Raw genomic sequence first — 114,914 nt, forward strand, 5'->3', positions numbered from 1 at the left:
AAATAACGAAATGCTCTTCAAAGTGATTGTTGACCCGAGCACAGGAAACGTGCTAACTACCTCAGAGGGAACGCGTGTGGGCGACTTGGGCATCAAAGGCGTTTTCTGATGTGATTTCGTCCCTCCCTTCCTCCTATTTTTTTCCAGATTACTCATTTCTGAACATGGCAGCAAGCCAGATCCAGGTTGCAACAAGTTGTGAAAAATATCCATTGTTTGCTGCAATGAAATAATCTCAAGAAAACGCCCTAGGCATATCACGTTCAAAACAGGTAATTTGCAAATTTTGCTCTAAATATTCCTTATAATCTCACTATCTATCATTTTTGCTCAAGCCTTTAAAACCAGTACTGCGCAACATGTCAGCGATGTCAAGTCTAACAGGAAACAAAAGAGTATTCGTCCTTGCTTTCTTGGCTGCAGGCTTTGCCGTCATGTCACTGGCGCTAGTAACGCCAGCTGCTTTCGCGCAAAATGCAACCATGCCGGGCGGGAACCAAACGACCCCAGGTGGAAACGCTACGATGCCGGGTGGAAACACAACCCAGCCGACTTCTTTTGAAGGAAACGCGTACCAGGCAACTCCACCGATGCCGGGCGGGAACCAAACGACCCCAGGTGGAAACGCTACGATGCCGGGTGGAAACACAACCAGTTAAGGAAGTAGTAAGAAGTAGAACAAATACTTCATAACATCTCGGCACATCCTCGCACATGAGGGCCCACAAACGTCAAGAAGATTATGACGGGCTGGGCGCTTCTTCTCTTTTTTCCAAATCGTTTGTTCATTCTCATGGCCTAGGCCGTGATTAATTATAATTGTCCGCTGCAACAACAGCATTTTAGCATTAGTAACTTTGTTACCTATCAGTTGTAAAGAAGGGTTAAAACCATTTTTCATCTACAACAACCATGGCGAACCCATACCTTCGAAAGGGCATCGTGATCCCGGCAGTTGCGATAGTGGCAGTGCTTGCTGTCGCGCTGGTTGCAGGGACCGCGTTTGCTCAGGAACAGAACAAAACAACAGCCATGATGCCAAACATCAAAGGATCGGCAGATGTCAAGGGAACCTTGCATAACTACATCAAGGACAACCTGAAGGTGTCATTTTCAACAGCTGCAGATACAGCTGCTGCACAGGTCCAGAATGGCACAATAGTGTCAGGCAATCTTGGCATTGTCCAGGGCTACCTTGCCTACAAGTTCTTTGCAGTCAACACTGACACCCATGTTGGGAAGATGGTCATAGTTGATGCAGGAAACGGCCAAGTGCTCTACACATCCGCCGACATCCAGATGAACGGCCACGGAATGGGCATGTTTGGTGGCAACGGCGGTTATGGCCACGGCTTCAAGGGCCACGGATTTCAGGGCCCCGGCTGGCAGCAGAACCACCCAGCTCCTCAACCAAGCCCCCAGGGAACTCAATCCTAATATCTCTGGAACCTCATTTTTCCCCTTTTTCTTATTTTTAGTCTTAAAATATAAGGCATGTTTTCAATACCGAATTACCAGAAGGTGCATTGTTGCTTGTTCTACCTTGCATATTCCCCGATAACAGCGTTATCTATCATTTTTGCTCAAGCCTTTAAAGTTATGAATGCTACATTTTTGACAATGTCAAGTCTAACAGGAAGTAAAACGGTACTCGCACTTTCCCTGTTGGCTCTGAGCTTTGCAATCGCGTCGCCGGCTCTGGTGACGCCGGCCGCGTTTGCGCAAAACTCGACCAACCCGGGAGGAAACCAAACTGCTCCGGGCGGAAATCAGACGATGCCGAGTGGAAATAGCACCACGCCGGTTGCTGATCTAGTCAGCGGTGGCAAGATAGTGACTGTACAGGCCAACCAGACGATGCCTCCAGGACCAGGCGGTCAACCGGGTCAGATACAAGGCAGCATAGATGTCAAACAAGCGATAAAGAACTTTCTAAGCGATAACCTTAACGTAACACTCAGCGACGCAGTCGCCACGGCAGAGGGCCAGATCAACGGAACGGCAGTCGTAGGCCACCTTGATGTGGTGCAGGGCTTTTTGGTGTACAGAGTCATAGTAATCGACATGACCAACGAAGTTGTGCATTCTGTGATTATTGACGCCGGAAACGGAAGCGTGCTTGCCTCTGAGGCGATACCGCTTTCTCAGCTTATGGGTATGCACGGAGGCATGATGATGGGCCCGCATGGCGGCGGAATGTTCGGAGGCAGCCCAGGCGGCGGCCAGATGATGCAACAACCACCAGGCAACGAGACATCGTCGGGAAGTCCGATGGCGGGCATGGGCTTTTAAGAAGCCCGGCCCACATTCTTTCTTCTTTTTTCCCATATTTTCAAAAACATGCATATTTTCTATTTCTGGTCAGTCAGTCAGATGCGCTTCAGTGCAAAACAGTTTTCACGGTAATTTTACTACAAACGGGAGATCTTTTTTGATAAAGATGATAAAAAAGAGAGAGGAAAAAAGAAAGAAGAGGAGCTTATTGGAAAGTCACTCGCACCTGCGCAGAGCCGGTAGCCACGTTGTTGTCCACCTCGCAGGTCCACCTTTTACCGTTCAGCTCGGCCAGCCTTTCAGAGGCAGTCATGATTGTACCGCCGCCTTTCAGTTTTGCAATCCCTCTAGAGTTTGGAGCCTCGCCTGTCCCTTCTCCTTCTCCCACAAGCATGTCGCCCTTGTCCGTCATTTGGATAAACTTGACGTGCCAGCTCGACGTTCCATCGATATTCATCTGGGTCTCCACGGTATCCCAGTGAACCCCACGGTACTTGCCGCTCATCGTGCCCTTGTCAGAGAATTCGGTCTTGACTCCGTTCTGCCCTATTTCGAGAATCCTCGAAGATGTCGCTTTTGCCTTTATGACTATGCCGTTTGTTTTGCTTCCGCCTGCTGACCTTTTGGCCATAATCAGTCGTTATGTTATGTAGTTGATATTGTTTACTCGTCCCTCTCGTCTCTCTTTGTACTTACCGACAGCAGCGATCAGAAAAGATAAATTGCATTTCAGAGTCTCGCATCCCAAATGAATGAACCTGCGAAGAGAGGCAAGCTGTACGTAGTAGGCGTAGGCCCCGGCCACCACGACCACATGACGTACAGGGCAAAGCAGGTCATCGAGGAAAGCGAAGTCATTGTTGGCTATGAAACGTACGTCGGCCTGGTGGAGGACCTGATACATGGAAAAGAAGTGTATCGCTATGCCATGACGCAAGAGGTGGACAGGGCAAACCAGGCAATTGAATTTGCGGAAAAGGGCAGAATTGTTTCGCTTGTCTCATCCGGCGACCCGGGCATCTACGGGATGGTCGGGCTCATCTACGAAATTCTTGCAGAAAAAGGCTGGGACAAGGATTCCGGCATCTATGTCGAGTGCGTGCCGGGAGTCTCGTCTCTCAACTCATGCGCGGCCCTTGTCGGGTCGCCTTTGATGACAGACTTTGCAGTAGTCAGTATGAGCGACCTTTTGGTCCCGTGGGACATGATAGTCAAGAGGGTCGAAGCGGCCGCTCTTGGCGACTATGTCACCGTCATTTACAACCCCGCAAGCAAAAAGCGCGTGCACCAGCTGCGCGACACCCGCGACATTTTTCTGAAATACAGAAAGCCGGAAACCCCGGTGGCGATAATAAAGGGCGCATACAGAGAGACCCAACAGGTAGTCATTACAACTATTGACAAGATGCTTGAACACCAAGACATGCTAGGCATGATAACAACTGTCATCGTGGGCAATTCGTCGACCTACAACTACAAGGGCATGATGATAAACCCGCGGGGCTACACGTCCAAGTACCAGCTGGTAAAAGAAGCGCCGCCGGCCAAGGCATAAACTACAGATACTATTATTATCACATACACACTAGCAGTTGTGTCCCGATCCTGCTCCCTTCTCTCTCCCTCTCCTCGACTCCACCTTTCTTTATATGCTGTTTTTGTAAAGGTCTCATTAGCAAAAGAAAATATGCACTCTGTATGTTATGCGACAACAGCAACAACGAGCCTTGAGGATCTCATCTGGAGCCTAGAAGGCATCTGGAAGTATGCCGCATTGGATTATCACATAAGAGCCAAGGGAGTTGTCAACAACAAGAGTCGCAAGGCTAACGAATATGCCATCACTTTGATGAAACTATGGGATACGCTGGATGGATTTTCTCAGGAAACAATAGAGAGGGTTGTAGTCGAGCTGGAAGGGAAAATCATAGTCTTTGGAAAACCAGAAAATAAGATAGAGAAAAAGCGCCAAGCGGACATGAAGGCGCTAAGGACGCAACTTGAGCAATACCTCCAAGTCAGAGAAGGAGAAGGGGAGGAGGCAGAAAAAGGATAACTATATCGCGATAAAGTCGCGCCGTAGAGATTTTTTTATCTGTAGCCACGTACAAGAGCGAAGACTTTCAAAAGGGGCGTATGGATGTGTTTGTATCGCCCTCTAGTTTTTCAACTCTGTTCCGGCATCATACAATCTTGCATACACATACAAAGATGCTAATTCATCTCTGTCGAGAGGGTATACCGCCGTCCTAACAAGCTGCCGAGTTTATCGCCCTCTTGAATGTGGAGAACATGTAGTCGTCCTTCGTATCAGCTACGTACACGACATAAACAAAGGCGTGTTCTTTATCTCTAAATTTTCGGATTACCCTCCCGATCCTCTGGACGACTTGGTTCATGTTAGAAGTTGACGCAAGGATTATCTCTACATCCACCTCGGGCACGTCATATCCGATCTCCAAGGTATGGACAGAGAGCAGAGGATAAAACTTGGTTCCCCATTGCGATAATATCCGTTGCCTCTTGAATGAGGGCATGCCGCTGTCGATAATCACAGAGTCTATCCCCTTATCCTTGAGCGTTTGCTTTAGTTTTCGGACAGACTCTAGCGTCTCGCTGAAAACCATCACCTTCTGTTTGTTGCGTTGTTTTTCTGCAATCAGTTCCGCGGCTTTTGACAGCTTGTTATCAGCAGAGGCGAGGAGCGTCTTTCTTTTTCTTACGTTTAGAAACCATGCTCTGGCCTGCCAGCTTGGAAACCCTCCTGCCCTCAGTAGCGTCATCATACGCTGAGGGTCATGCGTGTGGAATCTAGATGAAATTCTCTTAATTTTGTCGCTGCATGCGTCATAGGTTTTTTGTTCCTTTTCTGTCAGCGTTACACTTATTGGAACTATGACCGGCTTGGCCAAGCGTCCGTCCAGGACTGCATCTTTGATCAGGTATTTTCTGACAGGCGGCAAGGCCGTCATGATAGTAAAGTTGCGCGGATCGTCTTCGTCTATGGTAGCAGTAAGCCCAAGCAGGGCCTTGTTGCCATCCTCTTTTTTTGCCACGATGTCAAATATCCTGCTAAACGCGCGTGCAGTACTGCTTGCAAGGTGGACCTCGTCAAAGATTATCATGTCTGCGTCTCGTACCAAGCTGGACGCGTTCGCTATGCTGTGGTATGTACTGAGTGTTATCTCGCGGATTTCCTTCTGTTCGCCAAAATACCTGCCTATCTTTTCCTCTGAAATGCCGTAATTGACAAGCCTGCGATAGTTCTGTTCTATCAAGACTATTCTAGGCAGAATTAGAAGAATGCGGAAATGTTGTTTTCCTGAACGGTCAGCAGCCTGCCTTGCGCATTCAAATGCAATCTCGGTCTTGCCTGTTCCGCTACTATAGATCAGAGACCCTCTTTGTCCATTTGCCATCCATGCCTCCACTGCCTTTATCTGATCAGGCTTTAGAGCAAAAGGAAAGTGGAGGGACTTGATAGCAGGCTCTCCGTACTGCGAGTGCAAAAGAGAATGATGATGATGCTCTGACTCACCAAAGCCCTCTCCTTTCTTTTCTTTTCCTTGAAAAAAGTTGCTTGACTGCGAAGTTTCACTCTTGATGACATCATCGTTTGTAATGGGATTGCTGAGTAGATCAAAGGCCGAAGTAAAGATTATTTTTTGAGCCTTCGGATTAGGGCGATCATCATTTACTCTTGTTTTCATATTATGGAATGGAGCATTCACCAAAACAGCATATTAAGAATAGAGACCTTGAGGAGAGGGAGGGGTCTTTTTAAGAGATTATGTAGGGAATAGAATAATTGACATCAATTTCACGAAGGAGAGTTTGTTGTTCTTGTCGTACTATTTTATTGCTGGACACTATCTCATCTTGGCAATAAGCTAACCGACGCGCGAAATGCTACAACATCTCTGTGTGTTACTGCCTAACTAGTCCTGCCGCTTTTGCGACATCTGAGACGCTTTCATACCGCCTGTCCTCCATTTTTTGAATATCTGAAAGGATCTCTTCGCTCTGCGGTCTTGCTCTCTCCACATAATCCACAATCTGCTTCTTTTCTGCAGGAAACTCTATGTCCTTTAAAATCTGTGCTAATGCTGCCGCCTTTGGATAGTCTTTGACAATTACCTCTTTTCTTTCACCCTCTACTCCTCCCTGCTCGCCCACCATTGCTTTTGTTTGCCCTTCGTTATGTGAGGACGGGATTTGCTCAGGATTTTCTCTTTTGTCTGAAGAAGACATATGCTATGAATAAGAGATATTCATTTTTTACAATTGTGGAAAAGTGTTCTGTCGTTTTGTTATTTTCTTTGTCAAGTCATCTTTTCAAATATTGCCTTTTGGTCTGATTATGATGTGGGATTAAGCAAAAGAACGGCGAGTAGATCATTTTAGTATGAAGACGCATTTTTGATGTTATTAATTAAAAGACTTTTGATTTTTCTCGGCAACTGCATTTATGCAGGCTCTTACAGAACGTCACGTTCTACTTTGCTGTATAATTGACGTTGTGCTTTAAGTATCGCTGACAGAAATTTAGAAGGTCATTTAGGATTCGAAGCAGTACATCAGTATGGCTGCTAATGCTAACCTTCAGCAACCAAACGCAAATGTCATCAACGATCAAGAGCTGATTGGATCATTAATAGCTCCAATAATTCAGATGGGCAAGGATCGTGGATACGAAGTAATCGAGAATCATGATCTGGGCGCAGGACCTGTCCATGCCGTTTGGAACTTTAAGCATGGCTCAGAATCCATTCCTGACGTGCGTCTGGGATTCATTTGTCTCTCACCATGTCGTCGTAATCCAAATGGACAAGACACTTGTCACAATACTTTTGCGAGAGTACATAGTCTTTCATATCAATCAGGACTTCTTGGGTGGCCCTATCGCCGCATACGGGACAAAATGGCATGGAACTCTTTTTAGGAGGTCTGAACGGTCGGACAGTCTGTGGTCTAGACATCACATCATTATTCAAGAGGAAACTAATATTTAGCGTACCACGCAATATGTTCACAATCAATTGCCATAGAACAAAAGTTTTCTTACAATTATTCGTATTTTATTGTTTGTGAAATAACAATTCTATATGGCAATGCTTTTCAGGATAACGGAAGACGAGAATAGTATCAAAAAGGCAATCGTTATCCCTTGACCGCTACGCGCGCTCTCAAGTAGCTATTTTCCATTCTCCCTTCCTGCTTCCAAGAGCGCTAGGCATGCGGCAAGTAGCTCCAACAGCTGAAAATGGTATAGATGGTATCCCTTCAGCTCCTTTACATTCAGGCCTAACTTCTCCAGAGCCTTGTATACTTCGGCACTTTCAAGTACGTCTATCAAGGCCTCGGGGGCAAAGGGCTTTTGCATTATGTCCACACGGCCATAGAATGCCTTTTGCAGCTCTTCAGTATACTCGTCAGAATCAGAGACAAAGATAATCCTCTGGCGCGGGTTGACAGAGAGGATCTCGCTCGCAACTTGTAGGCCGTCTCTGTTAGAAATCCTGTGGTTTAGAATAACGGCATCAAAGGGCTGTTCGGGAAAAGAAGGAGAAGAGTCCTCTTTTCTCTTTGCCTCGGCGACGTTCTTCTCCAGTTCTGACCTGTAAGACTTTAGAGATTCTGCGGCATCGGCGGCAATCAAGACATGATAATCGTGCTTCGACAAAGTGTCACGGTACCATCTCAGGTCGCGCTTGTTGTTTTCAGCAATTAAGATTGTCTTCACACAGGAGGGGTACAGATCTCGTGCAACTTCTATTAATCATTTTAGACAATTGTGCATTAATGACTTATACTGGTTGTTATTAAATGCATTTTTTCACGAAACCTTGTTCTTTTGTACAGTTAGCAGCAATGCGTCATCATTTCAAGTGGCAGACGAAGATGGTTAGTAGCCAGAATCCGTGCCCATGCTTTTTTCTTCCGTCACCGCATCCTGAGAAGTGTCATAGTTAACATCCATGCAGGCATAATCAGCAGGAGATTCAAAAGCACAGGCGGCAGGCTTGACTTGTCTACTTCATGACTCTTGACAGGATTGCAAGATAACGTTATCTTCATCTGTCCCATACCTTCTTTCGGAGAAATGCCTCGCCTGTACGTGGGCTGCAGCGGCTGGAGTTACTCCTCGTGACAATGGCCATTTTATCCAAAGGGAGTGGCGCAGTCGCGGTGGCTGCAGCACTGCAGCCGCGTCTTTGACTGTGTCGGAATTGACTCGACAGTCAATAAAAATAGCATCCTCCTTCTTTGAGCGTGAAAACCCGCGCATCCACGTAAAAGCTAAAGCTCGGGAGCTGGTATGAACTGCCAGCTCACCGAACATGACGCTGAAGGGAAAGAAGAACCCCCTACTACAACGTCAAGCTGTTGAGAGGGTACAGATGCGCTATTAGACTGTGAAGGACAACAAGGTGGTGCTGCGCGGAGGGCCTTGGTCAGTTTGATTTACGTCTGTTAAAATACACTCTAACGACATTGGATTTGGCAAGATATATCAATATAGGGAAATAGATTCCAAAAGTTATCAAAACCCAAATTCTTCCGACGTCATCTGTGGCAAATCCTAACCCCGTGACAATGCCTGCAACAATAACAGATGAAGAAAAGATGATAGCCAAACGCCATGACCACCATTCCCTCTTTATCATTCCATAAGCCATTACCATTTTCGTTACGGCGAGGAGAATCGCAGCAGTAGACGCTAAAATGCCGCCTGTCAAAAGGTATCCAAAATTGTTCGACAAGGCAAGCGAGAGAGCAAGCAATACTACGGAAAATGGAGGTAATAACATCAGCCAAACGAAATTGCCAAAGCCCCCGCCACCAAATCCTGCTACTGCGGTAGAGACGCCCATGACGGCAGCAATGATTGAGTAGATTATCATGAGAGATATGCCAGTAGGCCTTTTTTCTTGTTGCCGCTCTGCCATTATCTTAACTTGTCCAATGTCTGATGTAGCATTCTACCTAAAGAACGTTTGACAACAACATTGGCGATTTTACATGATCACGTTGAATGTTTACTGTTACAAGTGTGATTACGATATTAGCATTGATATCTGAGAATTGGCCAAGTGAAAAACAAGAGTACGTACGCACTTAGTTGCTTCTGTTTTTATCAGAAAGGCAGTTGCGACTGCTTCCTTTCTTCCTATATCCCTTTGAGCAAGCCGTCCATCTTTCACATTATGTTGACAATCGCAGGGCCAAAACCTGTATAGTGGTCGTTCGCCGGAACGATAGCAAGCGGAACTTTTGTCTTGCTTAATTCCTCCGCCCAGTCTGCATTTCATTGACTCTATCCCGCAGGATAGTGCCAAGTCCTTTTCACCGAACTAGATAAATTATAGTAAGAAAATACCATAATTGGGGAGGGTATGGGAGAGCGCATGAGCAACTCAATTTACGCCACAAATACATTTTGCAGCACCTGCCATGAACGGCGGCCGTTGGGAATTACCCACTGTCCAGAGTGCGGCAGAAAGGTTAGGACGCACCGCATGACAAGTCGGAAAAAACAACAGCAACAAAAGGCTAGGCCAGAGGCAGGCTAGGTGGTAATCACCCTTGGCAGCACAGTGTTTGTAAAACGAAATACATCTTGAGAAAATCTTTTTCCTCATTCTTTACGTAGTCAAGAATGGCCTGATAGTTTCCGCTATAGTACCACGCTGCCATGTTCTTCGCCAGACCAGCTCTATCCAGAAAGCGCTGGTAGCCCTTGAAAGAGCCGTTGTTGACAAGCACGAGGACATGGTTCAGGTCAATCATCGGCCTATGCCCAAGCCTCAACCCTTCCAAGTTGCAATACTGCTTTAGTTTGTGTTTCATAAAGCAGGATTCAAAGGCAAGGTTGTTGCCGACAGAGACAAAATTCCAAATGCTGTTGCTAATATAGGTCTGGCGGAACTGCTCGACTATGCCCCGCTCCCCCATCTCCCATTCTTTCAAGTTAATCTTTCCTATTCAGGTCAGGAGTTACATTGATGTCTACAGAACCCGGTTAGAGCATGGGTCTGGATAAAGAGTCGCTACTATTTCCATTCCCAAACCTTCAAGCGGAAGTTCCCCGCTTCATCGATGTCCAGCTCCCATACACCCGGCACATTGTTTAGCCTCGCAAATTTTGGAGAGGAAGCCCGCCAGATAACTCCGCCCCGCCAGCTAGCCTTGAGTCCATCGCCGGTAGGTCGTCCCCTTCCATGCGCCCATACACCTACAGTGTCGCCGTCTTTGGTTATGCAGGTGCCATCAAATTCTGCAATCAAAGTTCCTCCATGCGGGGTCGCGATGCCCGTATAGATGGATGAATAGTCTACACCAAACAATTTGCCCGTTCCAACATATGTCGCTTCAACTTTTCCTTCAGGCAGCGCCCTTATTCCAGAGAACTTTCCAGTTTCATCAAAAGCCAAATCTCCTACCGCCATGTCAACCAATACTCTGTAACAGTGCGTTAACGTATAAAGATTCTCGAGAAAGGCTACGCAAACACTGCAAAGACACCTCGCTATATTTTCGAATTTGTTCCAAAAATGGAATAATTCCCAACATTTCCTACTGCGCGTTATGACGTAGGTCATGCGTACAAATCGGCGAGGGAAAAGGGGGAATCGTGTTTTTATTGACAAGGAGTAAAAATAGTACCCCCCTTGTTGAGCACAAAAACCTGACAGGGCGTCGTAAACGCTAAAGCTCCTCCACTCCTGCGGCCACAGTTGGCGCAAGCGAGCTTGCGACAGAATCGAGCCTGCTCTTAACGTGCGAGTAGAACTGTAAAATAGCATCAGTAGTAGGGAATTCCCGTGCACTTCTAAACAAAAAGTCTAGATTTGTAATTCTGGGGCGGAAGTCAGCTCATTTAGCCATTCTTCCGGATGAAATGAATGTTGTCAGCCGCAGAGTTAACAGTGTCATTCGGGTCATGGGATCGGCCCTTACTATCTCCGGGTAAAAAAAAGATCGGGGAAGTGATAACCTTGAGCTATCACCTCTGCTTTTAGATCATTTGCATTGCTGTCTTATCAGGGGTCGTCTTCATCGCAGTTGTTATCGTCGTCGTTATCGCTTACCGAGTAGATGCCGATGTGGCCAGAGTAGCTAGCGGGGTCATCGTCATTGTTGTCGCAGCAGTTGTTGTTGTCGTGGTTGTCGCTGACTGAGTGGATGCCACTAGAATCAGTGGTGCCAGAGTAGCTAGCGGGGTCATCGTCATTGTTGTCGCAGCAGTTGTTGTTGTCGTGGTTGTCGCTTACCATCTGGTATTGAGCAACGCCGCCAGAGTAGCTAGCGGGGTCATTATCGTCGCAGTTGTTCTCGTCGCCACCAGCGAATGCAACATGCGGGACTAGCATTGTCGATATAGTCGCTATGCCTAACGCCAGCAACGCTAACGTCAGCACATTTTTACGTCCTGCCAGACTTGACATCAAAAGGATATCTCGGCATACTGATTCTTAAATCTATGAGCAAAGTAAGCATATAATGTTATTATTTTGAAATTCCACGATATGATCGTCTGATTCTTTTGGAATTGTATATGACAATATGAGAGATTTATCCCATACATGCATTTTCAATAACCTCACCAAAGATCTCGATCCGGTAATTTTATGACATGTAAATATTATAATGATTTTATAACGCGCTTGGTCATTGCTTTTTCGTGCATTATCACCTTGGGCATCTTGGTTGCAAACTTGAAATGTGGAGCGTATTTGCCGCCCTCATTTTTTTATTCTAAAAAACTTGGAATCGAGTAAAAAGTTGAATATCCATCTCTCCTGTCATCTAGTAATTTGAGTAGAAGCGGAGAAAGCGAGTATTGGGTCAGGATAGAAGAGTCACAACCCATTCACCCTTATCTGCGGGGTCAGAATAGTTCTACCAAGAGTATTCTACTAGCAATGAACTCACTGGCACGTGGTAGTAAATGGTTTCAATACAAGATAAAGGAAACGTATTTTTCAAAGACACAAAAGTGACATTCTTTATGGTATTGCTTCGTACAAACCTCTCATACTATCTCGGCAGCAGTTCTTTTCCCATCAACTGACAGAGAAAATATGTAATGCTTCAAGGTCAGCAGTAGAAAAAAAGAGAAACTCTTTTGATAATTCTTTACTAATTGTACACCCATGGCAAGAAAACTTTCCTCTTCCTCTACGACAAGAAAGAGGGAGAAGAACAGTACTCGTGCCGCGCGCTCTAAACGCAACAACGATGCTTCTTCCATTTCAAGAAAAGCAAATAAGAAATCCCTTGCTACTCGTGTCAAGAGCTCAAGAAAAGTCAGAAAAAGCGTAAGACGGCAACGACCCTCGAAGCAAAAACTGTCAGAACTAAAGATAAGGCGGACTAGTGGCAGAGTAGAGCGGTACGACAAGGATATGATGGCCAAGACACTCAGCAGATCTGGAACGCCTTTTGTCATGGCTAGAGATATTGCAAAGACGGTCTCAGAGAAAATTATTGCCAGTTCAAACTCACCAAATTCTCTAATGAAAGAGAAGAAAGCTGCAAAAAAAGGCAAAGCTAGCAACAAAAGGAGTACTCGAAGAACTGAGAAAGTAGTGGATGGCAGCAAGGTACGAGAATTGATTGCAGAAGAGCTTGAATCAAGAAATCGGCCTGATATTGCCTCATCTTACAAAGGAGAGCGTCCGGAAAACACTAGGCAGAACAGATATGATCTTGCAAAGGGAAGCCAGCCCGTACATGAAAACATGACCAGTAATCTTAGCAACCTCGTAAATGACAACGCTACACATCTTGCCAAGAGTACAAAAGTTCGAAGAAAGTAATATTGGGATTATTACCTTCACTAAGGTATCTTTTTGATTTTCAATACCCGCAAGTGATTGCTTTCAGAGAAATGGGGAGTGTATCTTCGTTTGTAGGAAAAGGGCTTTTAGATCAGGGACCTGCACACGACCCCGCGAGAGGAATCATATTTGAGCTTCTTAGCTCTACGTGATTTAACATATTATAACACTTAGATATACCACTCCCTCTCTCCCGAGTGCCAGCTTTGTTAAATTAGCTTACAAGTTTTCCGCAGGATATGGACGACTTCATAGACACATACATCCAAGTCCATTTGGAGCATGAAAGAAAACACCTTGTATCTGTCAGCTCTTCTTTTTCTTCCTTAGCAAGAAATGACAGAGTTCAAACATGGATATCAACATAGAAACTGCTCCGCGCTCTATCGAAGTCATTCAAACGCTAATGGATACAAAGGAGGTGGAGATGAACAAGGTCAGCAATGTTTCAGAGCTGCAGCGACTCGACAGGGAGTGGTCTGCACTGGAATGGTTGCAATGTACAATACGACAGGCGCAAAAAGAGCAGCAGCATCTGCTTCGGTCAAAGTAGGAGTTGCAGGGTCTATGGCGGCTCCATGTACTGGGAAGTGTAGAGACATTGGCATCAAAGGACACAACACAAGCCTGTACGACGTAGGCATGAAATACTGCTCTGGCTGCGAGAAATTCTTCTACAGCGAAAGGAGCAGGTGCTTGTGCTGTGGCAGGCAGTTTAGGAGTCGGCTGTCAAGAAAGAGGAGGGAAAAGGAGGAGACGAGCACAGATGCCCGACTATGATCGCGATGAAAATATGAATATGTGCGTAAGTGTATTCCCGCAGTTGCGAACTATTGACTGCTAGATAGTAGTTATCACCTTTGGCAACACTGTTTTCAAGACAAAATACATCCTGAGAAAATCCTGCACCTCGTCGTTTACGTACTCTAGTATTGCTCGATAGTTCCCGCTATAGTACCACGCTGCCATGTTCCTCGCTGCCCCATCCTTTCCAAGAACCTGCTAGTAGCCATTGAATGAACCTTTGTTTACGAGAACAAGTACGTGCTTCAGGTCGATCATCGGCCTATGCCCAAACTGTTCCTTCAAAGCTACCAAGAGTTTTGGCACGCTATGTTCACCGTAGAGGGGAAGGGCGCATCCAGATATGTCGGCAGGCTTCGATAGAGGAGGAGTTGCTTCTACTCTGTCTTCTTTGACCCGACGACTCCGAGCTCCACACCATATGAAGTCTTCCTCATCATCGTATTCTTCTTCATCATCATCGGATTCGTGGTCATTTTCGCCAGACCTATATTAGCAACAGCATTTGGAATTTTGTCTCTGTCGGCAACAACCTTGCCTTTGAATCCTGCTTTATGAAACACAAACTAAAGCAGTATTGCAACTTGGAAGGGTTGAGGCGGAGACAGAGACCTATGATAGATCTAAGCATGTCCTTGTGAACAAGGGCTCTTTCGAAGGCTATCAGAGCTTTCTGGAAAAGCAGGATTGGCAAAAAACATGGTAGCATGGTACTGCAGCGGAAACCATCAAGCGATAGAGAACTACGTCACAAAAGAAGTGCAGGATTTTCTAAAGATGTATTTTATTTTGAGGATGGTGCTGCCAAGGATGATTGTCACTTGGCAGATAGGTACAGCCAAGCATCCGAAGGCAGAGTATGATTGATAGATTCTCCAGCATGCATTCTATTCTTCAGCTGCCCGCTAGTTGTCATCTCTCTTCCTTCCCTTCCCGTTTTCTCTGCGCTTACCCTTTCTAAAAGCCATTCTGTTGCATTTCAAAGGCCTGATTACAGGAAGAGAAGTTCGCTCATCCTTCGCCCAAGAGACCGCCGACAATATCCCCAAGTCCCCCTCCTCCTCCTTCTTCTCCTTTGCCTTGTTGCCCTTTTCCACCTAGAAAACTACCAATCAAAGACCCAAAGCCTTGCGAGTCCTTGCCCGCATTCTCGTGAAGAACGCCAAGTGCTTGCTGTGTGTATTGTTTTGCTTGGTTGTCATCCTGCAAACCGGCTTTGCTCTTTACCTCTTGTACAAGCGGATGACTTGGATTATTGGCACTTAAGGACATCAGCTGGGATATGGCAGATTGCAATGGTGAAGAAGATGAAGAAGATGATGAGATTGAGGCGTTGCCACCACTACTACTTTCATCATTTCCACCTAGTCCTAGCCCTGCCAGCCCGCCTCCAGTATTGTTGTTGCCGCTGCCGCCGGCAGACCCCCTTATGTTGCCTAGTAATCCCTTCTGCATAAAATGCTGTACAATGTAATTGAAAACAATGTTCATTATGGTGCTAGCCATAGACTGCTGCATTCCCGCCTTGCCTGAAAGCATTGATGTTAATGATTCGATACTCATACTATGCTCTCACTTCTCTTCATGCTTCTTTGTTGCAAACCAAATTATTTACTAGTTACGCGCCAGCAAAAGAAGAGGTTGCAGTTTTGGTCGCAGTTATAATCTATTTTCCTTTGGCTAAGGTGCACAGTTTATCACTATGCTCCCCATTTTTCCCAGTTTTGATTGCTAGCGTAAGCAACCTTAAGCAACCATTCATACTAAATCAAATGATGGAAAAGTCTTATTTCATGAATCAGTATTGCGGTAAGCGGCATCGAATAAGTCATATTTCTTCAAAAAGATTGTGCAAACGTCGAAACACCTTAATGTACGTTCTCTGTTATCACAGATGACCGCATGAGAAGAAGAGGAGGTTCGATATCTCAGAGCGACAAGGAAATACTGAAAATATTGCTTGCCTCTCGCGAAGGAGCGACAATAACTTCAAAGGCAATTGCAAACAAACTTGGCATCCCTGCGACTACGGTGCAAAGGCGACGGAAACGGCTTGAAAAAGACCTGTTAAAGATGTACTATTCGCTTGATTTGAAAAGGTTTGGACTACATGAAGTAGACTTTTTGATAGCCACTTCCAGCGGAAAGACGATGGCCGTCGCAAGTGCGCTGCTGAAACTTCCAGAAGTAACCTATGTTGGCAGAAGCATAGGTCAGCATACGATTGACCTTAGGGTAGAGACCGTACTGAAAGATAACGCTGACATCCTTCGGATGTCTGAGATGATGAAAGGTATGCCGGGAGTAAAGGATGTCATGTGGAGTGAAATCGTTAGCGTCGTTGGCAAAAAGAGCGCTTTGCCCCTGCATCTTATTGATATACTTTGGTGATATGTGTAAGTCAGAAAAACGTGCATAGAAATGGTGCATATCTTTCTCAGACATTTCCTACCTGTCAATAATCCTGTCTTTGACATTGCAGGCCAACAAGGAGCACATCTCTAATGCCAAACATTGTGTTTTGACGTTAGAATCGGTAGAATAATGCATCCAAACAATGCTCTGTGCATTTTTTGTATCGGAATACGTCGATTGGGGTAAAGGCAATCCGAATTCTTTAATATGGCGTTGATTAGAGTACACACGGACGCTTATGGAAAAGCAGTCTAATGATAATTTGCCTTATCAAAAGACCGCAGGGCACACGCATTTTGCAGGCAATAATTATGACGAGAAGATAGATACCGAAAATCCCAATGATAAAGGTGATGGAGGGGATGATGAATCCAAGGAACGCACCAGATCATCGTCCACACGCTTGGATTCAATAGATCTAAAATTGATGGACTTGATAATTCTAGGAATATCGTCTCGGGAATGCGCTAAAATCCTAAACAAGCCCGTAAGCACAATCCAGAGAAGGGCAAGACTGTTGGTTCAGCGCGGTTTCTTGAAGCCCACTATTGAATTAAGGCATAACAGGCTGGGCTTGAAAAAGGGGTTCTTACATGTCTATCTGGAAGATGGCAACGTTTCAGAGATTGTGGATAAACTACTTGCCCGAGATGGTATATACTCGGCCAGCGCGCATTTAGGCAATTCAGATGTTATCGGCATGTTTGTCTACAGAGACAGCCGAGACGTACTGGACTTGATTACATGGGCAAAGCATCAACAAGGTGTGGAAAGGGTCGTATGGTCGGAGGAAGTCTACTCCAAGAGGGCCAATCCAAAAATTGAAAAGATAATCAAGACTGATGGCGAGAGAAGGGCAACAATTCCAATGGTAGACAGTTAGAATCCTTCTGCCTATTTGTCATACCCACTAACCCTTCTCGGACATCAGCACCGCCCTGTTGCCCTTCAATCTGTTCGAGCATCGGTAGCCCTTCAGCAGCTTCACGTTGTAATACTTCCTCTTTCCTTTCAAAGTCATTCTCGGAGCTGACAAGTATCACCAGCTACCGAGCTTTAGCGTTTACGACGGCTTGTCAGGTTTTCACGCTCAAAACTGCAGTATGCCATTTTTATTACAGCTCTATAGTAGTAACCGGCGGTCGCTATCATAAAAGCAGAGGACGACAAACTTCTGCGTATTCTAATTTTGAATTACGAGCATAGTGAAAGTGGCCTTGACCGAGGGCATTTCTCTAATCTTTGACGCTGCCTCTTCCACTTCTTTGTATTGATTAGCTCTGACCTGCACTATGATGTCGTACACTCCATAAACGCCAACGACGTCATATACAGCAGGGATTTGACGAATTGACCGCAAAAGAACGTCTTCCTTCCCCGCTTCTGCGTTAAGTAGTATGTATGCTTCTTGCAATTCCGGATCTCTTGGAAAAACACTTACAAAATAATACTGCTCGATTCAAAAGAATCATATGAGAAATTCTTCCTATTCATCGTTAATTTTTGCACGAAATTGCAAGCCGGGTGTACTAGAATTGCATAACACAATTGCTTTTTAGCAGTCGCCTCCTTCATCAGTTCATGAATGAGGAGTCAAACGACATAAGAGACTTGACAATTGAGGCCAAGTGGGAAACTGACCTTGAGCGGCAAAAGAGGTCTATCGAGAAATTGGGTTCTTACGGCATCACTGCAATGCCATCAATAGAAGAGATAATGACCGTGACTAGCAGAGAAGAAATCCGTCAATTTTGCATAGATGCGATCAAAGGCATTCAAGCCATACAGGACCCCGAAGCGGACGATGGGAACAAGCCCAAGGAAATCAATAGTAAGAATAGCAGTCATCGAAGGAAGAAGAAATCCACTCAGAAGAAGAAATCATCGAAGAAAAAATCGGTGCGCTCTACTTGACTTTGTGTATGTATGTGTGTACGCGCGTGTGACCCTGGTCGATGAGGCGCTGAAATACTACTTCAGAAGGTTTATGGTCGCGGCAGCCGAACCATTACTGATGCAGTGTTCGAATCCCGCAGAACCCTTCGCAGCGAACACAATCCTTTACTATTCGCATTGCATTGAAACTTGGGTCCACTCTAAGAGCCGCTAACGGCACGGAAACCACTGAATGTATTTGGATGGAGATTGATAATTTCGCTCTGTCATCAGCTTTCTTGAACGCGAATGACGATGGCCTCGTTTTTTATCCATGTCCTCTAAGCCTTTCATGTCTCTCCGATCCCAACTTTGGGAATCTAGAACCTTCTCGTGGAGCCATCGACTTCCAATATCGATATAACAGGACAAAAACTAACCCATACAGAAATTCGACGATGTCAAATAAAGATCCCATCGAACATGTTATAGTCTTGATGCTTGAGAACAACTCCTTTGACCACATGTTTGGCGATTTGCCTAAAGTAAGGAAGGTAGATGAAAAATCCACACTAATACAAACACCTATTATGGTAAGAAGTATTCTCAAACAGCTAGCTTTGATCGGATAGTTGCCCCAGAGCCAAAACATGACCTCAAAGATGTGCTAGTTCAGACTAGCAAAGATGAAAATGGCGATGATATGGGTGGCTTTGTTAGGAATTATGTCGAATCTTACTCTTGTCCCCATCAGCTTACGGCTGATAAATTTGGTCAAGTAATGGATTACTACCCGTCGGGTAGCTTGCCTGCGCTGCACCAGCTGGCAAGTGAGTTTACACTCTGCAACCGTTGGTTTTCATCCGTCCCAGGTCCAACCTGGCCAAACAGACTGTTTGCCATGACAGGTACATCTCTTGGTAGAGTTACTATGCCTGACGGTATCATGGATCTGAACCTTCACTGGTACGATCAACCAACCGTTTTTGACAGGTTGGATGAAAAGGGAATTTCTTGGAAGGTTTACTTTGGAGACATTCCCATATCTTCAATTCTTGTTCACCAGTGGGAACCGCAAAATGCAATTCGTCACAGGCCAATGCTCGAATTCGCCTTGGATGCTTCTGAGAAAAATTCTGATGATTTTCCAGGGTTTGTCTGGATAGAACCAACTTATCTGCCACCTGGAGCTAATGATTACCATCCTCCTCATGATGTGTATGACGGGGAGGATCTTGTGAGAAGAGTCTATGATTCAATTAGAGCAAACGAAAATCTATGGAACTCGTCCTTGCTAGTTGTGCTTTTTGATGAACATGGTGGATTCTATGATCATGTTCCGCCGCCCGCAACAATAGCGCCTGACCATCATCTTGACGAGTGGAGTTTTGACAGACTTGGAGTGCGGGTTCCCGCGGTACTTGTTTCGCCATGGGTCGAGAATACCATCTTATCAGATGAGTTTGATCATACCAGTCTGCTAAAGTACCTGAGTGACAAATGGAAACTTGGTCCATTAGGTCAAAGAACAGCACATGCAAAGAGTTTTGCAAATGCAATTTCATCAAGCATCCGAACAGATACTCCTTTGCAGTTGATGCATCCTGAAATAAAGGCATTTCAGGCGGCGCCTCAACAGGGATTAACGGACCATGAAAGATCCATGGTCTCATTATCACACGCGCTAGAGTCTATGGCCGAAGAGGCTGCCGAAATAGTCGCTGCGCGGAGCCGACAGGTTCTTAGTGGTGCAGCAAGTCAAGTTGACGCTGCAATGGATCGTATTGAAGGATTCCTTCGGCATCGAGCAGGTTTGAATCGCGCATAGCAGAATATCTGTATTGACCCTCATCTAACCCGAAACATCAAGAGGTCAAAACTGTATGTCGATAAAGCATAAAAATAGTATCTCTCCTGTCAACGCACAAAAACCTGACAGGGCGTTGTAAATGCTAAAGCTCGGTAGCTGGTAATAACACCTGTCAGCTCGCCAAACATTGCTTTGAAGGGAAGGAAGAAGAACCAATGCTTCGTCAAGCCGTTGTTGAGTAGCATGGCTACTCGATAAGGCGGAAGGACGAAAGCAGGACATCAATGCGTAATAGGTACCATTTCACTATTAATGATGATGTACGGCGGGGATGCTGGTCAAAGTAAATAGCATCATCATCAGGAGAAATGAAAGGCAGGAAGGGAAAGAAGAAAGCCAATACATCGTAAGGGTGACCAAGCTCGATATCGATGATCTTGGCTCGGTAATTCCGTTAAGGGAAATAGAGCTGCGCCCGCCCGTTCACGACGAATCTATCATAGAGACATTGAAGAACTGTCTATATGCCGCCGTCTTTACTGAAGGTTATAACGAAGAGGACGGCAGCACCATAATCTTGGCAAGAGGCTTTACGGATGAAGAGTTGAACAGAGAAAAGGAGAAAACGATAAAGAAGGTAAATGAAAAGAGACGTGACTATACGAGATGATCTTTACAGCGAATGAAAGAAATGCGCACGTTGTAACAACAGCCGTGAGAGCATGTACTTTACAAACTAGTGCAGAAATTCTTTTACGATCTCGCACCTACATGAATACATGAGTGTCCCAGACAATGATAACCCAGTTCCAAGAGAGATAGACCAGCATTTAGAGAGATTTGGAAAGGAGCCATGGGAAGTCGACTATGATTTATACGGCTACTGTGCCATTTGCAATTCAAGGGTGGATGAATTCAATTACTGTGGATGCGGAGGAGCAGCGGATTAGCTGGCTAGCAATATTTTTTGCGCGGATCGTGTCAACACAGATTTCTCTATATTCCTAACGAAGACGAAAGTTTACAGACGTAACCTGACGCTTTCGCAGTCGGTGTTTATCTAGTCTTCTTGGCGTTATCTGGATTATTATTATATCATTATCATTATCATTATTATTCTTCTTCTTTAGAACTGAATTACTCAGGCTACACCCGGTACATTTGTAACTCGTTGTATTTTCAAGCTCTCGGTCTGCCATCATTTCTGCTCCGCAGCATGCGCACCAACAACTTGCAATAACGGTTTGCCGCATATATCCTTCAGGACACTGTAATTTCCTTGTTTCTTCCATCGAGGCATATCCTGTAGTTGTCAAGTATGTCCCTGCCCAGGAGCGCGCTTGCAGGCGTGCCCTCTGGCAGATCAAGGCAACCCACATGAACGCCTTCATACAACTGGCCAAAAACCTCGATAGAAACTTCATAGTAAGGGATATGGATTATTCCGGCTCCTGTTACCGTCTCGTCGCTGCCTGCAAACGAAAGGTTCATCTCATTTGCGATATAGGTAGGTATTATTGTCTTTGATGATGCAAAATCAAGATGGGCGTCGACGACAATTTTCTTGTTAGACCCCGCATCAATTATTCTCATACTGACCAGCGGCAGATTATTCTTGTATTGAATCGTTAACGCTTCTTCCGATGTCATGGGCATTGCATCGTCATACCATTACATTTGTCCGACCTAAAAGAGTTAGACGGCTATGACTATGGTTTTCACGGGGTCGGCGCATATGGTTCTTGTTGAATTTATATACGCACACATATACGCGCATCGCCAACTTTGAAAGGTTAAAGTACTTTGTCAGCCCTTTGTGATGTGTATATGGTACGCAAATTTGAGGATTGGTGGAATAGCGTTCCTGCAGATCTTCGGCAAAAAGCCCGCGCGGGCGACGAAGCGAACAAACCGTTGCTGAACCAGGTTAACTACGTTCTTTTGCACCTTCACCTGGCAGGCAAGCACGACCAAAAACCGTCCCACGAGGAGCTGAAGGACTGGTTGCACAGCGGCCAGGTAGATGTGCTCAGAACGGCTAAAAAGTAAAACATGGATATTCTCTCATCATCATTATAGCAACAAGCATTACATTCTCAGTCAAGATTCTCATGATATGCAAACGTCTTTTGGAGTTATTTCTGAGAGACAAGAAAAGAGTGTCACTATGACAGCAACAAAATTGAAAACCAACGACCTACTCCTAGTGATGTCTGGCATTGTCGCAATCTTACTTGCGACAGCAACAGCTGTCATTACACCAGCAATGGCAGACAATGGAAATGGCGAAGGTGGCGACAATGATATTGCAGACTGTCAACATGACAAGAACACGCATAAACAAGAAGGAACTGGTTCAGAGGGCGATGCCGAATTTCATATAGACCAGCTATTATCAGAGGGTGAAACACCCGTCTGCCCGTAAGCGGCTAGAGAAGGTTCCACCTTCTCTTTTTTTGATTAAAACCTGCCTATGTGTGTGTGCCTCCAATATTTTTTTGAGGCTAGAGTGTGAAAATCTGACAGCCCATGCAATTCTACATATCTGAAAGGTAACAATAAACTATCGCGGCGTCATATCCCATTTTACAATGGAGCACATAATATTCCACCATAATGGAAGGGAGTATGCCGTCTATGATGCTCTGACGCTTGACGAGATCAAAACGATAATGAAGATGAGCGACGAGCGGGACAGAAAGCTAAATCCGCTAAATTCCAAGTCAACAAGAAAATATTTTGAAGATACAGACAAGATGGTAGCCGCAATACTGCGAAGATGCTTTCGCATGACAGACAGCCAGATATCGGACATTGAGCAGAGCGACCGCCGGAGCCTCGCTAGCGCCTTTATCAGATTTTTAAAGTCTGCAAACGGCCTCTAGGAGTTGTGTGTATCCAGTATAGTAGTTACGCAAAGCCGCGCTTGAATGTTATTAGATAAATAAATAGCGCGCGAGCAATCTCTCTCCGGCTGACGTCCATGCTTGCCCCGGGGTCTGTATGCGAGTCAATACGTTGAAGAGATCTCTCTCTATGTGTGTATGTGTACTGCAACGGGGCGGAGGATTCTTGCCAAAGAAGCCCTCTCGGGATACGAGACCTTTCTTGCTTAGTTCCAAGGCGCTCCATTATCTTTTTTCAGAAAGGTATAGCAAGGTCAGGCCCGGGCATTGTTAAGTAATCGGGTCATGAGCCTTGTCTCGTTATTGCACATTACCCGAAGAGCTAACAGAACCCATATTTCGTTGCAAATATGGTTGCTGCAAATAATCTCTTTCAGGACTTTTGCTGCGCCTTGTCGCCCTTCTCTCCCTTCTTCCATACCTGTATCTGGCCGCCGTATACTTCATCATCATACACAAATGCAGGAATTTGGGCGTAGTATCCTTCCCTGCCAGAACTAAAGGTCTTTGCAGGTAATGGGATCTCATGCTCGGTTCCGTCCGGCATCCGTATAACTGCAAACGCGATCTTGCTTTTTGGCTTTGACGAGTTTGGCGCTTCGGGCATGTCTCGATCTTAGAGCATGATACCCATTATAAAAGAAGAGCTCGACAAGGGTTCCAGCTGACGGCGTGTTTTGTTTCTCTGTTTTTTAGAAATTTTCAATCTGGTACTAACTTCAAGAATCTTGGCACTATATTGGATATAACTAACCATGACGAAAGTGAGTGGGAGAAGTGGGGGTCGAAAGGCGCATCGCGAATCCAATCTATGCCACCAACACATATTGCACTACGTGTAAGGCGAAACGGCCGTTAGGTACCAAATTCTGTCCTGAGTGTCGGAGAAGAGTGCGCACGCACAGTTATCATCGCAAGAAAGGAGATAGTGAATTGAGGGACGTGAGGTAGCGAGGTATATAGTCGGCAAACCTGATTTCTCTAACATATGTGTGTACGGGGCCGGGTTTGACCCCGATCGCGGCTCCGGCTATAGACTGCAAGTACCTCTGAAAGGTTAGCTTTTATGGAATGTTTGCAAGAATGTGTTATGGGAAATAATTCTGCGTCGAGTGAGGGAGCGCCTAACCTGGATGTCATTTCTTCAAATTCTCCAAAGATAATTGAGGTAGAAAACGCGATAGTCGTTTCAGATGTTCATCTGGGATACAACAAAAGCAATACTTCTGAATTTATCAAATTCCTGCAGGATTTAGTCGATGATGGTTCAGCATCAAGATATGCCATTTTTGTAATTGGAGACCTGTGGGATTACTGGCGAGACCACAATGTCATAGTTTCGTCCGAATCTGACAGTGTTCTGTCGCTTCTCAATAAATTCAACCAGGTGTACTATACCCCGGGTAATCATGACCATGTAGTCATGCATGCAAAGGAGGATTACCCGGATTTCAGTTGCTACCACATTAGCCGGTATTTCAGAGTAAGGAGCGGAGACGTGAACTTCTTTTTGCTTCATGGCCACGAACTAGAGGTAATCTCAAAACTCACGTATCTAACGGTCGATGAATACGAGAAGATATCTGACCAACTGTGCAGGATGAATGACGAGGAAGGCAAGGTTGCAAGCTATTTGCATGAGATATTTCACAAGCTGGTGCCGGGTCGTCAGGTAGAAATTGGCGACTTGTTGCAACCTGCAGAAGAACGAAAGGGAATGGATACAATAGACAAATTTGCAAGGTCCAAGGCCAAGTATCCTCTTCTAGGCATGCAATTGGGCGACATATTGATATTTGGTCATACACACAGGCCATTTTTCGACCCGCAGAATAATGCGATTAACACGGGGGGATGGATATCCAGCATGATCACACCAGCTTGGTTCAAGGCAAAATATGGGAACGACAAGGTGTGCTCAGGATGGTATGTCAGGATAGAAAGAGGAAGTTACGAACTGGTGCCCTACAATGTGCATGGTGTTGATATGAAGGACGGGAAGGCTGGAGATGATGGTAGCAAGGAGTCTCTGAAGGAACAGCTCACAAAACAAACTTCAAATCTGGTTTCAGAATTGATAGGAAAAGATCACTCGACATAGAATAGCTCTCTGCTGCTTCTAACGGGAAGCAGGCACGCGCCGTTAGGTATTGTTAACCTATTGTCGGCCACAGCATATACTCTTGAGACAGTCTTTTAGCCGACGATTAGTTAACTGAGCCTCGCATGTATCTTGCCATCGTCCCATTTTTGATGGCAGCTCCCATTTTGCTATCCTTACCGGAGTTTCCACTTTCTCTTATTGTGCTAGCCGCATCTGTAGCAAGCCTAACTGGTTTTAGATTGATGTAGAAAAACAAGACACGATTTTAGATTGGACAAACATTACTCCCACGCGCAAGCATTCTTTTTCGCATCGGCACTCTAAAATAACTCCGGCATTTTCCTAGCTTCTCTATGCCAAAAGAGAAGTGTGAAAATTGTTGTGGCAGAGGTTATGTCTTGACCGGCACAAGCACTTCAGCCTGTGAAAGGTGCAAAGGCAACGGGACGATTAACTCTAATATGATGAGCAACTATTTTGGCTGAAGAACCTTGAGAGGTCAGGGGAGCGGTACTTTGAGTTGGACTCGGGGGAGTAGCGGTGAAGTATTCTCAGGAGTTCGCTCAGCCTGACCCCGTTGTTATTCTTTATAGAAGAAGAGCACTATATCAGAGAATAGAACAAAATTTCACAATTAAACGAGCTACTACCTCATTAATCTCCCAAGCTGCTTCTGCCTCTCCCTCTTCCTGATTCTTAATGTGATTTCTCCTCCAAAAGGCATGCATACACCTTAAAATCTTCGTGCGAAAGCTTTGCATGAAGAAGTACCGAAGCAGGTTGGATATCACTGCTGAAATTCTAAAAATAGCCCAGGTCAGTAATGGAGTTAACAAGACCAAGATAATGTACAGTGCATTCCTGTCTTTTCCACAACTAAAAGAATATCTTGCTTTCATGTTGGAGAACCAGCTCTTGGAACATGTTACAGAAAACAAGAACCTTTATCGTACGACAGAAAAGGGCAAGCGGTTTTTGAATAGCTGTAGAGAAATGACCAGCATGTTGTTTCCTTCTTCTACAAAAGAGAAGACCGTAAGAAAAGCAGAGGCCTGAAAAGTTAATGCGGCTTATTCTGGGTTTCGGGCTGATAGACTTTCCCTAAAATTACATACTCGAACGCTGTATATATCATAAAGACCATATTATTAGCTAGAATGAAGTTCCCATCAATCGGTAAGAAGTACAAATGCCCGATCTGTGGTGACAAGTTCAAGACAGAGTCAGAGCTAGAAGCCCACCGGGTAAAGATGCACGCTACCTCGACGGGTTAGAGAGTGCATCAGAGATAAAACCCGGGAAAAGATAACGTTCGCTGGTTAAGCAAGGCTTATCAGCTACTCTCTGGAGCCTTCGTCATGAGACGACGCATGGAAAAGGTGGAAGAAGTAAAAAAAGATAGATGATCTGCGTTCACTCGGCGTTGATCCGAGAAGAATGAATGAACTTAATGATAAAAAGGAACTTGAAGAACTGGCTGATAACCTAAAGCAATCAATGTTGCAAGATTACAGGACTGCATATAGCGGAACGGGCCGCAAGCATAAACAGGAGTAAAGTGCGAGAGCTGCTTGAAGTCCTCCGTTTGACTTCTCCCTTCTAGGTGGCTTGTAGTCGGCCCGCCTAACCCACTGCTCCAGACAGCCTAAAGCTATCAGTTAACGGTCAAAGTGAAAAATAATACCTGCGCCAGTCCTGTGAAGTCGTACAAGCGCAGGCGTTGTTCTTTGGTACACGCCACAAGCATCAGGCCAGAGCCAATGTCTGGCTAGCTCCTGTGCAGCGTATGACATCACTAAAATTCCAGAGTGATTTATCCGTTAGCTTGAGCTGTCCTGCCTAGGGGAAAACACTGTCTTTTGCCAAATTACATCTGCCGGCGACGGACGGCAGGATCGATACTCTATAAAATAATGTTGTGTTTCTAAGATACAAGATATGTCATCAATGAGGAATGCGGACATTGAAGGAGCTAAGTTGGGCGTTGAAGTTGTAATTAGGCATGTGTCTGCCCATGCGGACTTTAGAGGGAAAATAATGCAGCTTGACAAAGAATGTACGATATGTCAGAATTACTTTGCAGATGAGCTTGCCAAGCTCTAGGATCCTAAACAAATCGACAAGAGCGTCTCTATTTACTCTGGCATGACCGCGGTCAATAGATGAATAAGAGACTTCCTCTCTAGGATAAGTGTGCTGTAACAATAATTGAAAGACCCAACAAAAATGAGAACTAGAACCTTGGCCAATTTACTCGAGAAGAGCTCTCGTCACTTGAAAGAGTCGTACGAAAACCTTGAAGACATCAAGGCTCTGCTTCCCTTGGCCAAGACTCCTCAGGAAAGGACTGCCCTGAACATCATTCTTGATAACCAGAAAAAGGTAATCAAATCTCTGGAGAGGCTTACAAATGACCTTTCAGAAATAGGCGGTTAGATACAAAAAAAGATGAACTAGATAAATGAAACAAGAATCGACGAGTTGTCTCGAAAAATGATTACAGAGGTGGGCGTCCTTGCGAGTCTCAGAGAAAATTGTATTGACGCAGTAACAGAATCTACAGTTGTAGACTTCGCAAGCTCCGCGCTCAGTGACCTGTAGTCAGTCATTGACCGTCGGAGGACATCCAAGTGCTATAAAATGAATGTAGTTGCATAAATCTATAACAATCGGCGGGAGCGCCAATGCGGTGTCAATATTAGCACAATACTTCAAAGTATGGTTGCAGAAGCGTTGTTCATTATACCCGCGCTACTTATGTTGGGCTTGGCATCACCATCGTTATGTGGCGCGGGTATTTTGCCAAGAAGGAAAGATTAATCCCTCGAGACTTCGCTTCGAAGCACCTATTCGCATAATTGCCATTTGTTAATGCTTTGGTCCAAGAAAACATACATTAGAAAAAATAAAGGTAGAAAAAAGCCGCTCCCTCATTCAGAGTCCTGAGCACTGTAATGTAAATAGTTCTCGGCGTCTTATCGTGTTCGTTGATCTTGTGAGTCAATTTAACACAGCGTTTACCGTTTCGCCAAATTTCGTCAGCAGCAAATGGCCGCCAGACCTGCCTCGTTGAATCTTGACTGCTTACGTATAACTCTCTAAAATAGGTGCCGTTACGAATCTTGAAAAGGCGGTTGACTTCCTCGGAGGCGTTTCGATGTCGGATGATGTTTGCTGGAACTCCCGCCGGACTGCCTGAGCGTACTTTTCGAGATATTCCACTAGATACAGCTCGCTTGAAGGGGTTGATAGTCTAGAATGAACCAGGAGTCATTTACACGTCTAGGCGAATACCAACTAGATGAAGGCATAGTAGTCCAAAAGTATTGCAGAAATGTCTGGATAAAGCAGAGTACGAATTGCCTTCTCTTTAGGAGATTCTAAAGGCGCCAAATTAACGCACTTTCAGACCCCGATTAGTAGTTACCATTGGTAGCGACCGATACTAGTCAATCAGTAAATCTTGGCTCATCTTCGCCGCCTTCAAAGGTATATGCCGATATGAATGAACGACGGAGATGAGCCGGCGACACTTTAGGGTAGCTGTGCCGCTGACTCTCGATTGTAGAGGTGTAATTAAAGCAGCAGGTGTACACTGCATTGCCATTTCAAAAGCTGAAAACCAAGGGGTCTAATCACACCAAGACAGAGAAACTAATCGAAATCATAAAGGCGGGAATAGAAACTGCTTATTTTTAACTCTTTTAGGTTAGTTTTACGTTGAATTTACCTATGGTACAAGAGTATGATTCACGCGTCGGTTCAGATAAGAAAAAGCACGACAAGAAAAACAAGCCGCGTGCAGTACCTTGGGATAATAATAAAAAACAAGATAATGCAGCCTCCAGTGGTGCCGTGGCTGCAGAAAAGTCAGAATCCGAGACATCAAAAGACCGAAAGAAGAATAGACCAGCGGGCGTACATTAAGCATCTGGTTTGATTTCCGGACATACCTCTTGCACGGCGCAAAAGCATTAAGAATCAGAAGGAGAAGCCGCTCTGCCTACGACAGATGAAAATAATGGACAAAATACGACGGCCAATTTATTTGGTCTCCTTGTTGGTACTCGTGTTTGATATATTTGCGCCGATGGTAGGATTCTTGATCAAGACAAGCCACGTAGTCACCATGGATGAATTGGAAGCCAGCATTTCGTCCTGACTGCTATCAAGAATCAATCTTGTATAGAGGAGACTAATGTCCGTCACTCTGCCTTTCTGCCCAAACACAATAATGACATCGCCTATCCTAAATGGACGTGTGATGGCCAGATATAATCCTGCAATAACATTCCCAATCAAGTTTGAAGATGCGAAACCAATGACGAGACCTGAGATGGTACTAATGCTTGCAGCTATTACTGGATTCTGCGAGAGGTAAGAAATTATGAATGCAATAACAATAATGGCGCCTACGATTCTGACCAGACTTTTGATAGAGTTGGCAGTGGGTGTGGATTGAGTCAGAGCGAGCCTATAAGAAATCGTGCTAAATATTTCGATGATAAAATAGCCGACAATAATGACTTCAATGACTTGTAAATAGAGCAGATATTGGCTAGGCACCATTGGTTGGAGTACGTTAGTAGTAATAGCCAGAATTGCTCCAAGAACAAACCCCAGAAAGAGCGTCCATTTGACGACAGAATGTCTTGCCTGCTTGCCCGTCATTGTTTTAGACTCCGCAATACTCTTCATAGTAAGAGTTTTTTGCTAACCGGCTTCTAAAGAATTTCCTAATTACTGCTCGGCCTGTAGATATTCTCCCAATGCCAATATACCTGGCAGTTTAAGTCCTCACGTTTGGGGATGGAAGTTTTTGTTCTTTTGCTATCATTGAAATCCGTAGGGCTGATAATGGCCTCGCCGGGTTTGTGGTAAATTAATCATTTCAGTGAGAGACCGAGACTCTTTTAAAATATAATTCCCTATAAAACTTATGAAAAATAGAAGTAGATTGGATATAAGTGCGAAGATTCTAGATGTAGCGCAAGCCGGAGCCGTAAAGACCAGAATCATGTACGAGTCATTCCTATCGTTTCCTCAGCTGAGGGACTATTTGGAGCTCCTGCAACACCAGGGCGCGCTAGATTATGTGGAAAGCGAAGGAAAGTATTACACCACAAAGAGAGGAATGGACTTCTTGAGAGGATACAAAGAGATTGGCCAGTTGATATCGCCAAAGAAAATAAGGATGACCGAGCTCATGACGCCCAGACAGTGATTTAACACAATCTCAGACTACCTTCGGCAGTTACCATCAGTAGCGACTATTGGGAGAGCGGAATCCCTGGAATTAGATAGCCCCGCAGGGTGTGATAAACTCGAGAGGAACTAACAGAGAAAAGGTAAATAGTACTAGAAGTAGTTTCTATCGAAATGGGCAAAGAGACCTGCACCGTCTGCGGAAATGAACTGGGCTTCATGAAATATTCACCAAAGAAGGAATGGGGAATTAACGGAAAGAGGTGTGGTGAGTGCTACAAGAGAGCCGACCTAAAGAAACAGTTTGCAGAGGCTACGGCAATTATGGATGGCTCCTCCCGACCTGTCTCAAAGGAAGAGAAGGAGGAAGCAAAGGATGACAGAAAAGAACGGGATGCGATGCTCCGGCTCCGGACAGAACAATACAAACTACTGTGGCAGAAGAACGGCATAATACAATTCAAAAATGAGCGTATTGCCATCCTAAAGCGTGCGTGGGGTGCCCAGGTGGAATTCATCATTGCATCTGATGACCTGACAAATGAAGGGTACGAATTGAAAGCAATAGATGAAGGTAAGACGCAAGAAGGGGGATTCGGTCAAAGCGGCGGCGTATCCAGTTACTACTACTTCCAGAAGCGAGTGTAGTCTGGAAGTTGCTAGCCAAATGACACATTCCAGTCTAATTTCCAGGAACAAACCTTAAAATCAGAATTGCTACTTCTCATACTTCAATTCTTTCAAACGCCGGTTAACCGATTCAAGAATATCCATAAGTAGTTCTTTGTATGCAATTAACACTTTCTCCTGATTGCTCCGCGTGATGGAATCGATTCTATCAATCATGTATTCTGTCTCTCTGGAGATGTTGTTAATTTGATGCTGAATGGATACTTTCTCTTCAACGGCCATAGTCATCGATGAGACTAGGTCATTGACCGCCTTTGCCGCTACTTTCGCCTTCTGGCTTATTTCTTCCAAACCATCTTCTTTTTTCAAAGATGAAGTTGTCATGATATTGTAGGGTTAAAGTATCGTTAATCTATTTCGGTAATGACTGGGCCAGTCAGGCGCTAGACTCCTATCATTTGAATCATAGATGGCCCCGCCGGATATTCTGAAGCCGTGAAGCGCTAAACAGAGGAAATGCCCCGGCGGGGCCAGGTCTCACTATTGCGTATCTTTGCATACTTGCCATCTTTTAAAACAATAGAGTGCACATAGCAAACAGATGCAAAGCTATTCGAATCTGCGAATATTCGAACCTGCTCAATTTCTTTCGGAAAAGGCTACCATATTCCTAGTGTAAATCTTCATAGCATTACACTGGAATAGTCGCTCAAGAAGTTTTATTGTAATTACATTACCATGCGTTGATAGATAATGGACAGTTTCTAATCTCGTTAATATCTGAATGGCGAATTTGACCTATGTCTTATGACATAAACAATACTAAGCCCGGCACTGGGAAAGCCAGAATGCGGCGAATCCTGACAGCCATAGTGCTGGCGGGAGTACTTGCAGCATCGACGACTCTGATAACCCTAAATGCGTACGCACAAGGGGAAGGAAAGAGCACAGCGACAAATGGCGTGGTAACGATAAATGGACCTAGGACAATTGCATCCAATGACTTTTTGGTGGTCTATAGCTCTACACCCTACCACATAATGAAAGGTCAGCTAACCATGAAAGTACCATGCGACGACAAAAGCACAACCTCTCTGGAAGTATTCGTTGGGAAGTCACCAAATCTTAGTGCTGCAAGCCCGCAGCCAGTAAAGGAGTTATCAACACCTGGAAAGGAGTGCGTATTTCATCTAGATATTGTATCTCATCAAGATTCGAACAATCCCATAATCTCTGATGTAGTCGTGAAGAACACCGGCAAGGATGAGGTAAAATTGTCTGACACCAGCTCGATATCACTCACAGTAACTGAAATCATGGCAAATCCAGGTATCGGAGCTCAGGGTCAGCAACAGCCCACACAGGGAAATACCGGTGGCAATAACACAAACAGCACGGCCCATCCATCAGGCAACATGACATCATAAGTGACTGCGGAGAGTCGCCTAACAACCTCTTTTTTTTCTTCTATGATTATTCGTACCCATTCTATGAGACATCAATTAAAAATTACAGAATCGATAGGCTATCAGAATATCATAAAACAGCCAGGTTTACAAAGAAAACGGATGCAAAGCAAAGATGCAACTTCCTGAAAGTCATTTAAAACATGTGTCTGGTCAATGCGGCAGTGCTAAAGCCATTTCAAACAAGGATAGCCACAATGAAGACCAGTAAGGTGCCGCTGTACTGTGTAAGATGTTCAGCAAAGGCTACAACTGAAGCGCTGTTTCAGCTAGAAGGGTGCATCGTAGTCCAGAAATATTGTGATAGGTGCTTGGATAAAGCAGAGTACGAATTGCCTTCTCGTTAGGAGATTCTAAAGGTGGCGAATCAACACAATCTCAGAGTACTGTTGGTGACTACCATTAGTAGCGACTATTGGTAGTGTGGCTGATTCGAATATTCGCATATGTGCGTATTCGCATATTCGAATATTCGAATATGCGAATGCTAGTGGCTCCCCCGAGTAGCCAAAGCTCGAACTAGCCTTCCAAAGCCAGTTCAAGGTGGCAGTTAGGGTCTGTGCAGCCCTTCTTATGGGCCTGAATCTTGGTTAGAACACTTATAGTGAGCCTTTGTATTTCCTTCTCTGCCTTCCCGTATCGCGCCATTCTCTCTTAGTCAGATACCCTACTGATAGGTCATTGACGTTAGGCGAAGGGAAAAGGATTGCGATGTCTTCGGAATCCAAGGGAGAAGGGGTTTCATTCTCCTCCCCTGTAAGAAACCCCCACCCGGCCTCGTTTCCCAGTAGCCCTACGCCAAATTCATGATATGGCTTCTTCGACTACTACCTTAACCTGCTTGCCTTTCAGCGGATTGATGTCTTTGTGAAACTCTTTCGGAATTACGATGATAAGTTTGTCGCCCATCGTGCTTACTTTTCCAATGAATTTCACTGTGGTCATTTCGTTATACGGCAGCATGTTTTGGTATCCTATGTTATAACCTAGCCGTATAAAAGGGTATACAAGCAGATACTACAGTATACTTATTAATGGTGTATACGTTGGTATACATATGTCATCCTACAAGATGGAGAACGTAAAAGATATGCTACGAAAGTCACTTCGGGAAAACAAGCTGTGCTGGCGACTTTATGTGCGGGAATTGCAAAATTCTTGAAAATTTGCTAGTTCCTAGAGACTATGCATGTCCAAACTGTGTAGGGGTGATTGCATAGGATGAGCGAGCAACAACAGCAACCAACCTTCCAATACAGCGTCAAAATCGACACAACTGCCAAGGGAGCTGCAGTAGTGACAGTCCATTGTTTTGGGAATGACGCTGAAGCGACGCGGCTTCAAGCAGTGGAGCAGTACGCCAAGACCATTGAAGACCTGAAGGGCAAGGGACTGACAGTGGCAGCAGAGGGAGGTAAAGCCTAGATGATTCACTCAGAAAACCAATCCGCAAAACGTAACAGCAATCACGAAAGGCAACGCGTAATGACTCAAACACAGGAGAAAGCAAAAGCGAAGACCATCACTGTACCCTTATCCGACAACCAATACAAGGTGCTGAAGAAGATTAGCATCCTTCGAAGATGAAAGAGTCGAAGAATTCTCTACTGACGCAGTAACGGGCGTCCTGGAATCGTTTGTAGATATGTACTTCTATATACACCACCCTCGTCGTAAGGAAATGTTGGAGGCGGTGAGGCAATAATGGTAGACTTCAAGCTTGGAGCAATAACAGACGCAAAACTGGCGCTAGCAATTAGCCGGACGTTGCCGCTGTATCCGCTAACTTGGGAATTGGAGACCAAAGATGGCAAGACGACCCTGAGCGTATATGCGGATTGGATGAAGAGACCATCCAGCTAATGGAGGCATTAAGATAATAGCAGTCAAACAGAAGGTAATGGAGTATGGAGCTAATCGTACGCTCCATATCCGCCTCCCCGATAGGTACTGGGACGTCTTATTTGCGATGACTCAGATGTCTGGTCAGAGGCCGGAAGAGCATTGCAGGGAAGCAATAGAATGCGATATCAAGACATCCCTGGATGAACCAGAATACTTTGGAAAGTTGCTTTGCGATGGATGGCGAGAGACATTAAAAGACAAATAAAAGGTCAGAAGGAGCTGGTGCTATTAGCCACACAGAGCCCTCTTCTGACCTATGACAGCTGCATGAAGGAAGTGGATACCTTCTGCGATAACTCTTCCATCATTTGACATTAAAGGAGTGCGTGTACATTGAGTGAAAATGCATCTTAAATGCAAAAAAGTCCTTAATAATAGTTCTACTGTAATGATTTATGTCACATAAGTACGAAATTAGACACTCTTTAAGAGATAAGAACGCATTACCTTCCTACTGTCACTTGTGTTCAAAGCCAGCAACGAACGATGTACTGTTCAATACGCAAGAATTTACCGTCCTGCAGAGATATTGTGATGAATGTCTGCCCAAGGCTGAATTTGACACGCATCTAAAGAGCAGTGATTATCCCAAAGGAACGACTTCCGGAGTAGGACCTCGAATATCCATTTGTTAATCTAAAGGAGTGGCAGAGGTTACTCCTATTCAGGATTGTAAATCAGGACGTTTGAAGAGCCAGAAGTAAAGCCGTTCATACGCTTCGATCTCACACAAGTAGAATTGCGCATCTTCAACGTCGGTCGATTCCTCCTTTAGCAAGTAAAGCCCTGTCAGAATGCGATGAATCTCTTCCCTGTCTCGGGGTCCGTGCCGGATTATCATTATCCTGATAATGGCGTCTCTCATCACGAGAGGGTTGTTGTGTTTGTCAGTGATGCCTGGCCGGAGAAGGTCACAGTACTTTTCCAGCATCATTGCTTCTTTTGGCTTGTTTGGGTTGCTGGGACTAAAGGGGTTCTCTGACCATTTCACCGGCTAGCTCTCGGAGGGTCAAAGATATTCTAGATGGGGCTCGGGGGAGAGGGAGCTAAAGGTTTATCCCGGTATTCTGTAATAGAATCAATGGAATATAGTATAGGTTGCTCTGGCTGGTTCTCTTCAGGTTGGAAAGGTTTTCGTTTAGTCCCCTGTTTCACCTTCCCGAAAATGGCGAATCTCATTATTATTTTCACAGCGAAGCTCCATCAAGATGCTCTCATGCCCTGATTGTGGCTTACATTTGGAAGAAGGCTCACTCGATGCTGAAGATTTAACATATTACTGGAAGTGTGAATCGTGTAAGAGCGAGTTCAAACTGGACGACTTGAAACAACGAATATCCAAAGCATAGAAGCCGATAGTCCACCCTATCGGAATCTGCCTACTTTCGGTCTGAGTGCCTCTGCCACCTCGTCATAGGCTTTACGGAAGGTAGCACCCTTCTCAGTAGTGTGGTAATGCCTCGTATCTATAACATACTCCAACATGCCATTTTCTTGCAAGAGCTCCAGATACCCGTCTAACTGTGATACGGAAAGATATGCTCCATACATTATTGCAGTCTTTCGGGCCCCTCCGTCGGCCTCTTCAAGTATCGAAGAAATAATTTGAGCCTTGCCTCTATGTTTTATCATATTTTCTATCATTTCTTTAATGCTCTCCTACTACTAATGGGAATCGAATGCTATGGAAGATCTCGCAATAACCAAGTTAATCTAGCGTTTTATAGCTAGATGACGATGGATAGACTACTACTGCAACAGAAAACAATTCCACAGGTCCTGCCTCCTACTCCTGTTGTCATTTCTAGAGGCAGGGCCAATGTTCATTGCGGGTATGTCCCAAGCTTCATCACGTAACACTGTTCCCTTGTTTTCATATATCATAGTGTCAAATTGATGTTGCAGAAGAAGTAGACCCTGCAAGGATAGATAGAGTCCTGCTCCCCTGGGTACCTTACTCGTCTAATCATAGGCTGAGGGAAGAGGGCCATTAAAAAAATGACTCATAGAACCCTTTTTTTCTAAGTTGTAGTCCCTCTGGGCCCGTCCCTTTTTAGGTTCGGAATCTTTTAGTCCATAGTTCTTAGTATTGGACAAGAACATCTCGTTGATTGTCTAACACTAAAGCGAAAAAGCCGCTCGCCCAATTCAGCTCACCTGCAAGAGTCCTCTCTGAGTCAGCACGGCTTAGGAATGCCTTTATCCTTCGGATAACAATGTCGCAAATGGAAATAGGAAAACGAGGTTTCTATTAAAATAGAAAATGCAAAAGCTCCATTTTCCTCTGTATCGCTGTCTTAGCACCTACTTTCCTTTTTAGTTGCGTATTCATGTGTATTGTATGAACGAACGAGAAGAGAAGACTCCTGCCAACGACTCTAGGCATGCCAAAGCGTTTGAAATCTCTGGCAAAGATCCACTTGACGCACTAACCGAAGCGTTAAGGGTTGAAACGATAAAGATAATGAAAGAAGCCGAAGAGGAATTAGAAAAGAGGAATTAGGAAAATAAAATCCAAAATTGGTGAACAACTAGCTCCAACAAATATTAGTCTTTGAACCCTTCTCTTTTGTAGAAATGAGTGCGGCAAAAGTTGTCACAGAGAATGACGATTCCAAATACGACAGGCACAAGCTAATCCAACTAGGAGTTGATCCAGAATTTCTGAATTTTATGGACGACGATCAGGCGAGAGAATTATTGAAAGGAATGCTTTATCTCATTGCAAAGAAGCAAGATGGATATGCATAGCAAAGTCTTCGGTTAATGTTGAATTTCTTCGTGCGAACAACACTTGCACTCCTTCCAAATACAAGTTGCCGAGTAATTATGGCCGCATTCCAGACATATGCATTCGTTGCATGTAAGTAATTCTTCCTCTTCCGCCATATATGACGAAATATGCGTTTTCATTTTATTTACGACTCTAGTTTACAATGCAACAATCTTGCCTCAATGTACGCCTAACTTTTTTATTTTATTATTCTGAAAAGGTTACCGTTACAAAAACCCGTGTGGCGCCTTAACAACACGGTTAACGGGGTCAGGCTTGGGCTGGCTTGCAGCAGGTAAAGACTTGCGCAATTTGCGTCAGCCACCCCTGACCTCATACTTTTCATAGGATAGATGCGGGCATACCTAATGCATTCGAATCTGCTATGGGGACTAGAAGCCTTCTCAGCAAATTGCTTCTTGCCGATAATCGTCGCTCTTTAGATGCGTATCAAATTCAACCTTGGGCAGACATTCATCGCAGTATCTCTGCTTGACGGTAAATTCTTGGGTATTGAACAGTACATCGTTGGTTGCTGGCTTTGAGCAAAAGTGACAGGTTGAAGGCACAAATTGTTTAAGGGTCCCGTCCCTGTTATCATATGCCGACATGGGAGTAGACAGTCGTCGCTATTATGCAAACCATAATAAAAAAAATGGTGAGTGCTTGACCACCTATTTTAGGTGGTCTTGGTGGCTAAGCTACTTTTCTTAACAACAGTAAAGTCTGCTGTCGCACTCTTGCCTTTGTCGTCGCTAACCTTTATCTGATGTTTGCCTTCTGTTTCGTTCTTTGGAATCTTTAGAGTAAGTGTAAAGCTACCATCGTCCTTTGTAGTTACTCGGTGCTTTGCCTTTAGATCTTTGTTGTCAACGCTGACGCTCAAAGGGCTTTTGGCGCTAAAGTCAGTACCAGTAACGGTAATGTGGGTCCCGGGAGCGCCTGAACTAGGTTGTAGTTTAATCGCAGGCTGCTTTTGTGCGGCTGCAGAAATGTTGTCACCGGGTGTTGCCAGTCCACGAACTGCTATTGCGCTCAAAAGTGCGACAGTCACCATGGCTGCGAGCATTGCAGTTTGTCTTTTTTCAACTTTCATATTTTTGCTCGCTTGAAACTTGCAATTAAAAAAGATTAAAGAGTTTTGCAAAAATTATGCAATGTACATCTGGGCTCTATATCAAATATAGAGTATTGGTATTAACTATGAACATATCTGGCAGAAGTCTGAAAAATATTACAAAGGTTGAAATTCATAAGAATTATCTTTCTTTTTCCCTTGAAAAGCAGCGTGTATGTATGGACTATTTATTGCTCGATTAACCTTGTTACGCCATCAAAGCTTAGGGCTACAAATGTTTAGATTCACTATTGCGACTGTCTCAATTTTCCTACCCTCTTACCTTAAATGTGTGCAGTTAGAGGTGAGATTGCCAAATTCAATCTTGGGGTCAGGCTTGGGCTGGCTTGCAGGTAGGGGCTTGCAATTTGTGCCAGTCACCCCTGACCTTCCACTTGTCTTGTCTTCTCTTCTAGCTCATTTCTAATTTTTCCATTGCACAAAAACTCGTTAATAAAATCGGAGTGAAATTACAGTAGAGGCTTTTATGCCAAAAACAAAAGGTCATCGTTTCACAGAGAAAGAAGACCGGCAAGCAAAACACGTTGCAGAATCCGAGCGGGAACGAGGAAAATCAGCCGAAGATGCAGAAAGAATAGGCTATGCGACAGTAAACAAAGAGAAAAAGGAAAAGAATGAAGAAGATTGACGATCGGCCGGTTGAATTTTTTTTGATAATGGATTAAGCATAGGCGTAAGCGATAGTAGAGGAGGTTATAACACTATCCAGCTATAATTCCACACTAGGCAGACAACTATCACAAAACCTGCGGCGAGCAAGACAATTCTGTACCTCGATCAAGTATTCAACCGTGGCGTCTTCTGAACAGAGATCACATGAATACGGCAGCCTGTTGTCTTTTTGCTCCACCGGTCTCTTTTCAATCTGCATTTTGGGTTGAATCTTTCCTTAGACAATATTATCAATACGCATTGTAGTACTACAACCAGACTTTTCTGACTTGAATAGTGCGGCTCATAATTCTGGACTAGACAAACATTGATCACAACACCGTCGTAGGTGTATACAATTATCTCTCTCCAGATATACTTCTGTGGTTGCTTCTTTTGAACAGAGTTCGCATTCATACGGCAGCCGGTACTTCTTGTGCTCTATAGGTCTGGTCTCAATCAACTGTTGCATGGAAATGACATCAAAATGTTGAAGATATAAAAAATGGGTAACACTGGTCTGTATAAAATTAATAGAGACGAATGGGATCTTACCCCAGACCTACAGCCAGACTTTTCTGGTAAATTCCAGATCTTCTAAAATACCGGCTTTGCTGTACTGTCAACTTATCGTCGGTCAGTATGCGCTCTTGAGACGATCTTTTAGCGTACTATCTACAGACTCGACCTTGGCGGGATATCCTACATTATTGATTAGCCTCTCGATATACGTCTTTGAAAAAATCGCCCGTCTGGGGCCAACATTGTGTTTGACCACCAGACGCCTTTTCCCCGCCTCAGCGCTTTCAAACTCTCGAAAGTACGAACGCCGTCAACACCTTGGCAATGCGTTTACAGTGTCGTTTACTTAACAAGGTAAGCCAGTACTGCAGACTGAAAGGTCCAAGGTTTTGACACTGCTCAATGATTGACCTCCAGCACGTCCTCGCGTTATTCAAGTGGCTCTTTCAAAGGCTATCAACGCTTTCTGGGAAAAGCCAGTTTGGCAAGGAAGAATACTGCAACGTGGTATTACAGCGAAGACTCTCACGCAATCGAGAGTTACACATTAGAAAAGAGGTGCAGGACTTTCTCAGGATGTATTTCGTTTTGAGAACAGTGTTACCAAAGATAATTGTATCCTAGTACTTTTTGTCCGGAAATATATCTTCTAGACATTCCGATGGCCTGGACGATTAGATGGAGAGAGAGCCTGATCACAAGTTGGAATTCCATAGAATCGTTATTTTCCTATCTTCCCATCTTTCGGCATTCATCCGCGCATTTGCGGCACTGCTCCGCGCACATTTTGCAGTGGTCGACATTGTGTCTTTCACATTCCTCGGCGCACGCATCGCAGACGCTTGCGCACAGATCGCAAAATTGCTTTGCAAACTGACTGTCCATAGACATAAGCGACGCAGAAGTCCAGCAGACGGTAGCGCACTCTCTATTGATCTGTGCACAAGGAGCCATCATCTTTACGTCCGATTCCCGCAGGTCTGAAGTGGCACAGAACTCACATGCTTCTGCACAGCGCATGCATGCATTTATGCAGCTCTGCCATTTCGTATTTTGAAGGCTAGTACTGCTGCTACTGGTTGACATATGTGCCGGTCGTATTCATGATATAAACGACTATTCACTATGTGTCGCGCTTCTCATAAAGAGAAAGTTCTTCTCTTTGTTTTCTACAAAAAGTCCATAACATTTTTAGTTCGCAAAAAGATTAAATGACGGCCATGAAAATGAGTATTAGCTCTGTTATTAGTGCTATTCAAATTCGCGTTGGTGCGCTGCTTTGACATGTTCTTTGAGGAAATCTGACAACGGTCCTTTGATTCCTTTAACATTCTGTTTAAACAATACCATTTCCGCTCCAGTCGCAGTTGCTATTCCCTTTCCTTCCTTCTTGCAATAGATATTTACGTTCCATCTCTCATCATCAAGCTTTGGAAAGTCAGATCGGTAATGGGCCCCTCTACTCTCTTGTCGCATCAAGGCACTTCTAATTATGGCTTCACAAGCAACCAGCGATGCTTTTACCTGCAAAGTTATAACAATATTTTCAGAATTATTGTCATCAACTTTGGATACTTCGATAATATTGTCTTTGGAATAAAACTTGTTCTTTAATTCCAAAATACCTTTTAATCCATTTTGAAGTCTTGTCTCCTCTCTTATTATTCCTGCATTCTCTTTCATTAGCTCCTGTATTTCGTTACGAAATTTAATTGGTTCCTTAACTACAAAGACTCCTCCATCATGATAATTATCGTCATCAGTTTTCTTTGCATCATTATCCTCTCCCACTTCTTCTTGTTGCTTTGCCAATTTTGCTGCTTCTTCACCAGCAATGTTTCCAAAAACCATTGTGTCCAGCAGGCTATTTCCACCTAAACGATTAGCGCCATGAATCTGGCTTATTACTTCTCCAACAGCAAATAAACCTGTAATCCTTGTTCTACACTTTATGTCTGCCACGACTCCACCCATAGAATAATGTGCAGTAGGTGCAACCTCCATTTTCTCTTTAGATATATCAATTCCATCCAGTTCTAGGAACTGTTGATACATGGTGGGAAGCCTGTCTTGAATTACTTCCTTTCGTAGATGGGTTATGTCTAGCCAAACTCCACCATGCTCCGTACCTCTTCCAGAAATTATTTCATTATAATTAGCACGAGCCACTACGTCTCGTGGTGCCAGCTCCATTCTTTCAGGCTCGTAATTCTTCATAAACCTCTCGCCTTTTGAATTTAACAGAATGCCTCCTTCACCGCGTATTGCTTCTGTGGCCAGCATGCCCAATGCTTTTTCTGGCCAAACCATTCCAGTAGGATGGAACTGCACCATCTCCATATCTACTAAATCTGCACCTGCTTCGTATGCCAAAGCGACACCTTCTCCATAGTTTTCAAAAAGCCTAGAACTACTCACAGGGTAGACTCGTGTGTATCCACCGGCCGCAAGGATTAAGGACTTGCATTCAAATCTTACAAATTCTTTATTTGCGATATCTACGCCAAGTGCCCCACATACACGCCCATCATCATCGCCGTGATCATCATCATTATTGTCTGATTTTACCCTTAATAATTTCGTGATGTAAACATTGTCTATCATCTTTATTTTCCGTTGATTTACCTGCTCCATCAACACCCGAATTATTTCCTGACCAGTCCAATCTCCGTAAAATACAGTTCTTCTATACGTGTGGGCTCCGAAAAACCGCTGTGTCAGCCTACCGTCTTTTTCCCTATGAAACCTAGCACCCCAATTTACTAGTTCCATTATAGCACCGGGTGCACTTTTGCAAAGTACCTCAACTTTTTCATAGTCAGCAACGAATTCACCCTCCCTCAAGGTATCGCTTGCATGTACCATCCAGTTATCTTGCGGATCCATAGTGCCAAGCGCTGCATTGATACCGCCCCTTGCAAGTGTTGTATGAGGATCACCCCTCTTACTTTTACTAACTATGAGGACATTGGCACTGGCATCATGAGCTGCAATTGCAGCTCGAAGACCTGCAGACCCGCCACCTAGAACTAAGACATCACAGGAGTAGTTTGATTCTTTTTTAGCGTGATCCGGCATTTTTTGTGAATCAAGACATCTTCAGCAAAGTGCTATTTAACAACAGGATTCTCGCTGCTTCTTGGAAAGAGGTATGAAAGCAGGAACTGTTACAATTCGTCCGAGATAAACTATTGATAAATCTATGCACAGGAATCACAGTTACAAATCGCAGGGAAGCAAAATTTCCAATAAGAAGGTTTGACTTCTGGCGTGGTGTTGTTAGTTTCAGTAGATAGCACTAAAATAATTCTGGTTAAATAGCAAGCAGCATTAAATACTGTCTTTCCGTATTATATCATAAATGACATCCGGTCAATACTTTAACAAAGGAGTAAAGGCTCTCGATTCGCCTCACGTCGGACATGTTGTAAGAGAGACGGATGATAAGATAGTAGTATTTGGAGGCGGTGACGACAGATATGATATTCCAAAGTCAGAAATTAAGTTTACTAGTGGCAACGTGCTAATTGACCTGCCGATGTATGAAATCGCAAAAAAGTACAAAGTCAGCAGGGAAGAGCCACTCCCGACTGGAAAGGCAACAAAAGATCCGTGGACAAGGCCAGAAAACGTAGACCTTGCCTCATACGAAAGAGAGTATCCAAAATCGCTGTTCAATAAGGGAGTAAGGACAAATAATGCAGACCACGTCGGACATGTTGTAAAGGAAACGGATAATAAGATAGTAGTATTTGGCCACTTTGACTATCGGTTTGACATTCCAAAATCTGAGATTGTCGCGGCAGGCAGAAACGTCATAGTCAGGCCAGATTTTCCTGAAATACTGAAGTATAGAGTTGACAGAAATGCGCCTTTGCCGACTGGCGAACCAATAGAAAAGTTAGCTGAAGAAGAGCAATAAATTTTGCTCGACATTGAAACATCAATAATGAGTTAGCGATAGCAGCGAGTTCTGCCGATCGCCCTGCCTCTCTGCCTATTTTGATGAATGAATAGGCGGGCGTCATTGTCCGCTGTGTGTAATGCACAATTTCGCAGCCAGAGCTCTTCCTTGTCTCCGATCCATGAAACAAATGTCTCGACATGGAATTTTCCCTGCACAAAGAAAGACAGTAACGATTGTTTGCTACTTTGATTCTGCGCGCAGGCTATTCATCTATCTCACTCGACATGATGATGACTATCCAGCTGATCATAGAAGCGCACGGACTTGATGTTTACAAATTCTAGCATCCCATACCGGGAAAGCTCCCTGCCAAACCCACTTTTCTTTATCCCGCCAAATGGGATTCGAGGGTCAGAAGCCACAGTATTATTTACAGTCACCATGCCTGCTTCGATTTCTCTTGAGAGTTTATCTGCCTTGTCAAGATCTGCAGTCCATATGCTTGCGCCAAGACCATACTCTGAATCATTTGCAATCTTAATTGCTTCCATTTCATCTTCGGCAATAGTTATGGGCGCAACAGGACCAAAGACCTCTTCTCGCGCAACGCGCATTTTTGGCGAAATGTTCTCCAGTATGGTGGGTTTGTAGAAATAGCCTTTGTAGCTACCATGTGCCAACCGTTCGCCTCCCGTCAGTACTTTTGCGCCGTTTTTGACAGCATCCTGAACTAAGGATTCGATGTTGTTTAGCGCACTTTCGTTTACAAGGGGACCCATGTCCGTGCTATCTATAAGAGGATCGCCTACGACAAGTTTCTCTGTTTTCTGGATAAATTGCTCTATGAACTCGTTTGCCGCTTTCTTTGTTACAATGAACCGCTTTGACGCAATGCAGCTTTGTCCACAATTGATAAATCTTCCCTTGACAGCACCGCTTGATGCCTTTTCTATATCTGCATCTTCGCAGACGATGAAGGGGTCGCTACCCCCTAGTTCAAGCACGCACTTTTTTATCTGTGACGTTGCCCTTTGCGCGACCTTGGCACCTGCAGACACGCTTCCGGTAAAAGTGACTGCACTCACATTCGAATCTATGAGTGTGTTTGCGATGGACGAATCGCCAACCAGCGTCTGAAAGACTCCATCAGGCAGCCCCGCCTCCCTGAATGTATTTTCAATCTCTATACCACACTGCATAGTGGCACTTGCAGGTTTTAACACAACGGTATTGCCAACCATGAGTGAAGGAGCTGCAAACCTCAATGCCTGCCAATAAGGAAAATTCCACGGCATTATGCTTCCAATAACGCCCAGAGGTTCAAATGTTATGAAACTCTTCCTTGCATTCGTATTGATCAGCTCATCGCCGACAAAGATGCTGCCATTGTCCGCATAATAGTCCATTGTCATCGCGCATTTTTCCACTTCCGAACGGGATTCTTTAATCGCCTTGCCCATCTCGCTCGTTGCAACTTTCGCAAGCTCTTCCTTGTTCTTTCTTAACTGAGAAGCAAAGTTGTGAAGAAAATCCGCCCTCTTGTTTTGACCTCCCTTCTTATTGTTTTTCCATTCGCCAAATGTCTCTTTCGCTTTCTTGACCGCCGCTAGGATTTGTTCTTCTGTCATCATATCATATTCTTTGATGACTTGTCCCGTCGAGGGATTGACGGTCTTTATCTTGTTGTTCATCATTATTACTACTCAACTGACCTTGGTTGCATCAAATATCGGGAAATGGATGTCAAGGCTTGAGAACGCCCCTTCCGGTTATTTTGCCTTCCTTCAACATCGTCAGCGCCTCTGTTGCTTGCTCAAGTTTGAATTTATGGGAAACAATGGGCTTGATGACCCCTCTTTCAGTCAGAGATACCAGTTCTGCTAAGTCCCTTAGATTTCCAGTATATGAGCCAATCAGCCTGTACGCTCTAGTCGGCATTGAAACCAGATTTAGCTTTAATTCGCCCCCATAGAGTCCTACGAGTACTACTTTGGCTCTTCTTCTCAATATCTGCATGTCTGTTTCTACCGTCTTGGAAGCATTGACAAAGTCAATAACCGAATCTGCACCCAGTTTGTTTGTCAACTCCATTACGCCTTTTACGGGATCGTCTTTCTTGGAGTTAATAACGAAGTCTGCACCGTTACTTTTTGCAACCTGCAGTTTTTCGTCGTCTATATCCATCGCAATTACGCGGGCACCCGTGAGGGATTTTATTACTTGGATGGCCATCAAACCCAGTCCGCCGACGCCAACTATGACGACGTCCTCGTCTGGTCTTAATGATGCATTCTTTACTGCAGTATATGCCGTTAGCGCGGAGCAGGACAATATTGCTGCTACATCGACATCCAGCTTATCATCTATTTTTATCAAATACTTGTAGCTGGGAACCAGCACGTATTCTGCGTAGCCGCCTTCAGTATAGACACCAAGAGACCGAGGTTTATCGCAGAGATTTTCTTCTCCTGCTCTGCACGCGGGGCAAGTTCCATCGCCGATCCAGGGAAATACAATTACCCGGTCTCCTCGACTAAGGCCCTCAACGCCTTCGCCCGTGGCTTCGACTACTCCAGCAATTTCATGACCTGGAGTCAGAGGATATTTTACTCCTCTATCGGTAGTCTTCATGAATTGACCTTCAATTCCCTCATAGCCTCCTTCCCACAGATGGATATCGCTATGACAAACTCCTGAAGAAATAATTCGAACCAGAACCTCTACGCCCTTGGACTTTGGTGTTTCAAGCTGTTGTATTTGCAATGGTTCCTTCACATGGACAATTCTCGCAGCTTTCATCGCGACACATTGTAAACTGGGTAACCAATTCTTTAAAGGGTTACAGTTCTTTTGCAATCAAATGCATTGTCAAGAATACCTTTTGCTGTCAAGTGGGATTAAGAATACTTTTTAATGGAACAGTCTTCTAAAGACAGTCTTTAATGCTGACACAAAGTATGCTAGCATATACCGTCCAATCTGCCATGATCTGAAGGACTGCTTTCCACCATCAACAACAACATCACAACAACTCTAATGGGATTGCTCTCGTGTAAATCGGCCCTCTGGAGCGATGTATTGCGGAGCCCAAGCATGGACACAATCTCTGCCAATCATGAATATAAACAAATTTGACGTGTATAGATATGCATCATTAATGGTAGATTCGATTGCTCTCTCCGCTGTAGCCCCATTTCGACTCGATTTTACCGTGTGGGCTCTTCGAAGAAGAGATACGAACATTGTTGACCGATGGGATGGAACCAAGTATGTACGGATACTTACTTTCAATAATGAACCCGTAAAGATAGCTGTCAGACAGGAAGGCACCACCAATGATCCAAAAATTGCCATTACCTTGCAAAGTAAGAAGAGGGCAATGACCCCAGTTCGCGCACAAAAAGATGCTCAAGTACTCGTTCAAAAAATGCTTGGCCTTGATCGGGATTTGACTCCTTTGTATACACTGGCAAGAAACAACGAGGACGCCGTACTTATTTCGCTTGGTCAACAATTCTTGGGAGTTAAGCCGCCTTGCTTCCCTAACATCTTTGAGACACTCATAAATGCAATTGCATGTCAACAGGTAACACTTGACCTGGCAATTTTGATGCTTAATCGCTTATCTGTAAAGTTCGGGTTAGAATTTGAAGATGATGTTGATGGGACTCTCCTGCATGCTTTTCCAAGACCGGAGGATTTGGCGGATGTTTCAGAGCAAGAGATGAGAAAATTAGGGTTTAGTCGCCAGAAGGCAAGGGCAATAAAAGAACTAGCGATGGCTGTGGTAGATAATGAAATTCAGCTGAATAATCTCTCGAAGATGACCAACGAGCAAATTATCAAGTATATATCATCGATACGCGGCATAGGACGATGGTCTGCAGAATATGCGCTCTTGCGAGGCTTTGGCAGAATAGATACATTTCCGGGTGACGACATTGGTGCTCAGAATAATCTTGAGCAATTATTTCGCCTCGATAAAAAGCCAGACTATGCAGAGGTCAAAAAGTTGACATCACGATGGCACCCGTATGAAGGGCTTGTCTATTTCCATTTGTTGCTAAATAAGTTGCAGATGAGAGGAATTATATGAAAACTGGAGCCATCGTCTATACCATAGGTCACTCCACTCGTACAATTAATGAATTCATTAAAATACTTCGAGCATATAAGATTCAAGCGGTTGTTGACGTCCGAACAATTCCTAGATCCCGCCACAATCCTCAGTTTAATGAGGAGGAACTAAGGGCAAATTTACTCAAAAATGACATCGGATACATCCATCTGGAGGGGTTAGGAGGTCTGCGACATACAACCAAAGCATCAGTCAATACTGCTTGGAGAAATTCATCATTTCGCGGTTTTGCCGATTATATGCAAACATCAGAATTTAAGAATAGCATAGAACTACTCATCAAAATTTCTGCAGAGAAACAAACGGTCATTATGTGCGCGGAAGCCGTCCCTTGGCGATGTCACAGGTCACTCATTGGAGACGCTCTAGTGATACGCAACATTCGTGTGGAAGATATCATGAGTGAGAACACAAGCAAACCTCATGCACTAACATGGTTCGCAAAAGTAGATGGAAATAAGATTACCTATCCTGAAGTCGATGATCCATGAAATCTGTACACAGAGGAGCAAGCAACTACTATCATTAATTTGCAATCGGTTGCATAGTGGTTGTAACTCTTTAAGGCTTATTCGTCTAACGTACAGACTATGCCAATAGATCCAGAATTTCCTAAAAATCAACAGGTGATAGGCAAACATAGCCATTCAGATGGTCAACACTTCCATTTCGTATGGGGGCCGGGGAGAACTGCAGAGGCCGCAGAAAACGAAGAGGTGAAAAAAGCCTACGAGGCCAGAGGAGAGCAGCTCGTTCCACTCGGCGTGCATGGCACGATGGTCGCGCTCGATTGGGACTCTTGCATCGCAGATGGTGCGTGCATAGAGGTATGCCCTGTCCAGGTTTATCAGTGGTACAGAACAGAGCAAGATGTACCGGGGACAGAGCTGCAGAATGGAACAAGTGCAGGTTCTGGAGAGGATCATAACCGTGAAGGCCGAAAGGACTACACCGACAAGTCTGACCCAATTAGGGAGCATGACTGTATCTGGTGCATGGCCTGTGTGTCCGTGTGTCCTACGCAGGCAATCAAGGTGGACCAGGCAAACCTCGAATACCATGAAAAAGCGGCAGGAACGTTTAACGAGGCATTGGCAAAGAGCAGTGCTCCGCCGCCGCATGCACACGAAGCATAGTTCAGTGAGGAGGGCTCGGATATAGCAAGGCGGATGAATAAAATGCAATCCAAGATTACCATTACCAAAAAAAGTTTAACAAAAACAAAAGGGTATACGTATTTCTTACTATGTGGCAACTGTTTCTGGTGTGTATCAGTAATCAAGCCTAATAATAGATGGCGCAGCGATTTCGCTAATGCCATCTGCCCTGTATGCAATGATCAGAATTTGAGAGCATTACCAACATCTATTGACACACTCTAGTTACACGATATAGGAAGAGGTAGCCTAGCAAAAGGATGAAAGCCACTTCAAGAATACCGGCAGATACGCATCAAGGCTGCGTTTTAGGTACTCTTAATAATCAACTTCGCAATGTACCCCCTACGTAATGTCACTACGTGAATTAAAAATAAGGCATGTGCAAAAACTGCAATCCGAGACGGTTCTCGTCATGCAGGGCGGGGGCTCATTAGGTGCGTATGAATGTGGAGTGTATAAGGCGCTATCCAAACGTGGTATAAAGTTTGACATAGTCGCGGGAACATCGATAGGAGCCGTCAATGCAGCAATAGTGGCAGGCTCAAAGAATGACAATCCGGAAAGAGATCTAGAGGATTTTTGGTTGGACGTGGCTGAAAGAGTAACTGGCTCTATTATTCCAGATAACCTAAGAGCGGTCATGTCTTTATGGTATGCTGCTCTGTACGGTAATGCCAAGATGTTTTTTCCTGCCTGGTACATGGCACCAAGCCTAAACTACACTCCTGTAGGCTATTTTACATCCATACGGCCGCCGTATATGTACGACCTTGCCATCCTGAAAAGAACCTTGGAAAGATATGTTGATTTTTCAAAATTGAACAGCAACAATGTTCCTAGACTTATAGTTACAGCCACCAACATCAAGAACAGTAAAGCAGTATTGTTCGATAGCATGACGACAAATATTGATGCTGATCACATAGTAGCATGTGCCAGTTATCCCTTTTATGGTATAGGTTGGACTGAGAAAGATGGTCAGTTCCTTTGGGATGGAGCACTGCTTAGTAACACTCCGCTCAGGGAAGTGATTGAAGCATCGCCAAAGCGCGACAAAAAAGTGTACATTGTAAATCTATTTCCACATGTCCAGGAGGAATTGCCGGAAAATATGTTTGACATCTGGCACAGAGCCAGAGATATTATGCACACGGACAAGACTGATAGCAATGTGAGACTATCGAAGGCGATCTCAGGATACCTATTATTGCTAAGAGAAATGCACGATATCTTAAGCAATGCTCCGCTCGATAAAGAACTGCACGAAAGATTCACCAAGATAGAGCCCGATTATCACAAGTTAGCTGATGCAAGAGGCGCAATAATTGATGAAATAACGAAAATTGAAAGGAGTGAAAATGTGCCTTTCCTTTTTGAAGATGCGGATTTTTCCCTTGCTACTATAAAGAATCTGATAAAACAAGGAGAAGAAGATGCTGAGAAAGTCATAGCGGAAAAAGAAAAAGGAAAAGCAGACGACAGAAACTAAGACCCAAGCTAATCTGATTCCATTCCAGTGAGAATCTCAGAGATTTTAGTCTAATAGCCAGTAAATGCCTCTGTCCTGATCCTGTCGCCGGATACTCCGATTTCCTCTGACAATAGCTCTCGCATGGCGTTCAACATTGCAGGGGGGCCACATGTATAAAATATCGAATTCTTCAGTTCGTCACTGCTCAGATGCCTTGCCAACATAGCTTTGTTTATCATCCCCTTTTCGCCGATCCATTCAGGTGTCGTTAGTGACTGAGGAGTCTCGGGTTGTTCCTGCTCTCCGGTGATTGTATAGATGATCTTCAAATTCTTGTTGAGATTTGCCCATCTATCAAATTCATCTTTGTACAGGACATTTGCACGGTTCCGATTAGAATCAAACATCGTTATCTTTAGTGCTAATTGCTTATCCGTAGCATACTTTATCATACTTCTAAAGGGAGTCACTCCGATACCCCCTGTCAGCAGCACTACTGGCGATGAGTTATCCTCAGGAAGAGTAAATTTGCCTGCAGGAGCTGTAATTTTGACAGAGGCACCTACGTCGAGCTTTGATAGCTTTTGCTTGAATGGAGTATCTCTTATTCTTGTACTAATAAGTATGCCTTCCTTTTCTGTTGGAGAAGAGGCTATCGTAAAAGACCGCGTCGGACCCTCGGGATCTTCCCTTGTACCAAGATCGACTATAGAATACTGCCCTGCCTTGTAATTTAGGTAGTTTTCGCTGTCGCTACGAGAGAACCGAAATGACATAATGTCCGTCCCTTTTTGCGAGAACTTCTCTAGCAACTTTAATTCGAATTTCAGCGGTCTTGCCGGCACAGCGTCCGCTGCAACTGCGTTTTCTTGTCGCGCGATGCGTGTGCTACTCCCGCTATCGGAATGAGATGCGCCAGAATCTGTATCTATCGAAATCAGTCCGCTTTTCTCTTCGACTTCAACTCTATAAGAGCGCAGGTCAGTAACCCAATCAGTTTCAGGCGATGCTTTAGCTGTTCGTATGTCAAAAATGCCCTGATGCCATGGACAGATAAGTGAATATTCTTCGATGGATCCTTCCTCTAAGGGACCGCCTTCATGGGAGCAAACTGCGTCCATTGCATAAATCTTACCCGATACCAAGGCTAGAACAATTGGTTTACCATCAACATCGACTCTGACTGGTTTGCGCTCTTGTAAATCCACTTTTCTAAACGCCGTATTGTACCTTGTCATATATCATACCTGTTTTTGAATGATATAAGGCATTCCTCAGGCGAACGAATCTGAAAAAACAGATTTACAAAAAGCGCCGTAGATTGATAAATGTGGTCAGAGCGGTATCTCTTATCCCATTATCCACTAAATGACTATGGCCTCAAACTCACGCCGTAATGGTCATTTGAACTCCATTTATTCAGATTGTGCTCTTCTTGTCGGTCGGTCAGTCAGTCAGTGGATGCTAATGCAATACAATCATCGAATCAAAAAGGAAGAAATGCATTTAATGATATGAAGAATATGATGTGCGTATTTTGCAGTCATTCAGAAAATCTACTATCCGGCGAATGCTATGCCACTGCAATAAGCCGATGCTGTTTCATGATCGGGAGTATCTTGCTCAAAATGATTGATTCGTGATCTGCGGTAACGTCAAACGATACCATCAAAAGTGCAAAACGGCTATCATTTAGTAAAATAGATGCCCTCTTTACCTTTTCATACAACGCAAAGGTGTAAATGGTCCTTCCCAAGTTGGATTCATAATCTTCTCGGGTTTTCATTCTCAAAGTCGCTTTTATGGCATTGCTCGACACTTCTTCACTAGTAAGTAGTGGTTCCATCCCTTGTCTATACCTTGTAGCAACTAACCTGCCCATTTGGTTTGCAATCCCAACGAATCTGATAGAATTATCTAATTTCAGAAGTTTGTCGCATAATTCTTCTGCATCCTTCATCATTGAATACAATGCAACGCCTAAGATTTTAGCTTTTAGATGATGAAAGTAAAATAACCATAAGGCTGATATCATTTGTGACGCATCCTTGTACTAAATGAATGAGGATGGCGAGTCAGTTATTGAAACAGAATTATCGGGAAAAGATTTGTTGTCAAACCCTGTTCTAAATAAGGGCACAGCCTTTACTTACGAGGAACGAGTTCGTCTTGAACTGCACGGATTGTTACCTCCGGTAATAGAGACTTTAGAACAACAATGTGTGCGGGCATATGAGGCGTACAAAAGAAAGGACGATGATCTGGAACGTCATATATTTTTGCGAGCTTTGCAGGACACGAACGAGACCCTCTTTTACGCTTTACTTTACCGTCATATCGCTGAAATGGCTCCCATCATCTATACACCAGTCGTTGCGCAGGGTTGCATTAATTTCTCGCACATTTATCGCCGTCCTCGCGGTCTGTTTTTGTCCTATCCATTGATGGACAAGATGGATGATATGATAGAAAACCGCCCATATCGTGATGTTGATGTAATTGTAGTAACAGATGGTGAACGTATTCTGGGAGTGGGTGATCAGGGGGCCGGTGGAATGGGAATTCCAATTGGCAAGCTTTCACTCTATACGTTGGTTGGAGGGATTGACCCTCAGCGGACCCTTCCAATTCTGCTTGACGTGGGTACAAATAATGCTGATCGCCTGCATGACCCAGAATACGTAGGCTGGCGCCACGAAAGAATAACAGGGCAGCCTTACTGGGATTTTGTGGACAAGTTTGTCAGTTGCATAAAGCGAAAGCTTCCACATGTCTTGCTGCAGTGGGAAGATTTTGCAAAACCCCACGCTCGTCCAATCCTTGACAGGTATCGTGACAGCGTCTGCACGTTCAATGATGATATCCAAGGCACTGCTGCTGTGACATTAGGAGCGTTGTATAAGGCCCTAAAAATTACAAAAAGGCAGTTTTCAGATCAGAAGGTCGTAATTCTTGGCGCGGGAAGTGCGGGAACTGGGATTGCCGAGTATATTCTGGCAGCCATGGTGTCAGAAGGAATGGGGGAAGTGGACGCTCGCAAGCATTTCTTTCTTCTGGACAGTAAGGGCCTGCTACATACAGATAGAATAAACTTGACACCGGTTCAACAGAAATTTGCACAGTCTTTCGCACTGGTATCCAGCTGGAGAGCGAATAATAATGAAGAGGTAGGGCTTGCGGAGGTTATTGAGAACATTTCAGCTACAATCCTTATCGGCGTTTCGAGCCAGCCGCATCGATTCACTGAACAAATTATCAAAGAAATGGCAAGGAAGGTCGAAAGACCCATTGTTTTTCCCCTATCAAATCCCTATGATCGAGCAGAAGCTGTCCCAGAAGACCTCATACGTTGGACAGATGGTCGTGCTCTTGTAGCGACCGGGACAGAATTCCCTCCGGTTTCACTAAAAGGCAAGACATTCAAAATAGCACAGTGCAACAATTTTTACATCTTTCCTGCGATAGGCCTTGCTGTGATAGCTTCAGGCGCAAGGCGAGTGACCGACGGGATGATGGTAGCAGCATCTAAGGCTCTTGGCAGCATTGCTTCAGATAATGTTAACACCGATACGCAATTGCTCCCACCAATTGAGAGTATGAAAGATGTAGCCATTTCTATTGCAGTTGTAGCTGGACTCCAGGCTCAACAGGACGGTGTGGCTCAGACAAAGAGCGAAGAAGAATTGCGCAGACAGGTGCAACAAAGATTTTGGATTCCAAAATATCGCGACTACAAATCTATCAAAAAAGATACCTCAAATTAGGGCTAATGGATTTGTTGTGCTACCTGAACAGGTTTGTCTTCGCTAGATCCACTATTTCGTCTCCACGCCCGTTCAGCACCGCCTTTATCATGTAGAGCGTAAAACCCCTTACCTCAGCCAGACTAATGCTTGGAGGGATAAGTAACTCTTGGCGGTTCACGACTACATCCACTAATGCTGGACCGTTGTGCTCTAGAGCTTGGCTCAGCATCGGCTTTACCTGCTCGGGTCTTTCTGCGCGAAGTCCCATAATTCCCACAGCTTCAGCTAGCTTCGAAAAATCGGTATTTACGAGACTAGTGCCATAAGTCAATAGCCCAGCAGCCTTCATCTCTAGCTCGACAAAACTTAGAGATCCGTTGTTGAATACGATTACCTTTATAGGAAGATTTAGTTGCTTTAACGAAAGAAAGTCACCCATCAGCATCGAAAACCCACCATCACCTGACAGACAAATTACCTGGCGACTTGGAAAAACCTCTTGGGCTCCAATTGCCTGAGGTAATGCATTTGCCATGGAGCCGTGTGAAAAGGACCCCAGCAATCTCCGGCGCCCGTTCATATGCAGATACCGTGCTGCCCAGAGCGTTGGGGTACCAACGTCACAGGTGAAGACTGCATCATGCGCTGCAATGTCATTGATGACTTTCGCAACGTACTGAGGATGAATCGGAGTTCGTTCAGGCTCGCCTACTGCGTAAGAATCCAAATCCTTTCGGGATTTCATGTAATGGTCCAGTGATGCCTTCAGATGTCCTTTGTCAGCCTTCTGATTGAGCAATGGTTTCAGTGCGATTAGAGTTTCGCGGACATCGCCGACTAACCCGAGATCGACCTTTGTTCGTCTACCTATTTGCTCCCCTCGAATGTCCACTTGAATTATGTAGGCACGAGGCGGGTAGAATTGCTGATACGGAAAGTCGGTGCCGAGCATGAGCAGCAGATCAGAGTCCATCATCGCATGATATCCGGATGAAAAGCCGAGCAATCCAGTCATGCCTACATCGTATGGGTTATCATATTCGATGAACTCCTTTCCGCGCATTGCGTGGACAATAGGAGCCTGAAGAAGGGCTGCGACCTGGATTAGTTCCGAATGCGCGCCGGCACAGCCGGCACCACCAAGAATGGTCACATTCTGAGCCGCATTCAGAACACTTGCAAGCCTTGCAATTTCTTCGCTAGACGGGCGGACCACTGGCTGGGGCCGCTCGAAGGAAACGAGGGGTCTGTTAGAGACTGACTCCTGCAATGCGATATCCCCGGGAAGGACAATGACAGATACTCCGCGGAGAGAAATGGCGGTCCTCATTGCAATATCAAGAACACGAGGAATCTGGTCTGCGTGAGAGACAAGCTCACAGTAGTGACTGCATTCATTGAACAAAAGTTCAGGGTGCGTCTCTTGAAAGTATGTGCTCCCTATCTCCGTGCTTGGTATATGTGCCGCAATTGCTAGCACCGGCACTCTACTGCGATAACAATCATACAGTCCGTTAACCAAGTGCATATTTCCCGGCCCGCAGCTGCCAGCACAGGCAGTAATGTTTCCTGTCAGATGAGCTTCGGATCCAGCCGCGAACGCGGCGGTTTCCTCATGTCGGACGTGCACCCAAGAAATGTCCTTGTCGCGCTCCCGTACAGAATCTATAATTCCATTCAGGGAATCGCCTGAGACGCCATATATCCTCTTTAACCCGGCTCCTATTAATGACTCGACTACTGCGTCGGAGACTTTCTTCGCCAGACTTGTTCAACCTTCTCATGTTGCAATTATTCTTGTAACTTTAAACACTTTTGATAGGAATAATGGCAGGCATCGTTCAATCTTTGGGTGGTCGTATTTTTTGAGATTTCCATCAACACCAACAGATAACTTAACAGAACCTCTTGTGGCATTGCCAAGTTATCGGGTCACGAAAACTATACTATCTCGTCGTTGTCCATGATACGAAGAGTTAACAAGGGGCCCCTAATAATGTCAAAGCCCAACCAAATATGGATAGAATAACGTAGAAAGTATGTCGACACTGAACAAATTAACTATAAAATTCTCATAGAAGGAGCTTACTGGACAAATACTGTGTAAACCATTACCTGTTCGCACATATGCTGTCATTTAGTCCACGACAGGGTCCCACGTCCTCGGCGGCTGCTATTGCTATTGCCGCTGTTCTGATCTTTGCGACAACCGGTCAGTATGCGTTTGCTGATAATGTGCAAAACGACGTCGCAGCGAACCCCGGCTCCGACACCATCACTGTTGGCGGTTCAACGACCGTAGGTTACAGAATTAACGCGAACAACGGTGACGGCCAAACAGGTTGTAATGCCGCAGACTCGACCCCTGCAAGAATAACAATAAACGTTCCTGCAGGAGTTACACGGTCTCCGAGCTCTCTAATTTTCACGGCGTGTGGCGTCACGCAAAATGTTGTGTTCTCCTCTAGCTCGACTGCGGGGAACTTTGCAATTACAGTGAGTGTATCTGACTCTGGTGTTGGGACATACAATACAAGTCCTGCGGCGTTCACGCTGCACGTTCTTGCGCCAGCTAACACCGCTCCCACGCTAACCTTGCCTCCAAACATTACGGCAGAGGCGACAAGTGCTTCTGGTGCACCTGTATCATACTCTGTAACAGCAACTGACGCAGAAGATAACCCTGACCCAATGCCTTACTGCGCGCCCGTCTCTGGCTCGACATTTCCACTAGGCCAAGCAACCGTAGTAAATTGCTCGGTAACCGACAGTGGCGGATTGAGTGCCTCAGGCTCGTTCACGGTTACAGTACAGGACACTACAAAACCAGAGGTGACGGTCCCTGCCGACATGACACTTGAAGCTACTTCGGCTGCAGGGGCTACAGCTACCTTTGCTTCATCAGCCACTGACGCGGTTGATGGTGCCCTGATACCTTCTTGTTCTCAGTCTTCTGGCTCGACATTCTCATTGGGTGCTACTCTGGTCACATGCTCAGCTACGGACGCCCACGGCAACACCGGAACAAAGTCGTTTACAGTGACGGTGCAGGACACCACTGCCCCGGTGGTAACTGTCCCGACATCGCAGACAGTTGAGGCTGCCGGTCCGGAAGGTGCCGCTGTAACGTATTCTGGTCAGTCCGCGACCGATGCCGTGGATGGAACGATATCATCATCGTTGTCGGTATCGTGCGTACCGCCTTCCGGCTCGACATTTGCATTGGGGACAACTTCTGTAACTTGTACTGCAACCGACTCCCATGGAAACACGGGGTCGAACTCATTTATGGTGACAGTACAGGATACAACCGCCCCGGCCGTAACGGTGCCTGCCGATCAAACCGTTGAAGCAGCGGGTCCGTCTGGCGCGGTCGTATCGTTCTCTTCTCCATCGGCAAACGATGTGGTTGATGGCGGTTCCATCCAAGTATCCTGTACATATTCATCCGGTGCTACCTTCCCAATCGGTAGTACGGTTGTATCATGCACTGCAACCGATTCACATGGAAACACTGGTTCAAATTCGTTCACAATTAACGTGGTAGATACCACCGCTCCCACAATCGACATCTCGGATGGAAACGGCACTCCTGTATCAGAGCTCGTGTCTCCGGCGCACATTGTAGTTGAAGCTAGTGGGCCAGATGGTGCAAAGGCAATCTTCTCTGCATCTGGAAATGATGCAGTAGACGGGCCCACCCCTGTTTCATGCGACTATGCGTCAGGAACAGCAACGTTCCCGCTTGGCAGCACGACTGTCACTTGCACATCAGCTGACTTGCACAGCAACACTGCAACATCAACATTTGTAGTCGATGTCGTAGATACCACTGCCCCGTCAATAACTGTTCCAAATGACATTACCGAAGAAGCAACAAGCCCCGCGGGTGCACCAGTGACTTTCTCTGCATCTGCAAGTGACATAGTAGACGGCTCGGTAGCTGTAGTCTGCACGCCAGCAGCTTCTGGCTCGACGTTTCCGCTAACGACTACTACAGTAACGTGCGAGGCAACCGACGCACACCACAACCATTCTTCTGCCACATTCACCGTGACGGTCCAGGACACCACACCACCCACCGTAACAGTTCCCAACGGTTTGACTTTGGAGGCTACGGGCCCGTCAGGTGCCCCAGTTACTTTCTCTACATCGTCATTTGACATCGTAGACCTTGCCACTGACGTTGTGGTCTGCGACCAAACTAGCGGTGCATCCCTTCCGCTTGGGACCACGACTGTTAGCTGCAGTGCAACCGATGCCCATGGCAACACAGGCTCGGACAATTTCACAGTGACTGTCCAAGACACCACTGCGCCAGCGATAACAGTTCCAACTGATTTGACATCCGAAGCCACAGGCCCCTTGGGTGCGGCAGTAACTTATTCCGGCCAGTCCGCAACTGATATTGTCGATGGTGCAGTTCCGGTAGTAGTATGCACGCCCGCCTCTGGCTCAACATTCCCGTTAGGGACGAATACTGTTACCTGCTCAGCTATGGATGCTCACGGTAATACTGGCACTGGGTCCTTCACGGTGACAGTACAGGACACCACTGCGCCAACCGTAACTGTACCTTCCAACTTGATCGCTGAAGCAACAAGTTCCTCAGGTGCAGCCGTCTCCTTTGCAGGACAGGTACCATCATCAGCTTCTGATATCGTGGATGGCGCTGTTGCAGTGAGCTGCTCTCCACCTTCAGGCTCGACATTTCCGATAGGAAGCACAACAGTAACCTGCTCAGCTACGGATGCTCATCAAAACACGGGCTCAGGCACCTTCACAATCACAGTACGGGATACTACTGCTCCAACAATAGCTTCTCATGCCAACATGGCAGTATTCACGACGACAAGCTCGTCGTCTGGAACTACGGTTACGTACACTGCCCCGACAGCCGCAGATATCGTTGACGGCTCGGTGACGGTGAGCTGCTCTCCAGGTTCTGGCTCGACATTCACGTTGGGAACCACCACCGTTACTTGTTCTGCTACTGACGCCCATGGCAACACCGCAACTTCAACATTCACAGTAACTGCCACAAAGTGGAGTGGGATACTTCAGCCAGTCAATGCGGACGGAAGCAGCGTCTTCAAGCTCAAGAGCACAGTGCCGGTGAAGCTACAGCTGTTCCAAAATGACGGGCTGACCCCTGACGCTACCGCCACCGTCAAGATATCCATCATGAAATACAGCGGTAACGTCGAAGGAACATATGCAGAAGCATTATCCACTAGCGCCGCCACAACCGGAAACCTGTTCAGATATGATGCAACAAGCAACCAATACATATTCAACTGGGGAACAAATGGCCTGTCAACTGGTACTTGGCTACTAAAGGTTACCGTGAACGGCAACGATGTAATCATGTCTACAAAGCCGACCAATCCAAACCCCACTGGCTATACGGTGGAGGTATCTTTGAGATGATGAGGGGAAAGTAGTGAGAGATGAATCGAAAGGGCCCGCAACATGTGAGAAGTCGTATATACCCATAACGAAAGATTTGCATTTCTTACACTGTTCAATCCTTGGGTGGTCACGCTTCTTGCGAGATTTCCATCAACACCAACAGATAACTTAACGGAACCGAATACTGTTTCATCATTATCTGTGACCCGAAAAGTTACAGAACCACCGTATGCGGTCCACATCAGGCACATTTGGCGTACCCCATGGCGAAATGACAAGATCAAGTTAGAGCAGGATTTTATGATTACTGGCTTCGTTGGGTCATTCAGAATAGGGCGTGCAATACGCAAAATATTGTACTTGTACGCCTATTTCGATTACCGTGAGAATATGTCGCGAATTTTCTCTGCCTAGCAATCTTGTTAGCACTTTGTTAATCTCAGAAAGCGAATAGTAATGCTTTGCATCAAAAACAAAGCCCTTTGCTTGAAGCAGCCTTGTAATTGCTCTGCTAAATTGATCTCCCCATAAATCAAGATCGTCAAGAGCCTTTCTTAGAATATCGCCCCGAACTGGCTGTACCGAGACCTTGACTCTTTTCAATCGCCTGCGAGAACCTTTGGTAATATTTAACCTCTTATGCTTTATGCAGGTGTTTTTCACAGGTTTGCCGGTATTGCTTATTGATTTTCTGAAGGTCAGAAAGGGAGTGCTTGTCTGCCTTCAATGCAAGAGCATCACTAGTTGCTTGTGAGGATATAATTAGAAGTGCGTTGATGCGACAAAAGAGTAGAGGGGCCCACTACAGATCTGTCTTTCCAAAGCTTGATGATGAAGGATGGAAAGGAAATATCTATTGCAGGAAGGAGGGAAAGGAAATAGCATCTGCGGCTGCTGCAGCAGCAGAAATGATATTGTTTAAACAGAATGTTAAAGAAATCAAAGGACCGTTGTCAGATTTCCTCAAAGGGCATGTCAAAGCAGCACACCAAGGTGAATTCGAATAGGGTTCTGTATCATTATCGTCGAATGGCATTTCATCTCTTGTTGTTGAACAAACCGACGCGAATGATACAATACCCATCTACAGCTAGCACTTTTGAGCGTGTGAAATTCTTCTAGCAGAGCATGAAATATCTTTCGAGCTCGGGTAAAGTATACGCGCGCACACACAAAGAACAGCAAGTGATCCGATACTGCTATTCTTTCTTCTGCTGCGATTCTTCTGACTCTAATGCCTTTTCCTGCATCTGGTCAATCTGCTCTTGTGATATTTCTGTAAACAATATACTTCAGAAGTGACGGGTGTATACACTTTCCGTTTGACAGCATATCAGCATTTATGGGATCGGAAGGAGCAAACCATTTACAGGATAAGCAATTTTCTGACTGCCATGCGATTCTTTTCATCAAAAGTGAATTTGCGCGATATTATTGTCTTCTTCCTTTTCCTTTGCCATTTTCTAGCTAACACCCCTCTCGAACGAATTCAATCGCATCATTTGATATACTGGTATCAGAAAATTAGAATTGCACCCAAGAGGGCGGACCTCCAGATTCGATTCCTTCGCGATAGATAAACACCGTCCAGCGTATGGTTATGGTCCCAGTCTTATTCTTCCATGTAGGATCACGTCAGGCTTGACTTTCTGGGATCGGGCGTGTCCTCTCGGATCTCCTTCTTTAGCTCTTCGATAACTGATTTTGGAAGGATGGCGCCGCTGACTCCGTAATCATTGCTGTGTACTTTACTCTTTTTCTCTAGCAGTGTATCATTCAGGTCGTGAAACCTTCTGTTTCCGGGACACACCAGACGTGGGCCCATTCCAAGAAATCCTCTCATCCTCCACAGGTTCGACATGCAGCCACAGCTGCCCCTCCCCCTCCCCTCTTGGTATATCCTATCTTATATTGCACAGGAAACGGGTTGTATTTCATGGGAGAATCAAAGCAGGTATCATCGGCAGTTGACCTTGAACTTGAAGATTTGGAAGGCGTGGGTCCGACGACGGCAAGGAAAATGCGAGAGGCAGGCATTGGATCGGTTGTACAGCTTGCGGTAATGAGCGCTGAAGAGCTCTCGACCGAAATTGGCAGTACAAAGGAAGGCGCGACGAACTTTATCCTAGCCGCAAAGAAACTCTTGCAGGATTCCAAGGTTCTTGATAGTGAATTTACGACGGCGGATGTCCAGCTTGAAAAGCGAAGGGCCATCCTGCGTTGCTCCACGGGTTCTAAAGCGCTGGACGAATTGTTGCTTGGAGGTCTGGAGACTCACGCAATTACGGAATTCTACGGCGAATTTGGCTCTGGCAAGTCCCAGATATGCCACACGCTGGCCGTCATGGCCAATCAAGCCCCCGAGTTAGGAGGCCTGGGCTCAAAAACCATTTGGCTGGATACTGAAGGGACATTCAGGCCGGAGCGCATCGACCAGATAGCCCGTGCAAGAGGACTGGACGTGGCTGAGACGTTACAGAACATTGCAATCTGCAAGCTGTACAACAGCTCTCACCTCGAGCTCCTGGTAAAGGAACTTGGCAGGTATATCGAGCAGTTCAAGGCCAAGCTGGTAATAGTAGACAGCATCATCTCTCTTCACAGAGCAGAGTTTGCCGGACGCGGGACGCTGGCTGATAGGCAGCAAAAGCTCAACGGCGTAATGCACAAGCTCACAAGGATTGCAGAGATGTATGGTGTGGCGATCGTCATCACCAACCAGGTGCAGTCGACGCCGGACACATTCTTTGGCGACCCGACCAAGCCCGCAGGTGGAAACGTCATAGGGCACGCATCAACCTATAGGGTTTATCTACGCAAGGCAGGCACGGACCGCGTCGCCAAGATGATTGACTCGCCGTACCATCCATACAGCGATACACGCTTTACCGTCAACGAGAGAGGTCTGGATGATGTAGACGAGAAGGCACCCAAGAAAAAGTCGACAAGCGCAGCGGAGAAGGAAGAGGACGAATAGAGGAGTCTCCTTTCATCTAAACACACTAGCGAGCTGTCCAATGACCTGACAAGAATAGAAGTAGAGGAGTAGAAGCAGGAACAAAAAAAATCGTTTCAGACCTTCTGCCCCCTTTTTTTCTCCTTTTTTCCAAACTTGGATCTGCTAGATTACAGGCGCAAAAAAGATGGTGTTCTGGCCTTCGCAGATCTTTACGAATACGTTTATCTAAAAGACACCGCGCTGTGTGCTCACATATTATGGATTTGCCAACGCATTTTGTATTCGCATTGGCAGTAGGTCTAGTATTCACAAATAATCCAGAGATCGCGCTGCTTGTCAGTCTGGGAGCTCTATTGCCAGACTTGGACCGCGAATACTGGTTTATCCCGAAGAAAGTATATGCAGATGAGCAGATTCACAGGGCGGGTCTTCATAATGTCTTCATGATGGCAGGGGTCTACATCATAAGTCCTTACTTGTCTTTGGGGATATTTCTTCATGTTTTGCAGGACTCTTTTACTACTGTAAAGGACAGGGGAGTAGAATGGTTTTACCCATTTACAAGACTGGTAAAACGTGGAAGGGTAAATTGCGAGGGAGTGGAGCAACCGTTGGACGCAAAGGAGAGAATATATTTCTACCAAGAAGATCCTCCAGGATTAGCAAAGAAAGCGGATCCTGATCTTCAAGGCCATTACGACGATTGCAGGCCAATCCCCTGGCGCAGAGTATACGGGTTTGCACAAAACGGGCAAATTCTAGACAGGAGCTTTCTGGTTGGCTCTATCGCGGTTATTTTGATATGGCTTTTTGCGCCTGACAATACTTTTCATCTAGGGATATTGAGCGGCATACCTTCAGCAAACTATGCTGTCATAGGAGTCGGCTTTGTGGCAATTGTCACCTTGTTTATCGCCGGAGAGCTTGACAGGAGAGGACACGGTCAAAGATTGGGCAAGTTCAACCGTGTAAAGTACCCCATATTTGGACTGGGCATAATGTTGCTTGTCCTCTGGGGGATGCTAATGGCAAAAGATATTGAAAATAATGCAATGACCATCATTCTGTCAAACCCAGTATCTCTGGTAATGGTAATGATCATCGTTCCTATTGCAGTCTTTGGAGTGGTAAAATGGAAGGCTATGAGAGGGAGGCAAGGCATCGTTTAGTGTCTTCTGATTAATCTTCGGGAGGGGTTGCCTTCTTTGGTGCTGTTAACGAATTGTGAGCCAGTGTACTTTTGATTCGATCTGTTAGCCGACGAATACCTGATGGCATATACGGCTAGATTTTGGCTTGATTTCTTTCTATTGATACACACGCAAAAAAGAGTGCAACACACAGTAGAGACAGAGGGCGAAAGAGAGAATGTAGAGGAGTGAACAGGAGAAAATCTTGTTAATCCGATTTGTAGAATTGCTACCGTGAAGAATGTCATTGCTCACGCGTAGGTTTGGCTACACCAACGTTGACGTCCCTGTAATAGGGCAAGGCACATGGATGTTAGCAGAAAAAGCAGAAGGAAAGGAAGCTGAAAGGCGCGCAGTCACGGCTCTTCGGACAGGCCTGGACCTTGGAATGACTCACATCGACACAGCTGAGATGTACGGCAATGGAAGGGTTGAAGAGCTTGTTGGCCAAGCCATCGAAGGACACCGCGACAAAGTATTCCTTGTGAGCAAAGTTTTGCCATCTCACGCGTCTTATGAAGGCACTCTGAGGGCATGCAAGCAGAGCCTTAGGAGGCTAAAGACAGAGTGGCTGGACCTATACCTACTTCATTGGCCCAGCGATCAACATCCGATAAAAGAGACCATGCGCGCCATGGAAAAGCTTGTCAAGGAAGGACTAGTCAAGTTCATAGGAGTCAGCAACTTTGACGTCGAGGAGCTGGCCGCAGCCGAACAGGCGCTTTCAGATAACAGGCTGGCTTGCGATCAGGTGCTCTACCACCTGGGATATCGTGGAATAGAACGGCGACTGCTGCCGTACTGCGCTGAGCGGGAGATTGCCCTCGTAGGATATTCACCATTTGGACATGGTAATTTCCAATCGCTCGAAAGTTCAGGAGGAAAAGGAGCAGAGGCAGGAAAACAGGTTCTAGCAGAGATTGCCGAGAGGCACGGCCGTACACCTCGACAGGTAGCGCTCAACTTTCTGACACGTCATCCGGGCACGTTTACCATTCCAAAGGCAAGCCGCCCGGATCACGTGAGGGAAAACAGCTTGGCAACTGGAGATAACAAGGTGTGGAAACTAACAGAAAATGAGGTATCGTCCATCGATCGCGCGTTTCCTGTACCAGATAGCGATACGCCTCTTGAGGCAATCTAGGATTCCTGTTTCTTTTCTCAACCAAACTCTCTTCTATTTGGTAGTAGTAGCCGGCGGCGAAACCAAGAATGTGCCTTGGATTTCAATCTTCTCAGAATTATCAGTGAATGGTATTTGCAGAGTCCTCACAGTCTGCCCTTTGTCTTCATCAACAACTGCCGCTATTCCATCTACAAAGGCGACAAATGCGATGTCGGTTCCATTCATTGCCTTCGAGTCGGCAATAGTCCTTGGAAGTTGGATTGTCAACGTCCCGTTATCATCGGCATCGATTGTTGCAGTAATGGTTGTTGTAGAAGGATCTCCGGCAAGGCTCAGAAGGGAGCCGCCTGATATCCTGTATCTAATATCGGATGTTTGGAGGTCCAACTTTGCACTGCTCCAATCGGAATCTTTGGAAGATACGTAGGAAAAGCTGGTTTCTGCCCTGACGCCATTGTAAAGGGCGGTAACATGGTACTGTCCAGGGATTCCAAGGGGACCGCTAATCTCTAATGGATATGTGAAATTGCCGTCATCGTCTATAGCAACCGAATCGGATAGAAATTCCTCTCCCTCAGGATCAAGTACTCGAAGAAGAAGCAGTTGGCCTGTAGAATTTACTCCAACAACAGTTCCCTGAATGGTAACCTCATCGTCGCCGTAAAGTAATGATCTATCAGTCGAAAGTGAAATTTGTGACATGAGAGGAGAGGAAGAGGAAGAATTGCTGACTTGTAATGTACCTATCATTGTGGGGTGTAGCCAGCAAAAATAATGAAAAGTGGCAGCTTGGGTGGCGGCATATTCAAATGTCCTGCCTGGAAAAATCAGCATTGGTTTTCCGTCATCCTTTAGGCCAAATTCGCTGTCAGGAGTATTGTCTGTTCCGGAGGTAACCGTGTGTATTGTAGAATCATTGTTTACCCATGTCACAGTGTCTCCTATGTTGACCGTGGCAGGGCTTGGAGAAAACGCACGGCCTGCCTTGGATGCTGCTCCTGGCACAATACTGAGATAAACCCTATGATCTTGGTTCGCTGCACTAGCTAGATCACCAAAAGTACCTTGTGGTAAAGCATTGAAGGGAACACTTGACAGAAATAAGGAGAGAATAACTGTAGTAGTAATTGTAACAGGAACCCTGAGCAAGTTTGCATTTATAATCCGCATGTTTGGCCGTATACCAAGCATGCTATAAAGCAATTTCATTAACTACAGCATTGCCAAAGGTCAAGTATCGATGAGTTTGCTAAAATAGGGTCCCACCCCGTAGTCCAATAATACCGATACATACACACACACATCAGATTCAAAGCAGGGTTTACTCAAATGTATGCGACGGAAGGAGCGGAAACGGGTGCCTCATGGCGGTTTTACAGGTATTCCATACAATATGAGAAAGAGAACCTATTAGATGGCTTTCACTATATCATCACGCAGATCACAGATAAAGTGAATACCTGCAATCGTCTCTCCAGAAGTGACTGCATATCGTATACTTTTTCCATCATCCTTGACAGCCGGCCTTTCAAATGATACCGGATAGTTTTTCACTCTACTAACGTCATCTCTATTTGGTACCAACATGTTATACGGACGATAATCGATCGGCAGACTAATTGTTGGTGCCCCAGCAGCATCATTGTCTTCTTCTTCAGCGGCCTGGCCGAAACACAGGCTCGAGACTTCCACTTTGTACCTAATTGGGAAGGGAGTGTTGCCATTACTGCTGCCGCTAGCCTTGTTCCACCATTCTATGCCTGTAAAATGATTGCCCCCTCGATACGAAAATCCTTTGGCATCTTCTGAAGAGACATCGAAAGAAAAAGTTTCGTTCTGTTTCGTTTCGAGGTCTGTTAGTGAAAATTCAACTGACTTTTTTTCATTTTTCATTATTACCTCACGCCGATAAGAGTGGCCTACGGCAGGGAGGACTTTGGTAAACTTGTATCGATTGATCCCCCTAAAGATTGCCCAAAAATTGTCCCTGTCATTGAACTGGCATATCAGATTAAGCTCCAGAGCTGCCTCCGTATTCTTGTCAAATAGTTCAAGCAGGTAAAGCATCCAGGATTTGTCAGGAATATGGTTCCCGAGGTCTTCCAAGATAGTCAGAGTATCAGAAATCGCAATGACCCCGGAGGGGTAGGACGGCGATGATGATGGCTTTGGCTTGATTCGAGAGGTTATTGATGATAACAACGAAGTTACGCTTGTGATGGGGGAGGAAGAGAACGATGATGGCGGCGGCGCCCGTAGGCAAAGTGAACCAACCCAGAAATGATTTGCCATTTTATTATGCTCCCTCCCTTCTCGCCTTCTTTTCTTATCTTGCACAAGATCGTATTAAAAAATATGGAATGGCGATTTTGCAAAAAAAAACACACGCTCCGTTGCTTGTCAGAATTATTCAAAGGAGCCTTGCTCTTCTTTGATATGATTCCAAAGGCGCACAAGGAGAGCAAGAGATCGCCCACGTTTGGTGCAGTCCTCGGCGTTGTCATAGGATTTGCAATTGTAAGAGTGATTGGAGGAGGAGGATGAGCATAGAAATGAAGTGCCGCAAGTTTACAGCATGCAGATGCAATATAGAGTTCTGGAGATTTTATTAATTGGGATTACAATACCTCAGCTAAAAGAAATCGCCTTTTTCCTCATCTTTATTAAAAATGGCCTTGACATTACCATCTTTATCCAAGCGAACCTCAGTGAACCGAAAGCCGCAATCTTCTATTTCATAGAAAGCTGTTCGATCTAAAACGTTCCTTTCTTTAGAAAGCACCAGTACCATGTGGCCCTTATTTTGCACGAACCTTACATCATAATTTCGATGAGCCAGTGAGCGCTTTAGCATTTCAAGTTCTGGAAATCTTCCCACATCAGAGGATCTCGTACATTAGCACATATAGCCGTATTCAACTTCTCTCTCGCCATCGAACGGATAGCGATCAGACTATAGAGTCGAACAAACTTGATACACCACCTTATGCCTTCTGATGTATTGTCAAAAACGCGATGTCCTCTCTGCCCGAACGTATGCTATAGTTGTCAGGATTCTCCCCTCATGATGAAGAATTAGGGTTTGCCATGTGTCATACATTAGAGTGCCACCAACGGAAAAGTAGTATTTGTCGACGTACATAGGCAGGTGCGGTTTAATCTATGCTGCTCGATAATCTCTATATCTTGTCCGCTGTTACTCTGAGAACAAGGACATGAAACGGCCGGTAGATCATGAAAATAATGATGATGATGATGATGATGCAGAAGACTACCTCCAGCTTGGGAGAATAGTCTTCTATGGGAGAACGCTGGCTGAATATCAACAGATGTTTGCCCTTGATGATAATAACATTACAAAATTGAAAGGTCGTAAAGTGTTGGATTGTCCTGCAGGACCTTCATCCTTTGTTGCAGAGGCGACTAAGATGGGCATTCATGCAATTGGGTGCGATCCGTTGTTTGGCACTGACTTGAGCACACTTGTTAGTCAAGGGAGAGAGGACATCCATCTCGTCACTGAAAGGATATCATCCGTCATGCAACATTACAATTGGGATTTTTACAAATCTCCTGAAGGCTTGAAAGAATATAGGCAGTCTGCCTTGGAGAGATTTGAAGCTGACTTTCCTCAAGGGTTTGCACAGGGACGCTATATCAAAGCGGAGCTGCCCTGCTTGCCTTTTGATGACGATAGTTTTGATCTTGCCTTGTGTGGCAACTTGCTGTTTTACTACAGCGACCACTTTGATTATTCCTTCCATCTTGATTCCATTTTAGAACTGTGCAGGCTGGCCCCCGAGGTGCGAATTTTTCCCATACAGGGACCGTACAACCATCCCTACCCGCACTACGACCGATTACTCCAAGAACTCAAAAGTCGAGATATTACTGCTAAGGCGGTACAGGTTCCTCACCATTTTCAGAAGGGCATTGACAAGATGTTGTGTTTGACCCGCAGTTGAGTTATCCGGTTCGTCCAGGTTGCGGGTCTTTTTGAGAAATAGTCGTGCACCCCGAGTTCCAACGAGCGTCAAGGACAGAAGAAATCTGTAACATCTGGTCCTAGTGACTATCGCGGTGGGGCAACTTCAGGCCAATGCGCTTGCCGTAACTCGGACCTTATCGCACTTTCGTGACAGTGACTCTCGGTTCACACGCAGAGAGGATTTCCAGATAACAATCTTGACAAAGAAGCTTGCCATTGTACGGAAATGCTCTCAGTCCCCCCCTTTCATATTCCATTAAACTTGTAGCAGTCTTGCAGGTGCAGTTTGCACACGTAGACATTGACTACGTGGGTGTATAGTCCACCTCTATAATAATCTTAACTATTGCAAATACTTTCAGAATTTATTCATTTCAGGATTCAAAAATTCGCTAGAATATGATAAATTTTTATAGATGCTTTTATAGTAGAAAGTTTAACATGGTTAATGAGGCCCAGGTCTGCTCAAGAATATTTCAAGCGCAATTTTCAGCTGTACAAGAATAGCAGGGGAGAGATGAGCAGGCTAAAGGGGGAAGACGCCAAAGAGCCCCGGCAGATCAAGCTGTTTGAAAAAACGCCAAGAGATTCTCCATCGACTCCATTGAGATAGAGCCCCTGGCGGTGGACCACTCGGTGCCCGGAGTATCAGGCTTGATAATACACACCTCAAGGTGGTCGATAGCATACACGGCCGACGTTAGGTACCACGGAAGAAGGCCCCTTGACACCCAGCGATTCGTAGAAGGGTGGGCCGAATCTGACGTCGACATCATGCTCTGTGAAGGAACACGGGTCAACGTGGAATCCTCAAAGACGGAAAAAGACGTTGAAGACGATGCGGGGAGCCTGATGAACACAACGAGGGGTCTGGTAGTATGTTCGTACCCTCCCCGGGACCTAGACAGGGTTTTGTCGTTTTTGTCACAGCCAAAGAGTCAGACAGGGATCTCGTAATCGACTTGAAGCAGGCGTACATGCTAAAGCTCTTCCAGCAGTCGAAAAAATGGAAGAAGGTTCTGCCGTCGCCACAGAACAAGCGGCTAAAGGCGTACATTCCAAGGAAGGAATGGGGCCTGATAGACAAGAGTCCAGACGAGAACTATCGGACTCAAAAGCAGATATCCATGGACTATGACTTGTGGGAGCGAGAGTTTCTCGACTACCAGAACGCGGTGGACTACCGCGACGTTGCGGCTCACCAAAAAGAGGCGGCGTTCTTTTGCTCCGACCATCAGCTTTTGCAGCTAGTAGAGATCCAGCCAATGGAAGGGTCTGCATACATCCGCTCTGTAACAGAGCCGTTCAACGACGAGATGGATCTAAAGGAGGAGCGGGTAAGGAGATGGCTTGTGCATTTTGGGCTGATGGCAGACGAAGACGCGTGGATGCACATCCATATCTCGCAACACAGCTCTGGAAAATGAGGCAAGGAGGATCATGATGGCTCAAATACCAAAGCATTCGTTCCAACTTGTATAGCGTATGAAAGGAGCAATTGCTACTAAAGGCAAAAGTAGTCGTTGTTGTTGTTATCGCTAGGCGCTGCACAGGCTTTTCTTTAGCTCTTTTGCGCGGTAAAAGGTGTTGCAGCAGCTGCAGGTCCACACGGGGTCCTTGCTTGCTACCCAGTAGCCACCATCAAAGTACTTCATAACAAGAGTAGTGCAGCACTTTGGACAGGTCAGCGACATGCATCTTGCTCGCTGCTAGAGTATTTCAACAAATTGCAAAGAAAATTTTACTTGTATGATATATTGAGAAGATTATTAGGGAATGTCATGTTGCGTGACCTAAAATTCCTGCAGGTGTACTATTCGCTTGCAGGCTCTCTGCTCACTTGACGCAGGTCAGCATCCTCTCGAGAGAGTAGAGAGTAGAGGCAAAGCCGATAGTTGCTGATTCGAATTCAAAACCCAGCCTTTCAGAAGTAGGAGGAGAAGATGAAGAAAAATAAGATCTTTACCAGGCGTACTACAAGATCAGAGAAGGGGGACGGGATCAGGGCTTTTTGTTGCCAAGAGCATCGTCGAAGCTCATGGCGCAAGGCATGCGCAGAGAATACAACTCTTCGGGCAAGGGCGCGACTTTTACCTTCCGCTGCCACTTGCAGAGCCTAAGGCGGCCAATCTTATTCCTTGCGTGTTTAAATATATGTTTAAACAAGTATACACTACATATAATATGGTAAAGACTTTGACCATCCGGGACCAAGTATATGCCAAACTGCTTGCAAGAAAGGCGAAAGATGAGAGCTTTTCCGAGCTTTTTGAAAGGCTCCTAGAAGGCTCCACTATCAACTCTGTAGACACTCTTGCAAAGTTGCGTGGTTCGGTAGAGTTCCAAAGCGATTCTAAATCTGCCATGTTATCGGATATGGCCTCCAAAAGAAGGGAGCGCAGAGGCTGAGCACGAAAAAGAGATGAATGAAATGATAGTACTCGACACTGACGTCGTCATTGAAATTCTCGACAAGCGCTCCAGAAAGGGAGACCAGGCGCTGGGGAGGATCCAGGCAAGCAACGAATCCATAGGCATTACCGCAATAACCCTACACGAACTACTTTACGGATTGGAAAAGTATGCTAAAAGGCCGCTGAGCGAGATAGCACAGATCCCAGTCTTGGCGTATAGCAAGGACGATGCAATTCTCTCCTCAAAGCTAGAGTTAGCGGCTGAAAAGAAGGGCACCCCTGTGAGAAGGGCCGACGCAATGATTGCTGCCGTAGCGCTGAACAGGTCGACGCAGCTGTACACATTTGACAGGCACTTTAGGGCATTTCAGGATGCTGGCTTACAGCTCTTCTCGTAGGATTGCTCTCTTACTGTATTTGATATCACGTCCAAACGGAGGTAGCTGCTGCGGCAACGACAACGATGATGATGATGACAAATTATTACATTATGTCATCACCTGGGAACAAAAGCAGGAGGGTCATCTCCCTTGCTGGCAGGGGCTATATCGGGCGGGACATTTTTGAAAAATTTCTTTATCCTTGCAGCTTCGGTTTCAAGTTCCCTGCGCGTGCTGGCAGGCAATTCTGGATGGTTATGCAACAGATCTTGCTTTTTCTGCAGCACTTCGTGCAGTTCTGAATAGTCCCTTTTGCCGGGGCACATGAGAAAGGTCTTGATCCCTATCATGGTACTTCCAAATGTCTGCCACAGGTTCGACTTGCATCCACATACGCCGCATGCGCGGATTGCTTCGCTGCGATATTTGCGTCCAACTTTCTTGTTCCAGTCTTCTGCAAGAGATCCCATGTCAGGCTTCTCTCTCTTTATTCTCCTCCTGCAGAGGTATTATGGCTTGAAGCGGTAGTAGCAGTGGTATTAGTAGTATTAGAAGAAGACGACGACGGCTCGGATGTTGTTGTCGTTGTAGAAACAGCAGAAGCTGCGCTTTCGTTCAGTTTTTTGATGGTTTCAAGTCCATGCATATCTATTTTCTATCGATGCATAATAGGCAATATGCGCTTAAGAATATCATGGTCAATATTATTCCTAAAGGATATATTTGTGTAAATCACAAAAGTGAGAACATATACGGATGGCCGATACATTTCCACCCTTATCTTCTGTAGGCAAAAGACGCAAGGCCTTGGGCAAGACCCAAGCAGAGCTAGCAAGGCTGTGCGAAATAGGCCAGTCTTTTGTTGCCAAAATTGAAAGAGGAGAGGCTATGCCCTCCTATGCCATCGCAGTGAAGCTTTTCGAAGCGCTTGACAGGTTGGAATCAAAGCACGCTGAAAGCCTTTCTGACTTGCATGCAGGCGACGTTATGGTAAAGAAGGTCATTACGGTCACGCCAGCAGAGAGGGCAGAGCATGCACGAAAAATCATGCTGGAGAAAAACATATCGCAGCTGCCTGTTGTAGATCCTCGAACCGGAGCGCCGGTAGGATCCATAACAGAAAGGACAATGCTTGAAATGGATGCAAGGGACAGGACGATCAGAGAGCTGATGGATAAGAAGACCTTTCCGACTGTTGCAAGAAATGCCAGTCTGTCATTGGTGGTTTCAATATTAAGAGAGCAGGAAGAGGCAGTCCTTGTAATGGATGAAGGCAAGATTGTCGGAATTATAACAAAGTACGACGTACTGTCGTCAAAAAAGCAAGACCATGAATAGTCGGGAACGAGAGGAGATTATATCTCATGCAGAGAACAGGCAAGCTTGGCATCACGCATCCATTTTGCCACAAGCGAATTCCGAAGAAACCAGATTTCTGCAATTGGAGCCTTGCACATGTAGCACAGCGGCCTCTCCCAGCCATCTGGAGGAGGCGTGGAGGCATCAGCCATACGGAACACCATATCCTTTTGCCCTCCGTCGAACCTGTGAGCCAGCTCAAGGGACAGCAAAGTTGTCAGCTGTGTGTTCGCGAGAAGGCCATTTTTCCTATACGATGCCACGATGGTATCAACAGTATCGGATTTGTATGTAATGAATCGATCTATGATATCTTTTAACAAGGCTGCGTGGTCTTGCTCGGTCAAGCGCAAGTAGCGCCGATACTCTATTTCCACAGCCTCCGGATTGAAACCGTGTTTTGCCAAAATCTCGGCGGGCTTTTGTCCCTTCGCAAAGGCGTCAAAGATTACCTTTACCGCTTCACTATCCAGTGGCGGAGCCGAGACAAGGGCATTGTGTTCAACTTCCACCTTGACTTTGTCGGCTCTTGAGATCTTGTCAGCACCGGCGGCGCTACTGCCTTTTGGCAAAGGTGGATCCAATGTAACTGAAGTTTTCCTGCTTTTTGTAAGCACCATCTTGGTGTCGCCTTTGCGAAAGAGGGCCGTCTCTTTGTACACGTAGCCTACAGAGGTCCCAACTATGCGTGCTATCTCTTGTGGGGGAGTACCTTGTTCCAAAAGGCGAATGATTAGTTCTTTTTTGGTTTCATCAGCATCGGGTAATACTGGTTTGTCTGACATTGGTAAGGTAAGGTCAGGTAGAGTAAGGTCGGTAATAAACATATTGATGAGACAGCCTTACTTCTTACCCTTCTAATCAACCTTACTTACCTCTCCGTCTTAACTGCACTGAATACGGCAAGGGCGGCAAAAAAACCTGCCGGCACTCCACCACCATAAAAATCACTCTAAAAAAGGCGAGGTCTCTGCTGTAGCGCTGAACAGATAAGCGCGCTGCCGTACCCGTTTGACAGGCACTTTCGTGCGTTTCAGGATGCGGGGGGCCTGTGATGCTGTTCGCATAAACAATGAGTGAGAGATAGAGAGAGTGCGCCTGTTCTAATCTTCTCCTCTTCCTCCTTTATCACGTGTATCCGCAGAGAATTCACACAGAGGCGTTATAGTTGTTATCGATCGTTGTCATCATCATTATCATCCTTTGTCCAAACGTACACACGCACATGCCATCAAGCCAGTTCAAGCCATCACACCTAAATACAGCGGCCACTGATAACCGGTATACATCTTTATTGGGTGTAAAGAACAAAAAAGATACCAAAAAAAGAAACGCAGGTGCAAGACCTGATAACAACGGACCCACAAAGCAAGGGGCAAAAAACAGGGCAGCTGCAAAATCACGTGCAGTCGCGGTGAAGGCAGAAGAAGTAGAAAAAGGAATAGATGCAGCGGCGACAAAATCCGGCCACAGGAGTAGTATCAGCAGCAAAGTCGGTTCTGTAATTTCTTACCAATCGAGTGGAAACGACAGCGGTGGTTGTTGTTGTTGTTGTTGTGGTGATGGAGGACGCGGCATCCCCAGGCTCGTAACCAGAATTGAGCGACTTGACAAAATACTGACTGTTTCAAAGGCGCTGAGAAGAAACAGCGGTCGTGTCAATGTAGAGGGAACGGTTGTGTCTGTTTCACCCCCATACAAGCTGGTTGTAAAGGCAGCCTGGAGGTGCAACGAATGCAGCTTTGAGGAGTGCAGACATGTCTTTGACCTGTTGCAGGCCCCAAAGAAACCCAAGAGGTGCTCGGCGTGTGGATCGGAGGAACTGACAGGGCAGCACCAGTATGTCAATGCCACGTCGCTCCTGCTTCAAGATGACGGCAGTAGTAGTAGTGACGTCAGAAACGCTAGGGATCAATCGCCAGACCCGACCGAGGCGGGATCCTCGTCCCCATCGCCGGCCACTCTTGACGTCTTGGATGTTATCGTATCATTTGGAAAAGAGGAGGAGGATAAGGAGACATCATCTTGGCTGAAGGAGGGCCAGCGCATAAAAGTGATCGGGCACATCCATGCGATCAAGGTCGGTGGCAGTAGCAGTGGCAGATTCTATCCTGTGGTTCTGGCAGGCTCCGTAGAACACGTCCAAAGCGATCTGATCCGGATTACCGGAGCAGATGTTTCAGCCTTTGAAAGGTTTGCAGGCAGAGCACCGCTCTGGGGCACTGAAAAGATAATGCTGCCCTCCTCCGTGCAGAAAGTGACAAACAGGCTGGCAAGACTTTTTGCACCAAACATAGTCGGCCATGACGACAAGAAGTTGGCGCTGCTGATTGCAATGGTAGGAGCGGAAGCACAGCCAAGCAACATCGGCAACGGCCACGACAGCAACGGCAGCCACTGCGGTAGCTACCAAGACGGTGGCGGGAATGATGCTTCTGCAACTGCGACGACAGCAACAACAACGACAGCAACGGCAAGAAGAACGTGGAAGATAAAGAAGCGGGGAATAAAAGGCCGCATAAACGTGGTGATGGTAGGCCCACCAGGAACCGGCAAGACACGGCTGGCAAGAGAGGCGGTAAAGGTGATCCCAAATTCAAAGTTCGTCTCGAGGAATACAACTACTGGCAGGGCTCTTACTGGGGTCATCGAGAGAGGAAGGGGAGACGCGCAGGGTTACTACTATCACCATTCTCAGCATGCAGCGCAGTTCCAGCGTCACCACACGCTGACACTTGGCCCCGTACTCTTGGCGCAAAACGCCATTTGCGCGGTCAACGTGTTTGACAAGCTGTCTGTGTCCGACCAAGACTACCTCCTCGACGCAATGGACGAGGACGACGTCACCATCAACAAGTACGCAAGGCTTGCCACGGTGTCGTCACCAGCCACACTTATAGCAACGGCAAACCCAAGGGGCAGGGGCAGCAGTGGAAGCATCCACTGGATCGACAGTGCGGCAGCAGCAGTAGCGGGAAGAGTAGGAGGAGACGAAAAGAGGAAGTTGAGTCTGGACCAAATGCCATTTGAGCACAGGATGCTGGACAGGTTTGACATCTGGCTCGTTTTTAAGAACAAGTCAGAAACAGAGCAGCTGCGCGAGTTTGCATATGCCAAGGTAGCATACGACGAGAGGCACAGTCCGTCCTCTTCCTCCTCGGGCTACTACGACAGCTACACGTTTTTGCGAAAGTACCTGATGTTTGCAAAAACAATTGTACCCCGTGTTACAGACGAGGCCAAGTCGATCCTTGTAGAGACGTTTGTCCGCCTCAAAAGCGCAGCTCCAACCGTCATCACTACGCGAACGCTGGAGACGCTGTTTCGGGTAGCAAAGGCGTTTGCTAGGCTCTGCCTGCGCGACGTGGTAGACGCAGAAATTGCGCGCCACGCGGTCAACTTTATCACTGAGATGTACGACAATTTTGACCTTGCCGCGGGGAGAGGAGGAGGGCAAGCGGGAGCATCTATAGCTGTAGCAGTAGCAGAAGACCCGCAGGACGTTGCACACAACGAGACGATTGCTGTCATAAAGGAGGCGACAAGCAATAATCATTACAGCGACTCTGGAGGCAACGGAGGAGGAGGAGGAAACCATGTCGGTGACGTGATTAGCAATAATGGCAGTGGTGCGGGTGGTTGTGGTGACTCTGCCAAGGAAAACTGCAGCATCTCCATCATAGAGGCGGTAAAAATCGCGTGCACCAGAAACGGACAGGTGCGAGCATACATTGGGCAGGACTTGAACCAGAACACCAACCGCAAGCTCAGACGGCTTGTTGAAAGGATTAGAGAGTGGAATGGCGACCGCATAGAAGTGGTACAGTCAAAGCCGATGAGGGTTCGCTGGAAGGGTGACAAAAATGTAAAGGGAGAGCGTTGTGATAATGACGACGAAAAATGCGGCGCTCGAGAAGAAGAAGGAGGAGGAGAGGGTGAAGGTGATGGGGGTGGTGGTGTTGCTACGGGCCGCGGCACCACCGCCGATGCAGCGGCCTCATAACGTGTGACCAGTATGATAGATGTGACATATGTGACGGGCCACGGAAGAGGGCGCGGGTGGAAGGAGGGGAGGAGGCAGTACCGTGCCAAACATCGAATTTTGACCTCCTTTACATACCAGTACCAAAAATCCTCAACGCGCTGTTGCCCTGCTCCGTCAGCGACACTTCGCTCTTTCTTCCCCAAGACTTTACCTGCACAAAGTGCCATTGCGTTTCTAGCGGGTCTAGGATCGCCCGTAGGCGGCCGTGCGGCGCGCTTCTTGGCTGCGAAGGCTGGAAGCGAGGAATCATTCTGACCTCTTGCAGTTGTTCAATAAGATCCTTTTTGCTCGTCTTTCCTCCGGCTTTGTTGATTATCGACAGCACCAGAAGCGACTCTGCAGACGGCATGTGTATCTGGTACACTGGCAAAAAGTCGGTCCCTGTCACCTTGCGCTTGTCTGCACCCTTGTCAGGTCCACCATCTTCATAGTCAAGCTTGGCGTAGTACGGTGTCCCCTTCCAGAGCATGCACGAAAGCATGCCTGCCATTGCAAGCACCTTGCTTCCTGTGGAGACATTGACGTAAATGTGGTTACCCTCCTTCTCTGACTGAAAGATATCTCGGTATTTTTCCAGGCAAGAGAACAGATCCCATATCTCTGCATAGACGTGCTTTATCTCGATCGAGGGATACTTGGCAAGTGCCGCTTCGACCTGCCTGACGATGCCAGATGCGGGGTCACCTTGCTTTGAACGAGAGACGAGATAGACTCTGTCCGCCCTCTGCTCTATGAGGGGCGACGTGATGCGCTGGACCGGGTCAAAGCCAATTGGCGCAATGTGAATTCGGAGGTTGCTGTTGGCAGCGGTAACCACGCTATGATATGGTTTTGTTCACTATATTAGTTTTGTTCACTATATTAACGTGAACAGCAATAAATAATCTATAGCTTAAAGACTCCTATGAAATTGCAACAGAAAACAGTTACAAGAAGTCCTGTTCTCATGGATTGCTGCACAATAATAGGCGCCCTTGAAGGCAAGCCAAACGCCCTAGCGTTTAAGGAAAAACTTGCCAAGCGCAAGGGTATGACGCTGCTTGTTCCCGATGTGGTTATCTCGGAAGTTGCCAAGGTAGCAAGAATATCAGCACAGGCTGCGGAGCAGGCCATCAGGTCCTTCTCGCAAGGAAAAGAAATTGCCCGGCGGGAGGATGACCAAAAGACGCTGGCAGACGCAATTGCCCTGAGCGTGCGATATGACTATTGCCACTACCCTGACAGCATCTACCTCGTCCAGGCAAGAAACGCTGGCGCCGTTCTGGTGACATACGACAGAAAGCTACGAGACGTCGCAAGGATGGAAGGCATCATGGCTTGCTCACCTGACAATTTCAGGTTCTATCAATAGGTAGAGGATGACGGAGAATGGTAGATCAGGAACTTGTCATTGTCACCAGCACGGTCAGAGAACAAAACAGTTCAGGGTTTGCAGATGTACAATGCCCGGATTGCTTTGCTCCACTCGCGTTATACTATGATCAACGGAGCAATGCGAGACACTACTGCGAGAACTGCGGGCAGGAAGTGAATGAACGGTGCATCGACCGTGAATGGGACGATGACGATAACAGCGACAACAATATTAGTACAGAATACATTGATGCATCTAACAGGAGAGTTTACTAGTATGACCGAACAGGTGGAGAAAGCAGGAAACGCCGGCTCCACGATAACATCAATGAATGAGAACCAACGCGCAGCAGTCACCAGCGATCCAGATCGTGCTCTCCTTGTTGTGGCGGGTCCGGGTAGCGGCAAGACCAAGGTAATCATCGAGCGCGTAATCTATCTTGTCCACAATACAGGGCTAAAGCCATCTGAAATTCTCTGCCTTACATTCTCTGAAAAGGCCGCGGAGGAAATGAAGCAGAGGTTGGAAAAGAGAATGGACGTTGCGGAGATGAGCATCAGCACTTTCCATTCTTTTGCCAAAGAGGTTCTACAGGACAATGTCCTTGACTCAGGAATAGGGCTGTCATCAGGCATCATCAAGAGATCGACCCAGCTTGTCTGGGGGATGAAGAACATCGATAGCTTCAAGCTTGAGAACCTTGAGATTGGAAACAACGCTGTTGATGTAGTCAAGTCGATTATTGACGGTATAAGCACGTTCAAGGACGAGCTTATCTTTCCAGAGGAGCTGGAGCGGTATCTCAAGTCAAAGCTAGAGAAGCAGGATATCTCTGAAGACGAGCGCGATTTTCTTCTCAAACTGACTGACTTGTGCAAGGTGTACTACAAGTACCAAGAATTCCAGAGAAGCAAGGCGGCCATCGACTTTGGCGATATGGTAAGCCAGGCAATCAGCCTGTTTAAGAGAAGGCCCAACGTTCTTGCCAGATACCACAGAAAATTCAAGCACATACTGGTGGACGAGTTTCAGGACAACAACTATGCCCAGCTGGAGATTGTAAAGCTGCTCGCGAAATCTGGAAACGTTACCGTTGTAGGCGATGACGACCAGAGCATCTACCGCTTCCAGGGCGCTTATCTTACAAACTTTCAGGACTTTAAGACACACTTTCCAGATACTGTTGTCGTCAACCTCAACCAGAACTACAGGAGCACAAAGAATATTGTAAATGTGTCAAGCCAACTTCTGGCTGGTGCTCCTCAAAGGCAGGCCAAGCAACTTTACTCAGAGAACGAAGATGGTGACAAGGTCATGGTTGCTTCATGCGCAAACGAATCGTCAGAAGTCGAGTTCGTAGTTAGCAAGATAAGGGCGATGTTGGGCAAGCCTCTCAAGAGAAGGGACGGGATAGAATCGCCGCTAACGTACAGAGATTTTGTCATCCTATCAAGGCGTAAGTTGGAGGGAAACAAGTTTGCCAAGGCGCTCAAGGCGTACGGCATTCCTACGATATACGTCGGCGAGGCCAACATCTTTGCCAGCGCAGTAGTCAAGGACCTGATGACATACCTGCGGATAGCCAACTCTCCCACAATGGCAGGAATCGAGATTACAAAACTGATGAAGAACCACGGCATAACGGAGCAAAACATTGTCAGGATAAACCACGCCGCCAAGCGCAAGGCGCGGGATGATGATGCAACGGACATGGACTATGTACTGGATACTTTGAGAGACTGTGGCCAGTTGAGCGAAATGACCCAGCAAGATGAAGCCAAAGAGCTGGCAGAGCAGATACAGAGGGTCATTGAACTTGAAAACAAGTCGACAGTCAGCGAATTTGTGTACAAGGTGATGATGTCTGTCTCTGACCTTTACAAAAGGTCGGTTTCAGATGACTCGCCAGAGAGCAGGAGAAACCAACTTTTACTGAAGGAGATGTACGGCATTGCGCTGGAATATGAATCGCTCAACCCTCAGGGAACGCTGGAAGATTTCATAAAGTATCTGGCGCTACTTGGGCAGTTTGACTTGGAGCTGGAAGAAGGCCAGGAGAACGAGGACGCCGTGCAGGTTACCACCATCCATCAGAGCAAGGGAAAAGAGTATCCAGTGGTATTTGTCGTGGATGTTGCCACCAACAAGCTGCCGCTGCGCTACCAGGCAAAGACGTTCTATGTGCCGAATGACTTGTCAAGAGGTATAAAGCGCCAGGAAGACGAAAAAGAGCTGTACCTTCAAGAGGAAAGGAGAATCTTTTACGTGGCAATGACACGGGCGCAGAATCACCTTTTCATCACGTATGCAAGGAGGTATGGCCAGAACATCAGGGAAACAAAACCGTCAAAATTCCTTGAAGAGATTTCATCATTTGCAGAAAACCCGTTGATCGAATATGTCAGGCTTGATGGCATTGGGGGTTCCGGGCAGGAAGCACTGATGCAGGCCGAAGGAAGGATAGAAAGGATAAGGTATGAGATTCAGGAGATGGCTGTCCGGTCCATCAATGAGATGCAGTTAAAGACTGCAGTGCACAGGATAATAGAGCTTGCCAAGGTCAGGCACTTTGAGGAGAAAGGTGTATTGGATGGCTTTGACCCTTCAGCCATTCTGCAGCTCGACAACCTCGTCGATTTAGGCAGTTTGGATGCTCAGCTGGCTGGAAAGAAGGTGCCGCTTGTAAACAAGGACGAGCTGAGGCTCAGCGCATCCAAGATCAAGACGTACATGGAATGCCCCCTGAGATTCAAGTTTGCCCACATTTTGGAGGTGCCGGAGCCTGCCCGGACGTATTTTGACCTAGGCATGGCAGTCCATGCCGTGGCAGAGCACCTTACAGAGATGCAGAAGGAGGGAGTCGAGCCTACAGAGGAGCTTGCGCTTGAGATTTTAGGAAAAGAGTGGAACTCTAACGCATTCCAGTCAGAAACGCAGGAGAGACAGCATAAAGAGAAGGCCAGAGAGATGGTTCGCACATACCTACGATGGATTGCAGGCAATCCCAACAAACCAGTTGCAGTAGAGCAGAGATTTCAGATAAAAATAGCAGGCGTGACATTCAACGGGTTTATCGACAGAGTAGAGGCAAGGCCTGATGGAGGAGGATACGAAGTAGTCGACTTCAAGACAGGTGCAGTGTATGAAACGAGCAGATCCATCAAAGAGGACCCGCAGATAAACATGTATGCAATGGGCGTACAGAAGGTATTTGGCGAGCTACCAAAGAAAGCATCCCTCTTTTACCTCAAGGAGGACAAGATAGTGAAGTATGAGGTGACGTCGGCCCAAGTAGATGAAGTGAAGGCGGTAATTGAACAAACGACAGCGGCCATACTGAACGAAGAGTTTGCGCCGACTCCCAGCTACCAGGCATGCAGGAACTGCGCTTTCAAAAATATCTGCGATGCAAAAGAAGAAGAGGGCAACGAGAATGGAGAGTGAAGAAGGCAGTGAGTAGTTAGCTTTGCCAGCAACAACAAAGCCATACCAAAGAGATAAGGCCGGCAGAAAGAAGAAGGTCGTCGCGATAAGCAAAGTCTATGAAAATATCGTTGTTGCAAGTAACGTCAAGAGTAGAATCGCAAAGCCAGTAATTGTCTCTAACATGTCGATAGGTGCGCACCCAGGAAGTAAGAACACGGGCTTTAGCGCGCAGTGGCGCGCAATGAATCAAGATGAGAAGATGGCATTTTGGCTGCTTAACAAACGGTATGGAACGAGTTATTCCAACAATACAATTATCATGACTACTGGCAAGACGACAGAAAGTATTTGCGCAATGGCCTGCCATCAGATTTTGCATTCCTTGCTGGAGACGATTAATGATGCAGGTAACGAGTTGCAGGTGGGAGCTTGGAATGAATTCAGAGAGCAGTTCAAACAAGTGTTGGACGATCCTCAAGCCAGGCTTGCTTCTAGAAAGGCGTTTGGCCACTGGTGGAGTTCAGGATTCGGAGAAGAACGCTGGCTTGGACATGAAGCGTTCATTTGCATGAGCAGTCATAGCGCGAGGTACCTTGGTTCAGTAAAGGTGCGATTTCCGTCCTTATCTCAGTTAATTGACTGTCATTTGGCGTTACTAGATTTGATCTCTCTTTCCAAAGATGGCATATCTTCTATTTTGCAGTCAATGGACGTTACAAAAAACGCCCCGGGTAATAGTATCAGTAGTACCGACAGGGACGCCAACAGCAATAGCGCCAATAATTACGATAAAGACGGTATTGGTAAACATGCAGCGTCTGATGGCTTCTCCACCTCTCTTGAAGAGATTCTCGAGCAAGAAGAGAAGATTGAAAAATACTACAATTTCGTTACGCCATACGGATGGAATAGCTTCCACTTGTTATCAAGCGGCTCAGTGCTGGTCTTTAAAGACATCGAGATAAGTCTAGTAGACAGGACACAAGAGGTTTCCAACCGCCAGGCTGAAAATCCACCAGACACCTTTGGTGACACAACAATACTCGTTCACCTGCTCAGAGAGTACGAGCCCAGTGGATTTTGGGAGCCGGAAGGCGAACGCATGAGGGAGGAAAAGAAGTATCGCGACATGCTCAGTGCACTGTCAGATGATCAGCTTCAAGAATTGACAAAGATTGCAGCAAACTGGCAGGAGATAAAGATGCGGAGAATCATTGCCAGACATGAACAGAAAATTGCAGAGCTAGTCGAGATATACAACCAGCTGCTAGTTGCAAGAGCGGAAGCAGCGGGAATTACATCAGATGACCTCGATGGATGGATTCCATTCAGTCTAACCAATACAGGAAAGGTGATGGCCAGCAAGGATGTGGAAAACGTGCTCCATGCCACGTCAGAATTTGATCCTATCGGAGTATGGGCAAAGATTGCAAAAGTGATGCAGCTGAACAATTCTTTTAACGGTGGTCTTGAATGGATGCCTGACGAGGCAGTGCATGAAGTCATGCAGCGCACAGAAAACAAGTGTCGAAATGAAGAACGAGATAGCATCTACCACAGTCTTGATGAGAAAGAGAATTCAAATTCCCTTTTAGATGAACCGTCGTAAATACCTGCCCTGGGATTTTTCTGGCATATTGTTGACGGATTTATGAGAGGTGATTTCAAACTGGTCGCGCAAAAACAATTCATCTGTCAAATCTAAAAAGGGGCATCATACCTCGAGACTATTCTTACTCCGGTTATGCAAAACGACTACATCTTCTTTTGTCGGCTCTGGCAGGTGCTCGGAAAAGGCACCACCTTGACGCGGCAACAGGAAGGAGAGGATATTGAATGAGGACTATGGCAAAATATACACTCTTCCTCGGGGCTCGATCGACTGGCTGACTGACTGCTAGATAGGTTTTTGTGGTTTTTTCTGCATCATTCACTCACTCTCTTTCTGTGCCAAGGCTACAACGGAAGGGTCCACCCTCAATGCTTCTGTCATCGCTAGACAATGGCTCGGCATGAACGCCTGTGCGCCCCCAAGTCTGTCACCCCACTTTGCCATCATTTCGTTAGTACATTTCTCCGTTATCGCGTTCACATACGTGTTGTAAATTAGCCAGGTGTCACTTGTATTGCCAATTTGTTTTGCAATGTCTGCGAAACTTACCGCAGCATTTGCCCTAGCTGAAGCCTTTATCAAGTCCAAAACGAATTGCCTTTGAATCTGCACGTCCTCCCTTGTTCCAAGCCGTGTAAGATGACCTCCGACAAAGGTATCAAAGTCATAGCCCAGTGCGATGTCATGGGCTTGTACAAAGCCTGCCACATCCTGAGCGATAGCCAGTTGCATAAAAGGAACCCATCCTGGAAATACAATGTCCACTAACATCAGCACCTTTTGATTTGGAGCATAGATGAAAATATTGCCGGGTTGATGGTTGTTGCCGTGGTAGGCAAGCTGGAGAGTTTGATTCTGATTCTCATTGCCAAGTTTGGGAAGACTAATTGTATAATTGTCGCGGAAAGTTATGGTGGGAACGGGCGGAAGCTGCGAGGCAAAGGTGGTATTTCCTGCCGCTGCTGCCAGGTCATGTGCTCTTTGTAGCTCCTTGGCGACTTCTTCATGCGAAATAAAAGTAGCGTTTTTGAATATTGCCGCAGCAGCGCCAATGTGGTCTAGGTGAGCATGACTAAAGATAACATACTTGACAGGTTCGTCTGTCACTTCCTCTATTGCTTTTACATAGTTCTGGCCGATTGACGGAGGCGCATCCACGGCGACTACTCCATCAGCTGTAACAAGAAACATCGTGTTGTAGACTCCATCCGTGACCCAGTACAGGCCGTCACGAATTTCCTGTACAAGATACCCCTTGTCGGCAGGGATTGCAGGTCCCTTGGCGCCCTCTGGTATTGTTGTCGTCGTTGCTACGGTTGTTTTTGCAGTGGCATTTTTTTCAGTCGAATCGGCAGCAACCATTGCCAAGGGGAAAGAAGCGATTTGTGACGAAGGTACAGCAGTAGTAGCAGGTAGTATCCTGCTGCCGGTGGCATCATCAGCTGACGCAAGAGCAGCAGCAGATAGCGATGACGACACGCTATTGTTGAATGTAGAGGAGGTAAAAGTCGGTAGAAGCAGAAGTAACGATATTGCTGTTATTACAGCAACCGAATAGCAGATTCCGGATGCAGCAGATATGGATATGCGTCTTTCCAAAGGTTTTCCGTTTCTTCTTGCCATGCCAAATTAATTGGACGGACACATCATTGATAAAGTATTCTCAATTTTGCCGGCATTATACAAGAAAAAGTTTATTGTCGTAACGACTGTGCGTAAGTTTTATAAGATTTGAAGATAGTTAGTAACAAATTAGTGAAGCCGAGTGCGTTGAAAGAATTGCAGATTCCCGTGATATCTTTTGTAAAAAAAGAGACCTATACAACGTATTTTGACAGGAACAAATCTTGAAGGAATGCAGAGCATAGGAATGAAATAAGCGATAGTAGAGCTATTATGATAATGCGTTGCCATCGAGGCAGAACAACAGAAACAACCAGCTAGCTCGACCTATCTATGTCATACAAGAGCATCACGCGTCGCATCTCCATTGGGACCTAAGGTTCGAAATTGACGGTGCCCTGAAGAGCTGGGCCCTTCCAAAGGGAGCACCCCGTGGCAGCGAAAGACGGCTGGCTGTCCAGGTGGAGGATCATCCTATTAGTTACGCTACATTTGAAGGCACTATCCCAGAGGGCAGCTATGGCGCAGGCGAGGTCAGGATATGGGATATTGGAACTTTTGAACTTGAATCATACGAACCGAACAAGAAATTGCTTGTCAACATACATGGAAGGAGGAAGCTGAAAGGATGCTACTGCTTGCTTCACTTCAAGCCAAGAGAGAAGAACTGGCTCTTTTTCAAAGTACGCAACAACAATAATCATAACGATTATGATGATGAAGGCGGTAGCTAGGTCGAGAAGAGATCTCCTCCAACCCTGACTCGCTTATCTTTGAATTCTTCTTAATATTGGCCCCCATTCTGATCATCCGAAATGGTGTGTTTCTGAGCGTGAAATGTGCGCATTATATCGATGCGCTCAGGTCTAAGTACAAATCGGAAGATGAACTATTAGAACGCGCTATTACGAAAGTTCCGGTGGGACCATTGCTAGTCAAATAATAAAATATTATACTAACTTGTTTAGCTTCATCATTTCCAATATGCATATAGAATTGGCAAGGGTAATAGGTTTGCCTTGTGTCGTTATCTTGTAAAAAAAGACAAATCGACTTTACGTGTCTATAGTGGTCTTGTTATCATTTTCATAATTGTCCTATTAGTACCGCTGGCATCAAACGCCGCTGGAGCGCCCATAGTCAGTCAATCCATTCCTGTCCTAGCAGTATCAAGCGACGATCTAACGTCATATGTTTATCCGGGTCTTGGTGAAATTGTCAATATGACAATAGATGTTTCTGAAGGTAGCGGAAGAGTTCTCATAAACACAAATATTAATTCAGGAGGGATGTGGCAGAATTCCACCAGGACGGCAGTCCATGTTGCTGAATCTGTAACTCATCAGGACCTCTCATCTAAAGACGTTGTCTTCACAGCACTTTCATTAAACGCTAGCAGGCAGCTGGGCAATTTGGATGGTACAAGTGCAGGAGGAGCCATGACAGTTCTCTTAACTTCCGAGCTTGAGGGAAAGAGAATTAACAATTATACAATTATGACAGGTGCAATAAACCCAGATGGAACTATTGGAAGAGTTGGAGGTGTTCTTGAAAAGGCCGTGACCGCAGGAAAATCTGGTGCAAAGATAATGCTTGTGCCGCCGGGTCAAGCTTACTACCCACAAGGTGCATGTCTGACACAAGGAGATTCAAAGGAGCAAAATGATGTTACTAGAGTCTGCGTGTTAGAGTATAAATCAATTTCAGATATAATGAAAGATCGATATAACATGAAGGTGATAGAGGTTCACACTGTGCAGCAGGCACTGAGCTATTTTCAATCTACAAACCCCGATGAGACGTTTGATTCAATGGGCCAGTTAGAGCCACCCAAAATGGGAGGTGCAATATAGATGTCGAGGAGGAGAGTAATATACGATATATTCAAAGGAGAAGTGAAGACACACTCGCTAGGTGCGCCAATCCTAACTATAGTCCTAATGACAATCGTATTGATGCCAGCAGCTATCCTAGTCGAGGCGCAAAACGGTGATAATCAAACGCAGGTACCTGAGCAAACCATTCCGGCAATCGGGCAAGAAAATGGGACTCTTGATCAAAGTAACAAAACCAATGATAGCGGACATGATGCTATAAACCTCAGCAATAACACGGGAGGCTCGGCATTTGAGTCACTTTTGACCTTAAACAACAGAGGATACATGGCGGCCTCAGACAGCAATGTCTATGTCGTATGGTCAGACAATAGCACGAGCTTAGGCAGTATTGACATTATGCTTGCGAAAAGTGAAGACAAAGGAGTTAGCTTTCACAAGCCCCAAGACCTAAGTTTTCCTCTGCGGTACAATGGTAGCGTCTTCGGTTTATCAACTGCTCCACAAATAGCCGTGACGGGAAACAATGTCTTTGTAGTATGGACAGAATTTACTTATGCACAGACTGGCATGAATCTTGATGAGGCAATTATGTATGTAAGAAGCACTGATGGCGGAAAATCATTTGAAGGTCCGTTTAGTATCACTTCAAGCTGTTTTGGCATCCCCGAGTCTACGAACTGCATCCCTACAGTTGCATATAATGCGCGAATTATTGCCTCAGGAGACTTTGCATACGTTGCTTGGAATGCATACAAATTGCTGCCAGCCTTTGTCACTACGCCAGAATTTCCGAGAGACAACGTCGACATTGCCTCATCTACACCCTCCGATATATTTTATTCAAAAATCGGTCCCAGTGGATCCACAGTACCGCTCAACATAAGTAACAACACCGGAGAGTCTTTATCTCCGAGAATTGCATTATCTGGATCCAATGTATATGTAGCTTGGGCTGATGATTCATACGGTCTTTCCGAGATACTTCTCAAGCGTATTTCAGATAATGGCACTACATCGGAATCAGAGACGATAAACGTCAGCAACAGTCTGTCGACTAAAGATGATATGCCGGAATTGGTGGCCTCCGGAAGCAATCTCTACTTTACATGGCAACAGTCTGGAAGAGATAGAAGCGGCATTGCAAAAAATACACTAGTGTTTGCATCAAGTCAGGATAATGGCACTACATTTAGCAATCCTGTTACAATTGCCACGACAAAGATATCTGCTGTGATCGGTCCAGGTCAAAGCATGGCTGTCCGCAACTTCAGTATGAATGATAATACTACAAATAATAGTGATAGCAGGGTCCAAGTAGTCTGGACTGATGGAACCCTTCAAGGGCAGAATGTGTACTTTGCAGGAAGTAATAGCACAAGGAGCGGAGCTTACCCATCTCCATCCCTCGCTTTGACCAATAATACTGAAGCCGTTCCCAATGCACAACTTGCCGTAACTCCGAACGGCGTTCATCTAGCATGGACACAGAAAACGCCACTTGGATCTGCTATTTTCTTTTCAGAATCAAACTTTACTAGTTCAACAGCAAATACAACAGGAGGAACTAAGGAAGAAGGATCTGCAATGATATTTTCTCCGCCTATAAACGTAAGTAACGGCACCGGTACTTTGGCTCTCAACCCAATAATAATCTCTAATGGAGACAATGTCTATCTGGCATGGAACGGCAAGAGTACTGTAGAAAATTGGGACATCTTTTTCAAGAAGATGCATTAAAAAATATGGCAGATAAAGCAAGCATAAGCCATAATTAATACATCGTTATGGTTTATTCCATCCATCCTGCGGAGTTAAGAGCAGCCCTCACGTATTCCTATTGAGAACAGTGAAGCAATTCGAGCAAGAGATCATCTGATTTAGCTTCGGTTAGTGGGCTTTGATGATATTGCAGAGAAATTCGGCGTCGATACGGCCAGAATTGTCTCTGAAGTAACAAAGGACAACAGGCCGCCTGAAGAGAGAGAGGAGAGAGATGGAATACGTCAGACAGCTAAACGTAGCATCTGCAGAAGCGTGCATTGTCAAGTTCTGCGATGTATGGGCCAACATTGCCGACTTGCCATCGGGATACGTCGATGACAAAGATATGAAGCGTACAAAACAGGTAAATAAAAAGCTAGTATACTTTAATGCAATCAAGCATGGTTTGCAGCAAGACAAATTCAAAGATACTGACCTGCAAAAAGGCGTTGACAGACTAAACAAGCTCCTGGCAGATTATAGAAGACGTATCGACCTCTCTGACCCGCCAAAGGCGAAATAAAAGAGACTAATACATACAAAGAGAGATAGTAGCACTCAAAGGCGAGGATGTAACTTATGCCTCAAGGACCCTTTCACATAGCCAGACAGAGAGACAGAGCGAGAGAAACACAGCCAAGCGGAGAAGCACAAGAGAGGAGGGGAGGAGAGACGGACGGCTCTCCAACTTGAAGCCTCATCTCAAGAAATAAGTGTCATAGCTCAAATCAGTGGCCGACGCCGAGCCCCACAAGAGTATCCTGGTCTTGACCTTACTTTCCATCTCTTCGGTACAAAACGGAGTTTATTGCCATATACTTTAACTGCTTTTAGATATGGTATATGCGGATGGACGCGTGTGTGGAAGAAAGACGACATGAGAGATTGGGAGGAACAGGATAACAGCAACGCAGGTAAGAAGAAAGAGAAGAAGCTCGTCGAGAGATTGTACGAACAGATGGACGCTTTGACTCCAAAGAGTGGATACAACCTTGTACGAATTGACCCATGGTCAATACCGGATGGGGATGACGCACTTACACTGCTGGGGCACTTTGACAACTACCAAGAGGCCGCCGACGCTAAAAGGAAATTCCACACGCACAACATCACTATTTACGGTCCGAGGAACAAGGAGATGGACAGTAAGGGCTGGCAGCAAATCATGGCATTGTCTTGATGTTTGCGTATATACTACTATTACTATTTGCCACCGCTTATTATCCCTGTGCTCTCTCTTCCACCCATTTGCACATTCGATCATAATTCTTCAAGGCAATATCGTAGCACATTCCGCTAATGGAGTTTATCGTACCGACCCTAACTTTCCTTGTCATCCAGTAGATGAAGTTGTAGTTTCTGTCAAGCTCCTCAAGGAACGCATGATTCAAACCGGCCTTTTCAGCCAGAGCTCGAATCTGCCTGTGACGCTCTTGTCCATACTGATAGTTCTGAAGACCCTGGGATGCTGCGTGTTCCACCAGTAGTTCAGCGTCTACCTCTGCCATTGGCCCGGGTGGAGGTTGAACCAATTCGTCAAGGGCTACAAAAGTTACACCGGGTTAGGCTTCAGGAGGATAAAGGAGAGGGAACACATCAAGTAAGAATAAACTTCGTTCAGCAGCAGACAAAAAGACATTTGTTAGTAGGATCATTAACGGTGGGAAACACTCGCTTCGAAGGTCTTGAGGATACATTTTCCGCATGCAAATAGGAAAGACCAATTTACGGCAATAAAGTCTCTATTATGTCTTACCAAGGCTTGGTTGATCTAACGGAGAGATACTGTTTGGAATGCTAGCAATCCGCAGGCTTTTCGAAGTATTTGCTTGGAGGGCAAGAAATAGTGGTCACGAAGAATATGCCATGAATGTCAGAGTAGGGGTTTGTCAAAGAAAGGTCAAAGAGCCTCTCCGGCTATGCGATATAGGCAGAAATCAGCAATTTCGTACTCATTGTCAAGCGTTGCTTTACTTCTATATTGTTGATAAATCCATTGAATTTGCATGACCTGCCAGGTTTATTCGAAGGGAAATTTTACAATATAATAAGAATCGTTTTTATGCTTCCCTACGAATTCAGTGGTAAATGCTTTCTACCGAAAGGGAAGTTATTCCCGAGGGCAAGGTCAAGGATTTCATTACCGGGGCGCTGAAGAAAGCCACTGCTGAGGAAATAATTAGACAAAACATCGAGAAGAGCATTTTCTACGAATACGGATACGATACTAAGCAAATTGCAATAGATGTTCCTATTAAAACAAAGACAGGTAACAAGAAGGCATCAATTTGCGTCTACAATGAAATAGGAGGCATGGTGCCTAAGAAGCCTGAGAATGTGCATATTCTTGTATTAGTAATCAACCCCGAAATTTCTTCGAAGGATAACAATAGTGGAGTAGAGAGACTGAAGGATATCATGGCTGCAACCTCCGCGAAATTTGGGCTCTGGACAAACAGCAAGGAGCGTGTAGTACTTTCCAAAGTGGAAAAGAGGTTTGAGGTCGAATTTGATGATATCATCGACTTTCCTATTAAGGGCCAGTCGCTTGAGGATATGGAGAAAGAGACCAATGTCAAACTAAAGACTGCGGTCGGATATAATCTCCTCTATACCTTCAGACGTTGTCACGATTACATTGCATCAAATCAAGGGCTTCAAAAACAGGATGCTTTTTGGGAATTTCTAAAACTAATCTTCTGTAAGATCCATAATGAAAGAAATGGTACGTCCGAATTTCGAATCACCAACAAAGAGAGATCAATAAATCAGAGTCTCATAGTTAAAAACCGTATTGATAGACTCTTTAACGATGTAAAGAAGACTTATAGCGATATATTTGGTACAAACGAACGGATTGAACTCGAGCCAAGAGTTCTTAATTTTGTAGTTAGCCAGATGTATAATTACGACCTACTAAACTCTTCTATCGATGTAAAGGGTGCGGCTTATGAAGAAATAGTCGGCTCTAATCTCCGTGGAGATCGTGGCGAATTCTTTACGCCACGTAATGTTGTTAGAATGGCAGTGTCCATGCTTGATCCTGAGCCTGGAAAGCTAGTTTTAGATCCTTCTTGTGGTACAGGTGGCTTCTTGATAATCGCATTGAAAAACTTTATGGATAAGATTAGAACTGAGACTGCATCTGAACCAAATAGACTACAGCCCTTGATCAAGAAAAATGCAATAAATTGTGTGTTTGGCATTGATATCAATCCGAGCCTAGTTCGAGCAAGCAAGATGAATATGGTACTAAATAATGATGGTCAAGGAGGACTATTTCGTGCCAACTCATTAGAGAATCCCGCTATGTGGGACAAGGCTATGCAAGTCAACATATCACTGAACAAGTTTGATTACATATTTACAAATCCCCCATTTGGCGCGAAATTACCGGTTGATGACGAAATGATACTACAGCAGTTCGATCTTGCTCACAAATGGACCAAAATAGAAGGAAGGTGGATAATGACAGGAGGTTTACAAAGATCTCTCCCACCAGAAGTACTATTCATTGAGAGGTGCATCCAATTCTTAAAACCTGGCATAGGAAAGATGGCAATAGTAATTCCGAATGGGATATTGGGAAACCCCGGTGATGAATATATACGGCATTGGATCCTAAGACACTGCCAAGTACTGGCAAGCGTTAGCCTACCTGTCGAAACATTCCTGCCACATGTAGGCACTCAAACGAGTGTGCTTTTCTTGCGTAGAAAATCGCAAGAGGAAATGATGCTTGAAGAAGCTTCTGGTCGGAGGAATGAGTACAAGGTTTTCATGGCCATTGCTGAAAAGGTTGGCAAAGATAGACGAGGAAATATCCTCTTTAAGAGGGACGAAAACGGCAATGAAATTATCATAAAGAAAAAAAATGAATTCGGCCAATTTGTAGAAGAAAAGGTAATAGATGATGACCTCCCGAAAATTGCTGAAGAATACACAAATTTCTTATCAAAAATGCGTAATAATTAGATTTAGAGCTGAAGGTATTAAGATACGTCGTCACTCTCGTCGAAACAAGCAACCTGCACGTATCATAGATAAGTAAAAAAAGAGGCTTCTACTAGAGGTAATATCATTGGATGACTTTCGCGAAAGAATAGTCGTTAAGAAGCCAAATGAAAACCCATATGTTAATCACCTTCTCACTCTTTACAGCCAGAGCAAATCCTCGAATAAAGGGACAAGAGGGCTCGATGACTTTGGAAAGATGACTTATGTAGATACTAAACTTGATGAAGAGTTGAAGCCGCTTATCTTGCAAGGGAGGCTCAGACTCGCAATAATAACCGGAAATGCCGGCGACGGCAAAACCGCATTCATTCAAAGGCTAGAGGAAGAGGTACGGTCTCGTTGTTCTTCTTTTGAGGCCAGATCGAATGGCGCACGATTCATTCTTAATGGTTTAGAAGTTCAGACTAATTACGATGGTTCCCAAGACGAGGGGGCACTTCAAAGCGACGAAGTCCTTAAAGCATTTTTCTCCGAGTTCCGTGGAAATTACATACCGACGTTTAATACCAAACTCACAAAAGTCATTGCAATCAATCAAGGAAGACTACTGGACTTTCTTCAAACCTATAGACAAGAATTCGATTGGCTTTTCAAGCTGATACAGGATTATTTCGTCTTTGAAATATATCCTGTAAATCGCGATGTTTGTATTATTAACTTGAACGCACGAGCCATAGTAAATGATCTTGACAACTCACGGTTCAATGATTCTATTCTTGATAAACTACTCGATGCATTTATTGATGAAGTTATGTGGACACCATGCGAATCTTGTGATATCAAGCAGAGATGTTATATCAAATACAATATTGATACCTTGCGTGACTCAGAGAAGGGAAAGTACATTAGGTCCTCGTTGAAGAGGCTCTTTCTCACTACTCACATGCGTGGACACCTTCACATAACAGTTAGAGACCTTAGATCTGCGATATCATTTATCCTGTTTAATATTTCAAATTGTCAAGAGATTCACGAGCTACAAACAAATGAAGAAGAGATCCTATCTAGATTTTATTACAATGCTGCGTTCGGCTCGCAATTCAATGACGATCCTCAGCTTAATGACAGGCTATTAGCTCTTCTGTCAGAAATTGATGTGTCTCGAGTATCTAATCCAAAATTGGATGGTGTGATTAATTTCATGCCCGAACTAGTGCTGCCCTTGAAGAAGGCATATGATATTGAAAAACTGACAAAGTTACGAAATATGAAGTCATATGATCCTTTTCAACAAGATAAAGAAAGGGATGCACAGAATATTTGCCATAGGAGTATACGAAGAAAAATCTTTTTTGAGACTAATTCTAGTTACGAGACCACAAGTGCTACTGACATGCTGCCATACAAGAAACTAGATGAATTTGTCTCAATAATGCTTGGAAGAAAGGACCTTGACTCGATTCGCAGAGATATAATATTCGCAATTTCTACAAGTGAAGGTATCTACAACCAAGAACTAGCGAAAAAATACGTTTGCATCAAGATTAACAAGCGGGCTAAATCTGAAGTCAAGAGTTTCTATGTTCATGAAGCGTATGATTTTACTTGTATCAAAGATCACAAGTCTTTTCATCCATTCGTTGAGTTTGTGCCAAACGCGATAATCTTTATGGAGAAAAAATCTAAGTTCGCATTGAGGATAAATCTCGATCTCTTCGAGATGCTCTATAAAATTGCTAGTGGATATTCTCCTACTCCAAACGAGATGAAGGGATCGTTTTTAGATCTTTTGATGTTTAAGAAGCAGCTTGGCAGCATTTCATCTAACCGTCTAATAATTACTGATAACGATCGAGATTTCTATGAGGTTAAGAGAGTGGACGATAGATTGGTAATGGATAAGATGGTGTGACAGACTAGTATGAGGCTTACAAAGAAACACACAGAATTTGCTTTTCCTCAGGTGACATATCTTAACGCTCAATCTCTCTACATAGATAGAATATTTACAAACTTCATAATGCTCACCAAATTTAGGGGACTTCTGCCCATTGATACCCAAAGGAAAAAGATTACGATTAACGATATTATTTCTTCGATTCTTGAGAATCCAAAATTATTTGAAAATTTCAAATCTTACAAAGAAGTAGTTGAAAAGTGGATATCAAGTGATTTTCTAGATGTCGTTTTCAGAGATGACCCTTCGAAAACAAGTCTCGTTTCAATGGTGCCACTACACATTAACTCCTACAAGCTTAGCGATCCTAAGAAAGCAAAAGCCTACGGTGGTTTGGAGGCGGCAAGGCAACTATACACAATGTTGAATTCCGCTTCGCCGGACATTATCGAGTGGCTTCGTAGATTTCTTTACGTAGGAGTCGACGAATCTAGTGATATGATGAATTCCAATACGACTAAAGACCTTGAAACAGATATTGTATTGAGAGTACTATCTGAAACGACCAAGGATTATCCTAATACGAAATTACAGCGGGATTATTATCCTCCTTTCTGTATTGGCCAAGCCAGAATTTTGGCAGATGATATCATTCGATTACTAGCCTATCAACAAAGCGTTCCCCGCAGGGTGTTAATAGAGTACATTAAGATAGTAATGAGTCTTCATCTTGGTCTTCACACCATTAGAAGCTTCTACGAGCTTGAGGACATGCTTAAGAACTCCTACATGTGTCGATCAGAATGCCAAATTGAGGCATCAAAAGGCAAGTTATTTGAATGCACGAGGTATAACAATATTGCAATTATTGCCGATCTAGGGGAGGATTACCGGACACATATGGCAGATTTAGCGAAAATGAGTGTAGTTGAAACCTTCGAGGAAATCAACGGTTACCTGAAGAATTACTTGATCTTAAAAAAATTGGATGAATTCGCAGATTATCTTCTTCGACGAAGCAAGATCACAACGAAACCAAATGAACTTCTAGGTCTGTATAGTCTAAGGGATATGGATAGAACAGAACTTGATGCATTTTTTCTTTCGCTAATTCAAGATCTCGTTGAACTCGATAGAGAAGAAGAATTGGACGATACCATAACCAGGATACAGGGCCTAGGGTTAAATAACTTTGAAACATACATCGAAATTCTACTTAGTGTGAGGCTGGCAAGGCTCAGGGCCAAACACATAGAAATGATCGATACATTGCTGTTAAAAAATTCCGAGTCGGGACTCATACGTCAGGGAAGAGGAATAGCAAATAAGAGACGTTTCTACATAGGTAGCAACCTATTAGAAATCCTTGTACAATTAGCAGTAATTCGGATAGATCCTAATACAAACAAATTCTATACTGCTCCAATCTTAATAGATGACTTTGTAGACTTTCTGAAGAATCGATATGGCATTTATGTAAATTCATTGCCCCAGAACAAATCTCCATCAATGCAGGATCTCGAGGCTTTCAGAATCAATGTTGAAACTTTAAAGAGTAGACTTCGAGAGCTTGGCTTCTTTACCGCCTTGTCGGACTCTTATAGGACACAAATTATTCATCCACGATTTAGAATCGAGGTTTAGACCCATGAAGCAACATAGCAGCTATGTTGAGGTAACTCAAAACTTGGTCGAGCAGGAATTATCAAAAATAGCTAGTAGAGAGTTAGAAATGGAGCTATCTAGAAAAAGTGCAGGACACTGTATCCAAGTCATAGATTTTCCGACTAGCCTAATGATTGACTTGTGTAAGAATCTACGTACTTTACAAAACTCAAGTAAACTTCAGTTGGAGTCCTATGTATTAGCAAGGCAAGCAAATGAGGAATACGAGATAACTCCCACCAAGCTAATTGAAAAAAGAAATGATCCAAATTTGGGTATTCTAGTAGCATTTATTCCTCCAGATCTTAGAACTGCTGCAGAAGATTCCTTTGGTCAAAGCACGTTTGAGATATTTTCAATAAAAGACATCTATCATAAGGCAATTGAGAATTTGGTTGATGAAATCAAGCCCGAATACAAAGGAAAGCTGTTAGAGATCATTGATCATCCTACGGTAAAGAGTACAGCTGGATCAGAAAGGGTACTGCGATACTTGATCGCATTAATACAAAATGGTTTTGATGAGGAAGCGATTGGTGCATTCCTTTTTTATTTGGGACTGTTTCCGGATCTGAAGCTAGCTAGTCAGACAGTCGCAACATCTGTAAAGATTAACAAGAATGCAAGAGCAGTAGAAATCTTGTCAGAACAAGGTTCAAGTTTAGTACGGAAGATAAAGGATCTGGAGATGGATGATCGAGTAGGATTGATTCATGGACAAGTAAGCAAAGACCTATACTTGTTCTTGAAAGAACGGTTAAAGATTCATGATAAGGATTCTTGGCTAAAGGCCATTCTTGACGATCCAGACATTAGAAAGAAGCTGACTTTTGATAAATGGGAATTTAGAGCGGAAACACTTCCTGGAACAGGATTGGACATCGCTCTTTATCCATTGGATGATTTACTCCGACCAGATATCAATTCTCCTCCAATAATGAATTTGGGACAACAGAAGAGATTGAAGCTGAAATGGAAAGTATCGCCCCCTGATTCGGAACTCCTTAGCAAATTTTCAATAGATATTCTATACAACGATACGGTTTTGGCTTCGAGGAAATGTTCATCATCAAAAAGGTCTCTAACTATCGACTTTTCGAGAATGTTTGGCGCGGGATTGGAAGCAGCAGAAGAGGGGATATATACAATTCTACTTTCTGCTTTGAATATTCACGGTTCTGTAATTGGGTATGATATAAGTGAACCATTCCTTGTTGAAAAAGGACAAGATGAAACCGATTCTCCATCAGGGAAGGAAGGGCTTGAACAAAAACTACAATTCGTATACACTCTTAGTGAAGCCGAAGTTAGAGCTTTCATTGACTATAAGAGACGAGAAAAGGACTTGTCAGCATCTCCCGTTTTAGTTTGGCAGGCAGATACAAGGAAGCAAAATCTTGCCGTATTGAAAATCAAATACGATAATGATAACACCTTTGGACTGAAAATAATACCGTCGCTCAAAGAGTTAGAATTAGAAATCTTGAGTGATCCAGAATCACTTGGGATGTATTCTATAGAAATCACTGGAGTACATCGAATTGATTCTGGTAAGCATAGTCTAATTTCACCCGAGGGAATTGGCCGGCAATCACAAGAATACGAAAAATTCCTTGAAAATCGCACGAGACTCTTCAGCGCAATCGCAAATAAAAAGCAAGGAGAGAACACTATTGCGATTATAGAACTAGTGGATCTCACGAGTCTGCAGGAAGAGATAATCGATTATGCGGTATCTTATAAGGGGTTATTGTCGTCAATCGCTTCTGCCATTAAAAGCGCAGGCACTGGCGAATTAAATAACTTAATTGAACTCAATAAACAAATTGCCAGTATCGATACTATTGATCTATTTAGAGCAGAAACCAGTACGTCAATGTCGAGAAAGATTATCGCAAAATTAATGGCTCCAACGCATCCACTTAAGCTACTATGGCTTCTGCAGTATCAACTATTCATTAAGTCTTGCATAAACCTAATGAAGAACCAACCTAAAGAAAACATTCAATCATCGCTCATAAGGGATGTAATCAGTAAACTAACCAATATCGATTTTCCCCTAACCGTTTTGGATGAGAATTCAAGAATGTTTGCTAATGTTGACAACATTAGTTTCTTTTGGAGCTTGTTTGTGCCTGTAGGCACTGAGGATATGCGTAGCCTGATTAGCGACATAAAGAAGCTTTTCGATCTTAAGGAGGAGCAGGAATACTTCACTGTAATTGGACCTGACGATATTTCCCTCAAAATAGAGCGCTATCTTCGACAACACCCATACGTTAAAACTCTAAAGATAAATGTGATACACCCAGGCAGTGGAAAAATAATGCTAGATACGCTATCGCGGCTTTCTCAAGCAAGAACTGATATAAATTATGATTTTAAGTTCTTTTCCCCTGAACAAAGAGACAAGATGGGAAGCGCATTTGATGATTTGATGACCACCGAAGGAGAAATTGCTAATAGTCTTCAGCTAGATGAGCTGCTCATAGCCAGCAAAAACCCGTTATTTCCGCGTTTAACCTATTCAAAGCATAGTCTTCAAGAACTTGAAAAAGGGAACTCAGATCTAGATGCTCATCTTACGTTTCTTCTTGATTTCTTCAAGGTAACGCTTAACAGTAGGCCTCCAATAAAGAATAAGCAATCCTCCTTCCTGCATGGGTTGATCAATGAATATGTTACAGACTTCAATACCATGTACGGGACAGTCACATGGTCTCGTCAGATTAGACCTAATATGACAAAAGATATCTTGGAAGAATGCAAGACATCTTCATTAATCTATGAATTGTATTCCCTATTCAATGGCATTATATGCTCGATTTCAAAAAAGGACGAAGCAGTCGACCAACATCCAACAATCCAGCTTGAGCTAGATGAGGAACAAAAGAAGATCATTCAACGAGTCCACACTACTTCAGATTGGGTAGTTACAATCGACAAGAACTTTGGAATAGAGTATTATGACAATCCCTTCGACCCTTATTGTCAAGTCTATCTGATCGACTATACCCCTGACTTCATTGCCGATATAGGCCATAGGCTAATAGTTTCAACCCAAAATATTACCGAACTATCCAATATCATAAAGCCATCTCTCATTAAATTTGGAATTGCTGCAACCAACTTAATTGAAGAACAAATCATCAGAATCTTACAATCAATATCCGGAAGGCTAGTTCTTAAATTGCTCAGCAGCCCGACAAAAGCGACTGAAGCCATTAGTATGGCCCTCGCACGGCTTTTTATGCAACAGACAGGGTTTCTAGATAATCAAATCTTGATACCTCTTGATTCGCATATCGACCTATTGAAAACTGGTCAATCTGCAGTTGTTGATAGACTCGAAGATGAAATTTCTCTAAGCCGAACTGACCTCCTGCTTATTGGTTTTGATATTCAAAATTCTAAGCTATGTTTCGACCTAATCGAGATAAAGTTTCGAGAAGATCCTTCCATGGAAGTACTAGTTGATGTAAGACAGAAGGCCAAAGAGCAGATACGCAACACTGAACTGGCACTACGAGGACTGTACGAAATTAGAAATCCGGATAGGATAGACAGGAAGCTCCAGACAAAAGAACTCACAACGCTTATCACATTTTATGCCGAACGAGCGTTAAGACACAGGATAATTTCGCCCAGTGAATACGAAAATATTCTTAAAGCGGCTCAGATGTTAGATGGTCCATATGCAGTTCACTTTTCTAAGCATGTGCTAATCTTTGGTGGGACAAATAACTCGAAACCTGTATCTAGTGATAGCGACGAAGATATTACGTTTTACTATCTTGATTCACGCGCTACGGAAATAATGTTGAGACATCATGCAGAAAACGTCGGCCACAGCTCTATTCATAATAGAGATCTCGGTATTGATTATGAACATTCTTGCAAAGAAAACGCGGACGTAGATGATCACACGGAGATAAAAAAGGAAAGTGAAATAATGTATCCTCCAGTACTGAAAGAACAAGAAGTGAAGAAACAGGGCCCATCACAGGCACCTGAACCGGAAAGAGATGTCGAGATCATCGATTCCAAGACCACAATTGCTAAGCAGGAACCTAGGCATGACATAATGATCGGTGCCTCATTCAACACTCCACAATATGGCCTAATTGGAAAACTACTCGACAAAAAGGTGGCCATTGATCTCAATGGAGTCAATACAATAAGCCTATTTGGAGTTCAAGGAAGTGGCAAGAGCTATTCTATGGGAGCCATAGTTGAAATGGCATTGATACCTATACAAAACATAAATCTATTGCAAAAACCGCTTGCAACAATTGTATTTCACTACAGTGAGAACGAAACCTATGTTCCAGAGTACATTAACTTGTCAGTGGCAAATGATAATGATAAGGAAATTCAAAAACTAAGAGACGATTATGAAGCGCAGCCGACACGTATAGAGAATATCGTGGTAGTAGTCCCCGAGAGCAAGTTGGATAAAAGGAGGCAAGAATATCCTAACAGAATAGTCGATCCAATACTTTTCGATCCAACCGAGCTTAGTTATAACGACTGGTTGCTTCTGATGGGTGTGCCGGGATCGGATCGGATGTACATAAAAACGATTCAACTGATATTGAAAAATCTCAAAAGTGAATTAGGGGGAATCACTTTGAACAGAATTGAATCGTCAATAGAAGCGTCTGAAGAGCTCAATGAAGGTCAAAAGAGATTAGCAAGGACTAGATTGAGATTTGCAGGTGAATTTCTACGCGAAGGATTCAGTCTACAGAAATTCGTGAAGCCTGGGACTTTAGTCATAGTGGATCTAAGAAATGAAATGCTTGACAAAGATGAAGCCATGCGTATATTGATTGTCCTACTAAGTAGATTTAACAATGTCAAAATAGATGGAAAGAATGTCAATAAATTAGTCGTTCTAGATGAGGCCCATAAATACTTGCAATCAGAATTCGCGCAACAAATTGCCACAGTGGTAAGAGAGATGCGGCATCAAGCCACCTCAGTTCTGATAGCGTCACAAGATCCCCCGTCCGTTCCAAAAGAGATCATCGAACTCTCGTCAGTAGTAATCTTGCATAATATGACTTCGCCGGATTGGCTAAAGCACATTAAGCGCGGTGTAACCGCTTTAGAATCACTGAAGCCTTCCGAATTGAATACTTTGCAAAAGGGAGAGGCATATTTATGGGCTAAGGAATCTACTTTGGAGCTCTTAAAGCATAAAGCGATGAAGATTAATGTAAGGCCCAGAGTTACACAACATGGCGGCGGGACTATAACTGCACTTTAGTAAGGAGAAGTCTGCATGATCATAAGAAGTTTAGAAAGTAAATTCCTATATGAGGAATCTTTGAGGCTCTCAGCGTCATCATACAACATGGAATACCTGACGGTGCTCGACCAGCTAGACAAGTGTCGTTTACGACTCAAGAACCTTGCTTTCTTTGCCGATGCCTTTTTCCCAATTCTTTTCAAAAGGACCTACGTCGAGAGATCCTCCTCCTCCACTCCATTTCTTTCAACATCTGACATGATGCAACATGAGCCTGTCGATCTTAAGTTCATTCCCAATGCAACGCCAAATATTGAGGAATATACTGTAAAGTCCGGTTGGATCTTAGTGTCGAGATCAGGAACTGTGGGAAATATAGCAATAGTAACAAAGGATATGGACGGAATTGCTGTTTCCGAACATGCAATCCGGGTGGTACCGAAGGATATTAGATACAGAGGATTCCTTTACGCATATCTTGCAAGTGTATATGGACAACAACAGTTGAAAAGTAAGATCTCGGGTTCTGTATTAGATAGTATCTACGAGGATGACGTTCTTAACATAGTTATTCCCGATATTCCAAGTTATCTAGTGAACAGATTTGACAATTTGGTAGAACAAATTAATTCAAAACGCGTCAAAGCGAATTCTTTGTTAAAAGGCGCACGAGATATTGCGAATAAGGAACTCGGAATTGAGGATTCTGCGTTTAGTTATTGTCTTAGCTCATATTGTATCGATCATGTACCCAGCGTAGAGTTGATAGATCAGCTTGATGCTTTCTATTATGTTGGTTACGTCGGGGAGGCCAAGAAATTACTTGCGCAATATCGTGGAACTAAATCTACTTTAGTAGAGGAGGGCTTCAAAATTTGGCGACCCCAAATCTATAAGGTCAATCTGGCAAAGAACGGAGCCCCATTTTTTACTGGAGTTGATCTCTATAAGTCACACCCAAAGGCAGAAAAAAAGGCGTTAATAAAATCTGGACCGAACGAAGGTAGAAATTTGAAGATAGAAAGCGATACGATGCTTATTCAAGGAGATGGTCAGCGCTATGGATTAATTGCTCGACCCTTATTAGTGACACCTTATTTAGATGGTGTATATGTTGGGAACCATCTAATCAGAATCTCTCACAAGGATATTAAAGAACTCGCCTACTTGTACGCCCTTCTTGATACAGAATTCGGCAGGAGACTCCTATTGGGACTAACACATGGCACGATGATTCCAAGCTTAGATGGCACAAAAGTGGCAACAATGACCATTCCTTGGCTGCCCAAAAATATACGTGAAAAAATTGCTGACATGGTACTGGAGGCATACAAATTAAGGAATGAGAGTTATTTTCTCGAGGACAAGATGGAAAAAGAGCTTTGTGAGAATCTTGATAAGCCGTTAAAGCAAGATGGATAGTTGCAGGTCGATAATTAGTTGCACAGATGATATGTAGTAAGAGTACATGATGAAAGAATGTCTTTGGATATTTTTTTGTGATACTGCAATTAATTAACAATTGACGTCACTCTTACTCTTTATATTTTCTGCAACAACGCATCTTTTGCCGCTAGTTCGCCCTCCTTGATAGATGTACGAATAGTTTCCATCGTAAAATCTGCATTTTCGAAAACGTGTGGGTATTTTTCTTTTCTAGATATGTAATATACGCGCTTGATTTCTGCACCGCGCTCTTGTTTAAATCTCTTGTACTTGCCCTTTATCTTTGCAACTGTTGCCTTGTCCAGCTTTGACCGCTTTACATTATCTTGAACGATTTGATATAGCTCGTCGATGAATCGAAGATACTGTGTTATCACTCTTGACATCTTTACGTTGTGCAGAGTCTTGTCACTGAAAATGATGTCCCGGGCCCTGTGAAACGTCTCTGGAAGATTCTCTGGAAGACTGGCAATATTCTTTGGATAGTTTTCAACCAGAAAGATCTCTTTATCCAGAATTGGAGATGCGTCTATGACCTCTCTTAAGGGAGTGTTGCTCAAAAGCCCTCCATCCCAACAATAGAGCCCTTTCTCCACTTCTATCCACGGAAAATAATACAGCGGGTAAGCAGACGTGGCCAGTATGTGCTTGGAAGTAATTTCCTGTTTTGAGCTGTCAAACGTGATAGATTCGGCAGTCAATACGTTTGTTGCAGTTATTATCAGGCGAGAGTTTGGATTTCCTTTTGGTCTTAGCTTGTTGTAATCGATATAGCCAGCAAGCGTCTTTTCTAGCGGCAAAAGGTCGTACAGATACGTCCACTTTTTTGGTGTGAAAAAAAGAGGATCACTGAGGGCATAGTCCGGCGCCCACCTGGGCTTGAACATCTTGTCATTCCCAAACACTGCCGAGCGGCTAAAAGACAGCAGAGACTTTGGCCGTGGATCATCTGTTATAATTGCCAACAGGCTGGACAACGCAAGATAGTATGGGTCCATCAAAGGCTGCTGCTTCAACCAGCTGCTGCTACCGCTTGGAAAAATCTGGGAATTATTGGACAAGCCCTCGGGTCTCAAGCTTCTTGTAAGGTCGTTTTCTTCGGCAAGTTCAAGCCAAAACTGTTCAAGCGCTTTTTCTGGATGATCTTCTTTGCTGCCTGCAATTATCGAGGCATTTACGCCCCCTATAGAAGTGCCGGCTACTATGTCTAGTTGATTATGCTCTTTGCTTTTTGCAAGTGCCTTAAACACGCCGCAACCAAAGGCACCGAGTGAGCCTCCGCCTTGAAGTATAAGCACCTCTTCTATCTTATTTGCTACGGCTCTGTTACTACTACTACTGCTGCTGCCTTTATCCGACATGATAATTAACAGCTGGGCGGCAAACACAAGAACGAAACGGATCCACTTTCGGGCAATTCCGACGTGCGCTATGTCGCAGTAATGTTGTCTTGGTTCCAACTCTCTTTATACTTTTAAGCCGCTCTTTAGAGATCGGCACATTCTTGAGAGTCATTCTCCTCGGTCTTATTGACAGAGCCATTTGATTTAGGCCTTGCGTTCAGTGGAGTTTATTTTTCATGCAGAGACTCTTATCTCAATATCAGACTAATTAGTGGAGGTCCGAGCAGCAGCAACAATGCAAGCCGGACAAAATCAGATACTATTCCCGTCCTGAGCATACTGGAAATCCGCACAACACGCGATGAATAAACTATTGCCATAAGTGGAGTCGTAGAAGGAATTGCAGTTGATATGGAACATGCAAGGCCTGCACACTCGCGGTTAATTTGAGCGCAACTTGCCATCATTTTCACGTGGGATTCACGGAGGTCAGAAGTAGCGCAGAACTCGCAAGCCTGTGCGCATTTCATGCAGGCGTCAATGCAGGTTTGTTCTGCCGCAACCTCGATGTTTCACACGTCCTGCTTCAACAGCGCGCATGCTGCAACAACCTACCTAGTCAGAAGCAAAAACACACGCGATAGGCACAGGACTAGATAGAAAGTCCCATAATTAGATCTGATGATATTCATTCATTACCAGTGAGGCGAATGGAATCTTCAATATTGTACAAACTCTTTTTAGCACGTGCATGACTTATTTTTGTGATGACATTTGGATTCCTCGGGCAGGAAGATGAAGGTGCGGGAATCCCCTAGAGCGGTCCTTGCGAATCTTGATCCACTTCTCTCAGACTTTCAATCACTGTATATGGATATTCACGCTCACCCGGAGCTCTCCATGCAAGAAGTAAGAACTGCAAATCTGGCCGGAGAGAGATTAAGACACGCGGGATTTGAAGTGACTAACGGAATCGGCAAGACGGGCGTCGTAGGGGTACTTCGAAACGGCCAAGGCCCTACCGTCATGTTGCGTGCCGACATGGATGCGCTTCCTGTTGAGGAGGCAACTGGATTGCACTACTCGAGCAAGGCTACCGCAACGGATCAGGAAGGGAAGATTGTTCCGGTTATGCACGCCTGCGGCCACGATATGCATGTTACATGGCTAATTGCAGCAACTACGCTGTTCGCAAAAGCTCTCGATGTGTGGCGGGGAACCCTTATTGCTGTCTTTCAGCCTGCCGAGGAGACAGCGGCCGGCGCTCGAGCAATGATTGCCGATGGGCTCTTCAATTTGCTCCCCAAACCTGATATAGTGATCGGACAACACGTCATGCCTTTTCCTGCCGGTGCCATCTACTGGCGTTCGGGAGTCATTCTTTCAGCCGCTGACAGCCTGCAAGTACGATTGTTTGGGCGTGGCGCGCACGGATCCATGCCCGAGGCAAGTATCGACCCTGTGGTGATGGCAGCTTCGACGGTGATGCGCTTGCAGACCATCGTCTCACGAGAGATCGCCGCCTCAAAGTCCGCAGTAGTCACGATAGGTTCGCTGCAAGCCGGTACAAAGGAGAATGTAATCCCTAATGAGGCGCTGCTCAAGGTGAATATCCGCACACTGGATGAAGACGTTCGCATGCATGTACTGAATGCGATAAAACGGATAGTTGATGCGGAAGCGGAGGCTTCAGGAGCTCCCAAACCACCAGAAATTTCGGTTATTGACAGTTATCCTCGAGTAGCAAACGACCCTGAGGCGACCAAGAGAGTGGTCGACTCGTTTCATTCAAGATTCCCCCAGCGCCTACATGAGATGTCCCATCCTATGTCTGGGAGCGAGGACTTTGGGCTGCTCGGAGAGGCGTGCAGCGCGCCGTCTGTCTTTTGGTTTGTGGGTGGCGTAGACTCTAAAACATATGCGGAAGCAGAAAAGACTGGTCGAATCAGAGAGATGATACCTACGAACCACAGCCCACGTTTCGCGCCAGCGATTAATCCAACTCTTCAAACCGGTGTCGAGGCACTAGTATCAGCCGCTTGCGCATGGTTATCGTCCTAAACTGCTGTCAGGGTTAGGAGATTTTTGCGAGTACGCTTCTATAGTTATTGGATCTAGCTGGAATCTTTTTGTCTTTTCACTTGGTAGAGCGACCGCAGGTGGTGGGGGATATAATGGGACTTTACTTGTTCAGGCGTATCCAATTTTCCGGACCTGGGACTGCTTCTATCGAGGCGTTGAAACTTGTTGGCCGATTAATAGGCGCAAAAATATACCTCTCCAATCGCTACAAGAAAATGCAGAAATGGTAAGGATAAAAACGAGAGAAATATTCACTCTCTCTCATATACACACATACATACATACACACACGTAATTTATCATAGCGAATTTTCTAACATACCAATGTATTATCTATCTATAGCATCCTGCATGCTCCTAGAGTGCATTCCGCCTATTCATCTGCGCAACGCAGATGCTAAACCCAATATGCATGCACTCTGTGTCGTCCGGGCATGCACTGCATACAGGCACTCCGCCAATCATTTTAACGGTAACCTCTTGACTGAGCGTGGAGTCAAACAGCAGAATTTCCTCATCATTTACGATCTTTTTCAAAGAGAGTGGGCCGCAACGAGCACTCTGATCTTCTGCAGACATTAACCATTCTCCAAAAGCAACAACTCCTTCATCTAGTGTGTTTTTGCCTTCGAATTTCCTTTCGTCCCTATGATTTGAATTGCCTTTCGATGATTCTCCTTCTTCTTTTCGATCAGACATTTTTCATCAGTCATCGATGTGGTTTGTTCGACGACAGACAGCTCTGTTCCTCTTCAAATTCAACACTTATCAATCTTATGGACATGATGGATGGATGGATGTAATACCGCGACTGCCGTAAGTTATGAGGTAAAAATATTACATCTTTCTATCTCTTTTTTTCTTCCTTCCTTTGCATAACATCATCATCATATCTGTTTTTCATCTTCGTCATCTTTTTTCACTTAAGATGGAGCAAATCTCTCGCTTATTTTGAATCCAAACTTGACAACATACGGAGACAGAAACGAAGTAATAATCGTCATTGCTCCAACCATCGGAAGAACAAAACCGCTGGTAGCGCCGACGTCCGCGCCTCCCTTTGCAGTAACAAGGGCCAGCTCCCCTCCTGACGCGGACGATCCAAATGCCGCTTGCAATGCTGTTTTTTTGTCCAGTCCTTGGGATTTTGCAGACAAGTATACAGTTGCAAACTTGGATGCAAAGGAAACAGCGATGAATATCATTGCAGGGATGATAAACAATGGAAGCTGTGACACATCCATTAGCGCCCCAATCGATACAAAGAAGAGCGCCGCAAACATGTCTTTGAGTGGTGTTGTCAAGACATGGGCAGTTGCATGGCTTTTGGACTCGGCCACAAGCACTCCTGCAAAGAATGCGCCTGCTGCAACGGATATACCAAGCTCGTGTGCGATAAATGATAGACCGAATGCCACGCCTAGTATTGCCACAAGCAGCACATCAAAGTGATTGGTCTTGCTCACCATGTCGACAAACTTGGGCACCGTTTTTGAGCCGATGAACAACGCGCCACCAATGAACGCCAATACGAGGCCCACTGACGTACCGATCTCAACTATGGTAAGGTTGCCAGTCGAAGCAACCGACTGAAGTACGGCAAGTGTTGAGACTATGATGATGTCTTCAATTACCGTCACTCCCAGGATAAGTGAGGCAGTATCAGTCTTGGCGATTCCAAATTCTTTCATTACTTGGGAAAGCACCACGGTGCTTGTCACCGAGATTGCCAAAGCTACGAACATGCTGTCAAACAACGTCATCCCCATCGCTTGCCCTACCGCAATCCCAATACCAAAAGTGCCAAAGGCCTCTGCAAAAGCGATGATCAGTGCCTTTTTGCCGACGGCCCGCAGCTTGGCAATTGGATATTCTAGGCCTACAACGAACAGTAAAAGCACTATGCCAATTTCTGCAAGTAGGTTTAGGATTTCGGGATGCAGAATTAGACTGAATGGGGGTGTATGAGGTCCAATTATCATCCCAGCGGCGATATACCCTATTACCATTGGTTGCTTAAACTTGTACGAGACAAGTGCCATGACAGACGCAACGACCATTATTATTGCGAAATCCTGAATTACTTGAGCCGCTGCTATCTCTGCCATGTCTTGTGTTATCTTTCTCCATCATTGTTTCTTCAATCTTCGGTCATAAACATTACTTATGGTAAAATTGCAAATTAGCATCGAGACGACTGCGGACTATTGCCGCTGCCGGTCATTGCGTCACTTTACTATCAAAACAGGACTCGCAGATTCTTCTGCTAGTCTTCTAGCAACGCTTCCAAGCATCCGCAGCTTGGCAAGCCTGCCCTTTTGTTTTAGCCTCTTGCTGGCGATAACAACGAGGTACGGCCTGTCCCGTCTTATCAATTCGATGATCTTTTCGGCGGCACTGACACCCTCCACTACCATGGCAGACCCTTTGATGCCCTTGGAGTTAATCCAGGACAAATGCTTTTGAAGTTTTTCGGCTTCTTGCTCATGAACATTTTTCCTGTACAAATCTAATGCCTTTTTGACTCTTTTTCTCTCCACTTCATTCCAGTGAGACATGGTTGAAAAATCGAGTATTTCTGGCACGACTCTGACCAATTTTATGTCCATCTTTAGGCCCTTGGCGATTCCTATTGCATACTTTATGGCCTTGGTCGATGACTCGTTTTCCTCATGTGGAACAAAGATTGTTTTGGTCATATTATTAGATCATTTTTCGGTCAAGCGAGTATTAAGAGTTCAAATGTGTCTGTTGGTACAAGGTCTATGACGAGCTAGTACGCAAATTATTTACAGAGTAGATGGAGTATCTGAACTGTTAAATACGCGCGAGGTGACATAATTCATCTTACCCCAAGACTATGCCTTATCTGCAAGTAGCTCCTCACTCAATCAACCTGTATTACGAAGATCACGGCCCCGTCGATTCGTATCCTCTTGTCCTAATCCATCCCATTGGAGGCAATGTCCTTATCTGGGAACACGAAATCTCGCTTCTTCTAAAGAACGGATTTAGGATAATCGCTTATGAGATTAGGGGACATCATAGGACGAACATGGGCAAGTGCAATGCATATGCCATGCAAGACCTAGTAGACGATCTGAAAGACCTCTTGGCTCACTTGAATATTCACAAATGTACCATTATAGGGCATTCGATTGGCGGGATAATTGGTTCCATATACGCAGGACAGAATCCAGAAAAAGTAGATGGTCTTGTTTTGATCAATTCGTCACCCAAGAAATTTCAGGATTCCGACTTGGAGAAGCACTTCGAAACACGAGCCATTGCAATTACCCGGGGCATTGAAGCATTGGCAGAACACAAACTTAAGAGCTCTGATGAATCCAAGGACCTTGCTAAAGAGAAGCGATACTCTAACTTTTTCAAGAATGTATTTACAAAGACCTCTGTAGATGGATTTGTAGCGTCAACTGTGGCTCTTTATTCCATACCTGAAGATGCTGCGGGAAAATTACGAATGTCAGGCTGTAAGATGCTCGCGATAGTGGGGAGCGACGATTCTGCCTTTATGAGGTTATCAAAAGAGACTAAAGAATTGGTGCAGGAGATGGAGCTAAAAGTGATAGAAGGCAGCGATCATTGGGTGATAATAGAAAAACCAAAGGAGATGTATGATATCCTAATGGGCTTTCTGGATAAGACAACCAGAGTCTCCAAGAGTTGACTCAATTCTCCTTAGGGATGTTATGACTTCTTCTTACACATTCTATTTTCACGGGCCTCTTGAGTTGAATAAATTGGAGGGAGTCATTTTATTCCTCAATGCCGCTGGCCGGACAGCAGAATATTCCCTAGCTAGGCCACAGATACTGGCATCGATGCAATATCGTCATTGAGGCATCTAGGACATTCTACGATCCTGCTAGAGGCACCTAGAAGGGAGGCGCACCAGAAGCAGAAACGACAGAATAGGAAAACTATATTTGCGCCATCTTGATTACGGGTTGGATAAAGTTTCATCATTGTCATCAGTTAATAGATCGTTTCCCATGCCTATTAATGATCGATATACATTTAGTAGTACTGCGTAATGTACTCTGAACCCGTGCTGTTCGTTTGTCTCTTCTAAACGCGTTTGTGAATGTGTGTGTGTAGATACTGTTGCATATCGTGAAATAATTGTTGCTTAACCCTTGAAGGAGCTTGCGGCCTGATCATGAAGTTTCAGGCTTGATTCCTCTACCTTGATAGCCTGCGGTGGACACACGGAAACGCAAGCCATGCACCATATGCAGTCATGTTCCCTTATGGGATCGGATTTATCGGCATAATCCTTTCTTCCATCTCTCAGACTATTTTCACCAATTCCTTCACTGGTTGCATTTTGCATTTCTGTCGCAGGCACGTCCTGCTCTGTCCTGTACCACTGGTACACCTGTACGGGGCACGCCTCTATGCAGGCGCCGTCGGCTATGCACGAGTCCCAGTCTACCGCCACCGCGGTTCCATGAACACCTAGCGGCAGGATTTGCTCTCCCCTTGCCTCGTATGACTTCTTTACTTCTTCGTTTTCGGAGGCTTCTGCTGCTCTTCCGGGGCCCCATACAAAGTGAAAATGCTGTCCATCCGCATGCTTGTGCTTGCCTATCACTTGATGGTTTTTGGGAAACTCCGGATCAATTGGCATTAACATTTGATACACTCTTGATTGCTTTAAAGCATCCTGTCGCGCCGTTTAGTATAATGCACAAGAACCTTTTCTTAAATTATCAAGTTCAAGCTGAGTCACCTCTAGACATATTTCATTTACTCGTTTTGATGCATCGCGGGCATCGCTTCTCAGTATCAGGCCGATCTGAATGGGTATTTGTAGAGTAGCTGCTAGAATAATCCGGAATACCGACGTAACCGATAAAAATTACCCGAGAACGATACTATGCGATTTGCACAGATGTACTTCATAATAGTCGTGTGGGCTGCGCGAATCCCCTCGTTGATTGCTTCTTGAATACCTTCATCATACTTGCCTCCCACGATCCTAAAGCGTAAATACTTTCAGGAAGAATAGATCACATGACGATAGATGCTATCCCTGTTTCGAGCATCATGACAAAGAATGTAAAAACTGCCAGCGAAAATCAGTCGATAAAGACTGCTGCAGAAATAATGGATAGAAATAACATTGGTACAGTTATTATCGGTGAAGAAGGTGGTGGTACTCCCTCTGGCATCATAACAGAACGAGATATTGTCAAGCTCGTCAGTTCTTCTCAAATTTCTTTTGAAGAGCATTTATCTAGTGTTATGAAAAAGCCGGTGATTACCGCGGATTCGATGATGTCGCTGAAGGACGCGCTTCATACCATGCAGGACAAGAACATACGTAGACTACCGGTAGTACACAATGGAAAAATGGTAGGCATACTAACGGACAAGGATATTTTTAGAGCGATACTTAAGAGCCCTGCTTTGCTCTCAAACTTCATGGATCTAAACCTGCCAGCCGATTATAGACCGGTCTATCAGAGATTTTCAGAATTTATGCTTGCAGATCTACAGCATCCGCAGTCGGGCAATAGATGATATAATGGCGGAGGGAGTAGTTTTGTCCCTATTCCGACATAATTTTGGATTAGACCAGCAAATTCCCACTATACCTTTGCGAACTTGCGGTAAATTCGTTCAGAACATATTTCTACTTCTATCGTTTGACTTGATTTGATCGATGGTACCAATATTTGGCTAAATGAAGTACGCGAAAAAGAAAAATACACAGTACTGATTGGCGATCATTTCACCCTCAGTAATCGAGATTAACTTATTGAGGAAATCTTAAAAGTAAAATTGCCCGAAACTGCCTCATTTTTTGCTGCGCCTTACACGCGGATTATTTTCGCCATAATTCCTCGGACGAGCAATCCATACTACTTTCTCGCATTGCGGGCAGTGGGTATAGAACTTGGCATGCCCATCATACTGCCACACCCTCTTGCAGTCAGGACATCGAAGCTCGACCATTTACAGGGAGATATCCTGCTCATCGTATTTATGATGATCCCATTTGAACTGTTGATTGGCAGCATATGCTAATCGTCATCTCTCATGTCTGAGAATCAGGGCACCCCTTGGAAAGGCCGGTCGTTATCGCTGCGAAAGTGATTATAATTACAAGGGCACATCTATCAGTACGACGATTTCCGTTGGCCTTCAAGAAAGTGCTTGTACCTTATGATGGTTCGAAGCAATCCGAGAAAGCATTGAGGGTAGCAGCAGAATTTGGCGGTGCTATGACATCAGACACTTTTCCCAATACATCGGGTCCTTTATCTTCTACAAGCATACATTTTCCCCCATCAGCGTTTATCCAGTAAATACAATTGTAGCAAAAGTGTGTCCTTCATGCAGATTAGAGTCCGCGGTCGGTGCTCAAAGACCCGCACTGCGGGGATTGTGTGTCCCGCATTTCGTATCTTGATGACCCGCATTTCGCATACTCACACACGCACCCCTACATACACACACCAAATAGTCCGCCAGGTAAATTTTAAATACACATATGTGTATTATATTATGCTGCCATGCCGACGAGGACACTATCAATAACAGAAGAAGCATACCGCGCTCTCAAGGCGTCAAAGAAGGAGGGCGAATCATTCACGGATGTCATTCTACGGCTCACGGGAAGCAGGGGCAGCGCGCGCAGGCTACTTGAAATGATGGATGAGTTGTATTCGCCAGAGCTGGCCGAGAGCATTGAACAAGCAAGCAAGGAATCACGCAAGAGCTTCAAGACCCGCGACGTGGAACTCTGATAGGAAGATGGTCTGCCTAGATACCGACTTTATGGTAGCCTATCTGAGAAAAGACGCTGCGGCAAAAGAAAAGCTGCAAGAGCTCGAATCTTTGCGTGAACCACTACATACCACCGTGATCAACGCGTTCGAGCTGTACAAGGGCGCCTTCAGGGCCAAGGACCCAAAGACAGAGCTTGCCAGAGTAGACGCGCTCCTTGACGCCTTTTTCATGCTTGCGCTTGACAGGGACTCTGCAAAAGCGGCAGGAGGGGCTTTCCACCACATCAGGTCAAACGCGATTGGCGAATCGGACCTTCTGATAGCAAGCATCGCCCTTGCCAACAAGCAGGTTGTTGTCACGAGGAACAGAAAGCACTTTGAAAGAGTGCCCAACCTGCAGGTAGAGGAATGGTAGAAAAACTAGATGCTAACTTACTTGGATGGCAGAGATTGTACTCGCGTGAATTAAGGTGCTTTTGATGCTCTCATTTACGCTTCTGGTTTATGGTCGGTCTCTATCTCTATCTCTTTATCAGCGTACGTCAGAAAGATAAAGATCCTTAGCTGTGGCACCGCCCTCTCACCCTCTCTCCTCCCTCTTCCACGCCCACCAATATTACGAAGAATAATCCGCAGGATCCCCTTGCCATCTCGAGATAGCGCGTCCTGCCATCCTTAAATCATTGTGACGCCTTTATTTATCCAGATGCAACTTCTGGATCCTCGTACCTCAAGAAAAGCCAAGCCTTCCTCATCTTCATCTTCTTCTACTGCTACAAACTTTATCCCCCCAGAATGGAAGATTTTGCTTGTGGCCCCTAGCTCAGATTCAGAGACTCCAAACTTTATCAGCAAGATTGACAAACAGGGGAAGCACAAGTGGCTCAACGCCTACACTCCTGCAATGGGCATTAGATTCATTGCAGAGAATTTTGATGGGATAGAAGTACTAGAGTATCCTACAATCCACGAATTTGAGAAAGTATTGGAAGAGAATGGCTTTGATGTCGTAGGCATCAGTTTTCTTACTTCCCAAGTAGAGCAGGCCAGAATCATGTCGCAGATTGCACGTAACCACGGGGCCAAAGAAGTTTGGGGAGGCGGCTGGGGCATAGATACGCCGGGTGTCAGGAGCTACTTTGACAGGTCGTTTAGCGGCTATGGAGAGCAGCGCCTCCTTTCAGTAATTGGAAACAGGCTGAAAGGCAAGACGCAACGTCATCCTGTTCTTCTGGGTGAAGCCCATTTCTTCAAGTTCAAAGCCAAAGTCGGATACCTCTATTCTATCCGCGGTTGCAAGTACAAATGCGAGTACTGTCCAACGCCTGCCGTCATACCGGAACTTTTGACCATGGAGCTGGATGAAATAAAACGAGTACTCGATATTTACGCAAAGGAAAAAGTGCATGCAGTAGTAATCTATGACGAAACATTTCTTCAAAACCCACTGCATTCCTGGAAGGTAATAGAAATGTTAAACGAACGGGGACTGATGTGGTTCTGTCTTACCAGCTCTGAAGAACTTGATGGCAACGTCTCGAAGCTGCGCGATAAAGGGTTCTTGGGATGCTTGATGGGCATGGAATCATTGCGCGACAAGACATTGACAGATTATCGAAGAGGCAGGCTTACGAGCACGAATATGAGGGTTATAAAAGAAATGAAGGACAACAGCTGCTTTGTGCTTGGCACCTACATGTTCTGCCACGAACTGGATACCAAACAATCCATGCGTTCCGACATCGAGAAGCTGGCAGGATTAGAGATTCCTGCAGTATTGCCCGTCATTTTTACTCCCTTTGCGCCTACGCCGCTCTTCCAGAAATATGAAGAGCGGATTATCGACTGGAACTGGAACCACTGGGATGACGGTCATCTGGTATGGAAGCACCCTGCTGTTACTCCTGAGGAGGCAAGGGAAATGCTGTTTGAATGTGATTCGATGTGCAATACATTCTCATGCAATGTTGGTTTTGCCATGAAAGAGGCCGTGCGCAACGTCATTCCATTTGTAGTCAAAAAGATGATCAGTAGAAGGTTTCCCACAATGGCAGGACGCCATCAAGAATAAATTATTATCACAAATTAAACTTGACAAAGGGTTCCTAATTTTTCGAATCTCCTGTCTTTCAGTTGCTCTCATCGAGCCAACCCGGTTGTTTTGCCATTAACGCATAAATCGCTTGGAAAAAGTCTTCGAGCTGGCGAGCCGTAAGGCCGATTTCTCGAATGGCCTCAACGTTCACTCCCCATTGTGCAAGCAAAACATAGATCTCCCGGA

119 protein-coding genes (1 of these 119 cut by a window edge) are annotated in these 114,914 nt (G+C 45.1%); 73 read left to right on the forward strand and 46 right to left on the reverse strand.

Annotation, left to right across the window (positions count from 1 at the left end; genetic code table 11):
* The 4 genes from ACYOR7_RS09630 to ACYOR7_RS09645 form a co-directional block, all read left to right on the forward strand.
* Positions 1–109 carry the end of a PepSY domain-containing protein gene (locus ACYOR7_RS09630; protein ID WP_479913732.1) on the forward strand. Its footprint begins 590 nt before the window's first position, so 109 of the gene's 699 nt are visible here — the last part of the coding sequence; the start codon falls outside the window, past its left edge; it ends in the stop codon at positions 107–109.
* A 259-nt stretch (positions 110–368) separates the two neighbouring features.
* Entirely contained in the window at positions 369–659 is a 291-nt protein-coding gene (locus ACYOR7_RS09635; protein ID WP_294807233.1) for a hypothetical protein, read from the forward strand.
* Positions 660–912: 253 nt separating this feature from the next.
* Positions 913–1,437, forward strand: a complete 525-nt coding sequence (locus ACYOR7_RS09640; RefSeq protein ID WP_479913733.1) for a PepSY domain-containing protein — start codon at positions 913–915, stop codon at positions 1,435–1,437.
* A gap of 183 nt (positions 1,438–1,620) precedes the next feature.
* A complete protein-coding gene (locus tag ACYOR7_RS09645) occupies positions 1,621–2,292 on the forward strand; it encodes a PepSY domain-containing protein (RefSeq protein ID WP_479913734.1) in 672 nt (223 codons plus the stop codon).
* 187 nt (positions 2,293–2,479) lie between these two features.
* Here the strand turns inward: ACYOR7_RS09645 and ACYOR7_RS09650 are convergent, their stop codons facing one another.
* Complete coding sequence (locus ACYOR7_RS09650) at positions 2,480–2,905, reverse strand: hypothetical protein (RefSeq protein WP_294807226.1); 426 nt, start codon at positions 2,903–2,905, stop codon at positions 2,480–2,482.
* Between the two features lie 117 nt (positions 2,906–3,022).
* Between ACYOR7_RS09650 and cobJ the strand changes: the two genes are divergently transcribed.
* The gene (gene cobJ / locus ACYOR7_RS09655; protein WP_294807224.1) at positions 3,023–3,829 is read left to right on the forward strand and encodes a precorrin-3B C(17)-methyltransferase; all 807 of its coding nucleotides are present in this window, start codon (positions 3,023–3,025) and stop codon (positions 3,827–3,829) included.
* Between the two features lie 39 nt (positions 3,830–3,868).
* Positions 3,869–4,330 (forward strand): hypothetical protein, encoded by a 462-nt coding sequence (locus tag ACYOR7_RS09660; RefSeq protein WP_479913735.1) that lies wholly within the window; start codon positions 3,869–3,871, stop codon positions 4,328–4,330.
* A 193-nt stretch (positions 4,331–4,523) separates the two neighbouring features.
* On the opposite strand, the gene ACYOR7_RS09665 is transcribed toward ACYOR7_RS09660, so the two are convergent.
* From ACYOR7_RS09665 to ACYOR7_RS09700, 8 genes are all read right to left on the reverse strand, one after another.
* Positions 4,524–5,984: a DEAD/DEAH box helicase gene (locus ACYOR7_RS09665; RefSeq protein WP_479913736.1), complete on the reverse strand. Its 1,461-nt coding sequence runs from the start codon at positions 5,982–5,984 to the stop codon at positions 4,524–4,526.
* 217 nt (positions 5,985–6,201) lie between these two features.
* Positions 6,202–6,525, reverse strand: a complete 324-nt coding sequence (locus tag ACYOR7_RS09670) for a DUF2795 domain-containing protein (RefSeq protein WP_479913737.1) — start codon at positions 6,523–6,525, stop codon at positions 6,202–6,204.
* 943 nt (positions 6,526–7,468) lie between these two features.
* Positions 7,469–7,957 carry a response regulator gene (locus tag ACYOR7_RS09675; RefSeq protein WP_479913738.1) on the reverse strand — a complete coding sequence of 163 codons (489 nt, stop codon included), beginning with the start codon at positions 7,955–7,957 and terminating at the stop codon, positions 7,469–7,471.
* A 772-nt stretch (positions 7,958–8,729) separates the two neighbouring features.
* Positions 8,730–9,224, reverse strand: a complete 495-nt coding sequence (locus ACYOR7_RS09680) for a hypothetical protein (RefSeq protein ID WP_479913739.1) — start codon at positions 9,222–9,224, stop codon at positions 8,730–8,732.
* A 631-nt stretch (positions 9,225–9,855) separates the two neighbouring features.
* The gene (locus ACYOR7_RS09685) at positions 9,856–10,245 is read right to left on the reverse strand and encodes a hypothetical protein (protein WP_479913740.1); all 390 of its coding nucleotides are present in this window, start codon (positions 10,243–10,245) and stop codon (positions 9,856–9,858) included.
* An 83-nt stretch (positions 10,246–10,328) separates the two neighbouring features.
* Positions 10,329–10,733 carry a hypothetical protein gene (locus ACYOR7_RS09690; protein WP_479913741.1) on the reverse strand — a complete coding sequence of 135 codons (405 nt, stop codon included), beginning with the start codon at positions 10,731–10,733 and terminating at the stop codon, positions 10,329–10,331.
* A gap of 585 nt (positions 10,734–11,318) precedes the next feature.
* Positions 11,319–11,681: a hypothetical protein gene (locus ACYOR7_RS09695; RefSeq protein ID WP_479913742.1), complete on the reverse strand. Its 363-nt coding sequence runs from the start codon at positions 11,679–11,681 to the stop codon at positions 11,319–11,321.
* 629 nt (positions 11,682–12,310) lie between these two features.
* The gene (locus ACYOR7_RS09700) at positions 12,311–12,571 is read right to left on the reverse strand and encodes a hypothetical protein (protein ID WP_479913743.1); all 261 of its coding nucleotides are present in this window, start codon (positions 12,569–12,571) and stop codon (positions 12,311–12,313) included.
* Between the two features lie 112 nt (positions 12,572–12,683).
* Here ACYOR7_RS09700 and ACYOR7_RS09705 point away from each other — a divergent pair, with 112 nt between their 5' ends.
* Positions 12,684–13,097, forward strand: a complete 414-nt coding sequence (locus ACYOR7_RS09705) for a hypothetical protein (protein WP_479913744.1) — start codon at positions 12,684–12,686, stop codon at positions 13,095–13,097.
* Between the two features lie 510 nt (positions 13,098–13,607).
* Complete coding sequence (locus ACYOR7_RS09710; protein ID WP_479913745.1) at positions 13,608–13,898, forward strand: hypothetical protein; 291 nt, start codon at positions 13,608–13,610, stop codon at positions 13,896–13,898.
* Positions 13,899–13,958: 60 nt separating this feature from the next.
* Here the strand turns inward: ACYOR7_RS09710 and ACYOR7_RS09715 are convergent, their stop codons facing one another.
* Complete coding sequence (locus ACYOR7_RS09715; RefSeq protein ID WP_479913746.1) at positions 13,959–14,087, reverse strand: hypothetical protein; 129 nt, start codon at positions 14,085–14,087, stop codon at positions 13,959–13,961.
* A gap of 534 nt (positions 14,088–14,621) precedes the next feature.
* On the opposite strand from ACYOR7_RS09715, the gene ACYOR7_RS09720 reads away from it, so the two are divergent.
* Entirely contained in the window at positions 14,622–14,789 is a 168-nt protein-coding gene (locus ACYOR7_RS09720; protein ID WP_479913747.1) for a hypothetical protein, read from the forward strand.
* 144 nt (positions 14,790–14,933) lie between these two features.
* On the opposite strand, the gene ACYOR7_RS09725 is transcribed toward ACYOR7_RS09720, so the two are convergent.
* A complete protein-coding gene (locus ACYOR7_RS09725) occupies positions 14,934–15,428 on the reverse strand; it encodes a hypothetical protein (RefSeq protein WP_479913748.1) in 495 nt (164 codons plus the stop codon).
* Between the two features lie 396 nt (positions 15,429–15,824).
* Here ACYOR7_RS09725 and ACYOR7_RS09730 point away from each other — a divergent pair, with 396 nt between their 5' ends.
* A complete protein-coding gene (locus ACYOR7_RS09730) occupies positions 15,825–16,313 on the forward strand; it encodes an Lrp/AsnC family transcriptional regulator (RefSeq protein ID WP_479913749.1) in 489 nt (162 codons plus the stop codon).
* Between the two features lie 262 nt (positions 16,314–16,575).
* The gene (locus tag ACYOR7_RS09735; RefSeq protein WP_479913750.1) at positions 16,576–17,220 is read left to right on the forward strand and encodes an Lrp/AsnC family transcriptional regulator; all 645 of its coding nucleotides are present in this window, start codon (positions 16,576–16,578) and stop codon (positions 17,218–17,220) included.
* Positions 17,221–17,247: 27 nt separating this feature from the next.
* Here the strand turns inward: ACYOR7_RS09735 and ACYOR7_RS09740 are convergent, their stop codons facing one another.
* Positions 17,248–17,373 (reverse strand): hypothetical protein, encoded by a 126-nt coding sequence (locus ACYOR7_RS09740; protein ID WP_479913751.1) that lies wholly within the window; start codon positions 17,371–17,373, stop codon positions 17,248–17,250.
* Positions 17,374–17,520: 147 nt separating this feature from the next.
* On the reverse strand, positions 17,521–17,751 hold the full coding sequence (locus tag ACYOR7_RS09745) for an Lrp/AsnC ligand binding domain-containing protein (protein ID WP_479913752.1): 231 nt from the start codon (positions 17,749–17,751) through the stop codon (positions 17,521–17,523).
* A gap of 167 nt (positions 17,752–17,918) precedes the next feature.
* On the opposite strand from ACYOR7_RS09745, the gene ACYOR7_RS09750 reads away from it, so the two are divergent.
* From ACYOR7_RS09750 to ACYOR7_RS09770, 5 genes are all read left to right on the forward strand, one after another.
* Complete coding sequence (locus ACYOR7_RS09750) at positions 17,919–18,251, forward strand: hypothetical protein (RefSeq protein WP_479913753.1); 333 nt, start codon at positions 17,919–17,921, stop codon at positions 18,249–18,251.
* A 419-nt stretch (positions 18,252–18,670) separates the two neighbouring features.
* Positions 18,671–18,844, forward strand: a complete 174-nt coding sequence (locus ACYOR7_RS09755) for an alkaline phosphatase family protein (protein ID WP_479913754.1) — start codon at positions 18,671–18,673, stop codon at positions 18,842–18,844.
* Positions 18,778–20,040, forward strand: a complete 1,263-nt coding sequence (locus tag ACYOR7_RS09760) for an alkaline phosphatase family protein (protein WP_479914466.1) — start codon at positions 18,778–18,780, stop codon at positions 20,038–20,040. The genes ACYOR7_RS09755 and ACYOR7_RS09760 overlap by 67 nt, the downstream gene beginning before the upstream one ends.
* A 313-nt stretch (positions 20,041–20,353) precedes the next feature.
* Entirely contained in the window at positions 20,354–20,692 is a 339-nt protein-coding gene (locus tag ACYOR7_RS09765; protein ID WP_479913755.1) for a hypothetical protein, read from the forward strand.
* Between the two features lie 109 nt (positions 20,693–20,801).
* Positions 20,802–20,972: a hypothetical protein gene (locus ACYOR7_RS09770; RefSeq protein ID WP_479913756.1), complete on the forward strand. Its 171-nt coding sequence runs from the start codon at positions 20,802–20,804 to the stop codon at positions 20,970–20,972.
* Between the two features lie 310 nt (positions 20,973–21,282).
* Here ACYOR7_RS09770 and ACYOR7_RS09775 read toward each other — a convergent pair whose 3' ends face one another.
* A complete protein-coding gene (locus ACYOR7_RS09775) occupies positions 21,283–21,672 on the reverse strand; it encodes a hypothetical protein (RefSeq protein WP_479913757.1) in 390 nt (129 codons plus the stop codon).
* A gap of 264 nt (positions 21,673–21,936) precedes the next feature.
* On the opposite strand from ACYOR7_RS09775, the gene ACYOR7_RS09780 reads away from it, so the two are divergent.
* The 3 genes from ACYOR7_RS09780 to ACYOR7_RS09790 all read left to right on the forward strand — a co-directional run bounded on the left by ACYOR7_RS09780 (position 21,937) and on the right by ACYOR7_RS09790 (position 22,907).
* Entirely contained in the window at positions 21,937–22,071 is a 135-nt protein-coding gene (locus tag ACYOR7_RS09780; RefSeq protein ID WP_479913758.1) for a hypothetical protein, read from the forward strand.
* 118 nt (positions 22,072–22,189) lie between these two features.
* Positions 22,190–22,447, forward strand: a complete 258-nt coding sequence (locus ACYOR7_RS09785) for a hypothetical protein (protein ID WP_479913759.1) — start codon at positions 22,190–22,192, stop codon at positions 22,445–22,447.
* Positions 22,448–22,613: 166 nt separating this feature from the next.
* Positions 22,614–22,907, forward strand: coding sequence for a hypothetical protein (locus ACYOR7_RS09790; protein ID WP_479913760.1), 294 nt, complete (start codon positions 22,614–22,616; stop codon positions 22,905–22,907).
* 394 nt (positions 22,908–23,301) lie between these two features.
* Here the strand turns inward: ACYOR7_RS09790 and ACYOR7_RS09795 are convergent, their stop codons facing one another.
* Positions 23,302–23,535 carry a hypothetical protein gene (locus ACYOR7_RS09795; RefSeq protein WP_479913761.1) on the reverse strand — a complete coding sequence of 78 codons (234 nt, stop codon included), beginning with the start codon at positions 23,533–23,535 and terminating at the stop codon, positions 23,302–23,304.
* Between the two features lie 483 nt (positions 23,536–24,018).
* Between ACYOR7_RS09795 and ACYOR7_RS09800 the strand changes: the two genes are divergently transcribed.
* From ACYOR7_RS09800 to ACYOR7_RS09825, 6 genes are all read left to right on the forward strand, one after another.
* Positions 24,019–25,029, forward strand: coding sequence for a metallophosphoesterase (locus tag ACYOR7_RS09800; RefSeq protein ID WP_479913762.1), 1,011 nt, complete (start codon positions 24,019–24,021; stop codon positions 25,027–25,029).
* Positions 25,030–25,791: 762 nt separating this feature from the next.
* Positions 25,792–26,088, forward strand: coding sequence for an Sso10a family chromatin protein (sso10a, locus tag ACYOR7_RS09805; protein WP_479913763.1), 297 nt, complete (start codon positions 25,792–25,794; stop codon positions 26,086–26,088).
* Between the two features lie 101 nt (positions 26,089–26,189).
* Positions 26,190–26,306: a C2H2-type zinc finger protein gene (locus tag ACYOR7_RS09810; protein WP_479913764.1), complete on the forward strand. Its 117-nt coding sequence runs from the start codon at positions 26,190–26,192 to the stop codon at positions 26,304–26,306.
* Positions 26,307–26,970: 664 nt separating this feature from the next.
* Positions 26,971–27,135 (forward strand): hypothetical protein, encoded by a 165-nt coding sequence (locus ACYOR7_RS09815; protein ID WP_479913765.1) that lies wholly within the window; start codon positions 26,971–26,973, stop codon positions 27,133–27,135.
* Between the two features lie 171 nt (positions 27,136–27,306).
* Entirely contained in the window at positions 27,307–27,468 is a 162-nt protein-coding gene (locus tag ACYOR7_RS09820) for a hypothetical protein (protein WP_479913766.1), read from the forward strand.
* Between the two features lie 1,296 nt (positions 27,469–28,764).
* Complete coding sequence (locus tag ACYOR7_RS09825) at positions 28,765–28,959, forward strand: hypothetical protein (protein WP_479913767.1); 195 nt, start codon at positions 28,765–28,767, stop codon at positions 28,957–28,959.
* Between the two features lie 117 nt (positions 28,960–29,076).
* Here ACYOR7_RS09825 and ACYOR7_RS09830 read toward each other — a convergent pair whose 3' ends face one another.
* Entirely contained in the window at positions 29,077–29,703 is a 627-nt protein-coding gene (locus ACYOR7_RS09830) for a mechanosensitive ion channel family protein (RefSeq protein ID WP_479913768.1), read from the reverse strand.
* A 268-nt stretch (positions 29,704–29,971) separates the two neighbouring features.
* Between ACYOR7_RS09830 and sso10a (ACYOR7_RS09835) the strand changes: the two genes are divergently transcribed.
* Both sso10a (ACYOR7_RS09835) and ACYOR7_RS09840 read left to right on the forward strand, forming a co-directional pair.
* On the forward strand, positions 29,972–30,256 hold the full coding sequence (sso10a, locus tag ACYOR7_RS09835) for an Sso10a family chromatin protein (protein ID WP_479913769.1): 285 nt from the start codon (positions 29,972–29,974) through the stop codon (positions 30,254–30,256).
* 155 nt (positions 30,257–30,411) lie between these two features.
* Positions 30,412–30,885 carry a hypothetical protein gene (locus ACYOR7_RS09840; protein ID WP_479913770.1) on the forward strand — a complete coding sequence of 158 codons (474 nt, stop codon included), beginning with the start codon at positions 30,412–30,414 and terminating at the stop codon, positions 30,883–30,885.
* A gap of 69 nt (positions 30,886–30,954) precedes the next feature.
* Here ACYOR7_RS09840 and ACYOR7_RS09845 read toward each other — a convergent pair whose 3' ends face one another.
* Entirely contained in the window at positions 30,955–31,236 is a 282-nt protein-coding gene (locus ACYOR7_RS09845; protein WP_479913771.1) for a hypothetical protein, read from the reverse strand.
* Positions 31,237–31,667: 431 nt separating this feature from the next.
* Here ACYOR7_RS09845 and ACYOR7_RS09850 point away from each other — a divergent pair, with 431 nt between their 5' ends.
* Entirely contained in the window at positions 31,668–32,294 is a 627-nt protein-coding gene (locus ACYOR7_RS09850) for a hypothetical protein (RefSeq protein WP_479913772.1), read from the forward strand.
* Between the two features lie 843 nt (positions 32,295–33,137).
* On the opposite strand, the gene ACYOR7_RS09855 is transcribed toward ACYOR7_RS09850, so the two are convergent.
* Complete coding sequence (locus tag ACYOR7_RS09855) at positions 33,138–33,296, reverse strand: hypothetical protein (RefSeq protein ID WP_479913773.1); 159 nt, start codon at positions 33,294–33,296, stop codon at positions 33,138–33,140.
* Positions 33,297–33,554: 258 nt separating this feature from the next.
* Between ACYOR7_RS09855 and ACYOR7_RS09860 the strand changes: the two genes are divergently transcribed.
* Both ACYOR7_RS09860 and ACYOR7_RS09865 read left to right on the forward strand, forming a co-directional pair.
* Positions 33,555–33,758, forward strand: coding sequence for a hypothetical protein (locus ACYOR7_RS09860; protein ID WP_479913774.1), 204 nt, complete (start codon positions 33,555–33,557; stop codon positions 33,756–33,758).
* 279 nt (positions 33,759–34,037) lie between these two features.
* Complete coding sequence (locus ACYOR7_RS09865) at positions 34,038–34,196, forward strand: hypothetical protein (protein ID WP_479913775.1); 159 nt, start codon at positions 34,038–34,040, stop codon at positions 34,194–34,196.
* Positions 34,197–34,902: 706 nt separating this feature from the next.
* Here ACYOR7_RS09865 and ACYOR7_RS09870 read toward each other — a convergent pair.
* Positions 34,903–35,172: a hypothetical protein gene (locus ACYOR7_RS09870; protein WP_479913776.1), complete on the reverse strand. Its 270-nt coding sequence runs from the start codon at positions 35,170–35,172 to the stop codon at positions 34,903–34,905.
* A 431-nt stretch (positions 35,173–35,603) separates the two neighbouring features.
* Positions 35,604–35,882, reverse strand: coding sequence for an Sso10a family chromatin protein (gene sso10a, locus ACYOR7_RS09875; protein ID WP_479913777.1), 279 nt, complete (start codon positions 35,880–35,882; stop codon positions 35,604–35,606).
* A gap of 697 nt (positions 35,883–36,579) precedes the next feature.
* On the opposite strand from sso10a (ACYOR7_RS09875), the gene ACYOR7_RS09880 reads away from it, so the two are divergent.
* Both ACYOR7_RS09880 and ACYOR7_RS09885 read left to right on the forward strand, forming a co-directional pair.
* Positions 36,580–36,741: a hypothetical protein gene (locus tag ACYOR7_RS09880; protein ID WP_479913778.1), complete on the forward strand. Its 162-nt coding sequence runs from the start codon at positions 36,580–36,582 to the stop codon at positions 36,739–36,741.
* Between the two features lie 74 nt (positions 36,742–36,815).
* Positions 36,816–36,989, forward strand: coding sequence for a hypothetical protein (locus ACYOR7_RS09885; protein WP_479913779.1), 174 nt, complete (start codon positions 36,816–36,818; stop codon positions 36,987–36,989).
* Positions 36,990–37,690: 701 nt separating this feature from the next.
* On the opposite strand, the gene ACYOR7_RS09890 is transcribed toward ACYOR7_RS09885, so the two are convergent.
* Positions 37,691–38,107: an IPT/TIG domain-containing protein gene (locus tag ACYOR7_RS09890; RefSeq protein ID WP_479913780.1), complete on the reverse strand. Its 417-nt coding sequence runs from the start codon at positions 38,105–38,107 to the stop codon at positions 37,691–37,693.
* A gap of 508 nt (positions 38,108–38,615) precedes the next feature.
* Between ACYOR7_RS09890 and ACYOR7_RS09895 the strand changes: the two genes are divergently transcribed.
* Positions 38,616–38,777 (forward strand): hypothetical protein, encoded by a 162-nt coding sequence (locus ACYOR7_RS09895; protein ID WP_479913781.1) that lies wholly within the window; start codon positions 38,616–38,618, stop codon positions 38,775–38,777.
* Positions 38,778–40,051: 1,274 nt separating this feature from the next.
* On the opposite strand, the gene ACYOR7_RS09900 is transcribed toward ACYOR7_RS09895, so the two are convergent.
* Positions 40,052–40,408: a four-helix bundle copper-binding protein gene (locus ACYOR7_RS09900; RefSeq protein ID WP_479913782.1), complete on the reverse strand. Its 357-nt coding sequence runs from the start codon at positions 40,406–40,408 to the stop codon at positions 40,052–40,054.
* A 165-nt stretch (positions 40,409–40,573) separates the two neighbouring features.
* Positions 40,574–42,400, reverse strand: coding sequence for an FAD-binding protein (locus tag ACYOR7_RS09905; protein WP_479913783.1), 1,827 nt, complete (start codon positions 42,398–42,400; stop codon positions 40,574–40,576).
* A 283-nt stretch (positions 42,401–42,683) separates the two neighbouring features.
* On the opposite strand from ACYOR7_RS09905, the gene ACYOR7_RS09910 reads away from it, so the two are divergent.
* Positions 42,684–43,244 carry a hypothetical protein gene (locus tag ACYOR7_RS09910; RefSeq protein ID WP_479913784.1) on the forward strand — a complete coding sequence of 187 codons (561 nt, stop codon included), beginning with the start codon at positions 42,684–42,686 and terminating at the stop codon, positions 43,242–43,244.
* A gap of 260 nt (positions 43,245–43,504) precedes the next feature.
* Here the strand turns inward: ACYOR7_RS09910 and ACYOR7_RS09915 are convergent, their stop codons facing one another.
* Both ACYOR7_RS09915 and ACYOR7_RS09920 read right to left on the reverse strand, forming a co-directional pair.
* A complete protein-coding gene (locus ACYOR7_RS09915; protein ID WP_479913785.1) occupies positions 43,505–44,923 on the reverse strand; it encodes an NAD-dependent succinate-semialdehyde dehydrogenase in 1,419 nt (472 codons plus the stop codon).
* Positions 44,924–44,972: 49 nt separating this feature from the next.
* The gene (locus tag ACYOR7_RS09920; RefSeq protein ID WP_479913786.1) at positions 44,973–46,028 is read right to left on the reverse strand and encodes an alcohol dehydrogenase; all 1,056 of its coding nucleotides are present in this window, start codon (positions 46,026–46,028) and stop codon (positions 44,973–44,975) included.
* Positions 46,029–46,386: 358 nt separating this feature from the next.
* Between ACYOR7_RS09920 and ACYOR7_RS09925 the strand changes: the two genes are divergently transcribed.
* The 4 genes from ACYOR7_RS09925 to ACYOR7_RS09940 all read left to right on the forward strand — a co-directional run bounded on the left by ACYOR7_RS09925 (position 46,387) and on the right by ACYOR7_RS09940 (position 50,016).
* Entirely contained in the window at positions 46,387–47,325 is a 939-nt protein-coding gene (locus ACYOR7_RS09925; RefSeq protein WP_479913787.1) for a DNA-3-methyladenine glycosylase family protein, read from the forward strand.
* Positions 47,322–47,858: a DUF488 domain-containing protein gene (locus ACYOR7_RS09930; RefSeq protein ID WP_479913788.1), complete on the forward strand. Its 537-nt coding sequence runs from the start codon at positions 47,322–47,324 to the stop codon at positions 47,856–47,858. The genes ACYOR7_RS09925 and ACYOR7_RS09930 overlap by 4 nt, the downstream gene beginning before the upstream one ends.
* Before the next feature lie 99 nt (positions 47,859–47,957).
* Positions 47,958–48,503 carry a 4Fe-4S dicluster domain-containing protein gene (locus ACYOR7_RS09935; protein ID WP_479913789.1) on the forward strand — a complete coding sequence of 182 codons (546 nt, stop codon included), beginning with the start codon at positions 47,958–47,960 and terminating at the stop codon, positions 48,501–48,503.
* Positions 48,504–48,876: 373 nt separating this feature from the next.
* The gene (locus tag ACYOR7_RS09940) at positions 48,877–50,016 is read left to right on the forward strand and encodes a patatin-like phospholipase family protein (RefSeq protein ID WP_479913790.1); all 1,140 of its coding nucleotides are present in this window, start codon (positions 48,877–48,879) and stop codon (positions 50,014–50,016) included.
* A gap of 50 nt (positions 50,017–50,066) precedes the next feature.
* Here the strand turns inward: ACYOR7_RS09940 and ACYOR7_RS09945 are convergent, their stop codons facing one another.
* Together ACYOR7_RS09945 and ACYOR7_RS09950 are read right to left on the reverse strand one after the other, a co-directional pair.
* On the reverse strand, positions 50,067–51,236 hold the full coding sequence (locus ACYOR7_RS09945) for a Rieske 2Fe-2S domain-containing protein (RefSeq protein ID WP_479913791.1): 1,170 nt from the start codon (positions 51,234–51,236) through the stop codon (positions 50,067–50,069).
* Between the two features lie 335 nt (positions 51,237–51,571).
* A complete protein-coding gene (locus ACYOR7_RS09950) occupies positions 51,572–51,961 on the reverse strand; it encodes a hypothetical protein (RefSeq protein WP_479913792.1) in 390 nt (129 codons plus the stop codon).
* Between the two features lie 94 nt (positions 51,962–52,055).
* Here ACYOR7_RS09950 and ACYOR7_RS09955 point away from each other — a divergent pair, with 94 nt between their 5' ends.
* Positions 52,056–53,762 carry an NAD-dependent malic enzyme gene (locus tag ACYOR7_RS09955; protein ID WP_479913793.1) on the forward strand — a complete coding sequence of 569 codons (1,707 nt, stop codon included), beginning with the start codon at positions 52,056–52,058 and terminating at the stop codon, positions 53,760–53,762.
* A 19-nt stretch (positions 53,763–53,781) separates the two neighbouring features.
* On the opposite strand, the gene poxB is transcribed toward ACYOR7_RS09955, so the two are convergent.
* Positions 53,782–55,509 carry a ubiquinone-dependent pyruvate dehydrogenase gene (gene poxB, locus ACYOR7_RS09960; protein WP_479914467.1) on the reverse strand — a complete coding sequence of 576 codons (1,728 nt, stop codon included), beginning with the start codon at positions 55,507–55,509 and terminating at the stop codon, positions 53,782–53,784.
* A 470-nt stretch (positions 55,510–55,979) separates the two neighbouring features.
* Here poxB and ACYOR7_RS09965 point away from each other — a divergent pair, with 470 nt between their 5' ends.
* Positions 55,980–59,174, forward strand: a complete 3,195-nt coding sequence (locus ACYOR7_RS09965) for an HYR domain-containing protein (protein WP_479913794.1) — start codon at positions 55,980–55,982, stop codon at positions 59,172–59,174.
* Positions 59,175–59,477: 303 nt separating this feature from the next.
* Here ACYOR7_RS09965 and ACYOR7_RS09970 read toward each other — a convergent pair whose 3' ends face one another.
* Positions 59,478–59,759 (reverse strand): hypothetical protein, encoded by a 282-nt coding sequence (locus tag ACYOR7_RS09970; protein ID WP_479913795.1) that lies wholly within the window; start codon positions 59,757–59,759, stop codon positions 59,478–59,480.
* A 110-nt stretch (positions 59,760–59,869) separates the two neighbouring features.
* Here ACYOR7_RS09970 and ACYOR7_RS09975 point away from each other — a divergent pair, with 110 nt between their 5' ends.
* Positions 59,870–60,163, forward strand: coding sequence for a hypothetical protein (locus ACYOR7_RS09975; RefSeq protein WP_479913796.1), 294 nt, complete (start codon positions 59,870–59,872; stop codon positions 60,161–60,163).
* Between the two features lie 623 nt (positions 60,164–60,786).
* Here the strand turns inward: ACYOR7_RS09975 and ACYOR7_RS09980 are convergent.
* On the reverse strand, positions 60,787–61,017 hold the full coding sequence (locus ACYOR7_RS09980; protein WP_479913797.1) for a hypothetical protein: 231 nt from the start codon (positions 61,015–61,017) through the stop codon (positions 60,787–60,789).
* Positions 61,018–61,092: 75 nt separating this feature from the next.
* Between ACYOR7_RS09980 and radA the strand changes: the two genes are divergently transcribed.
* From radA to ACYOR7_RS09995, 3 genes are all read left to right on the forward strand, one after another.
* Positions 61,093–62,133 carry a DNA repair and recombination protein RadA gene (gene radA, locus ACYOR7_RS09985; protein WP_479913798.1) on the forward strand — a complete coding sequence of 347 codons (1,041 nt, stop codon included), beginning with the start codon at positions 61,093–61,095 and terminating at the stop codon, positions 62,131–62,133.
* A gap of 239 nt (positions 62,134–62,372) precedes the next feature.
* Complete coding sequence (locus ACYOR7_RS09990; RefSeq protein ID WP_479913799.1) at positions 62,373–63,284, forward strand: metal-dependent hydrolase; 912 nt, start codon at positions 62,373–62,375, stop codon at positions 63,282–63,284.
* A 268-nt stretch (positions 63,285–63,552) separates the two neighbouring features.
* Positions 63,553–64,449, forward strand: coding sequence for an aldo/keto reductase (locus ACYOR7_RS09995; protein WP_479913800.1), 897 nt, complete (start codon positions 63,553–63,555; stop codon positions 64,447–64,449).
* Between the two features lie 33 nt (positions 64,450–64,482).
* On the opposite strand, the gene ACYOR7_RS10000 is transcribed toward ACYOR7_RS09995, so the two are convergent.
* Both ACYOR7_RS10000 and ACYOR7_RS10005 read right to left on the reverse strand, forming a co-directional pair.
* Positions 64,483–65,601 (reverse strand): cupredoxin domain-containing protein, encoded by a 1,119-nt coding sequence (locus ACYOR7_RS10000; protein WP_479913801.1) that lies wholly within the window; start codon positions 65,599–65,601, stop codon positions 64,483–64,485.
* Positions 65,602–65,841: 240 nt separating this feature from the next.
* Positions 65,842–66,723, reverse strand: coding sequence for a hypothetical protein (locus tag ACYOR7_RS10005; RefSeq protein WP_479913802.1), 882 nt, complete (start codon positions 66,721–66,723; stop codon positions 65,842–65,844).
* A 39-nt stretch (positions 66,724–66,762) separates the two neighbouring features.
* Between ACYOR7_RS10005 and ACYOR7_RS10010 the strand changes: the two genes are divergently transcribed.
* Positions 66,763–66,975 carry a hypothetical protein gene (locus tag ACYOR7_RS10010; protein ID WP_479913803.1) on the forward strand — a complete coding sequence of 71 codons (213 nt, stop codon included), beginning with the start codon at positions 66,763–66,765 and terminating at the stop codon, positions 66,973–66,975.
* 88 nt (positions 66,976–67,063) lie between these two features.
* Here ACYOR7_RS10010 and ACYOR7_RS10015 read toward each other — a convergent pair whose 3' ends face one another.
* Positions 67,064–67,309, reverse strand: coding sequence for a hypothetical protein (locus ACYOR7_RS10015; protein ID WP_479913804.1), 246 nt, complete (start codon positions 67,307–67,309; stop codon positions 67,064–67,066).
* Between the two features lie 337 nt (positions 67,310–67,646).
* On the opposite strand from ACYOR7_RS10015, the gene ACYOR7_RS10020 reads away from it, so the two are divergent.
* From ACYOR7_RS10020 to ACYOR7_RS10035, 4 genes are all read left to right on the forward strand, one after another.
* On the forward strand, positions 67,647–68,396 hold the full coding sequence (locus ACYOR7_RS10020) for a class I SAM-dependent methyltransferase (RefSeq protein ID WP_479913805.1): 750 nt from the start codon (positions 67,647–67,649) through the stop codon (positions 68,394–68,396).
* A 471-nt stretch (positions 68,397–68,867) separates the two neighbouring features.
* Complete coding sequence (locus ACYOR7_RS10025; protein WP_479913806.1) at positions 68,868–69,032, forward strand: hypothetical protein; 165 nt, start codon at positions 68,868–68,870, stop codon at positions 69,030–69,032.
* 23 nt (positions 69,033–69,055) lie between these two features.
* Entirely contained in the window at positions 69,056–69,376 is a 321-nt protein-coding gene (locus ACYOR7_RS10030; RefSeq protein ID WP_479913807.1) for a hypothetical protein, read from the forward strand.
* Positions 69,298–69,846, forward strand: a complete 549-nt coding sequence (locus ACYOR7_RS10035; RefSeq protein WP_479913808.1) for a hypothetical protein — start codon at positions 69,298–69,300, stop codon at positions 69,844–69,846. The genes ACYOR7_RS10030 and ACYOR7_RS10035 overlap by 79 nt, the downstream gene beginning before the upstream one ends.
* Positions 69,847–69,957: 111 nt before the next feature.
* Here ACYOR7_RS10035 and ACYOR7_RS10040 read toward each other — a convergent pair whose 3' ends face one another.
* Entirely contained in the window at positions 69,958–70,113 is a 156-nt protein-coding gene (locus ACYOR7_RS10040) for a hypothetical protein (RefSeq protein WP_479913809.1), read from the reverse strand.
* Positions 70,114–70,603: 490 nt separating this feature from the next.
* Here ACYOR7_RS10040 and ACYOR7_RS10045 point away from each other — a divergent pair, with 490 nt between their 5' ends.
* Positions 70,604–70,828 (forward strand): antitoxin VapB family protein, encoded by a 225-nt coding sequence (locus ACYOR7_RS10045; protein WP_479913810.1) that lies wholly within the window; start codon positions 70,604–70,606, stop codon positions 70,826–70,828.
* 22 nt (positions 70,829–70,850) lie between these two features.
* Positions 70,851–71,231, forward strand: coding sequence for a type II toxin-antitoxin system VapC family toxin (locus ACYOR7_RS10050; RefSeq protein WP_479913811.1), 381 nt, complete (start codon positions 70,851–70,853; stop codon positions 71,229–71,231).
* Between the two features lie 98 nt (positions 71,232–71,329).
* Here ACYOR7_RS10050 and ACYOR7_RS10055 read toward each other — a convergent pair whose 3' ends face one another.
* Together ACYOR7_RS10055 and ACYOR7_RS10060 are read right to left on the reverse strand one after the other, a co-directional pair.
* Positions 71,330–71,683, reverse strand: a complete 354-nt coding sequence (locus ACYOR7_RS10055) for a hypothetical protein (RefSeq protein WP_479913812.1) — start codon at positions 71,681–71,683, stop codon at positions 71,330–71,332.
* A 17-nt stretch (positions 71,684–71,700) separates the two neighbouring features.
* On the reverse strand, positions 71,701–71,859 hold the full coding sequence (locus ACYOR7_RS10060; RefSeq protein ID WP_479913813.1) for a hypothetical protein: 159 nt from the start codon (positions 71,857–71,859) through the stop codon (positions 71,701–71,703).
* 110 nt (positions 71,860–71,969) lie between these two features.
* On the opposite strand from ACYOR7_RS10060, the gene ACYOR7_RS10065 reads away from it, so the two are divergent.
* On the forward strand, positions 71,970–72,551 hold the full coding sequence (locus ACYOR7_RS10065) for a CBS domain-containing protein (protein ID WP_479913814.1): 582 nt from the start codon (positions 71,970–71,972) through the stop codon (positions 72,549–72,551).
* Positions 72,552–72,568: 17 nt separating this feature from the next.
* Here ACYOR7_RS10065 and ACYOR7_RS10070 read toward each other — a convergent pair whose 3' ends face one another.
* A complete protein-coding gene (locus tag ACYOR7_RS10070; RefSeq protein ID WP_479913815.1) occupies positions 72,569–73,357 on the reverse strand; it encodes a hypothetical protein in 789 nt (262 codons plus the stop codon).
* Between the two features lie 509 nt (positions 73,358–73,866).
* Here ACYOR7_RS10070 and ACYOR7_RS10075 point away from each other — a divergent pair.
* Positions 73,867–76,575 (forward strand): ATP-binding protein, encoded by a 2,709-nt coding sequence (locus ACYOR7_RS10075; RefSeq protein ID WP_479913816.1) that lies wholly within the window; start codon positions 73,867–73,869, stop codon positions 76,573–76,575.
* A gap of 109 nt (positions 76,576–76,684) precedes the next feature.
* On the opposite strand, the gene ACYOR7_RS10080 is transcribed toward ACYOR7_RS10075, so the two are convergent.
* A complete protein-coding gene (locus tag ACYOR7_RS10080; protein ID WP_479913817.1) occupies positions 76,685–77,434 on the reverse strand; it encodes an HFX_2341 family transcriptional regulator domain-containing protein in 750 nt (249 codons plus the stop codon).
* 129 nt (positions 77,435–77,563) lie between these two features.
* Here ACYOR7_RS10080 and ACYOR7_RS10085 point away from each other — a divergent pair, with 129 nt between their 5' ends.
* The 4 genes from ACYOR7_RS10085 to ACYOR7_RS10100 are packed head-to-tail and all read left to right on the forward strand — an operon-like array spanning position 77,564 to position 83,006.
* Positions 77,564–77,968, forward strand: coding sequence for a type II toxin-antitoxin system VapC family toxin (locus ACYOR7_RS10085; RefSeq protein WP_479913818.1), 405 nt, complete (start codon positions 77,564–77,566; stop codon positions 77,966–77,968).
* A gap of 17 nt (positions 77,969–77,985) precedes the next feature.
* Positions 77,986–78,246 carry a hypothetical protein gene (locus ACYOR7_RS10090; RefSeq protein WP_479913819.1) on the forward strand — a complete coding sequence of 87 codons (261 nt, stop codon included), beginning with the start codon at positions 77,986–77,988 and terminating at the stop codon, positions 78,244–78,246.
* A 1-nt stretch (position 78,247) separates the two neighbouring features.
* Entirely contained in the window at positions 78,248–81,415 is a 3,168-nt protein-coding gene (locus ACYOR7_RS10095; protein WP_479913820.1) for an ATP-dependent helicase, read from the forward strand.
* 22 nt (positions 81,416–81,437) lie between these two features.
* Complete coding sequence (locus ACYOR7_RS10100; protein WP_479913821.1) at positions 81,438–83,006, forward strand: hypothetical protein; 1,569 nt, start codon at positions 81,438–81,440, stop codon at positions 83,004–83,006.
* Between the two features lie 321 nt (positions 83,007–83,327).
* On the opposite strand, the gene ACYOR7_RS10105 is transcribed toward ACYOR7_RS10100, so the two are convergent.
* The gene (locus ACYOR7_RS10105; protein WP_479913822.1) at positions 83,328–84,632 is read right to left on the reverse strand and encodes an MBL fold metallo-hydrolase; all 1,305 of its coding nucleotides are present in this window, start codon (positions 84,630–84,632) and stop codon (positions 83,328–83,330) included.
* Positions 84,633–84,916: 284 nt separating this feature from the next.
* On the opposite strand from ACYOR7_RS10105, the gene ACYOR7_RS10110 reads away from it, so the two are divergent.
* The 5 genes from ACYOR7_RS10110 (at position 84,917) to ACYOR7_RS10130 (ending at position 89,411) form a co-directional block, all read left to right on the forward strand.
* Positions 84,917–85,366 carry a DNA polymerase ligase N-terminal domain-containing protein gene (locus ACYOR7_RS10110; protein ID WP_479913823.1) on the forward strand — a complete coding sequence of 150 codons (450 nt, stop codon included), beginning with the start codon at positions 84,917–84,919 and terminating at the stop codon, positions 85,364–85,366.
* Positions 85,367–85,651: 285 nt separating this feature from the next.
* Positions 85,652–86,485 (forward strand): S16 family serine protease, encoded by an 834-nt coding sequence (locus tag ACYOR7_RS10115; protein ID WP_479913824.1) that lies wholly within the window; start codon positions 85,652–85,654, stop codon positions 86,483–86,485.
* On the forward strand, positions 86,486–88,207 hold the full coding sequence (locus tag ACYOR7_RS10120; protein WP_479913825.1) for a sialidase family protein: 1,722 nt from the start codon (positions 86,486–86,488) through the stop codon (positions 88,205–88,207).
* Between the two features lie 256 nt (positions 88,208–88,463).
* On the forward strand, positions 88,464–88,754 hold the full coding sequence (locus tag ACYOR7_RS10125; protein ID WP_479913826.1) for a hypothetical protein: 291 nt from the start codon (positions 88,464–88,466) through the stop codon (positions 88,752–88,754).
* A 336-nt stretch (positions 88,755–89,090) separates the two neighbouring features.
* Positions 89,091–89,411 (forward strand): hypothetical protein, encoded by a 321-nt coding sequence (locus tag ACYOR7_RS10130; protein ID WP_479913827.1) that lies wholly within the window; start codon positions 89,091–89,093, stop codon positions 89,409–89,411.
* 40 nt (positions 89,412–89,451) lie between these two features.
* Here the strand turns inward: ACYOR7_RS10130 and ACYOR7_RS10135 are convergent, their stop codons facing one another.
* Complete coding sequence (locus tag ACYOR7_RS10135; RefSeq protein WP_479913828.1) at positions 89,452–89,739, reverse strand: hypothetical protein; 288 nt, start codon at positions 89,737–89,739, stop codon at positions 89,452–89,454.
* Positions 89,740–90,319: 580 nt separating this feature from the next.
* Between ACYOR7_RS10135 and ACYOR7_RS10140 the strand changes: the two genes are divergently transcribed.
* The 5 genes from ACYOR7_RS10140 (at position 90,320) to ACYOR7_RS10160 (ending at position 102,426) form a co-directional block, all read left to right on the forward strand.
* Positions 90,320–92,206, forward strand: a complete 1,887-nt coding sequence (locus ACYOR7_RS10140; RefSeq protein WP_479913829.1) for a type I restriction-modification system subunit M — start codon at positions 90,320–90,322, stop codon at positions 92,204–92,206.
* 106 nt (positions 92,207–92,312) lie between these two features.
* On the forward strand, positions 92,313–94,100 hold the full coding sequence (locus ACYOR7_RS10145) for a hypothetical protein (protein WP_479913830.1): 1,788 nt from the start codon (positions 92,313–92,315) through the stop codon (positions 94,098–94,100).
* A gap of 9 nt (positions 94,101–94,109) precedes the next feature.
* Entirely contained in the window at positions 94,110–95,729 is a 1,620-nt protein-coding gene (mads7, locus tag ACYOR7_RS10150; RefSeq protein WP_479913831.1) for a methylation-associated defense system protein MAD7, read from the forward strand.
* 43 nt (positions 95,730–95,772) lie between these two features.
* Positions 95,773–101,022 carry an ATP-binding protein gene (locus tag ACYOR7_RS10155; protein WP_479913832.1) on the forward strand — a complete coding sequence of 1,750 codons (5,250 nt, stop codon included), beginning with the start codon at positions 95,773–95,775 and terminating at the stop codon, positions 101,020–101,022.
* Positions 101,023–101,037: 15 nt separating this feature from the next.
* Entirely contained in the window at positions 101,038–102,426 is a 1,389-nt protein-coding gene (locus ACYOR7_RS10160) for a restriction endonuclease subunit S (RefSeq protein ID WP_479913833.1), read from the forward strand.
* 119 nt (positions 102,427–102,545) lie between these two features.
* On the opposite strand, the gene ACYOR7_RS10165 is transcribed toward ACYOR7_RS10160, so the two are convergent.
* Together ACYOR7_RS10165 and ACYOR7_RS10170 are read right to left on the reverse strand one after the other, a co-directional pair.
* Positions 102,546–103,838, reverse strand: a complete 1,293-nt coding sequence (locus tag ACYOR7_RS10165; RefSeq protein WP_479913834.1) for a patatin-like phospholipase family protein — start codon at positions 103,836–103,838, stop codon at positions 102,546–102,548.
* Between the two features lie 203 nt (positions 103,839–104,041).
* The gene (locus tag ACYOR7_RS10170; RefSeq protein ID WP_479914468.1) at positions 104,042–104,362 is read right to left on the reverse strand and encodes a four-helix bundle copper-binding protein; all 321 of its coding nucleotides are present in this window, start codon (positions 104,360–104,362) and stop codon (positions 104,042–104,044) included.
* Positions 104,363–104,588: 226 nt separating this feature from the next.
* Here ACYOR7_RS10170 and ACYOR7_RS10175 point away from each other — a divergent pair, with 226 nt between their 5' ends.
* Positions 104,589–105,854, forward strand: a complete 1,266-nt coding sequence (locus ACYOR7_RS10175) for a M20 family metallopeptidase (protein ID WP_479914469.1) — start codon at positions 104,589–104,591, stop codon at positions 105,852–105,854.
* Positions 105,855–106,232: 378 nt separating this feature from the next.
* Here the strand turns inward: ACYOR7_RS10175 and ACYOR7_RS10180 are convergent, their stop codons facing one another.
* From ACYOR7_RS10180 to ACYOR7_RS10190, 3 genes are all read right to left on the reverse strand, one after another.
* Positions 106,233–106,574: a hypothetical protein gene (locus ACYOR7_RS10180; protein WP_479913835.1), complete on the reverse strand. Its 342-nt coding sequence runs from the start codon at positions 106,572–106,574 to the stop codon at positions 106,233–106,235.
* A 224-nt stretch (positions 106,575–106,798) separates the two neighbouring features.
* On the reverse strand, positions 106,799–107,983 hold the full coding sequence (locus tag ACYOR7_RS10185; RefSeq protein WP_479913836.1) for a cation:proton antiporter domain-containing protein: 1,185 nt from the start codon (positions 107,981–107,983) through the stop codon (positions 106,799–106,801).
* A gap of 120 nt (positions 107,984–108,103) precedes the next feature.
* Entirely contained in the window at positions 108,104–108,574 is a 471-nt protein-coding gene (locus ACYOR7_RS10190) for a universal stress protein (protein ID WP_479913837.1), read from the reverse strand.
* A 161-nt stretch (positions 108,575–108,735) separates the two neighbouring features.
* On the opposite strand from ACYOR7_RS10190, the gene ACYOR7_RS10195 reads away from it, so the two are divergent.
* Positions 108,736–109,563, forward strand: a complete 828-nt coding sequence (locus ACYOR7_RS10195) for an alpha/beta fold hydrolase (RefSeq protein ID WP_479913838.1) — start codon at positions 108,736–108,738, stop codon at positions 109,561–109,563.
* A 462-nt stretch (positions 109,564–110,025) separates the two neighbouring features.
* Here ACYOR7_RS10195 and ACYOR7_RS10200 read toward each other — a convergent pair whose 3' ends face one another.
* Complete coding sequence (locus ACYOR7_RS10200) at positions 110,026–110,526, reverse strand: 4Fe-4S dicluster domain-containing protein (protein WP_479913839.1); 501 nt, start codon at positions 110,524–110,526, stop codon at positions 110,026–110,028.
* Positions 110,527–110,912: 386 nt separating this feature from the next.
* On the opposite strand from ACYOR7_RS10200, the gene ACYOR7_RS10205 reads away from it, so the two are divergent.
* The 4 genes from ACYOR7_RS10205 (at position 110,913) to ACYOR7_RS10220 (ending at position 114,704) form a co-directional block, all read left to right on the forward strand.
* On the forward strand, positions 110,913–111,422 hold the full coding sequence (locus ACYOR7_RS10205; RefSeq protein WP_479913840.1) for a CBS domain-containing protein: 510 nt from the start codon (positions 110,913–110,915) through the stop codon (positions 111,420–111,422).
* A gap of 995 nt (positions 111,423–112,417) precedes the next feature.
* Positions 112,418–112,651 carry an antitoxin VapB family protein gene (locus ACYOR7_RS10210; RefSeq protein WP_479913841.1) on the forward strand — a complete coding sequence of 78 codons (234 nt, stop codon included), beginning with the start codon at positions 112,418–112,420 and terminating at the stop codon, positions 112,649–112,651.
* A gap of 7 nt (positions 112,652–112,658) precedes the next feature.
* Entirely contained in the window at positions 112,659–113,048 is a 390-nt protein-coding gene (locus tag ACYOR7_RS10215) for a type II toxin-antitoxin system VapC family toxin (RefSeq protein ID WP_479913842.1), read from the forward strand.
* Positions 113,049–113,339: 291 nt separating this feature from the next.
* Entirely contained in the window at positions 113,340–114,704 is a 1,365-nt protein-coding gene (locus ACYOR7_RS10220) for a B12-binding domain-containing radical SAM protein (protein WP_479913843.1), read from the forward strand.
* The last annotated feature ends 210 nt before the right edge of the window (positions 114,705–114,914 follow it).

It is taken from the genome of Candidatus Nitrososphaera sp. 86-2 (assembly GCF_056726185.1).

What these genes read in the sequence shown, in the direction of transcription:
- ACYOR7_RS09645 (WP_479913734.1), top strand. Translation starts at nt 1,621, where the DNA reads ATGTCAAGTCTAACAGGAAGTAAAACGGTACTCGCACTTTCCCTGTTG.
- ACYOR7_RS09915 (WP_479913785.1), bottom strand. Translation starts at nt 44,923, where the DNA reads ATGATGAACAACAAGATAAAGACCGTCAATCCCTCGACGGGACAAGTC.
- ACYOR7_RS09925 (WP_479913787.1), top strand. Translation starts at nt 46,387, where the DNA reads ATGGTAGATTCGATTGCTCTCTCCGCTGTAGCCCCATTTCGACTCGAT.
- ACYOR7_RS09950 (WP_479913792.1), bottom strand. Translation starts at nt 51,961, where the DNA reads ATGATGAAGGATGCAGAAGAATTATGCGACAAACTTCTGAAATTAGAT.
- ACYOR7_RS09705 (WP_479913744.1), top strand. Translation starts at nt 12,684, where the DNA reads ATGATGGCCAAGACACTCAGCAGATCTGGAACGCCTTTTGTCATGGCT.
- ACYOR7_RS09800 (WP_479913762.1), top strand. Translation starts at nt 24,019, where the DNA reads ATGGGAAATAATTCTGCGTCGAGTGAGGGAGCGCCTAACCTGGATGTC.
- ACYOR7_RS09635 (WP_294807233.1), top strand. Translation starts at nt 369, where the DNA reads ATGTCAAGTCTAACAGGAAACAAAAGAGTATTCGTCCTTGCTTTCTTG.
- ACYOR7_RS09980 (WP_479913797.1), bottom strand. Translation starts at nt 61,017, where the DNA reads ATGTCGAACCTGTGGAGGATGAGAGGATTTCTTGGAATGGGCCCACGT.
- ACYOR7_RS10055 (WP_479913812.1), bottom strand. Translation starts at nt 71,683, where the DNA reads ATGGGATCTCTTGCAGAAGACTGGAACAAGAAAGTTGGACGCAAATAT.
- ACYOR7_RS09785 (WP_479913759.1), top strand. Translation starts at nt 22,190, where the DNA reads ATGACAGCAACAAAATTGAAAACCAACGACCTACTCCTAGTGATGTCT.
- ACYOR7_RS09895 (WP_479913781.1), top strand. Translation starts at nt 38,616, where the DNA reads ATGCCAAAAACAAAAGGTCATCGTTTCACAGAGAAAGAAGACCGGCAA.
- ACYOR7_RS09940 (WP_479913790.1), top strand. Translation starts at nt 48,877, where the DNA reads ATGTCACTACGTGAATTAAAAATAAGGCATGTGCAAAAACTGCAATCC.
- ACYOR7_RS09860 (WP_479913774.1), top strand. Translation starts at nt 33,555, where the DNA reads ATGAGCGAGCAACAACAGCAACCAACCTTCCAATACAGCGTCAAAATC.
- ACYOR7_RS10125 (WP_479913826.1), top strand. Translation starts at nt 88,464, where the DNA reads ATGGAATACGTCAGACAGCTAAACGTAGCATCTGCAGAAGCGTGCATT.
- ACYOR7_RS10060 (WP_479913813.1), bottom strand. Translation starts at nt 71,859, where the DNA reads ATGCATGGACTTGAAACCATCAAAAAACTGAACGAAAGCGCAGCTTCT.
- ACYOR7_RS10085 (WP_479913818.1), top strand. Translation starts at nt 77,564, where the DNA reads ATGGATTGCTGCACAATAATAGGCGCCCTTGAAGGCAAGCCAAACGCC.
- ACYOR7_RS09710 (WP_479913745.1), top strand. Translation starts at nt 13,608, where the DNA reads ATGGTTGCAATGTACAATACGACAGGCGCAAAAAGAGCAGCAGCATCT.
- ACYOR7_RS09890 (WP_479913780.1), bottom strand. Translation starts at nt 38,107, where the DNA reads ATGAAAGTTGAAAAAAGACAAACTGCAATGCTCGCAGCCATGGTGACT.
- ACYOR7_RS09830 (WP_479913768.1), bottom strand. Translation starts at nt 29,703, where the DNA reads ATGACGGGCAAGCAGGCAAGACATTCTGTCGTCAAATGGACGCTCTTT.
- ACYOR7_RS09720 (WP_479913747.1), top strand. Translation starts at nt 14,622, where the DNA reads ATGGTAGCATGGTACTGCAGCGGAAACCATCAAGCGATAGAGAACTAC.
- ACYOR7_RS09945 (WP_479913791.1), bottom strand. Translation starts at nt 51,236, where the DNA reads ATGACAAGGTACAATACGGCGTTTAGAAAAGTGGATTTACAAGAGCGC.
- ACYOR7_RS09665 (WP_479913736.1), bottom strand. Translation starts at nt 5,984, where the DNA reads ATGAAAACAAGAGTAAATGATGATCGCCCTAATCCGAAGGCTCAAAAA.
- ACYOR7_RS10120 (WP_479913825.1), top strand. Translation starts at nt 86,486, where the DNA reads ATGTCGAGGAGGAGAGTAATATACGATATATTCAAAGGAGAAGTGAAG.
- ACYOR7_RS09865 (WP_479913775.1), top strand. Translation starts at nt 34,038, where the DNA reads ATGGTAGACTTCAAGCTTGGAGCAATAACAGACGCAAAACTGGCGCTA.
- ACYOR7_RS09750 (WP_479913753.1), top strand. Translation starts at nt 17,919, where the DNA reads ATGAATGAGGAGTCAAACGACATAAGAGACTTGACAATTGAGGCCAAG.
- ACYOR7_RS10025 (WP_479913806.1), top strand. Translation starts at nt 68,868, where the DNA reads ATGAGGCCCAGGTCTGCTCAAGAATATTTCAAGCGCAATTTTCAGCTG.
- ACYOR7_RS10050 (WP_479913811.1), top strand. Translation starts at nt 70,851, where the DNA reads ATGATAGTACTCGACACTGACGTCGTCATTGAAATTCTCGACAAGCGC.
- ACYOR7_RS09735 (WP_479913750.1), top strand. Translation starts at nt 16,576, where the DNA reads ATGGAAAAGCAGTCTAATGATAATTTGCCTTATCAAAAGACCGCAGGG.
- ACYOR7_RS09730 (WP_479913749.1), top strand. Translation starts at nt 15,825, where the DNA reads ATGAGAAGAAGAGGAGGTTCGATATCTCAGAGCGACAAGGAAATACTG.
- ACYOR7_RS10040 (WP_479913809.1), bottom strand. Translation starts at nt 70,113, where the DNA reads ATGTCGCTGACCTGTCCAAAGTGCTGCACTACTCTTGTTATGAAGTAC.
- ACYOR7_RS09905 (WP_479913783.1), bottom strand. Translation starts at nt 42,400, where the DNA reads ATGCCGGATCACGCTAAAAAAGAATCAAACTACTCCTGTGATGTCTTA.
- ACYOR7_RS09755 (WP_479913754.1), top strand. Translation starts at nt 18,671, where the DNA reads ATGTCAAATAAAGATCCCATCGAACATGTTATAGTCTTGATGCTTGAG.
- ACYOR7_RS10020 (WP_479913805.1), top strand. Translation starts at nt 67,647, where the DNA reads ATGAAACGGCCGGTAGATCATGAAAATAATGATGATGATGATGATGAT.
- ACYOR7_RS10135 (WP_479913828.1), bottom strand. Translation starts at nt 89,739, where the DNA reads ATGGCAGAGGTAGACGCTGAACTACTGGTGGAACACGCAGCATCCCAG.
- ACYOR7_RS10220 (WP_479913843.1), top strand. Translation starts at nt 113,340, where the DNA reads ATGCAACTTCTGGATCCTCGTACCTCAAGAAAAGCCAAGCCTTCCTCA.
- ACYOR7_RS10195 (WP_479913838.1), top strand. Translation starts at nt 108,736, where the DNA reads ATGCCTTATCTGCAAGTAGCTCCTCACTCAATCAACCTGTATTACGAA.
- sso10a (WP_479913777.1), bottom strand. Translation starts at nt 35,882, where the DNA reads ATGATAGAAAATATGATAAAACATAGAGGCAAGGCTCAAATTATTTCT.
- ACYOR7_RS09650 (WP_294807226.1), bottom strand. Translation starts at nt 2,905, where the DNA reads ATGGCCAAAAGGTCAGCAGGCGGAAGCAAAACAAACGGCATAGTCATA.
- ACYOR7_RS10185 (WP_479913836.1), bottom strand. Translation starts at nt 107,983, where the DNA reads ATGGCAGAGATAGCAGCGGCTCAAGTAATTCAGGATTTCGCAATAATA.
- ACYOR7_RS09825 (WP_479913767.1), top strand. Translation starts at nt 28,765, where the DNA reads ATGGTACAAGAGTATGATTCACGCGTCGGTTCAGATAAGAAAAAGCAC.
- ACYOR7_RS09795 (WP_479913761.1), bottom strand. Translation starts at nt 23,535, where the DNA reads ATGCCCGAAGCGCCAAACTCGTCAAAGCCAAAAAGCAAGATCGCGTTT.
- ACYOR7_RS10090 (WP_479913819.1), top strand. Translation starts at nt 77,986, where the DNA reads ATGGTAGATCAGGAACTTGTCATTGTCACCAGCACGGTCAGAGAACAA.
- ACYOR7_RS09640 (WP_479913733.1), top strand. Translation starts at nt 913, where the DNA reads ATGGCGAACCCATACCTTCGAAAGGGCATCGTGATCCCGGCAGTTGCG.
- ACYOR7_RS10160 (WP_479913833.1), top strand. Translation starts at nt 101,038, where the DNA reads ATGATCATAAGAAGTTTAGAAAGTAAATTCCTATATGAGGAATCTTTG.
- ACYOR7_RS09790 (WP_479913760.1), top strand. Translation starts at nt 22,614, where the DNA reads ATGGAGCACATAATATTCCACCATAATGGAAGGGAGTATGCCGTCTAT.
- sso10a (WP_479913763.1), top strand. Translation starts at nt 25,792, where the DNA reads ATGAAGAAGTACCGAAGCAGGTTGGATATCACTGCTGAAATTCTAAAA.
- ACYOR7_RS10095 (WP_479913820.1), top strand. Translation starts at nt 78,248, where the DNA reads ATGACCGAACAGGTGGAGAAAGCAGGAAACGCCGGCTCCACGATAACA.
- sso10a (WP_479913769.1), top strand. Translation starts at nt 29,972, where the DNA reads ATGAAAAATAGAAGTAGATTGGATATAAGTGCGAAGATTCTAGATGTA.
- ACYOR7_RS10105 (WP_479913822.1), bottom strand. Translation starts at nt 84,632, where the DNA reads ATGGCAAGAAGAAACGGAAAACCTTTGGAAAGACGCATATCCATATCT.
- ACYOR7_RS10000 (WP_479913801.1), bottom strand. Translation starts at nt 65,601, where the DNA reads ATGCGGATTATAAATGCAAACTTGCTCAGGGTTCCTGTTACAATTACT.
- ACYOR7_RS09930 (WP_479913788.1), top strand. Translation starts at nt 47,322, where the DNA reads ATGAAAACTGGAGCCATCGTCTATACCATAGGTCACTCCACTCGTACA.
- radA (WP_479913798.1), top strand. Translation starts at nt 61,093, where the DNA reads ATGGGAGAATCAAAGCAGGTATCATCGGCAGTTGACCTTGAACTTGAA.
- ACYOR7_RS10045 (WP_479913810.1), top strand. Translation starts at nt 70,604, where the DNA reads ATGGTAAAGACTTTGACCATCCGGGACCAAGTATATGCCAAACTGCTT.
- ACYOR7_RS09715 (WP_479913746.1), bottom strand. Translation starts at nt 14,087, where the DNA reads ATGGCAGCGTGGTACTATAGCGGGAACTATCGAGCAATACTAGAGTAC.
- ACYOR7_RS09855 (WP_479913773.1), bottom strand. Translation starts at nt 33,296, where the DNA reads ATGCTGCCGTATAACGAAATGACCACAGTGAAATTCATTGGAAAAGTA.
- ACYOR7_RS10205 (WP_479913840.1), top strand. Translation starts at nt 110,913, where the DNA reads ATGACGATAGATGCTATCCCTGTTTCGAGCATCATGACAAAGAATGTA.
- ACYOR7_RS10210 (WP_479913841.1), top strand. Translation starts at nt 112,418, where the DNA reads ATGCCGACGAGGACACTATCAATAACAGAAGAAGCATACCGCGCTCTC.
- ACYOR7_RS09850 (WP_479913772.1), top strand. Translation starts at nt 31,668, where the DNA reads ATGTCTTATGACATAAACAATACTAAGCCCGGCACTGGGAAAGCCAGA.
- ACYOR7_RS09870 (WP_479913776.1), bottom strand. Translation starts at nt 35,172, where the DNA reads ATGATGCTGGAAAAGTACTGTGACCTTCTCCGGCCAGGCATCACTGAC.
- ACYOR7_RS10005 (WP_479913802.1), bottom strand. Translation starts at nt 66,723, where the DNA reads ATGGCAAATCATTTCTGGGTTGGTTCACTTTGCCTACGGGCGCCGCCG.
- ACYOR7_RS09770 (WP_479913756.1), top strand. Translation starts at nt 20,802, where the DNA reads ATGAGTGTCCCAGACAATGATAACCCAGTTCCAAGAGAGATAGACCAG.
- ACYOR7_RS09910 (WP_479913784.1), top strand. Translation starts at nt 42,684, where the DNA reads ATGACATCCGGTCAATACTTTAACAAAGGAGTAAAGGCTCTCGATTCG.
- ACYOR7_RS10140 (WP_479913829.1), top strand. Translation starts at nt 90,320, where the DNA reads ATGCTTTCTACCGAAAGGGAAGTTATTCCCGAGGGCAAGGTCAAGGAT.
- ACYOR7_RS09670 (WP_479913737.1), bottom strand. Translation starts at nt 6,525, where the DNA reads ATGTCTTCTTCAGACAAAAGAGAAAATCCTGAGCAAATCCCGTCCTCA.
- ACYOR7_RS10065 (WP_479913814.1), top strand. Translation starts at nt 71,970, where the DNA reads ATGGCCGATACATTTCCACCCTTATCTTCTGTAGGCAAAAGACGCAAG.
- ACYOR7_RS09680 (WP_479913739.1), bottom strand. Translation starts at nt 9,224, where the DNA reads ATGGCAGAGCGGCAACAAGAAAAAAGGCCTACTGGCATATCTCTCATG.
- ACYOR7_RS10200 (WP_479913839.1), bottom strand. Translation starts at nt 110,526, where the DNA reads ATGCCAATTGATCCGGAGTTTCCCAAAAACCATCAAGTGATAGGCAAG.
- ACYOR7_RS09815 (WP_479913765.1), top strand. Translation starts at nt 26,971, where the DNA reads ATGTCATCAATGAGGAATGCGGACATTGAAGGAGCTAAGTTGGGCGTT.
- ACYOR7_RS09765 (WP_479913755.1), top strand. Translation starts at nt 20,354, where the DNA reads ATGCTGGTCAAAGTAAATAGCATCATCATCAGGAGAAATGAAAGGCAG.
- ACYOR7_RS10180 (WP_479913835.1), bottom strand. Translation starts at nt 106,574, where the DNA reads ATGTCTGATCGAAAAGAAGAAGGAGAATCATCGAAAGGCAATTCAAAT.
- ACYOR7_RS09775 (WP_479913757.1), bottom strand. Translation starts at nt 21,672, where the DNA reads ATGACATCGGAAGAAGCGTTAACGATTCAATACAAGAATAATCTGCCG.
- cobJ (WP_294807224.1), top strand. Translation starts at nt 3,023, where the DNA reads ATGAATGAACCTGCGAAGAGAGGCAAGCTGTACGTAGTAGGCGTAGGC.
- ACYOR7_RS09920 (WP_479913786.1), bottom strand. Translation starts at nt 46,028, where the DNA reads ATGAAAGCTGCGAGAATTGTCCATGTGAAGGAACCATTGCAAATACAA.
- ACYOR7_RS09955 (WP_479913793.1), top strand. Translation starts at nt 52,056, where the DNA reads ATGAATGAGGATGGCGAGTCAGTTATTGAAACAGAATTATCGGGAAAA.
- ACYOR7_RS09990 (WP_479913799.1), top strand. Translation starts at nt 62,373, where the DNA reads ATGGATTTGCCAACGCATTTTGTATTCGCATTGGCAGTAGGTCTAGTA.
- ACYOR7_RS09840 (WP_479913770.1), top strand. Translation starts at nt 30,412, where the DNA reads ATGGGCAAAGAGACCTGCACCGTCTGCGGAAATGAACTGGGCTTCATG.
- ACYOR7_RS10070 (WP_479913815.1), bottom strand. Translation starts at nt 73,357, where the DNA reads ATGTCAGACAAACCAGTATTACCCGATGCTGATGAAACCAAAAAAGAA.
- mads7 (WP_479913831.1), top strand. Translation starts at nt 94,110, where the DNA reads ATGAGGCTTACAAAGAAACACACAGAATTTGCTTTTCCTCAGGTGACA.
- ACYOR7_RS09885 (WP_479913779.1), top strand. Translation starts at nt 36,816, where the DNA reads ATGAGTGCGGCAAAAGTTGTCACAGAGAATGACGATTCCAAATACGAC.
- ACYOR7_RS10190 (WP_479913837.1), bottom strand. Translation starts at nt 108,574, where the DNA reads ATGACCAAAACAATCTTTGTTCCACATGAGGAAAACGAGTCATCGACC.
- ACYOR7_RS09810 (WP_479913764.1), top strand. Translation starts at nt 26,190, where the DNA reads ATGAAGTTCCCATCAATCGGTAAGAAGTACAAATGCCCGATCTGTGGT.
- ACYOR7_RS10175 (WP_479914469.1), top strand. Translation starts at nt 104,589, where the DNA reads ATGAAGGTGCGGGAATCCCCTAGAGCGGTCCTTGCGAATCTTGATCCA.
- ACYOR7_RS09880 (WP_479913778.1), top strand. Translation starts at nt 36,580, where the DNA reads ATGAACGAACGAGAAGAGAAGACTCCTGCCAACGACTCTAGGCATGCC.
- ACYOR7_RS09935 (WP_479913789.1), top strand. Translation starts at nt 47,958, where the DNA reads ATGCCAATAGATCCAGAATTTCCTAAAAATCAACAGGTGATAGGCAAA.
- ACYOR7_RS09900 (WP_479913782.1), bottom strand. Translation starts at nt 40,408, where the DNA reads ATGTCAACCAGTAGCAGCAGTACTAGCCTTCAAAATACGAAATGGCAG.
- ACYOR7_RS09725 (WP_479913748.1), bottom strand. Translation starts at nt 15,428, where the DNA reads ATGGCTAGCACCATAATGAACATTGTTTTCAATTACATTGTACAGCAT.
- ACYOR7_RS10215 (WP_479913842.1), top strand. Translation starts at nt 112,659, where the DNA reads ATGGTCTGCCTAGATACCGACTTTATGGTAGCCTATCTGAGAAAAGAC.
- ACYOR7_RS10035 (WP_479913808.1), top strand. Translation starts at nt 69,298, where the DNA reads ATGTTCGTACCCTCCCCGGGACCTAGACAGGGTTTTGTCGTTTTTGTC.